The organism is Ovoidimarina sediminis (assembly GCF_032586175.1).
Lineage (GTDB): Bacteria > Pseudomonadota > Alphaproteobacteria > Rhodobacterales > Rhodobacteraceae > Ovoidimarina > Ovoidimarina sediminis.
Map to the genome: position 1 here is coordinate 108,936 of NZ_JAWHTE010000004.1, position 114,431 is coordinate 223,366.

Here is a 114,431-nt window from a genome sequence, read left to right on the forward strand (position 1 = left end):
GAACCCCCGGCAGCCGAAGGGCCCGCCGAAACGGAGGCTGCCCCGGCAGAAGCCCCCGCTGCCGAAGAGGCATCGTCTGAAGCGGCCCCTGCCGAAGACACTGCCACGCCGGAAGCGCCGGCATCCGATGCGGCCGAAGCCCCCGAAGCAGAGGCCCCCGAAGCAGAGGCCCCCGAAGCAGAGGCCCCCGAAATCGAGGTCTTCTACACCTTCACCTGGGTCGGAAACCGCCCCCGCCAGGGCGGCGGCAACCGCAGGCAGGGCGCGCCGAAGGGCGGCCAGCGCGGCAAGGGCAAGGGCGGCCCGAAAGGCGGCAAGGGCCAGAAGGGGCCCGGCGGCAACAACAAGGCGAAAACCTATTCCTCGCGCCCGCCGAAGACCGACAGGATCGACCCCGACAACCCGTTCGCCGCGGCCCTCATGGGGCTGAAGTCGAAGGATTGATCCACTGGACGAAAAGCGTCCCACCCAGCGCCTCGACAAATGGCTCTGGCACGCGCGCTTCTACAAGACCCGCACACTCGCTGCCGACATGGTGTCGCGCGGCAAGGTGCGCGTGAACGCCCGGATCGTGAAGAAACCCGCCGCCTCGATCGGCCCCGGCGATATCCTGACCCTCGCCCAGGGCCGCGAGATTCGCGTCATTCGTATACTGGGCGTTCCCGAACGGCGCGGTCCGGCAACGGAGGCGCAGGCCAATTATGAAGATTTCGAGCAGCCGAATGGCGCGTAACGCGGTGTACGCGCTGTGTACGGGGTGTGTACGCGTTGTGACTCTTGGTCCGCTTGCGGTTGTGCGCACGCAGCGATAACTCCTAAACGAGCGTTCGGGCCAGTAGGGAATCGTCCATGACATACGTCGTCACCGACAACTGCATCGCGTGCAAATACACCGACTGCGTCGAGGTCTGTCCGGTGGACTGTTTCTACGAAGGCGAGAACATGCTGGTGATCCACCCCGACGAATGCATCGACTGCGGCGTGTGCGAACCCGAATGCCCCGCCGACGCGATCCGCCCGGATACCGAGCCGGACATGGAAAAGTGGGTGGAATTCAACCGGAAGTATTCCGAAGAATGGCCGGTCATCGTCACCAAGAAGGATCCGCTGCCCGATGCGGACGAGCGCGACGGCGAAGCGGGCAAGATGGAGAAATACTTCTCCGAGAACCCCGGCGAAGGCGGCTGAGGCGCCCGATTCGTTGCATTCGCATGCATGCTGCGGACGTTGCGGCCCACGATTTTCACCAAATTTCCTTGAGTGACGGAAGGTTAACACCGTCCGGCTGGAAATTAGGCGCAAAATCTGCTATATGTTCTCTGCAATCTTAGGAAGGACATTTGGCGGCCGTCTGTGTTGAGGACGGTAACCACAAGTGCCGCAACAAAAAATCGGAACCGACGGGGAGATAACGCTATGTCCCTGCCGCGTTTTTTGTCGGCGCGACCAAGGGCAACGATGAGAAAGACCTGAAAACGCATGAGCAAGACCAAAAAATCAGACTTCCGGCCAAACGACTATGTCGTTTACCCCGCCCACGGCGTCGGCCAGATCATCTCGATCGAGAAGCAGGACGTTGCGGGCATGACGCTCGAACTGTTCGTGATCTCGTTCGAGAAGGACAAGATGACGCTGCGGGTGCCGACCAACAAGGCCGAGGATGTGGGCATGCGCTCGCTGTCCTCGCCCGATGTCGTGTCGAAGGCGATGACAACGCTGAAGGGCAAGGCGCGGGTGAAGCGGGCCATGTGGTCGCGCCGGGCGCAGGAATACGAACAGAAGATCAACTCCGGCGATCTGATCGCGATCGCCGAGGTGGTTCGCGATCTGCACCGCACCGATGACCAGCGCGAGCAAAGCTATTCCGAACGTCAGCTCTACGAAGCGGCGCTTGAAAGGCTCACCCGCGAAGTCGCCGCCGTTTCCGGCACGGCCGAGGGCGACGCCCAGCGGCAGGTCGACGATGTGCTGACAAGCCGCGCCGCCTGACGCCAGTCGCATGAAACCGGAAAACGCCGGTCCCGAGGGGGCGGCGTTTTTCATTCCGGCTCAGGCCGATTTTTCCTCTTTCTCGTCCAGCTGCTCGACAAAGGCGGTTTCCAGCGCCCGGTCAAGCTCCCGCGCCCGCTGCACATAGGCCGCGTTCTCCGACACCGGGATTGCCGGGTCCCACAGCTCGGCCAGTTCGGCCAGCGCCTTCCGGTCGCCCTGGTAGAAGAACTGTTCGATGTTCGAGGCTTCGAATTCCGACAGCCCCATATTCTCCAGCACATAACGCCCGGCGCGCAGCGAGCTGTCGAACATCTCGCGCACGATGTCGTCGGCCCCGGCCCGGTACAGCTCATAGGTATGCACCCGGTCATGGGCGCGCGCCACGATATGCAGGTCGGGTCGTTCCTTGCGCGCATAGCGCACCAGCTTCACCGCCGACTTCCGGTCATCCAGCGCCACGACCAGAACCTTCGCCGTCTCGATCCCGGCGGCATGCAACAGCTCGGGCCGCGTCGGATCGCCGAAGAACCCCTTGAACCCGAACCGCCGCATCAGCTGGATCGCCTTCAGGTCGTTGTCGAGCACGGTGGTCTTGAACCCGGCCATCTGCACGAGGCGGTTCACGACCTGCCCGAACCGTCCGATCCCCGCGATGATCACAGGCTGCTGCTCGTCGATCTCGTCATGCTCGACCTCGTGCTCTCCGTCACCCATCCGCTCGGAAAGGCGCTCATAGGCAATGAAGAAAAGGGGCGTCAGAAGCATCGACAGCGACACCACCAGAAGAAGCATCTGCGCCAGGCCCGGCGCCAGAACGCTCTGCTGCAGAGAGAAAGAGATCAGGACGAATCCGAACTCGCCCGCCTGTGCCAGCCCCAGCGTGAACAGCCACCGGTCGCGTCCCCTGATCTTGAAGATCAGCGCCAGCAGGTACAGGATCGCACCTTTCGCGAACATGATCGCAAGCGTCAGCCCGACGATCGAAAGGGGGTCGCGGAACAGCACGGCAAAGTTGATGCCCGCGCCGACGGTGATGAAGAACAGCCCCAGAAGCATGCCCTTGAAGGGTTCGAGGTTGCTTTCCATCTCGTGCCGGAATTCCGAGTTCGCCAGAACCACCCCCGCCAGGAAAGTGCCGAGCGCGGGCGAAAGCCCCACAAGCGTCATCAGAAAGGCGATCCCCACCACGATCAGAAGGGCGAAGGCCACGTACATCTCGCGCAGCCGCGCGGCATGAATGAACCGGAACAGGGGCCGCGCCGCGAAGATCCCGAAGAAGATCACGAAACCAACGGCGGCGATGGTGACAAGCGTTACCCCCCAGCCCGGCAGGCCCTCGACCAGCGAAATCGCGTGGTGGTATCCGTCCTCTTTCTCGCCTGTCGGCCGCTGGATCGATCCGTCACTCGCGAAACTCGCCGGAAGCGACAGGGCGAAAAGCGGCAGAACGGCCAGCATCGGGATCACCGCGATATCCTGCGTCAGCAGGACGGAAAAGGTTGATCGCCCGCCCGATGTCTGCATCAGCCCCTTCTCGCTCAGGGTCTGCAGGACGATCGCGGTCGAGGACAGCGCAAAGATCATGCCCACCGCGATCGCCGTCTGAAGCGGCAGGCCCAGAAGCTGCCCGCCCACCGTCACCACCACCATGGTCAGCGCAATCTGCAATCCGCCGAGGCCCAGAAGCCTGTGCCGCATATCCCAAAGCGCCCGCGGCTCCAGCTCCAGCCCGATGAGGAACAGCATCACCACGACGCCGAACTCTGCGAAATGCTGCAGGTTCTCGGTCTCCGCGCCCACGATGCCCAGGACGGGGCCGATCACGATACCCGCCAGCAGATACCCCAGAACCGAGCCAAGCCCGGTGCGCGCAGCCAAAGGCACCGCGATCACCGCGGCGGCAAGATATATCGTGGCCTGGGTCAGGAACTCGGCCATCGGGCCTCCTCAGATCGGCAGGGGCGCATCCGCCTTCGGCTGGTTCATCACAATCTGGCTTTGAACCCGCGCTACGGCGGGGTTCGGCAAAAGCACTCCGTGAATCAGAGAGTTAAGGGCGGTTAGATCAGCGCAATACACTCTCAGAAGATAATCGGCCTCGCCGGTGAGAGTCCACGCCGAGATGATCTCTGGCCGCATTTCGAGGATGCGCAGGAAGGATTTGACCTTGTCAGGGCTATGCGTCGCCATCTGCACCTGCACGAAGGCCTGCACATCCAGGCCCAGCCGCCTCGGCGAAAGCCGCGCGCGGTAGCCTTCGATGATTCCTTCCGCCTCCAGCCGCTGCCGCCGCCGCCCGGCCTGGCTGGCGGACAGGTTCAGAAGATCGCCCAGTTCCTGCGCCGTCAGATGTGCGTCGGATTGGAGGGCGGCAAGCAGGCGGATGTCGATATCGTCCAACATGATGCGGCATCATAGCATGAATTGTGAAGAAAGTGCGAAAATCGCGCAAAATCCACCGAATGGCCCGGTCAGAACGCGCAAACCCGCCGCCTATGATGCAGTACCCTGCGCACACGCGCGAAACAGGAGACTTCCATGGGCCCGTTCCCCCATAATGCCCCCCCGGCCGAGATCAGCCCCGACAACCCCGCAGGCACAGACGGGTTCGAATTCGTCGAATTCGCCCATCCCGAGCCGCAGGTGCTGCGCGATCTCTTCGCAAAAATGGGTTACACCCATGTCGCCACGCACAAGACAAAGGCCATCGAGGTCTGGCAGCAGAGCGATATCACCTATCTTCTGAACGCCGAACCCGGCACACATGCGGCGGGTTTCATCGATGAACACGGGCCCTGCGCGCCTTCCATGGGCTGGCGCGTGGTGGATGCGCGCCACGCCTTCGACCACGCGGTGGAACAGGGCGCCGAACCCTATGACGGCCCGGGCAAGGCGATGGACGTGCCGGCAATCGTCGGGATCGGCGGAAGCCTGATCTATTTCATCGACCAGTGGTACGACGCATCGCCCTACAATGCCGAATTCGACTGGGTCGGCACCGCGAACCCCGACGGCGTGGGCTTCTACTACCTCGATCACCTGACGCACAACGTGTTCAGGGGAAACATGGATCTCTGGTTCCGGTTCTACGAAAGCCTCTTCAATTTCAAGGAGATCCGCTTCTTCGACATCGAGGGCAAGTATACCGGTCTTTACAGCCGCGCGCTCACCTCGCCCTGCGGCAAGATCCGCATCCCGATCAACGAAGATCGCGGCGAAACCGGCCAGATCGTGAACTACCTCAAGAAGTACAACGGCGAAGGGATTCAGCACATCGCCGTCGGCGCGCGCGATATCTACGACGCGACCGACGCGATTTTCGAACGGGGCATCCGTTTCATGCCGCCGCCGCCCGAAACCTACTACACCCTGTCGAAAGACCGGGTGCAGGGCCATGAAGAGCCCATCGACCGCATGAAGCGGCACGGCATCCTGATCGACGGCGAAGGCGTGGTCGACGGGGGCGAAACCAGGATTCTCCTGCAGATCTTCTCGAAAACCGTGATCGGGCCGATCTTCTTCGAATTCATTCAGCGCAAGGGCGATGACGGGTTCGGGGAAGGCAACTTCAAGGCCCTCTTCGAGTCGATCGAAGCAGAGGAAATGGCGGAAGGCGCCTACGGCGACGTGGCGACAGCCGCCGAATAACCGGCCAGTCCGGAAGGGAGGGGGCGCCGTCCTTCGGGGCGGCGTCTTTCCGTTTCGGATCAGGCGTCAGCCCGAAGGCACCGTCAATGTCATGTCGCGCCCGCCCTTGACGTAGATCAGCTGCCCGTCGCCGATCGCGCGCACCCGGCCGCCGTCCACCTTGTCGCCCACCTTCACCTTCACATAGCGCCCCGAGGGCAGGCGCAGAAGTGCCCGCCGGTCGGTGGCCGAGCCATAAACACCGATCAGGTTCACCCGCCGCAGGTTGATCGCGTTGGGGATCGTCGCCTGCCGCGCGACCGACGCCGATGTGGGAATACTCGGCGCCGCAGTGGGCGCCGGCTCCGGGGCCGGTGTCGCGACAGCGGCGGCCGAGGCGGTCTGCTGCGCCGGCTCATCTGTCTCCCCGATCTCCTCGGCGAGCGAGGCGACGGCGGCACTCGCCGCGGCAGCCGCGGCTCGGGCCTGCGCCTGTGCCACTTGCGCGTCGAAATCGTTCGGCCGCGCCCGCGGCAGGCGCGACGCGCCGATCGCCTGCGCGCTGGGCGCGAGGCTCGCGTTCAGAACCGTGCTCTCCTGCACCGAGGCGGGGCGGGGCGCGGGCTTCAGCCCGGCGAGTTCCGAAAGCGTCCGCCCGCCGAACTGTGTCCGCTCGCTCTGTTCCACCAGGTCCGCCGGGCGGCGGCGCGGTGTCTTGTCGGCCAGCGCCAGCGCCACTTCCTCGTTCGCGGCGATCACCGCCGTGATCGGGCGGGCCGGCGGCGTCAGGGGCGGTGCGCCTTCGGTCACCATGACACCCTCGGGCGTGTCGCTGCCATCGGGCGTCGCCCGCACGAGCCCCCGGTCGTCCAGGTCGAAGCGCCGCCCCGGTTCGGGCGGCGGCGCGGGCGGGCTGGGCGTAATCCAGTCGGGTTCCGCCGGCAAAAGCGCGATGGCATCGTCCAGCGGCACTGCCGGGTCGATCGCCGCGAGGTAAAGCTGATCCAGCGTCTCGCCCACCGGCTCGGGCGGCGTCGGGGGCGGCGTCTGCCACATATCGGCCGAGCGCAGCGGTTCGTACGGGTCGACCACCGGCACGTCCGCCGGCGGCACGGCGGTGCCGAGCGCGGCTGTCCGCCGCTCCGACATCGCGTCCACCGGCACCTCCGCGGGGCCTTCAAGCCGGGGCAGGGCGGCTTGGTCCGAAACAGGCGGTGGAACTGCCGCGGCGAAGGCCTGCACCGCACCGGGGCCCGGCGCGGGCACGGTGGGCGTGTCGGGCGGGACGAGCACCACAGGCACCTCGTCCGGCGTCACCAGCGCCAGCGCCGTCCAGACAAGCGCGCCGATCACCCCAAGCGCGGCGGCCGAGGTGATCGCGGTGTCCCGCCAGTTCTGCGCCTTCCGCGGGCGCGGCTCTGCCCGGGCGGCGGGGCGGGGCGGCACATCGGGGCGTCGCGGCATTTTCGCAGGCACGGCCACGGACGGCACGGGGGCCTCGGGCCGGACAATCCGGCGCGCCAGGGCTTCGGGCGTCTCCGTTGGCGGGCTGAGCGGCGGTTCGGGCGGCAGCGCCTGTTCAAGCACCAGGACGGGCGGTTCCGTTTCTCTGCCCGCATCCCCGGCGCCGGCCGCCTGCTCCGGTTCGGTCTCGCGCTCCGGTTCGCTCTCCGGCTCCGCGTCGATCTCGGCTGCCGGCACGGCCTCGGCCGCCTTCCGCGACGAGCTGAACGCCGCAACCGGCGTCCCCGTGTCCTCCGTGTGGCGCGCAAATTCCGCCAACCCGAAATCGGGGATGTCGGGGAACGCATCAGGCTCCGGCCGCGCGGTGAAGCGCACCGGCTCGAACCCATAGGTTGCCGCGAAACTCTCCGCTTCATCCAGGGTATTCACGTCGAGCGCGGCCACCTGGATGCCGTCCCGCCCGATCCGCCAGTCGAACCGCAGCTCTTCGACAGGGCAGGGTGTTAGCCCGTCAAGGCCCGCACGGATATCCTGCGCCGTCACCGGCCCGCCATGTTCGGGATCCTTCAGCTTGGTGTAGAGAATCTGAGATCCCGGGATGATCAGCTCGGCCCGCACCGGCCCTTCCACCCGCGCCGCAGCGGTCGCGTGAAGCGCCCGCATCCGGCCCGGCAGGTCGGCATCGGTCAGCGCCACATAGCCCAGATCCTCCAACATGCCGTCCGCCTCGCTCAGAAGGCGAATCCCGTCATGTGTAAGGTCGAGAATGAAATCGGCCATTGAGTCCGGTTCAGTGGGCGGGGCGTGGCAGCGGCCCCCGTTTGATATCTACCTCAGCTCGGGCTCCGGGAAAAGGTGACGCGCGTGGGTTTCTGCGGCAGACTGCCGATTGGGGGCGAGGCAACTGGAGCATGGCAGAATGCGATTTGGATTGATGATTGTGGCGGCGCTCGTTTCGCTGCCGCTTCTGGGATTTGCACAGGAGGCCGAACGCCGCCTCACGGTCACCGGCGAGGGCCGGATCGAGGCCGTGCCCGACATGGCCACGATCTCCCTCGGCGTGACGGCGGAGGCGCGCACGGCCGGCGAGGCGATCCGCGCCAACAGCCGCGCGATGGATGCGGTGCTCGAACGCCTGCGCGCCGCGGGCATCGAAGACCGCGACCTTCAGACATCGAATTTCAGCGTGCACCCCCGGTGGGAACGCGCAAACAGTTCGAACGCCGCGCCCCGGATCGCGGGTTTCGTCGCCCAGAACATGCTTACCGTCCGTGTGCGTGATCTCTCGGTCTTGGGCGAAACCCTCGATGCGGTGGCCCAGGACGGCGCGAACAGCTTCTCGGGCCTGAGCTTCGGGTTGCAGGATCCCGAACCGGTGCGCGATCAGGCGCGCGTCGCCGCGGTGGCCGAGGCGCGGCGCAAGGCGGCGCTACTGGCCGAAGCCGCGGGGGTGACCCTCGGGCCGCTTCTCTCGATCGACGAGGCCGATGGCGGCGGACGCCCGCCGATCATGATGGAAATGGCGGAGGCGCGGATGTCCTCGGCCGATGCCGTGCCTGTCGCGGCAGGGGAGCTGTCGATGACGGCCCGCATCCGCCTCGTCTACGCGATCGGCGAATAGCGGGGCTCAGCCCGGCACGTCCCGGCGCCGGTCCCGCACCTCGACGGGGCGCGCGATGCCCAGCTGGTACATATCCGCCATCATCCCGTCGGTCAGGATATGCGCCACCTGCGCGGCGCCCGCCTCGCCCAGGGCGCTTACGCCGAACTGCCAGGCCCGCCCCAGCATCACCATGTCGGCGCCGCAGGCGATGGCGCGCAGGATATCGGTGCCCGAGCGGATGCCCGAACAGAAAACAAGCGGATAATCCGGCCCCACGATCTCCCGGATCACCGGCAGCATGTCGATCGCGGCCGGCGCGGCGGCGAACTGCCGCCCGCCATGGTTCGACACCCAAAGCGCATCGACCCCTTCCTCCACCATCCGCGCCACCGGCTCGGGATCCATCACGCCCTTCAGGATCAGCGGGCCGTCCCATTCGTCGCGCAGCGCCTTCAGGTAATCCCAGTCCGGCGCCTCCCGGATCAGGTAGCCCACGTGGTTCGTCCCTGGCAGCGAGGGCTGCGCCTCGACATAGGGGTCCAGTGTCTCGAGCCGCGGCCGCCCGTGGGCAAGCCGCTGAAGCGCCCAGGCGGGGCGCAGCGCGCAGTCGCGGATCACCCGCGGCGTCAGCGCCGGGGGCTGGCGCACATCGGCGCGCCGCTGCCGCTCCCGCCGGCTCGCGCCGGGCAGGTCGATCGTCATGACAAGCGTGTGAAACCCCGCCGCCTTCGCCCGGCGGCAGATATCGCGCCGCGTCTCGGGCTCCTTCGGCGGGTAAAGCTGGAACCAGCCGCTTTCGCCCAGATGCGGCCCAACCGCCTCGGGCGTGGTCGCGGCCATGGTCGACTGGCAATAGGCCATGCCGGTCCGCGCCGCGGTGCGCGCAAGGATCGCTTCCGCCCCGGGCCAGAAGACGCCTGACATACCCACAGGCGCCACGCCGAAGGGCACCTTGTACCGCCGGCCCAGAAACTCCGTCGACAGGTCGGGCTGGGGCTTGCCCTTCAGAACGGCGGGCATAAGCGCCACTTGGCCCAGCGCATCCAGGTTCGCCCGGTCCGCCGGGTCGCCGTCGCCCGTGGCACTGTCAAGGAACTCCCACAGGAAATGCGGCAGCCTGCGCCGCGCGGCTTCGGCCAGGTAGGGGACTGACGGGTATCGGTTATCGAGATCCATGGCCTGCATCTATCCGGCCCGGCCGGGGGTTTTGCAACCCGCTCTCGGGCACCTCCCGCTTCATTTTGGCCGAAATACTCCGGGGGGCCGACCGCCAGGGAGGCGGGGGCAGCGCCCCCTCCGCGCCCGCGACGCCCCGGATGGAACATTCCACGAACAACCCTTTAACTTCACGTATGATCGCGCTAGCTTCCCGCCCCATGAGCACCTTCGACGAAAGCGATGCCTTCGACGCCGCCGTCCCGCTAAGCCAGCGCGCGATGGCGGGCCAGCGCGCGCCTTATCTCGACGGGCTGAACCCGGCCCAGCGCGCGGCGGTCGAACAGCTCGACGGTCCCGTCCTGATGCTCGCGGGGGCAGGGACGGGCAAAACCCGCGCGCTCACCGCCCGGATCGCGCATCTTCTCTTCACCCGCACCGCGCAGCCCAACGAAATCCTCGCCGTCACCTTCACCAACAAGGCCGCGCGCGAGATGAAGATGCGCGTCGCTGGGCTGCTGAACCAGGAGGTCGAAGGCATGCCCTGGCTCGGCACCTTCCACGCGATCTGCGTGAAGCTCCTGCGCCGGCACGCCGAACTCGTAGGGCTGAAGACAAATTTCACCATCCTCGATACCGACGATCAGATCCGGCTCCTGAAGCAACTCGTCGTCGCCGCCGACATCGATGAAAAGCGCTGGCCCGCCCGCCAGCTCGCCCACCTGATCGACGGCTGGAAGAACCGCGCGCTTGGCCCCGACAAGGTGCCGGCGGCGGACGCGAGCGCCTTCAACCACATGGGGGCCGAGCTTTACGCCCAGTACCAGGAACGCCTCCGCGCGCTCAACGCCGTCGATTTCGGCGATCTCCTCCTTCACATGCTCTGGATCTTCCAGAACTACCCGGATGTACTTGCCCAGTACCAACGCTGGTTCCGCTTCATCCTGGTCGACGAGTACCAGGATACGAACGTGGCCCAGTATCTCTGGCTCCGCCTCCTCGCCCAGGGTCACAAGAACATCTGCTGCGTGGGCGACGACGATCAGTCGATCTATGGCTGGCGCGGCGCGGAAGTGGGCAACATCCTCCGCTTCGAGAAGGATTTTCCGGGCGCGAAGGTCATCCGCCTGGAACAGAACTACCGCTCCACCCCGCATATCCTCGCCGCCGCCTCGGGCGTGATCGCCGCGAACGAGGGCCGGCTTGGCAAGACGCTCTGGACGGAGGAAACCGAAGGCGAAAAACTCCGCCTCATCGGCCACTGGGACGGCGAGGAAGAGGCCCGCTGGATCGGCGAGGAACTCGAAGCCATGCAAGGCGGCACCCGCGGCCTCCGTCCCATGGGGCTCGACGAAAGCGCCATCCTCGTCCGCGCCAGCCACCAGATGCGCGCCTTCGAGGACCGGTTCCTCACCATCGGTCTGCCGTATCGCGTCATCGGCGGCCCCCGCTTCTACGAGCGGATGGAGATCCGCGATGCCATGGCCTATTTCCGCCTCGCGGTCAGCCCCGATGACGATCTCGCCTTCGAGCGCATCGTCAACACGCCCAAGCGCGGCCTCGGCGACAAGGCGCAGGGCAGGATCCAGCAGGCCGCCCGCGCCAACGGCGTCAGCCTCGTCGAAGGCGCGCGCCTTCTCGTCGCGTCGAAGGATCTCGGCGGCAAGGGCGGGGCAGAGCTTGCAAAACTCGTCGACGGGATCGACCGCTGGCACGCCCAGGTTCGCGCGGGCACGGGCAGCCATATCGAACTTGCCGAACAGATCCTCGACGAGTCGGGCTACACCGAGATGTGGCAGAACGACAAAACCCCCGAAGCCCCGGGGCGGCTGGAAAACCTCAAGGAACTCGTGAAGGCGCTCGAAGCCTTCGAGAACCTGCAGGGCTTTCTCGAACACGTCTCCCTCATCATGGATAACGAAACCGGCGACACGGAAGAAAAGGTCACGATCATGACCCTCCATGCCGCCAAGGGTCTCGAATTCCCCAGCGTATTCCTGCCCGGCTGGGAAGACGGGCTCTTCCCCTCCCAGCGCTCGATGGACGAGACAGGCCTCAAGGGGCTCGAGGAAGAACGCCGCCTGGCCTATGTCGGCATCACCCGCGCCGAAGAGGTCTGCACCATCTCTTTCGCCGCGAACCGCCGGGTCTACGGCCAGTGGCAATCGGCGCTGCCGTCGCGCTTCATCGACGAATTGCCGGCCGGGCATGTGGAGGTGCTGACGGCGCCGGGCCTCTACGGCGGACAACAGGCGCAGGTTCAGTCGGGACTCGAACAGGCGGCAACCCGTGCCGATGTCTACAATTCCCCGGGCTGGCGCCGGCTTCAGGCCCGCTCCGGCGAACGTGGCATGAGCCAGCCGCGCGAAAGCCGCACCACGGTGATCGATCTCGATGCCGTCTCCGCCCACACCGTGGGCGACCGGGTGTTTCACCAGAAATTCGGCTATGGCGAGGTCATGGCCGTTGAAGGCGACAAGCTCGACATCGAATTCGACAAGGCGGGATCGAAGAAGGTCGTGGCAAAGTTCGTCATGGCGGCGGATCGCGCCGACGACGTTCCTTTTTGACGCCGCATCCCGAACAATCCCAACGCGTTTGCCCCTATTGTCGAGGCACATTTCGGGGTTTCCTGACTGGAAACGTATTATTGCGTGACCTGGTTCACAAACTTCATGACGCAACACCCGGCGTGCCGGTCCCTCGTTAACGCACTGTTTACGTAGATTTTTATGGATCTCGGTGTGTCCGGCGTCACAGTGCCCCGCCGCCTCTGTACCGGAAATGCCGGCTCCGGGCCGCAGTGCCCCCGGGCTCTGTGAGAAAACTCACTTTATTCAACTCGTGGGTGTGCCTAGATGAAGTCGTGACCGTCGCGGATACCCCCCGCAGGCGAAGAGGCGAAAAAGCCCATGCCACCCTCCGCGCGGCGCAATTGTATAAGGTAAGCCCGGTGTTCGGGCGGAGTGTGTGAAGATGGATATTCTCGAGCGTGTCGAAAACGCCCTGGCCAACGAGCCGGCGCTGCAAAAGCCCCGCACGACGACACGGGTCAACACCCGCACCCCCGAACGTCAGGTTCGCTGGAACCTTCCCGGCTTCGGCCCGATGACCCGGATCTCCACCTCCTTCGGCGAAGTGCACGCTCAGGCGCTTCGCAAACGCGACATGATCCGCACCCAAAGCGGTCAGCTGAAAGAGATCAAGTTCGTCGATCGGGTGAAACTCGACGCCGGCTTCATGAAAAACGTTACCGATGCGCAGGCTATCCTCATCCGCGCCGGATCGCTCGGCGACGGCTTGCCCAAGGCCGATGTCATCGTCTCGCCCAGCCAGCGTGTCGGCATGGGGCGGCACGGCGATGTCCGTTTCCTCAAGGCCTCTGAACTGCTTGGCCGCCCAGGCGTGGTGCGCAAGCCCGAAGAGATCATGACCTACACCATGTTCCATTGCGGCGAGCCCGTCGTGGCCCGCTGTGAAGGCCTCTGGATGCACATCGCCCCGTAACCGCGACATACACCGTCTCTCGTCTCCGAAAAGGGCGCCCGGAATGGCGCCCTTCGTCGTTTCCGGGGGCTGGAAAAGAAAAAGCGGTGACACCAGGGAGGAGGAGAGGTGCCACCGCTAACTTCAGACGGCCCAGGGAGGAGGAGGGGCCCTCTGACTGTGTGAGGCCCACGCGTCTGTGCGCCTCGTTGGGTTATAGACTATGCTTTCGCTGCATCTGCACAATAGCCGAAGCTGCAATGCTGCTATGCAGCATATGCATGATGGAAATGACGTAATTACAAATAGATAGAATGATCGGTTTTTCTTCGCGGTTGCAGCGAGGTGGCGAGCGCGCCGGTTTGCTGCAATCCTCGGCGATGATGCTGAAGCCTTTGGCAGAGTGTGAACGCGGCCCCGTGCCGGGCGGGGGCGAGGTCAAACTTCCCCTCAGGAATCGATTCCCATGGGAATCCATGGCACCGGGATCATAGAGTCCTTGGGAATTCTTGGATTCGCCTGAAATCCTGCCGCGATCCCGCAAATCTCAAAGGGCAGGGCGGGTCCGGCCGGTCGACTTCCGGGATCTCGTGGGACTGTGCCCTGCATGCATCGCTGGCCTAACATATCGGCCAATGTGAATTTAAAACCACAATATGTAGTATTTTCAGGCCTCCATTCGCAAGATCATGCTCCCCATACCCCCTCCGTCATTCAAAGAAAAAAGGCCCTGACCCAAAATTTCCTGTTGATTACCATGAATTCCCATGGCATCCCTATTAGCACGATGAACGGGACAACGGGGCGCAAGACCCCAACCCCCAAGAGCAGGTTTCATACAGGCACCCCGCTCATCGAACTGAAGAGATCCGGCGCGCGGGCGAGCAGACATCCCCCCAGGTGGCGCGCGCAGCTGGACTACCCCGGCAACGGGACGAGGGCGGCGGGTTGAGCAGTGGCAGCAGCTCAATCCGCCGTTTCCGTACCTGGGCCCCGGATTGGAAACTTGGACAGGAGCCGCGGGACGGTGGTTCGAAGGTTCAGAGGCGAATTCCACCAGAAGGTGGATGGGAAGGGCCGGGTATCGATCCCGGCCGACTTCCGTCGTGTTCTGGAAACCGGCGATCCCACCTGGTCCGACGGCAAGGCGCCGGAATTCGTCATCGTCTACGGCGATCACCGCCGCGCCTACCTGGAATGCTACACTATAGATGCCGCCAACGAGGTCGACGAACAGATCGCGGGCCTTCCGCGCGGGTCGATGGAACGGCGCATGCTCGAACGGCTCTTCAACGGCCAGTCGCTCAAGACCGGGGTGGACGAAACCGGGCGCATCGTTCTGCCCGCGAAACTCCGCGACAAGATCGGCCTCGACAGCATGGCCTATTTCATCGCGACCGGCGACACCTTCCAGATCTGGAAACCCGAAACCTTCGAGGCCGAGGAAGCCGCCAAGACGGAAGCGTGGCTCGAACAGTTCCCCGACGATTTCGATCCGCTCACCCTTCTCGATCAGCGAAAGGGAGAGTGACGGGATGGTCAAGGCGGCAGAGGCGCCCACGCCCCGCGATCCGCATATCCCCGTTCTTCTCGAACCGCTTCTCGAGGCGGTCTCACCCGTCTCCGGCACCTGGGTCGACGGCACCTTCGGGGCCGGCGGCTACGCGCGCGGCCTTCTCGATGCGGGCGCGGCCCGTGTCATCGGGATCGATCGCGATCCGGATGTGTTCGAGCTCGCTAAAACCCGGATGGCGGCCTATGCCGACCGGCTCGATCTGCACCAGTCCACCTTCGGGCGTCTCGACGAGGCCACCGCCGATCCCGTCGACGGCGTGGTCCTCGATCTCGGTGTTTCCTCGATGCAGCTCGATCAGCCCGAGCGCGGCTTTTCCTTCATCGCCGACGGCCCACTCGATATGCGCATGGGGCAGGAAGGGCCGTCCGCGGCGGATCTCGTCAACGAGTTGCCCGAGGGCCAACTCGCTGACATCATTTACCAATACGGCGAAGAGCGGCAATCCCGCCGGATCGCGAAGGAAATCGTGAAAGCCCGGGCAGAGGCGCGGATCGAAGCCACCGGCCGCCTCGCCCAGATCGTCGAGAAATGCCTGCCCCGCAAGAAACCGGGACAGGCCCACCCCGCGACCCGCACCTTCCAGGCGCTCCGGATCGCGGTGAACGATGAGCTTGGGGAGCTTGTCCGCGGCCTTGAGGCGGCAGAACGGGCGATCCGCCCCGGAGGCCGCCTCGCCGTGGTGAGCTTTCACTCGCTGGAAGACCGCATCGTCAAGCGGTTCTTCCAGCAGGGCTCGGGCGCGGGCGGATGGGGGAACCGCCACGCGCCCGAGCTCGAACAGGCACCGGCCCGGTGGGAGGCAAAGAACCGCGGCATCACGGCCGGCGAGGCCGAGATCGCGGCGAACCCGCGCGCCCGCTCGGCCACGCTGCGCCACGGTCGGCGCACCGACGCACCGGCCAGACAGGCCGATCGCAAGGCGCTGGGTCTCCCGGCGCTCGTCATGATGGAGAACGGGGGAAAATGAAGTCGTTCGTCTACGGTCTCATCGCGCTCGGGGTCATGGGCCTCGCCTTCTGGGCCTATCAGCAGAACTACGCGACCCAGGCTGCCCTCAAGGAAACGCAGGTCGTGCGCGAAGACATCGCGCACCTCAGAAACCGCCTGACTGTGCTGAAGGCCGAATGGGCCTACCTGAACCGGCCCGAACGGCTCCGCGATCTCGCGCATCTGAACTTCGATCGTCTTGGTCTCTTCCCTCTCGCGCCCGAACAGTTCGGCGAGGTCGATCAGATCGCCTACCCGGTTGAAGAGCCCGAGCTTGACGGCGTCATCGAGGTGCGCGGCATCGAGGTGGAGGTCGGCGGATGACACGCACGCCCCTCCGTCCGCTCGCCCGCATCCTCGCTGCCCGCGCGCAGGGCGAAAACCCCGACGCGATCGAACGCGAAAACCTGCGCCTCAGGCATGAACAGACCCGCGACGCCGAACGCCAGCGCGCCGAAGGCCGGCTTCTCGTCCTCGGCATCTTCTTCCTTTGCGCCTTCGTCCTCGTCGGCGGGCGCATGGGAACGCTCGCGGCCTCCGATCCCGCCGAACCCCGCGCGGCGGCCTCCACGGCCTCGATCCTCGCCCAGCGCGCCGACATCGTCGACCGTGAGGGCCGCATCCTGGCCACGAACCTGCGCACCTATTCGCTCTACGCCCAGCCGCCGCAGATGGTCGATCCGGTTCGCGCGGCGGCGGAACTCGTGAAGATCTTTCCCGATCTCGACGAGGAAGACCTGCGCAAGGATTTCACCGGCGCGCGCAAGTTCCTGTGGATCCGGCGGAAAATCACCCCAGCCGAACGCCAGGCCGTCCATGATATCGGCGAACCCGGTCTTCTCTTCGGCCCCCGCGAGATGCGCCTATACCCGAACGGAAGCCTCGCAAGCCACGTCCTCGGCGGCGCGGGGTTTGGCCGCGAAGGGGTGCATTCGGCCGAGGTCGTCGGCATCGCGGGCGTCGAGAAAACCTACGATGCCTGGCTTCGTGACCCGGCGAATGGCGGCGCGCCTCTTACCCTCACCATCGATCTCTCCGTGCAGGCCGCCGTCGAGCGCGTGCTTCTGGGCGGCATGCGCCTGATGAACGCCAAGGGGGCCGCGGCGGTTCTGATGGATGTGCGTACCGGCGAGATCATCAGCCTCGTAAGCCTGCCCGATTTCGATCCCAACGACCGGCCCGTGCCGCTGACCGAGGGCGATCAGGCTGACAGTCCGCTTTTCAACCGCGCGGTGCAGGGGCTCTACGAACTCGGCTCCACCTTCAAGATCTTCACGGCCGCCCAGGCGATCGACGAGCGCCTCGTCAACCCGTCCACGATGATCGACACAAAGGGCCCGCTCCGCTGGGGCAAGCACCGGATCCGCGATTTCCGCAACTACGGCGACACGCTTTCGGTCGAGGATGTGATCGTCAAATCCTCCAACATCGGCACCGCCCGCATCGCGATGGAAATCGGCGCCCAGCGCCAGCAGCGCTTCCTCTCCGATCTGGGCTTCATGGCGCCCACGCCGGTCGAACTGATCGAGGGCCGCGGCGCCCAGCCGCTCCTGCCGCGCAACTGGTCGGAAATCTCGACCATGACGATCTCCTACGGCCACGGGCTGTCGGCCAGCCCCCTGCATCTCGCCACGGCCTATGCCTCGCTTCTCAATGGCGGCGTCAAGGTCGAGCCGACGCTCATCCGCCGCGACAGCTATCCCGAGGGCAAACGCCTGTTGTCCGAGGACAGTTCACGCCTCGCCCGCCAGATGCTCCGCGCGGTCGTTGCGCGCGGCACCGCCTCCTTCGGCGAGGTTGCGGGCTACGAAGTGGCGGGCAAGACAGGCACCGCCGACAAGCCACGGCCCCAGGGCGGCTATTACGAGGACAAGGTCATTGCCACCTTCGCCTCGGTCTTTCCTGCCTCCGATCCGAAATACGTCCTTGTCGTAACCCTCGATGAAGCCGTCGAAACATCGGGCGAGGAACCCCGCCGCACGGCAGGCTGGACGGCCGTGCCCGTCGCCGCCGAGGTGATCCGCCGCGCCGGCCCGCTTCTCGGCCTCGCGCCGGTCATTGAACATTCCGCGACAGACAAGGTAACACTGGCATCCAACGAACGCCGGTAACGGCAGAACGGGTGTGGGGCGAGCATGACGACCCGGTCGGAAACCAAGACGTTAAGCGCACTGGGCCTCGCGGTCCCGGGCAGCAACGGCATTGAGGTCACCGGGCTTTCCGTCGACAGCCGAAGCGTCCGGGCAGGAGAGGTCTTTGCGGCCCTTCCCGGCGTCAACGCCCACGGCGCGCGGTTTGCGGCGGACGCGGCCAAGGCGGGGGCGGCGGCGATCCTGACGGATCGCGACGGCGCCCGCATCGCCCGCGGGGCGCTGGGCGAGGCCGCGATTCCCGTGATTGTCACGGAAGACCCGCGCCAGGCCCTCGCCTTCGCCGCCGCCCTCTGGTTCGGGCAGCAACCAGAGGCGGTCGTCGCCGTCACGGGGACCAACGGCAAAACCTCCGTCTCGGCCTTCACCCGCCAGCTCTGGAACGCGATGGGCATCGAGGCGGTGAACATCGGCACCACCGGCGTCGAAGGGTCCTTCCTCGCCCCGATGCTGCACACCACGCCGGAACCGATCACGCTCCACCGCATCCTCGCCGAGGTCGCTGCCGAGGGCATCGACCACGCGGTGATGGAGGCTTCCTCCCACGGGCTCGACCAGCGCCGGCTCGACGGGGTCCGACTCGTCGCCGCCGGCTTCACGAATTTCAGCCAGGATCACCTGGATTACCACGAAACCTTCGAGGCCTATTTCGCCGCCAAGGCGGGGCTTTTCGATCGTGTCCTGCCCGAGGACGGGACAGCGGTCGTCAACACCGACGATCCCATGGGGCCCGAAGTCGTGGCCATCGCCGAGGGCCGGGGCTGCGATATCCTGACCGTGGGTCGCGACAATGACGCGGCCCTCTGCCTCATCGCACAGCGCTTCGATGTGACGGGGCAGGAACTGCGGTTTTCCTGGAACGGCGAGGCGCGCCAGGTGCGCCTGCCGCTCATCGGTGGCTTCCAGGCCGAAAACGCGCTCGTCGCGGCGGGGCTCACCATCGCGTCGGGCTGCGCACCGTCCGAGGTGTTCGAAGCGCTGCCCATGCTCACCACCGTGCGCGGTCGGATGCAGCTTGCGGCCACGCGCGACAACGGCGCGGCCGTCTTCGTCGATTACGCGCACACCCCCGATGCGCTCGCCACCGCGATCCGCGCGCTCCGTCCCCATGTCATGGGCCGCCTGATCGTCGTCTTCGGCGCGGGCGGCGACCGCGACCGCGGCAAGCGCCCGCTGATGGGCGAGGCGGTGGCGAAACATGCCGATATCGCCATCGTCACAGACGACAATCCGCGAAGCGAGGATCCCGCCGAGATCCGCGCCGCCATCCTCGCCGCCTGCCCGGGCGCCCGCGAGATCGGCGACCGGGCCGAAGCGATCCTCAGGGGCGTCGACATGCTCGAACAGGGCGACGCGCTCCTGATCGCGGGCAAGGGGCACGAAACGGGGCAGACGGTGGGCGATACCGTCTATCCCTTCGACGATGTCGAACAGGCCTCCGTCGCTGTCGCCGCCCTCGACGGTCACGGGGCATGAGCGTGCTCTGGTCCTCCTCCGAGGCGGCCGCGGCCACGCAGGGCCGCACGACCCGCGACTGGCAGGCGGGCGGTGTTTCGATCGACACGCGCACGCTCAAGCCCGGCGATCTCTTTGTGGCCCTGAAGGACGTGCGCGACGGGCATGATTTCGTGGCCGACGCGCTGGCAATGGGCGCGGCAGGGGCCATGGTCACGCACCGGCCCCAGGGGGTCAGCAAGGATGCGCCGCTACTGATCGTCGATGACGTTCTGGCCGCGCTCACCGATCTCGGCCGCGCGGGTCGGGCCCGCACGGACGCGCGGGTGATCGCCATCACCGGTTCGGCGGGCAAGACCTCGACCAAGGAAATGCTGCGCGATACCCTTCAGGGGCAGGGCCGCGTCCACGCCGCCGAGGCAAGCTACAACAACCACTGGGGCGTGCCGCTCACGCTGGCCCGCATGCCCGCCGACACCGAATTCGCGATCATCGAGATCGGCATGAACCACCCCGGCGAGATCGCACCGCTCTCGCGCCTCGCCCGGCCCCATATCGCGGTGATCACCACCATCGCCCCCGCCCATCTCGAAGCCTTCGACAGCATCGAGGGCATCGCCCGCGAAAAGGCCTCGATCTTCCAGGGGCTCGAGCCGGACGGCACGGCGATCTTCAACGCGGATGTGGGCACCGCCGGTATCCTCAGAACCACGGCGAAAGCCCATGCCGGCCGCCTGATCGGCTTCGGCACCGCCGAAGACGCCGAATTCCACGCCGACGACATCACTCTGAACCCGGGATCAAGCGTCATCCGCGCCCATCACGGCGGCCGCACGATGCTTTTCAAGATCGGCGCGCCGGGCCGCCACGTGGCGCTGAACGCGCTTGCCGTCCTCGCGGCGGCAGAGGCCGCGGGCGCCGATCCCGACATCGCCGCCCATGATCTCGGCCGCTGGGCCCCGCCCGCCGGCCGCGGCACGCGCGAGACGATCTATCTCGACCCGGTCGAGGATCACATGACGATTGATCTGATCGACGACGCCTTCAACGCCAACCCCGCCTCGGTCGTGGCCTCGCTCGACGTGCTTGCCGCGATCGCTCCCGTCGACGACGTGGGCCGCGTCTCGCGCGGTCGGCGGATCGTGATCCTGGGCGACATGCTCGAACTTGGGCCGGACGAGGTGCGCATGCACCGCGAGATCGCCGATCACCCGGGGCTCCGGGGCGTGACCACCGTGCATTGCGTCGGCCCCCGCATGGCGCTTCTCTGGGAGGCGCTGCCGGAACATCAGCGGGGCCGGAAGACCGAAACCGCGAAAGAGCTTGCCGCCGAGGCCCATCACCTCGTCGATGCCGGCGACGTGGTGCTGGTGAAAGGGTCGAAAGGCTCGAAGGTCAGCCTCGTGGTCGAGGCGATCCGCAAGCTCGGGTATCCGGGTCCCGACGAGACATGAGCGGCAGGAGGTGAGGGAGCGCGCATGCTGTACTGGCTGACGAATTTCTCGGACGGCGGCGACGTCTTCAACCTGTTCCGCTACATCACCTTCCGCGCGGGCGGGGCCTTCTTCACAGCGCTCGTCTTCGGCTTTCTCTTCGGGCGCCCGCTCATCAACCTGTTGCGGCGGCGCCAGAAACAGGGCCAGCCCATTCGCGAGGACGGCCCCGAAAGCCACCTGACGACCAAGGCGGGCACCCCCACCATGGGCGGGCTTCTCATCCTTTCCGCGCTTCTCGTCTCCACGCTCCTCTGGGCGCGGCTCGACAACGGATATGTCTGGATCGTGCTTCTGGTGACGGCGGGCTTCGGCATGATCGGCTTTGCCGACGATTACGCCAAGGTCGCGAAAAACAACACGAAAGGCGTGCCGGGCAAGGTGCGGCTTGCGATCGGCTTCGGGATCGCGCTGATGGCGGCCTGGTGGGCGGCCTGGCTTCACCCCGACGACCTGACCTACCGGCTGGCGCTGCCGGTCTTCAAGGATGTGCTTCTGAACCTCGGGCTTCTCTTTCTGCCCTTCGCGATGATCGTGATCGTCGGCGCGGCCAACGCGGTCAATCTGACCGACGGGCTCGACGGGCTCGCGATCATGCCGGTGATGATCGCGGCCGGAACGCTGGGGGTGATCGCCTACGCGGTCGGCCGGGTCGACTTCACCGAATATCTCGACGTCCATTACGTCCCGGGAACGGGCGAGATCCTGATCTTCTCCGCCGGTCTCATCGGCGGGGGCCTCGGGTTTCTGTGGTACAATGCGCCGCCTGCGGCCGTCTTCATGGGCGATACCGGATCGCTTGCGCTGGGCGGGGCCCTCGGCGCCATCGCGGTCGCCACCAAGCACGAGATCGTGCTGGCCATCGTCGGCGGGCTTTTCGTGGTCGAGGCGCTCTCGGTCATCATCCAGGTCGCCTATTTCAAGCGCACGGGCAAACGTGTCTTCCTCATGGCGCCGATCCATCACCATTTCGAGAAACAGGGCTGGGCAGAGCCGCAGATCGTGATCCGGTTCTGGATCATCTCGCTGATTCTGGCGCTCATCGGGCTGGCGACGCTCAAGGTGCGATAGGGCGGGCCAGATGAGTATTTTTGCCAAAATGAAGAAGCAGGCCCCCAGGTGATCGAGGTTCCGGGATATGTGGGCCACAGGGTTGGCGTGCTGGGGCTCGGCCGGTCCGGCCTGTCGGCGGCGCGCGCGCTCCGCGCTGGTGGCGCCGACGTGGTGGCCTGGGACGACGGGGCAGGGGGCCGCGCGGCGGCGGAGGCCGAAGGCTTCGCCCTGCGCGATCTCTCGAAAGAGGGTGCGGTCGATGGCCTTTCCGCCCTGGTCGTCTCTCCCGGTATTCCCCACCTCTACCCCGCGCCGCACCCGGCGATCGCCCGCGCGCTCGAGGCGGGCGTGCCTGTCGACAACGATATCGGTCTTTTCTTCGCCGCGCTCGGGACGGAAGACTGGGCGCGCTTCGACCGCCCGCCCCGCGTGATCGCCGTCACCGGCTCGAACGGAAAATCGACCACCGCCGCGCTTCTCCACCACTGCCTCGCCGAGGCGGGGGGGGAGGCGCATCTGGCCGGCAATATCGGGCGCGGCGTCCTCGATCTCGATCCCCCCGGCGACGGGGCGGTGATCGTACTGGAACTGTCCTCCTACCAGACCGATCTCGCCCGCGCGCTCACCCCGGACATCGCGGTCTTCACCAACCTCACTGCCGATCACCTCGATCGCCACGGCGGCATGGGCGGCTATTTCGCGGCCAAGCGGCGGCTTTTCGCCGAGGGCGGGCCCGACCGCGCCGTGATCGGCGTCGACGAACCGGAAGGCCGCTATCTCGCGAACCAGCTTGCCCAGGGCCCCGGCGACGACCGGGTGATCCGCATCTCGGGTACCCGCGCGCTCACGGGCCCCGGCTGGTCGGTGGCCGCGAAGAAGGGGTTCCTCGCCGAACGCCGCAAGGGCCGCCAGATCGCAGCGATCGATCTGCGCGACATTCCGGGCCTCCCCGGCGCGCACAATCACCAGAACGCCTGCGCCGCCTATGCCGCGCTCCGCGCGCTCGGCCTCGCGCCGCGCACGATCGAGGCGGGGCTTCGCAGCTTCGAAGGCCTCCCCCACCGCAGCCAGCTCATCGCCGAGCGGAACGGCGTGCGCTTCGTCAACGATTCCAAGGCCACCAATGCCGACAGCGCGGCCCAGGCGCTGCGCGCCTTCAGACGCATCCGCTGGATCGTCGGCGGCCAGGTGAAGGAGGGCGGGCTCGGCCCCGCGCTCGACGCCGCGGGCGAGGTGCTGAAGGCCTATGTCATCGGGCGGCAGGCCGAGGATGTGGCGCTCCTGCTGGGCGAGATCCCGCACGAGATCTGCACCACGATGGAAACCGCCGTGGCCCGCGCGGCGGAAGAGGCCGCGCCGGGCGACACCGTCCTTCTCGCGCCCGCCGCCGCCAGCTTCGACCAGTACGACAATTTCGAGCGCCGGGGCGAGGATTTCGCGGCCCGCGTCGCCGATCTCGGCTGACCCGCGAAGGCCAGCTTTTGCTGGCACTTCCTCTGCTCTGACGTTACACTTGCCCGCAGACCCGGCAAACGGGCGGTACGGGCAGTCGAGGCAGTTTAACCATGACCGAAATGGTGCACGGGTCCATCGCCGTGAGGGATGGTGAACCGATCCTTCCCCGCTGGTGGCGGACGGTGGATCGCTGGTCGCTGACCTGCGTGCTTCTCCTGTTCGGTGTGGGCATGCTTCTGGGCCTCGCCGCCTCTCCGCCGCTTGCCGAACGCAACGGGCTCGATCCGTTCCATTACGTCGAACGCCAGGCGCTGTTCGGCTCGCTCGCGCTGATCGCCATGATCGTCGTCTCGATGCTCCCCCCGGTTCAGGTGCGCCGCCTCGCGACGCTGGGCTTTGCGGCCTCCTTCGTGGCGCTCATGTTCCTGCCGCTTTTCGGCACCGATTTCGGCAAGGGGGCGACGCGGTGGTATTCACTGGGCTTCGGCTCGGTCCAGCCGTCCGAATTCCTCAAACCCGGCTTCATCGTCGTGGCGGCCTGGCTGATCGCGGCCAGCCAGGATCTGCAGGGGCCCCCGGGCAAGCGCATCTCGCTTCTCCTCGCCATAGTGATCTGCGCCTTCCTCGCGATGCAGCCCGATTTCGGCCAGTCCGCGCTGATCCTGTTTTCCTGGGGGGTGATGTATTTCGTGGCCGGCGCGCCTTTGACGGTGCTGATCGGGCTTGCCATGATCGTCCTCTTCGCGGGCTCCGTCGCCTATAACAATTCCGAGCATTTCGCCCGCCGCATCGACGGCTTCCTGTCGGCGGATGTCGATCCTACCACACAGCTCGGCTACGCCACCGGCGCGATTCAGGAGGGCGGGTTCTTCGGCGTGGGGATCGGCGAGGGGCGGGTGAAATGGTCGCTCCCCGATGCGCATACCGATTTCATCATCGCGGTCGCGGCGGAAGAATACGGGCTGATCCTCGTGCTCTTCATCATCGGGCTTTTCGCCACCGTGGTGATCCGCTCGCTGATCCGTCTGATGCGCGAGCGTGATCCCTTCATCCGCCTCGCGGGCGCGGGTCTCGCCTGCGTCTTCGGCATCCAGGCGATAATCAACCTCTCCGTCGCGGTGCGGCTTCTTCCCGCCAAGGGCATGACGCTGCCCTTCGTGAGCTACGGCGGCTCGTCGCTGATTGCCGCGGGCATCACGCTCGGCATCCTCCTCTGCTTCACCCGCACCCGGCCCCAGGGCGAGATCCGCGACGCGCTGAAAGGGCGCATCCGCTGATGGCCGCGCCGCTGTGCGTCATCGCCGCGGGCGGCACGGGCGGTCACATGTTCCCCGCCCAGGCGCTGGCCGAGACGCTTCTGAAACGCGGCTGGCGGGTGCGCCTGTCGACCGACGACCGGGGCGCGCGCTATGCCGGCGGCTTCCCCGTGGGCGTTGATATCACCCGCGTCACATCCGCCACCCCCGCGCGCGGCGGGGCGGCGGCGAAGCTCGCCATGCCGTTCCGGATCGGCTGGGGCGTCTTCGGCGCCTTTGCCGGCATGCTGACCGACCGGCCCGCCGTGGTGGTGGGCTTCGGCGGATACCCCACGATCCCGGCGCTCTCCGCCGCGATCCTCGCCCGCGTGCCGACGATGATCCACGAACAGAACGGCGTACTGGGGCGCGTAAACCACGCCTTCGCGCGCCGCGTGAACGCGGTGGCCTGTGGCGCCTGGCCCACGCGCCTGCCCGCGGGCGTCATCGGCCACCATGCGGGCAACCCGGTGCGCAAGGCCGTGCTCGAACGCCAGGGGGCGGCCTACACGCCGCCCGATGACGGCACGCTGAAGCTTGTGGTGATCGGCGGCAGCCAGGGCGCGCGCATCCTCTCCGATGTCGTGCCCCAGGCCGCGGCGCACCTGCCGTCCGAGATCCGCGCCCGCCTTCGCATCGCGCACCAGGCCCGCGGCGAGGATGAGGATCGCGTGCGCGCCTTCTACGACGACGAGGGCATTTCGGCCGAAGTCAAACCGTTCTTCGAGGATATCGCCCGCCGCTTCACAGAGGCGCAGCTCGTGATTTCCCGCGCGGGCGCCTCCTCGGTGGCCGATCTTTCGGTGATCGGGCGTCCCTCGATCCTCGTCCCCTACGCCGCCGCCACCGCCGATCACCAGACCGCCAATGCGCGTGCCCTGGTCGAGGCGGGGGCGGCCATCCTCATTCCGGAAAAGAAGCTTGCGCCCGAAACGCTCGCAGGCGAAATCACCCGAATTCTCACCGATCCCGAGGCGGCAGACCTCATGGCGCGAAACGCGCTCACCGCCGGGCGGCCGGACGCCAGCGAACGCCTCGCGGATATGGTAGAAGCCTTGAGAGGACCCGTCCCATGAACGCAGCAGCCGCCACCAAACTGCCGACCGAAATGGGCCCGATCCACTTCGTCGGGATCGGGGGCATCGGCATGTCGGGGATCGCCGAGGTGCTTCTGAACCACGGCTATGTCGTGCAGGGCTCGGATCTGAAGCCGTCGAAGATCACCGACCGCCTGCGCGAAAAGGGCGCCAGGATCTTCATGGGCCAGCGCGCCGAAAACCTCGTCGATGCCGAGGTTGTGGTGATCTCGTCGGCCATCAAGCCGGGTAACCCCGAACTCGACGCGGCCCGCGAACGGGGCCTCCCCGTCGTCCGCCGGGCCGAGATGCTGGCCGAACTCATGCGCCTGCGGTCAAACATCGCGGTGGCAGGCACCCACGGCAAGACGACCACGACCACCATGGTCTCCGCGCTTCTCGACGCGGGCGGCATCGACCCGACCGTCATCAACGGCGGCATCATTCACGCCTATGGCTCGAACGCCCGGGTGGGGCAGGGCGAATGGATGGTGGTGGAGGCCGACGAAAGCGACGGCACCTTCAACCGCCTCCCTGCCACCATCGCCATCGTCACCAATATCGACCCCGAACATATGGAGCACTGGGGTACGATCGAGAACCTGCGCAAGGGCTTCACCGATTTCGTCTCGAACATCCCCTTCTACGGCCTCGCCGTCCTCTGCACCGATCACCCCGAGGTGCAGGCGCTCATGGGCCGCATCACCGATCGCCGTGTCGTGACCTTCGGCTTCAACGCCCAGGCCGATATCCGCGCGGTCAATCTCACCTATAAGAAAGGCGTCGCCCATTTCGACATCGCGCTCTCGAGCGAGGGTATGGTGATCGAAGGCTGCACATTGCCCATGCCGGGCGACCACAACGTCTCTAACGCGCTCGCCGCCGTCGCGGTGGCCCGTCATCTGGGGCTGAAGGCGGAAGAGATCCGCGTGGCGCTCGCGAATTTCGGCGGCGTCAACCGCCGCTTCACGAAGGTGGGCGAGGTGAACGGCGTGACGATCATCGACGATTACGGCCACCACCCGGTCGAGATCGCCGCCGTGCTGAAGGCCGCGCGCCAGGCCATCGAACCGGGCGCCCGCGTCATCGCCGTCCACCAGCCCCACCGCTACACCCGCCTCTCCTCGCTGTTCGAGGATTTCTGCGGCTGCTTCTCGAATGCCGATGTCGTGGGGATCGCAGAGGTCTTCGCGGCGGGCGAAGATCCGATCCCCGGCGCCACGGCGGAAGATCTCGTGGCGGGGCTGAAACGCCACGGCCACCGCCATGCGCTGATGATCGACGATGAAGGCGCCCTCGCCACCCTCGTCGAGACAGAGGCGCGGCCCGGCGACATCGTCGTCTGCCTCGGCGCAGGCACGATCTCCACCTGGGCGCATGGGTTGCCGGAGAAGCTCTCGCGCGGGGCCGCATGAGCGTAGAGACCACGGCATTCGCGATCCCCATGGCATTGGGCGTGGCACTGCCCTTCATCCCGTGGCGCTGGTCGGTCTCGGCCCTGGCCCTGTTTGTCGTGATCGCCGTCCTGTCGGTCGTCGGCGCGGGAAACAGTGACATCACGGCGCCCCTCTTCTGGCTATTCTTCCTGATCATGGCCTCGCCGCTCATTCTTCTGGGCAGCGGCATTGGCCTTCTCCTGCGCCGGCTTCTGTCGTCCCGCAACGGCGGCCCCTCCACCGGCGCGGCAGGCGGGCGGGACGGGTGAGTCTGCCGCTTCTCATAGGCGCCCTGTGGGTTTTGGCTTCGGCCATCGTCGCGCTGCTGCCCATGCGCCACCAGTATGCGCCCGGCATCTGCCTTCTGATCGCAGCGCCCGTACTGATCGTCTGGATCGGGGCGGAACACGGCTGGGTCCCCGCCGCCTTCGGGCTTTTCGCGTTTCTCTCGATGTTCCGCCGCCCGCTGATCTACTTCGCGAAGAAGGCGCTCGGCCATCCCGTCTCCCCGCCCCTGGAGCGCCCGGAATGAGCCTCTCGATCATCCTCGCCTGCCTCTGGGTCGTCACGGCCTCGGTGATCGCGATGTTTCCTTCCCGCCGCCACCACTGGCCCGCCGCCTACTTCCTGATCGCGGTGGGCCTGCCCATCCTGATCTTCGTCTTTGCCGAAAACGGCTTCTGGGGCGGCATGGTCGCGCTGGCCGCGGGCATTTCCGTGCTGCGCTGGCCCGTGCGCTATCTCTTCCGCTGGATGAAGGCGCAAGCGGTGCGGCTGAAACCATGACCGAAACGCTCTCCCTCCCGCAGGTGCGCGGCCGCCTCACCCCCGACCGCCCGCTCGCCGATCTCACCTGGCTCCGCGTCGGAGGCCCCGCCGACTGGCTCTTCCAGCCCGAGGATGCGGACGATCTCGCCCGGTTCCTCGAAGACCTCGACCAATCCACCCCCGTCTTCCCGATGGGCGTCGGCTCGAACCTCATCGTCCGCGACGGCGGCATCCGCGGCGTCGTGATCCGTCTCGGCCGGGGCTTCAACGCCATCACGACAGACGGCACCCGTGTCACCGCAGGCGCCGCCGCCCTCGATGCCCATGTCGCCCGCCGCGCGGCAGAGGCCGGGATCGACCTCACCTTTCTCCGCACCATTCCCGGCGCCATCGGCGGGGCGGTGCGGATGAACGCGGGCTGCTACGGCTCCTACGTCGCCGACCACTTCATCGAAGCGAAAGCCATCAGTCGGGCAGGGGAGGTCCGCACCCTGACGGCAAGCGATCTCAACTTCGCCTACCGTGCAACCACCCTCCCCGAAGGCTGGGTGCTGACGGAAGCCACCTTCGAAGGCCCGAAGGGCGATCCCGAAACTCTTGCCGCAAAAATGGACGACCAGCTCAAACGCCGCGACGAAAGCCAGCCCACGAAGGACCGCACCGCGGGCTCCACCTTCCGCAACCCGGCGGGCTATTCCTCCACCGGCAAGGCGGACGACACCCACGACCTGAAGGCCTGGAAGGTGATCGACGACGCAGGGCTCCGGGGCGCGACACTGGGCGGCGCGGTGATGAATGAAAAGCACCCGAACTTCCTCACGAATGCCGGCGGCGCCACCGCAGCCGAACTCGAGGCGCTGGGCGAAAAGGTAAGGGAAAAGGTATTCCAAACCAGCGGAATAAAGTTAGAATGGGAAATCATGAGGGTCGGCGAACCGGCCCCTGAAAACTAGAGGCAGGCGGACCCGGAACACCGGGCCAGTTAAGAAACGAGTGGCGGGAGTGTTGAGCAGGACGTCCCAGAATGTTGTGGTGCTGATGGGCGGCCCATCGGCCGAGCGCGAGGTCTCGCTGTCCTCGGGCGCGGAATGTGCGTCCGCGCTGCGCGAAGCGGGCTTTGACGTCACCGAACTCGATGCAGGCTCCACCCTCGCGCAAGACCTCCAGAAGCTCCGCCCCGATGTCGTGTTCAACGCGCTGCACGGCCGCTGGGGCGAAGACGGCTGCGTGCAGGGCATCCTCGAATGGCTCCGCATCCCCTACACGCATTCCGGCGTCCTCGCCTCGGCGCTTGCGATGGACAAGACCCGCTCGAAGGATATCTTCCGCGCCCACGGGCTTCCCGTCGTCGACAGCGTGATTGCAGAGCGCGACGCGATCGAGGCCAGCCACGTCCTCCCGCCCCCCTATGTGGTGAAGCCGAACAACGAAGGCTCCTCCGTCGGCATCTATATCGTGCGCGAAACCGCGAACGGCCCGCCCACGCTCGCCCCGAACCTGCCCGCGCGGCTCATGGTCGAAACCTACGCCCCGGGCCGCGAACTCACCACCACCGTCATGGGTGACCGGGCGCTTGGCGTCACCGATATCATCACCGACGGCTGGTACGACTATCACGCCAAATACGCCCCCGGCGGCTCGCGCCACGAAGTGCCTGCGAATATCCCCGACGAGATCACGGCGCTCTGCCACGACTACGCGGTCCGCGCCCACGCCGTGCTCGGATGCCGGGGCGTCAGCCGCACCGATTTCCGCTGGGACGAGGAACGGGGCGCCGATGGCCTCATCCTTCTCGAAACCAACACCCAGCCGGGCATGACGCCCACCTCGCTTGCTCCCGAACAGGCCGCCCATTGCGGCATCACCTTCCCCGAGCTTTGCCGCTGGATCGTGGAGGATGCCTCATGCGACCGCTGAAGCGGCCGAGCGATCCGGCCCCCTCCCGCTCGGCCTACAAGCTTCAGCGCCTGATGCTGACGCCGGGCGTCCGCATCTTCCTCCGCTGGGGCCTGCCGGTCGCCTGCATCGCCTTCACCGCCGGCATCTGGGCCTCCGACGCGGACCGGCGCGAGGCGCTCATCGAAGGCGCGGCCGAAATGCGCCGCGAAATCCAGCAGCGGCCCGAGTTCATGGTCAATCTCATGTCGATCGAAGGGGCATCCGACGAGGTGCAGGCCGACCTGCGCGAAATCCTGCCCATCGACTTTCCCCTAAGCTCCTTCGATCTCGATCTCGAGGCGATCCGCGCCCGTGCCGAAGAAATCGACGCGATCGCCGAGGCCTCGGTCCGCGTCCGTGCGGGCGGTATCCTCGAAATCATCGTCTCCGAACGCATCCCTGCGGTCGTCTGGCGAAGCCGCGACGGGCTCGAACTCCTTGACGAGCACGGCCACCGCGTCGCGGGCCTCGCAACACGCAGCGACCGGCCCGACCTGCCGCTGCTTGCGGGCGACGGCGCCGAAACCGCCGTGCCCGAAGCGCTCGCCCTGATGGAAGCCGCCGCACCGCTGAGCGACCGGATGCGCGGCCTTCTCCGCGTCGGCGAACGCCGCTGGGATGTGGTGCTCGACCGCAATCAGCGGATCCTCCTGCCCGAGGCGAACCCCGTCCCCGCTCTCGAACGCGTCATCGCGCTCGACGAGGTGCGCGATCTCCTCGCCCGCGACCTCACCGTCATCGACATGCGCACGCCCGAACGCCCCACCCTCCGGATGGGAGAGGCGGCCTCAGAAACCTTCCGCGAAACCCGCTTTTCAGGGAGCCAGTAACAAATGACCGATCTGTACCAGAGCCAGCGCACCATGCGCGCCATGCGGCGCGCCGCGATCCAGCGCGGGGTCGTCGCGGTGCTCGATATCGGCACCTCGAAGATCGCCTGCCTGATCCTGCGGTTCGAAGGCACCGATCAGCTCGATATCGCCGAAGGGATCGGATCGCTCGCGGGCCAGTCCTCCTTCCGCGTGATCGGCGCCGCCACCACCCGCTCCCGCGGGGTGCGCCTCGGCGAAATCGACAGCATGGGGGAAACCGAACGCGCGATCCGCACCGCCGTTCAGGCGGCGCAGAAAATGGCCATGGTCCGCGTCGATCATGCCATTGTCTGCCTCTCGGGCGGCCAGCCCCGCTCCTACGGCCTTGCGGGCGAGATCGAGCTTGATGGCGAACCGGTCTCGGAATCCGACGTGGCCCGCGCGCTCGCGGCCTGCGATGTGCCCGACTACGGGGCAGGGCGCGACATCGTCCATGCCCAGCCCGTGAACTTCGCCCTCGATCATCGCTCCGGCATGGGCGATCCGCGCGGCCAGATCGGCAACCGGCTGGCCTGCGATCTCCACATGCTCACCGTCGACACGGTGCTTGTCCAGAACATCCTCTACTGCGTCAACCGCTGCGATCTCGAGGTCGCGGGCATCGCGAACTCGGCCTACGCGAGCGGCATTTCCAGCCTCGTCGAGGACGAACAGGAACTGGGCGCGGCCTGCATCGACATGGGGGGCGGCTCCACCGGCCTCTCGATCTTCATCAAGAAACACATGATCTATGCCGATGCCGCGCGGCTGGGCGGCGATCACGTCACCCTCGATATCTCCAAGGGTCTCCAGATCCCGCTGGCTGTCGCCGAACGGATCAAGACGTTCCACGGCGGCGTCGTCGCCACGGGCATGGATGACCGCGACATGATCGAACTGGGCGGCGAAACCGGCGACTGGGATCACGACCGCCGCACCGTCAGCCGCGCCGAACTGATCGGCATCATCCGCCCACGGGTCGAGGAGCTTCTCGAAGACGTGCGCCAGCGCCTCGACGCGGCGGGCTTCGAACACCTGCCCTCCCAGCAGATCGTGCTCACGGGCGGCGCCAGCCAGATGCCGGGGCTCGACGTGCTCGCCCCGAAGATCCTCGGCCAGCAGGTCAGGATCGGCCGCCCCCTGCGCGTCCACGGCCTGCCCCAGGCCGCCACCGGGGCCGCCTTCTCGGCGGCCGTCGGCCTCTGCCTCTTCGCCGCCCATCCCCAGGACGAATGCTGGGATTTCGAGATGCCGAGCGACCGCATCCCGGCGCGCTCGCTCAAAAGGGCAGTGAAGTGGTTCAAAGACAACTGGTGATTGCAGCGGCGTTTGCGAATCCCCGAGACGTAAGCCCGCGAATCTGTTAGGTTATCCACAAGGCCCGGAACAGGGCTTTGGAGGGCCGAGCAGTCTTCCGAAATCGATCAAATCGGCGGATTCCGCGCCGCTTTCGCCCTCATCCACGTGAGGTTTTCGCGCTATCTTACTGCGGAACCTCAAAATATTGTGGGTGTCGCTAGATGCGGCGGGCGACGGTCGAAATTCCGCCATATTTTGTGGTTTGGCGCGATTTTCGGGATGACCTTCGGGGCAGTTAACAGTACTGTGACGGCACTCCATCAGGGACTTCGCCCATGCATCTGGGCGCAAAGATGAGCCGCCGGCCCGGGGCGGCGGAAACGACAGGCGGATAGAGCGATGACACTGAATTTGATGATGCCCGAAAAGACCGATTTGAGGCCGCGGATCACCGTATTCGGTGTCGGCGGGGCAGGCGGCAATGCCGTCAATAATATGATCGACAAGAAACTCGAAGGTGTGGAGTTCGTGGTGGCCAACACCGACGCGCAGGCCCTCGCGCAGTCCTCCGCCTCGAGCCGCATCCAGATGGGTGTGAAAGTCACCGAAGGCCTCGGCGCAGGCGCCCGGCCCACGGTTGGCGCGGCGGCAGCGGAAGAGACGATCGAAGAAATCGTCGATCACCTCGCCGGCGCGCACATGGCCTTCATCACCGCCGGTATGGGCGGCGGCACGGGCACGGGGGCTGCGCCGATCATCGCTCAGGCGGCGCGCGAACTCGGGGTTCTCACCGTCGGCGTCGTCACCAAACCCTTCCAGTTCGAAGGCCAGAAGCGCATGCGCCAGGCCGAGGAAGGCGTTGAAGTTCTTCAAAAGATGGTCGACACGCTGATCATCATTCCGAACCAGAACCTGTTCCGCCTCGCCAACGAGAAGACGACGTTTACCGAAGCGTTCTCGATGGCCGACGACGTGCTCTACCAGGGTGTGAAAGGCGTCACCGACCTGATGGTGCGCCCGGGCCTCATCAACCTCGATTTCGCCGACGTCCGCGCGGTGATGGACGAGATGGGCAAGGCCATGATGGGCACCGGCGAAGGCGAGGGCGAAGACCGCGCGATCCAGGCCGCCGAAAAGGCCATCGCCAACCCGCTCCTCGACGAGATCTCGCTAAAGGGCGCGAAAGGCGTTCTCATCAATATCACCGGTGGCACCGATCTCACCCTATTCGAACTCGACGAGGCGGCGAACCGGATCCGCGAAGAGGTCGACCCGGACGCCAACATCATCGTCGGCTCCACCCTCGACGACGCAATGCAGGGCACCATGCGCGTCAGCGTCGTGGCCACCGGCATCGATGCCTCCGCGGATGTACACGAAACCCCCGTGCCGCGCCGTTCGATGGCCCAGCCGCTCGCCCACGCCCATGTCGAGGACGAGCCCGAGATGGCAGAGCCCGAGGCCGTCGTGGCCGAGGACACCGGCGAAGCGCCGGGCCTCTTCGATCGCGAGCCCGAACCGGCGGCGGCCGACGAGCCCACCTTCTTCCGCTCCGAACGCAGCCGGGTCGAAGACGACCTGCCGCCCCCAGCTTACCAGCCGGAACCGGTTGAGGCCCCGATGCCCCATGTCGCGGCAGAGGCCCCGGCGGCACCGCGCCCCGGCATGCCCTCGCCCGAGGCCATGGCCCGGCTTCAGGCCGCCGTCCGCAAAACGCCGGAAACCGTGGCCGAAACCGCCCCCCGGCGGCCCGCCGCCCCGGCCCCCCAGCCGGCCCAGGAACGGCCCCGCTTCGGCATCAACTCGCTGATCAACCGGATGACGGGGCACCCCTCCGAAGGTGCCGAACGCGCCTCCGCAACCATCCGCCGGCAGCCCCCGGTGCAGGCCGAACCCGATGCACCGGCCCCTGCACCGGAAGACGAACGGATCGAAATTCCGGCCTTCCTGAGGCGCCAGGCGAACTGACGCCACGTCACAAATCTGCGGAATCGGGCCAGCACGCGCTGGCCCTTTTCTTTTGTTATCAATGGGTTCCCGGCCGATTTTTCGGCTGTGCGCAGTTTGCCGCCCATCCTGCAATGCTTTGTTTCAGAAGGTTACAATCTTTGAGTTGAGATTTGGGGCCTCCCTTCGTAATTCCCTCGGCAATGGCAAAGCGCAGACACAGCTGCGTGCTGGGACGAGATTGGGGCTGACCCGTGCAGACGACTTTGAAATCGCCCGTCACCTTCGTGGGCACCGGCCTCCATACCGGTTGCCCCGTACGGATGACGTTAAGCCCGGCTTCGGCCGAATTCGGTATCTGGTTCCGCCGGACCGATGTGCAGGATCGCGACAACCTAATCCCGGCCCGCTGGGATGCGGTGGTATCGGGTGAACTCTGCACCAAGATCGGCAATGCCGACGGCATCACCGTTTCCACCATCGAACACGTGATGGCGGCCATTGCCGGTACGGGCATCCACAACGTTCTGATCGAACTCGACGGACCCGAAGTTCCCATTCTCGATGGCAGCTCGGCGGAATTCGTCCGCGCGATCCTGGCCCGCGGCCTGCGGGAACAGGCCGCACCTCTGCGCGCCCTCGAAATCCTGGCCCCCGTCGAAGTCCGCAATGGCGAGGCGTTTGCCCGCCTCCTGCCGGCCACGGGGCTCGAGATCGATTTCTCGATCGATTTCGAAGATGCCGCCATCGGCCACCAGCACAAGCGCCTCAACATGGCGAATGGCACCTTCGTGCACGAACTTTGCGACAGCCGCACCTTCTGCCGTCAGGCCGATGTCGATACGATGCAGGCCAACGGGCTCGCGCTCGGCGGCGCACCCGGCATCAACGCGGTGGTGTTCGAGGGCGACAAGGTGCTTTCCCCCGGCGGCCTCCGCCACGCGGACGAACCCGTGCGGCACAAGATGCTCGATGCGCTGGGCGATCTTGCGCTGGCCGGCGCGCCGATCCTCGGCCGCTATGAAGGGCACCGTTCGGGCCACGCCATGACGAACGCGCTCCTTCGCACGCTTTTCGCCCGCCCGGGCGCGCTCCGGATGGTCGAATGCACCCCGCTTCAGGCCGCCAGCCTGCCCGGAGCGGGTCTTACGCGCCACGACGCACCGGCGCTTGCAGCCTGATCCTGAAATCGCGTTTGGCACCGTCATTTTATGTGCTAGACCCACCTCTACGTTTTGGGGCGGCCAGGCGCGGTGATGGGCGGTTTTAAGAAAGTTCGAACTCTCGGCCTTGCGGTCGTGGCGCTGACGGCGCTCGGTGGCTGCGGCGGCGGCGGGTTCCTCGGATTCGGCGGCGGGCGCCAACCCGATCTCGAAACCCTCTCGGCGCAGCAGATCTATCAGCGCGGGGAAGTGGAACTCGCATCGCGCGACTATGACGACGCGGCAGAACTCTTTGGCGAGGTCGAACGCCTCTATCCCTATTCCGAATGGGCCAAGCGCGCTTTGATCATGCAGGCCTTCGCGTTCCACCGTGACCGCGATTACGAGGCCAGCCGCGCCGCCGCGCAGCGCTACATCGATTTCTTCCCCGCCGATGACGACGCGGCCTATGCGCAATACATCATCGCGCTCAGCTATTACGATCAGGTCGACGACGTGGGTCGCGACCAGGGCGTCACCTTCCAGGCACTCCAGTCGCTCCGCACGGTGATCGAGCGCTATCCCGACACCGAATTCGCCCGCTCCTCGATCCTGAAATTCGATCTCGCCTTCGATCAGCTCGCGGCGAAGGAGATGGAGGTGGGGCGCTACTACCTCAAGCGCGGCCATTACCTCGCGGCGGTCAACCGCTTCCGCGTGGTGGTGGAGGATTTCCAGACCACGACCCAAACGCCCGAGGCCCTGCACCGCCTGGTTGAAAGCTATCTCTCGCTCGGCCTGACGGACGAGGCGCAGACGGCCGGCGCGATCCTCGGCCACAACTTCCGCTCGACCGAATGGTACGAGGACAGCTACGCTCTTCTCACGGGCCGCGGGCTCACGCCCGAGGCGCGCGGCGATGGCTGGCTGCGCCGGATCTACCGCCAGACGATCCGCGGCGAGTGGCTCTGACCGGCGGGACGGCGCCCCGGTGCTCACACAGCTCGACATCCGCGACATCCTGATCATCGACCGGCTGGACCTTGCCTTCCAGCCGGGCCTCAACGTGCTGACCGGCGAAACCGGGGCAGGGAAGTCCATCCTGCTCGATGCCCTCGGCTTCGTCCTCGGCTGGCGCGGGCGCGCCGATCTCGTCCGCCAGGGTGCGGCCCAGGGCGAGGTGACGGCGGTCTTCGATCTCGCCTTCGATCACCCCGCCCGCGCGATCCTCGACGAGGCGGGGCTCCCGGCGGAGGACGATCTCATCATCCGCCGCGTCAACACCTCCGAGGGCCGCAAGACCGCCTGGGTCAACGACCGCCGCGTCTCTGGCGAGGTGCTGCGCCAGCTTTCTGACAGCCTCGTCGAACTCCACGGCCAGCATGACGACAGGGGTCTCCTGAACCCCCGCGGCCACCGCGCATTGCTCGACGCCTTCGGCGGGCTCGAAGGCGGGCGCGTCGCCACCCGCGCCGCCTGGCGCGCCGCCGCCGCCGCCCGCGCGGGCCTTGCCGAGGCCGAAGCCCGGCTCGAGTCCCTGAAGGCGGAGGAGGAGTTTCTCCGCCACGCCGTTGCCGAACTCGAGGATCTCGCCCCCGAGCCGGGCGAGGATACCGCTCTCGACACCGAACGCCGCCTGATGCAGGGCGCCGAAAAGATCCGCGAAGACGTGGCCCGCGCCCACGCCGCCCTCGGCCCCGAAGGGGCCGAAGGCCCCGTCACCGACGCCGCACGCTGGCTCGAGGCGGCGGCGTCCCGCGCCGAGGGGCTGCTCGACGGCCCGATCGAGGCCGTGGCCCGCGCGCTCACCGAACTCGGCGAGGCGCAGGACGGGGTGCGCCGCGCGCTCGATGCGCTCGATGCCGATCCCGCCCGGCTCGAGGCGGTCGAGGAACGGCTGTTCGCGATCCGCGCGCTCGCGCGCAAGCACGGGGTCCGACCCGACGATCTGGGCCAGGTGCGCGAGGATCTGCGCGCCCGCCTCGCCGCCCTCGACGGCGGCGCGGCGGATCTCAAGGCGCTCCGCAAGGCGGCCGAAGACGCCGACACCGCCTATGCCACAGCGGCGGCGGATCTGGCCCTGGCCCGCGCGGCGGCCGCGAAACGGCTCGATGCGGCCATGGCCGGCGAACTCGCGCCCCTGAAGATGGAACGCGCGGCCTTCCGCGTGGTGATCGCGCCGGGCGAACCGGGCCCCGAGGGCACCGATACCGTCACCTTCACGGTCGCCACCAACCCCGGCGCCCCGCCGGGGCCCCTGTCGAAGATCGCCTCGGGCGGGGAACTCAGCCGCTTCCTCCTCGCCCTCAAGGTCTGCCTGACGAAGGGCACCACCGGCCTCACGCTCATCTTCGACGAGATCGACCGCGGCGTGGGCGGGGCCACGGCGGATGCGGTGGGCCGCCGCCTCGCGGCACTCGCGGCCGACGCGCAGGTCCTTGTCGTCACCCACTCGCCGCAGGTGGCGGCGGCGGGCGCCCATCACTGGCGGGTGGAGAAAACCGTGACCGGCGACACCACGCTTTCCTCGGTCGCCGCCCTCGACGCCGCCGCCCGGGTCGACGAGATCGCCCGCATGCTCGCCGGCGACACGGTCACCGACGAGGCCCGCGCCGCGGCCCGCGCGCTTCTCGATGCGGCCCCGGGCTGATCCACCCCTTCATTTTGGCAGAAATACTCCGGGGGGCCGCCCGGCACGGGCGGCGGGGGCAGCGCCCCCTCCGCCGCGGAAAACCCCGCGCTCAGTCCCCCAGCCGCCCCTCCCGGCCCAAGAGATGCACCAGCCGGATGAATTTCTCCGCATCCACTACCATCCGCGCCCTCAGCCGTGCTCCGATCCGGCCCTCGCCGATCTCGCGGAAGCCGCCGCCCGTCACCCGCGTGTCGAACACAGCGAATTCAGGCGGGATGCGGATACAGTTCTCTTCCTCGCCCAGCGCCTCGTTCAGCGACGCCCCCAACTCCCGCGTCAGCCGCTCGGTCCAGCCGGTGACATTCAGGAACGCACCGGTCAGCCCGTCGGGCCTCAGCTTCGCCGAAACCACCCGCATCTGCAGGCACCCGGCCCGGATCTCGCCCCGAAGCCGCACCGTCACATCCGCCGTCTGCCGCAAAAGCTCGATCCGCGAGGCCGCGTCATCCCCGGGGCAGGCCCAGCGCCGGAACTGAAGCTGGCCTTCCAGCACAAGCTCCGCCCCCTCTGCCCGCCCGCCGGTCACCGCCACCGCCGTCCGCTCCTCGCAGGTTTCCGACACGACCTGCGACAGAAGCCCCGGCAGGTTGTCCTGAATCTGCCCCAGATCGCCGTCGAAGGTCAGCACCACCTCGGTCTCGTCGGCGGCCACCAGCGTCACCGACATCGGAATGGTGAACCGCACCCCCTCAAGCTCGACGATCTCCCGGAACGGCACCGGATCGGCAAGGGCGGGCAGGGCGCTGAGACACAGGACGGCAAGGGCACGCAACATGGGCGCCAGACTACCGGCTTTCCCGGCGCGGGTTCAACGCTTCTGCTCGCGCAGGCTGCGCAGAAGCCTGCCGATCTGGAACGAGGTGCGCGGGGCATAGATATAGGGCGTCCGCTCCTCCGTGGGCGCGGGCCGCGCCCGCATCCGGATCAGGCCGAAGACGATCAGCGCAACATGCGCCCCCGACATGAACCACAGCATCGCCGCCGGCCCCATCGCGTCGATCAGAAGCGACGAGGTATAGGGCGCCGCGATCGCCCCTAGCGCGTAAAGGAACATAAGGGCCGCCGACAATTCCACCCGCTCGTGATCCATCGCGAAGTCATGGGCATGGGCGGTCGAAACGGAATAGACCGGGAAGGTCGAAAACCCGATCACCGCCGAGGCCGCAATCACCGCCGTCCCCGAACTGCCAAGCCCGGTCAGAAGCGATGTTCCAACCGTCGCCGCCACCGCCATCACCGACAGCCCGATCAGAACCCAGCGCCGGTCATAGCGGTCCGCTGCCCAGCCCGCGGGGTACTGGCACAGCGCACCGCCCAGCACGAAAGCGGCCAGAAAGCCCGCGATCTGGTCGGTCGACAGGCCCACTTCCACGCCGTAGACCGGCCCGACCATCCGGAACGACGCCGTGGTCAGCCCCGCCACCACGACTCCGACGGCGGCCAGGGGCGACCGCGCCCAGGCCAGTGTCGGCCTCAGCCGCGGCGCTTCCGGGATCGCGGGCTGGGTCGCACGCGTCAGCGTCAGCGGCAGAAGCGCGGCACAACAGACGATCGCAAGCAGGTTGTAGGCCACGTAGGACGCGGGCTCGAGCACCCCGATGATCAGCTGCGCGGCCAGCGACCCGCCGATATCCACCACGCGGTAGGTGCCCATCGCGCGCCCGCGCGTCTCGTTCGTCACCTTCGCCTGCAACCAGCTTTCGATGATCGTGTAGCATCCGGCGACACAGAACCCCGACAGCACCCGCATTCCCGCCCAGGCCCAGGGATCGACGATCATCATATGCGCCATGATCCCGATCGTGCCCGCGGCGGTGAAGGCGGCGAAGGCGCGGCTCAGCCCCACCTGTCCCATCACCCGGGGTGCCCACCAGCAGCCGATGAAGAAGCCCACGAAATGGGCCGAACCCAGAAGGCCGATCTCGCCCCGCGAAAAGCCAAGCTCGAGGCCCGAGATCGCGTCAAGCGGCGCGATCCCGCCGGAGCCGAGCTGCAGCAGCACGACCGACAGGAAGAGGGCGGCAAAGGAAATCAGTAGGCGCATGGGTGCGGGGCGGGGGTCCGTTCGAAAGTGCTCCCACCCTGACGCCCCGGCGCGTCCGGTCTGTCCCGAACTCGACGGCGATCCGTCGCTTTCGGGACATCGCCCCCGCTCAGGGCGCGTTGCGTCGGGTCAGGCCGCGCCTCCGAGGCATGGGTGGAAGACGCGCCTGACCCTTCTGCAAAGACGCGGGCTCAGGTCGGTGATGGCAAATCCATCGCCTCGACGACACGCGTATAGGGCAAACCCGCCGCATCGTTCAGGCTTTGAACCTGGCCTGCGCTTTCTCCGTCGAAGAGGCAGAAGCAGCGCCCGTCGCCGGGCGAGAACACAGAGCGGATATACGAAATATCCTGCCCCTCCGCCGACATCCGGGCCGCCGTCTGAATGGCGGCCTGCTGCGCCTTTCCGAGGTCCTCCATGGAAATGCCGGCAAGATCCCGTTCCACCATGTAACACGTCATCTTCTGTCCCCCCGAAGCTGTTCCGGCATCTCGGCCGCGGATCACGTTCCGGCCCGGGTCCGGCGCAAATCCGAACCCTCGGGTTCAGCAGAACATGGATACCCGCGCCCCGGAACTGAAACTCCGTCATCGATCCATTCCCGGAAGTTTGGATGATCCGTGCGAGACTGCGCCATCCGTGCTAGGCTTCGCGCCGGTCGGTCGCGCAGATTGAGGGGGACAGTCCCGTGGAGATGACCCAGATCCGCTATGTCATCGCGGCGGCGGAGCACTTGAACTTCACCAAGGCCGCAAGCGCCTGCAACGTCACCCAGCCCGCACTGACAAAGGGCATCCGCGCGCTCGAGGATGAACTCGGCACGCCGCTCTTCTCCCGCGAGGGCCGGCGCATCCTTCTCACCAAATTCGGCAAGTCGATGCTGCCGCATCTCTGCGACATCTCCGAACACGCGGAAACCACCAAGGCGCTCGCCCGCGACTACCGTCTTCTCAACAAGGCACCGATCCGGCTCGGGGTCGTCTCGACGCTCGGGTACCTCCGGCTGGCACAGTTCCTCTCCGAATTCTACCGCGCTCACCAAAGCGTCGAGATCGCGCTCACCGAAGCCCCGCAAACCCAGCTTGTCGCCCAGCTCGACCGGGGCGAGATCGACGCGGCCATCCTGTCGAAAACCGAAGAGATCGCGCGCGATTACAACGTCCACACGCTTTATACCGAGCGCTACGTCGTCACCTTTCCCCCGGGCCACCGGCTCGCGCAGACAAACGCGGTCCCGCTCAGGGAACTCTCGGGCGAAAACTACGTCGATCGTCTCTCGTGCGAGCTGCGCGACATGGTGTTGGCGGTCCTCGACGCCGAACGGATCGAACTTTACGCCCGCTTCCGCTCAGAACGCGAAGACTGGGTGCAGGCGATGGTGCACGCCGGCATCGGTTTCGCCTTCATGCCGGAATACTCGGTCACCCTGCCGGGGCTCGTCCAGCCCCCGCTGGTCGAGCCGAGCCTGGCGCGCGAGGTCTCCCTCGTCACCGTGCCCGGGCGCAAGCACCCGCCCGCCTTCAATGCCATGGCCCGCCGCCTGCACACCTTCCCCTGGCCCGACTGAGCAGGGGCGCGCCTGTACCGCGCCCGAACGCTCCAATCCATTGCTTTCCCCGGCTCATTTCGCCATGATCCCGCCAGCGAAAAGGGATGGCGTCTTGAGTTAACTTTGATGGTGGAGCCGGAACTTATCGTCCTTGCCGCGGGGCTTCTGTTTGTCCTCGGCTACCTGATTATCAATCAGTGGATCCTCCGGATCCTGATGCTGATCGGCACCGCGCTTTACATCTGGTACTACGCCACCGCTGCGGCCGAACCGCTCTGGGCGGCGATGTGGATGAGCACGGCGACGGGCTGCGCCAATGTCATCGGGCTCATGTTCCTCTGGTTCCGCCGCTCCCATGCCGCGATCCCGCACAAGCATCGCGACATCTATCCAAGCTTCGATCTTCTGCCCCCGGGGGATTTCCGCTCGATCATCCTCTGCGCGAAGCGCCATGTGCTCGAAGATGAAATCGAGGCCACCCGCGAAGGCGCGCCGGTCCAGACGCTCTACTACATCCTCAAGGGAAGTGCGCAGGCCGAGAAGAAGGGGCAAAGCTTCCCGCTGCCAGACAATATCTTCCTCGGTGAAATCGGCTGCCTCACCGGCGTTCCGGCCTCGGCCACCACCTGGATCGCGGCGGGCAGCGAAATCCTCGAATGGGACGTGGCCCAGGTCCGCCGCAAGAGCGAGCGCTCGGTCCGCTTCAAGCTCGCCCTCGAAGCGATGATTTCCCACGATCTGGCCGCCAAGGTCGCCCGCGCGGGCTCTCCCGCCGCCGTCGCCTCTCCCAGTTCGCGCGTCGCCTGAGCCTCGGGCTTCAGGCCACCACGGCCATGCACTCGATCTCGACCTTCATGCGCGGATCGACAAGCGCCGACACCTCGACAAGGGTCGAAGCGGGCCGGTGCTCGCCGAAATAGGCAACGCGCGCCGGGTTGATCGCGGCGCGCTCGGAAATGTCGGTCAGAAACACCTGCACCTTCGTCACCGTTTCCGGGCTCCCGCCCGCCGCCCGCAAACAGGCATCCATCGCGGCCAGCGCGATGTCGAACTGCTCCACCGTATCTTCGGGAATATACCCGTCCGCCGTCATCCCCACGATGCCCGACACCCAGATCAGCTCGCCCGCGCGCACCGAATGGCAATAGTGGCTCACGGGTGCCATCTGCCCCTCGACCATGTGACGTTCGATATCCATTCCTGTCTCCCTTTCCCTCTTGGTGTGCCGCGCCTATCCGCCCGCGACCGGCCCCTTGTCCAGCCGCCAGACGAAGCCCGATGTCCCGGCCTCCGGAAACCGCTCCCTGACCAGCGGGTCATGGCCCGGGATCACCCGGGCATCGTCGCCCCCGCCCAGCCGCCGGATCACCTTGAACCCCTCCAGCATGTCCTCCAGATCGATCACGATCGGAAACGGCTTGCCGGCCTGAAAATTCTCGTAGAAATGCGCCGCATCCGAGGCAAGGCACAAGGGCCCCGTCGCCGTCGCCACCTCGACAACCTGAAGCCCTCGCGAATGCCCGCCCGTCCGGTGCACCCGCACCCCGGGCGCCACCTCCGCGCTGCCTTTATGGAACGCCACGCGCCCCGAATAGACATGCCGCACCATCTCGCAGACATGGTCCGCGGTGAACGGCATCTGCATCGCGGGGTGGCACATGCAGGGCCCCGTGGCATAGGCCATCTCGGCCTCCTGCAGGTGAAACGTCGCCATGGGATAGCGATCAAGACCGCCTGCATGATCGTAATGCAGATGCGTGATGATCACGGTCTCGACCGTCTCCGCCGCCAGCCCCAGCGCCCCCAGCGCCACCGCCGGATCGCGCAGGATCGGCCGGTCACGCCGCGCCCCCTCTCCTTCGTCGTATCCGGTATCGACAAGGATCGTCCGATCCCCCGATCTCAGCACCCACACGAAAAAATCCATCCCGTGCGGCGCGGCGGGGTGATCGTCGAAAATGAAGCTGTCGCCCCGCACCCGCGCATTGCGGTCGGCATACTTGACCGCATAAACCTCCCAGTGCTGGTCCATCGCAGCCTCCCGCACGCCCTGACCCTCGCGGCAGAGTGTCGGCGCAGGGGAAGGGCGTCAATGGCCGGATAAGGGGGGGACGCGGATGCAGAAGGAAAACGTCGCGGTGATCGGGCTCGGCTATTTCAGCCAGTTCCACCTCGCGGCCTGGGTGCGCCGTCCCGGCCTCGCACTTGCGGGCGCCACTGATCCCGATCCCGCCCGCCGCGCCTGGGCGGCGGAAACCCACGGCGTCGATCCCTTCGACAGCACCGACGCGCTCCTTGCCGCCACCCGCCCCGCCATCGTCGATATCGTCGCCCCGCCCGGGGCCCATGCCGCGCTCATTCGCCAATGCCTCGCCCCGGGCCGGATCATCGTCTGCCAGAAACCCTTCTGCACCTCGCTGGCCGAGGCCATGGCGATCACCGCCGAGGCCGAAGCGGCCGGCACCACCCTCGTCATACACGAAAACTTCCGTTTTCAGCCCTGGCACCGGACGATCCGCCGCGTCCTTGACGCGGGCCACCTCGGCACGGTCTGGCAGGCCCGCTTCTGCCTCCGCCCCGGCGACGGGCGCGGGGATGACGCGTACCTCTCCCGCCAGCCCCGTTTCCGCGAGATGGAACGCCTCCTGATCGAGGAAACCGCCGTCCACTTCATCGATCTGTTCCGCTGGTTCTTTGGCGGGATCGAAACCGTCTGGGCCGATCTCCGGCAACTGAACCCGGTCCTGAAAGGCGAAGACGCGGGGCTCATGGTCCTGACCCACGAGGGCGGCTGCCGCAGCCTCTTCGACGGCAACCGCCTCGCCGATCACGCCAGCGACAACCCCCGCCGCACGATGGGAGAGCTCGAGATCGTGGGAGAGGGCGGCACCCTCACCCTCGACGGCGCGGGCACCGTCCGCCTCCGCCCCTTCGGCGCATCGGAGTGGCAGGTGATCCCCGTGACCGATCCCGTCGACGACACGGCGTTCGGCGGCGGCTGCGTCGAGGCGCTGATCACCCATGTGGCCGACACCCGCGACACGCCCGACAAGATCGAAAACCAGGCCCGCGCCTATCTTCCGGTGATCGTCGCGACCGAGGCCGCCTACCGCGCCGATGCGGAAGGTCGCCGCATCACTCTTCCCGGAACGCCCGCGTGAAATAAACCGTAAGCGGATGGGTCAGGTAGGCCAGCGGCGTCCGGTCCTCGGTCTTCAGGAACGCTTCCACCGGCATGCCGGGCAGAAGCGTGATGTCGGGCAGGGCGGCCACCGCGTCGGCATCGGGCGACACTACGGCCTCGTAATAGGTTTCCCCCGTCGCCTGGTCGGTCACGGCATCGGCCGACACCCGCACCACCTCGCCCGCGATCTCAGGTGTCGTCCTGCGGCTGAAGGTCGTGAACATCAGCGATACGGGCTGACCGGGAAACACCTGGTCCACGTCGATCGGGTCGATCCGCGCCGACACCTGCAAGGGCTGATCGCCCGGCACGATGAACATCATCGGATCGGCGGGGCGCACCACCGCGCCCACGGTCAGAACCTTGCTGTCGAACACCGTGCCCGCCAGCGGCGCCCGCACGTCCAGCCGGTTCAGCTGTTCCACAAGGCTCACCCGCCGTTCCTTCAGCTCGATCTCGGAATAAAGCAGATCCCGCAATTCGGTGATCGCCTGCTCGCGCCGCCCGTCCGTCAGCCTGAGCGCCTGAATCGCCAGTTCCGATTGCCGTGTCCGCGCCTCCGCCACATTGGCCGTCAGCGCCCCGATCTCGCCCTGAAGCCGCGCCTCCTCGCGCAGAAGTTCCAGCACCCGGTTCGCCTGCACGAGGCCCTGCGCCAGCAGGCCCTCCAGGTTCTCCCGCTCGCTCGACACGATCTCAAGCTGCCGGTCGAGCGCGGTCAGCTGCGCCTCCGCCCCCTCCACCTGCTTGTCGATCTGCACCCGCTGTTCGCCCAGTTGCTCAAGCTCCTGCGCGAGCGACACCTTGCGCGCCTCGAACAGCGAAATCTGGCCTGCGATCTGGTCCACCACCTGCGGTTCCGAAAGCGTCCGGTAGTCGGGGATCTCGGTGATCTCCAGGCTCTCGGCCGCATCCCGCTCGGCGGCCAGCCGCGCGCTGCGGCCGTGGATCTCCAGAAGCTGCGCCTCGACCGTCGCCAGTTCCGACAACAGGAACGTATCGTCGAGCCGGACGAGAATATCCCCCGTCGCCACCCGGTCGCCGTCGCGTGCGATGATCTGGCCCACAACCCCGCCATCGGGATGCTGCACCACCTGCCGCTCGGCCTCAACCTCCACGATCCCGCGCGCCACCACGGCGCCCGCGATCTGGGTGCCCACGCTCCACGCCCCGATCCCGCCGACCATCAGCGCAATCGCCGCGAAACCGATCGTCAGCGGCAGCCGCGCGCTCCATTTCGGCCCGGGCGCGCTCATGGTTTCGCCGCCCCGCGCTTCACCACCCGGCTCACGTCCTCGGCGTTGCGCATCATCGACTTGATCACCTCGTCGCGCGGACCGAATGCCACGGCCTTCCCGCCATCGACCACCAGAAGCCGGTCACAGGCCGAAATCGCGGTGGGCCGGTGGGTCATGATCACCACGGCCTTTCCTTCCGCCTTCATGTCCGTGACCACGGCGTTCAGCGCCTCGGACCCGTCGTTGTCGAGCGCCGAATTCGGCTCGTCCAGCACCAGGAACACCGGGTCGTCATAGATCGCGCGGGCCAGTGCCAGCCGCTGCTTCTGCCCGCCCGACAGGCGCGGATCGCCCGGCACCAGTCGGGTGTCATAGCCGGCGGGCAGTTTCAGGATGATCTCGTGCACCCGGGCCCTCTGCGCCGCCTTCACCACGCTTTCGGGATCGGGGTCGGTCGCCATCCGCGCGATGTTTTCGGCAATCGTGCCTTCGAACAGCACCACGTCCTGCGGCAGATAACCCAGATACCGGCCCAGCGCCTCGGGCCCATACTGGTCCAGTGTCGCCTTGTTCAGCCGGATCTCGCCCACCGTCGGTCGGGTCAGCCCGGTCAGAAGCCGCGCCAGCGTCGTCTTGCCGGCGCCCGACCGCCCGATCACGCCCACCGCCTCGCCGGGCTGCACGTCGAAATTGATGCCCTGCAGGATCGGCGGCTGCCCGGGGCTCGAGGCCAGCCCGAGGTTCGTCACCTCCAGAAGCGCCGCGGGCGGGGGCAGGGGCGTGCGCTCCTCCTCCTCCGGCACCTCGTCCAGAAGCTCCGCCAGGTTCGCCCGGCCCAGCCGCGCGCGCTGCACCACGGCCCATTGTCCGATCGTCTGTTCCACCGGCGCCAGCGCCCGACCCAGAAGGATCGACGCTGCGATCATCGCGCCCGCCGTCACCTCGGTCTGCAGCACAAGCCACGCGCCCACCGCCAGCATCGCCGACTGAAGAAAGAAGCGGAACGCCTTGGAAAACGACGTAAAGCCCCCGGTCCGGTCCTGCGCCGAAAGGCTGTCGCTCACCGCGTCGGCCTGCATCGCCTGCCACCGCGCGGTCATCGCGGGCTGCATCCCCTGCGCCCGGATCAGGGGCGCCCCGGCCTCCGCCTGCTGGGCAAACCGCGTCGCCGCCCCGCTCTTGCCCTGCGCCACATCCTGCGCCTTCCGGGTCAGAAGCTGGTTCGCCAGCGCCACGAGGATCAGAAGGCCGCCCCCCGCCACCGCCAGCCACCCCAGAAGCGGATGGAAAATGAAGATCGCGATCAGGAAGACGGGCGTCCAGGGCACATCGAACAGCGCCAGAAGCGCCGGCGACGACAGGAAATTCCGGATCGCCTCCAGATCCTGCAAGCTCCCCTTCGCCGGGCCTTTCGCCCCGATCATCGCCGACCGCGCGACGATCGCCTCGAAGATCCGCGGGCCAAGGCCGGTCTGAAACCGCGCGCCGACCCGGGCCATCACACGGCCGCGCGCATATTCCAGAAGGCCATAGAAGAAATACAGAATCGCGACGAGCCCGAAGAGCGCCAGAAGCGTCTCTTCCGACCGCGAGGCCAGCACCCGGTCATAGACCTGAAGCATGAACAAGGGCCCCGTCAGCATCAGAAGATTGGTGAAGATGCTGAACAGAAGCGTCGAACGAAACAGGCCCCCCGACGCGACCCGCGACAGGGCAAGCTCGGACCTTCCGGTCCCCGGTGTCGTCTTCTTCGCCATCCTGTGCGCAGCCTGTCACCGACCCACGGCTATTTCCAGCCAAATGACGGGCATTTTAGGGGCTTTCCTGCCCGCGCGTGGCCGCGAAACCGCGCTTACCCCCGCATCGCGCGTCCGTCGGGGTCGTAGGGCGAAGGCGCGATCACCTCCGCCGCCCGCTCGCGCCCCACCACGTGCACGCTGAGCGGCGTTCCCGGCGCGGCGTGATCCCGGTCGATCATCGCCATGGCGATCGAATGGCCAGTGGTGTGCCCATAGGCGCCCGAGGTCACGAAGCCAACCCGCTTGCCATCTGCCCAGATCGGCTCGTACCCGCTCGCATCCGCCCGGTCCGCATCGACCCGAAGCGTCGCCAGCACCTGCTCGAGCCCGTTCCCCTCGCGTTCGCGCAGCGCGGCGTCCCGGCCCGTGAAATCGCCCTTCTCCCAGGCGATCCAGCGATCCATCCCCACCATCGCCGGCGTCCGGTCCTGGGTGAACTCGGCCGACCAGATGCCGAAACTCTTCTCGATTCTCAGGGACAGCAGCGCATTGAACCCGTATTCCCGGATCCCGCTCTCCGCGCCCGCTTCCAGAAGCGCGCGCCTCAGCCCGGCATGTTCCGCCGCGCCGCAGTTGATCTCGTAACCCAGTTCGCCCGTCACGCTCAGCCGCCCCACCTTGCAGCGGTAAAGCCCGATGTCGAACGTCCCGCAGCCCATGAAGGGCAGGGCGCCCACATCCGCCTCCGTCAGCCGTTCGATGACCTCGCGCGATTTCGGGCCCGACAGCGAAAACCCCACGGTCGCGTCCGAGATATCCCGCACCGTCACACCATCGTCGAGGCAGCCCCGGAACCAGCGCATATGCCATTCCCGCAGGTAGTAGGATCCCATGATCCACCAGATCCCGTCGCCCCAGTTGAAGACCGTGAGATCGCCCTTCATCCGGCCTTCGGGCGACAGCATCGGCGCCAGCCGCGCGCGCCCCGGCCCCGGCAGGCGCGAGGCCATCACCCGGTCAAGCCAGGCCTCCGCCCCGGGCCCCGACACCTCGTAGCGCGAGAAGCCCGAGATATCGAGAAGCCCCACGCCCTCGCGCACCGCCCGGCATTCCTCCGCCACGATCGGGAAGGCGTTCGACCGGTTCAGCGTCGGCTCCTCCTCGAACCCCTCGGGTGCGAAGTAAAGCGGCACCTCAAGCCCCCAGGACACGCCCCATTTGCAGCCCGCGCCGGTCATCGCGTCATGCGCCCCGGCCGTCTTCAGCGGCCGCCCGGCGGGCAGCTGCTCGTTCGGATAGGTCATCACGAAGCGGCGCGAATAGAACTGCCCCGTGGTCTGGCGGATATAGTCCTTGTTCGACGCGAACGCGCCGTAGCGCGCGATATCCATGGGCCAGCTGTCGGCCTCGGTATCGCCATGGATCATCCATTCGGCCAGCGACTTGCCCACGCCGCCCCCTTGCAGGAAGCCGGCCATCACCCCGCAGGCCAGCCAGTAATTCGGCACGCTGGCGACCGGGCCCACCAGCGGGTTCCCGTCGGGCGAGAAGGTGAAGGCCCCGTTCACCCAGTTCCGGATCCCCACGTCGTTCAGGCAGGGATAGCGCTTGAACGCCAGCGTCAGCTCGTCCTCGATCCGGTCGATATCCTCCTGCAGAAGCTCGATCCCGTATTCCCACGGCGCCCCGTCCATCATCCAGTGCTGGTGGTTCACCTCGTAGATTCCGACGAGAATGCCCTTCTGGTCCTGCCGCATATAGGTGAACCCCTCCAGGTCCACCGTCATCGGCACCTCGAAATCAAGCGCCTCGATCTCCGGAATGCTCTCGGTCAGAAGATAGTGATGCGACAGCGGCGACACCGGCAGATCGAGCCCCACCATCCGCCCGCATTGCTTGGCCCAAAGCCCGCCGGCGTTCACCACGTGCTCGGCCTTCACCGTGCCCTTCTCGGTCACCACCTCCCAGTGATCGCCCTTCCAGTGCAACTCCAGCACCCGGTTGTGCTCGATCACCTCCGCCCCGCGCATCTTCGCGCATTTTGCATAGGCGTGCACGGTGCCGGTCGTGTCGACATAGCCTTCCCGGTCGGCCCAAAGCCCGCCGATCACCCCGTCGATATCCATGATCGGGCACGCGGCCTTCACCTCCTCGGGCGTCATCAGGTGGCAATCCTCGATCCCGATCGACTGAAAGATCCGGTAGGCCGATTGCAGCCACTCCCACCGCGCGGGCGCCGAGGCCACCGTCACCCCCCCGGTCATGTGAAGCCCGATCGACTGGCCGCTCTCCGCCTCGATCTCCTGCAGAAGATCGATCGTATAGGCCTGCAGCGCGGCCATGTTCGGATCGGCGTTGAGCGCGTGGATCCCCCCCGCCGCATGCCAGGACGAGCCCGCTGTCAGCACGTTCCGTTCGATCAGCGCCACGTCGCTCCAGCCGCACTTCGCAAGGTGATAAAGCACCGACGCCCCCACCACGCCGCCCCCGATCACGACGACCCTGTACTGAGATTTCATGCGTGTCCCCTCCCGGCTGTCCTGCCCGCATCTCACCACGCGGGATGCACCTGGGTGCCCCCCCGAGCGTCAAATGCCGGTCCCCGCGCGACATTTCCCGCCGCGCGCCGCCCCCGCCACCCGGGGTACCGTCCCGCCGGGGGGGCGCTTCATTTTGGCGAAAATACTCCGGGGGGGGGGGCGACCGTAGGGAGGCGGGGGCAGAGCCCCCTCCGCCTCGACGCCGCAGGCGGCGAAACCCCTCGCCTCCGGTGGGCGCCGCGGTCTAGGCTCTTTCGCGCACCAGAAAGGAATGCCCATGCCGCCCCCGGACACACGCGCGCCCGACATCCGCGCCCTCGTCACCCGCTACGTCACCGAGGTCCTGAATGCCGGGCGCTTCGATCTGCTGGACGAGATCTGCGCCCCCGATTACCGGCGCCACCTCGCCCCGGGGGCCGCGCCCCTCGATCTCGCCGCCCAGCGCGCCCGCCTCGAAGGCATCCGCCGCGCTTTTCCCGCCTGGGAACTCACGCTGCACGAGATCGTGGTGGAGGGCGATCTCGCCACCTTCCGCGCCACCGTGCGCGGCACCCATGACGGCCCGCTTCTCGGGCTTCCGCCCTCGGGCCGCTCGGTCGTCACCTTGGCGCTCGACATGATCCGGGTGGAAGATGGCCGGTTCGCCGACCACTGGGGCGGGCCCGATCTCTTCACCCTGGTTCAGGCCTGCGGCGGCAGGCTGGTGGCGGAGGGCTGACGCCGGGGGAAACGGGCGCATTTCGACATCCGCCTGCGGATCGGCGGCAATTCGGGGCCGGTCGTCGCGGGCGTCATCGGCGAACGCGAATGCGCCCGCGATCTCTGGCGCGCGCGGACACCGTGGCCTCCGGGATGGAAGGCGGCGCCCCGCGCTCTTGCCCGACCGGTTCTGGGTGGTGTCTTGCGGGGGGGGGCGCGCGAGATCAGGGGCACGGGCCCGATGAAGGTGGTCGCGGTGGCGTTGCCCGAGGGGGGGGGCGGGCCACCACCGCCCCGGGGTGGGTCAGCCGCCGCCGATCTCGGCGATCTCCGGCCGGGGCAGGGCGTCCAGCACCTCCGCCACCCGCGCCGCGCAGCCAAGCGCGCGCCAGTCCTCGGGCAGAAAGGCCTCCGGCGCGTCCGGCAGGCGCAAGACGATCCGCCGCCAGCGATGCACGATCAGCACCCTCAGCACCGCGCGCTCCAGCGGCCCAGGGGCCTCAACATCGCGCGCCACCTCTTCCAGGGTCTGCACCAGCGCCGCCGCCGCGGCGACAAGCGCCTCGGGGCAGACCGCCCGTTGCGCCCAGCCGGGCACCGCGCCGGGCTGGGAGACGAAGATCCCCTCGGGCACCGCCCCGCCGGGCATCGGCCCCGCCACGAGCCCCGGCGCCAGCGCCACATGGCTTCCGCCCGCGAGCAGGGGGTCAAGCGCAGCCGCTTCTCCCTGCGCGGCATTGAACAGCCGCCAGGGCGCAGGCTCCGCCCGCCCGTAGATCCTGGGGCTCGCCGCCGCGCTCTCCGCACGGCCCCGGGCGGTCAGGCTGTAATCCACCGTCCGGCCCCGTTTCGCGCTGTCGATCCAGCCGTCCCGCTTCAGCCGGTGCAGGGCCACGCGCATCGCCTCTGGCCGGATATCGGCGGCCCCCATCACGCGGCTCAGCACCGGCCCCGGCACCTCCGCGCCCGGGCCCTGCGCGAGATCCCCGAAAAACGTCACGATCAGCGACCAGACGCGCGGCGGCCCGTCACCGGTCAGCGCCGCCACCGCCCGGGCAATCGGTGCCCCGCTCACACCCGCTCCAGCAAAAGCGCCACGCCCTGGCCTACCCCCACGCACATGGTGCAAAGGCCGTAGCGCGCGCCCTCGCGCCGCATCCGGTAGGCCGCCGTCGTCACCAGCCGCGCCCCCGACATGCCCAGGGGGTGGCCGATCGCGATCGCGCCCCCGTTCCGGTTCACATGCTCCGCATCGTCCGGAATGCCGAGATCGCGCAACACCGCAAGCGCCTGTGCCGCGAAGGCCTCGTTCAGCTCGATCACCCCGATCTCCCCGACCGAAAGCCCCGCCTTGTCCAGAAGCTTCCGCACCGCCGGAACCGGGCCGATCCCCATGACGCGGGGGGCGACGCCCGCCGCCTGCATCCCCAGAACGCGGGCAAGGGGTGTCAGCCCATGGGCCTCCGCCGCCGCGCCCGAGGCCAGAAGAAGCGCTGCCGCCCCGTCATTCACGCCCGAGGCGTTCCCGGCCGTCACCGTCAGATCCGCCCCGTTGATCCCCTTGAGCGTGCCGAGCTTTTCCACGCTCGTTCCGGGCCGGGGATGCTCGTCCCGGGTCACCACCACCGGGTCGCCGCGCCTTTGCGGCACCTCCACCGGCACGATTTCGTCGGCGAAATGCCCCGCCGCCTCCGCCGCCGCCCAGCGCGCCTGGCTTCTCGCGGCAAACGCGTCCTGGTCGGCCCGGCTCACGCCCCAGTCCGCGGCCACGTTATCCGCCGTCTCCGGCATGCTGTCGGTTCCGTAGGCCGCCTTCATCGCCGGGTTGACGAAGCGCCAGCCGATCGTCGTGTCGTACACCGCCGCGCTGCGCGAAAACGCCGCCTCCGCCTTCCCCATCACGAAGGGCGCGCGGCTCATGCTTTCCACCCCGCCCGCGATCACAAGGTCCAGTTCGCCCGCCCGGATCCCCCGCGCCGCCTGGCCCACCGCATCAAGCGACGAGGCACACAACCGGTTCAGCGTCGTCCCCGGCAGCGTCTCGGGCAGCCCCGCCAGAAGTGCCGCCATCCGCGCCACGTTCCGGTTGTCCTCGCCCGCCTGGTTCGCCGCGCCGAAGATCACGTCATCGACCGCGTTCCAGTCCACGCCCCCGTTCCGCTCGATCAGCGCGCGGATCGGCAGGGCGGCCAGGTCATCGGCGCGGATCGACGACAGCGCGCCCCCGTACCGCCCCACGGGCGTGCGCACGGCATCGCAGATCAGGGCTTCCATCGCCGTCCCCTCCCGGTCAGTTGAGGCGCCCAGATATGTTACCCGGGCCGCGCCAAGTCAATCGGACGGTAATGGGTCGGCGGGCAGAAGCGGCGCCCGGCTCCGCCGGTTCCCGGCGGCCGAGGCCTTTTCGGCAAGCCGGATGAAGGTCTCCCGCTCCTCCGCCGTCAGCCCCGGCAGGATCTCGTCCTGAAGCGCCGCGACGGCGGGCGTCACCTCCTCCAGCACCGCGCGCCCGGCCCGGGTGATCTTCACCACCCGCGCCCGCCGGTCCGTCGGGCTCACCTCTCGGGCGACAAAGCCCCGCGCCTCCAGCCGGTCCAGCACCCCGCCGATCGTCGCCCGGTCATAGGCGATAAGCCCCGCCAGCCGTGCCTGATCGATCCCGGGATGGCGCGCCGCCATGGTCAGCGCGGCGAATTGCACTGCGGTGATGTCATGTCCCGCCGCGCGCACCCCGTCGAGGAAGACGGAGGTCGAAATCTGGTGAAGCCGCCGGATCAGGTGGCCCGGCATCCGGTAGATATCTGCCATGCGGGGGGAAGATAGGGACGTGGAGGGTAATTGACCAGTACACATATAATAGGCATACTCACTAAATTGGCGCCCGGAAGAGGCGAAGGGAGGATACACCATGTCGGAAGCCCTGGGCACGCTCGAGGAGCTGCCGGAAGATTACCGCGCCGGTATGGCCGCCGCCGGCGTCGCGCCGCTCTGGCCGATGATGCGCAACGTCCTGCCTCACGGCGCGCCCAACCCCGCCACCCGGCCCGGCCACTGGCGCTATGGCGATGTGCGCCCGCTTCTTCTGCGCGCCGGGGAACTCACGCCCGTCGAAAAGGCCGAACGCCGCGTCCTCGTCCTCTCCGATCCGGGGCGCGGCGCGGGGGCGATGCAGGCCACCGCCACGATCTATCTCGGCCTCCAGCTTCTTCTTCCGGGCGAAACCGCCCCCGCCCACCGCCACACGCCCTCTGCGGTCCGCGTGCTGGTCGAGGGGCAGGGCGGCTTCACCATCGTCGATGGCGAGAAGCTTCCGATGGAAGAGGGCGACCTGATCCTCACCCCGGGCGGCGAATGGCACGATCACGGGCACGAGGGCAGCGACCCGGTGGTCTGGCTCGACGCGCTCGACCTGCCGCTCTTCGTCATGCTCGAAGGCTCCTATGCCGAGGAAGGCGACCTTCAGGCCCACCGCAACCGCCCCGACGCCTCCCAGGTCGAATACCGCGCCGCCGGTCTCGCGCCCACCCGCGGGCCGGAACGCGCGCGGCCCCGCTACCCCCAGAACCGCTATCCCTGGACGCGCACCCGCGCGGCCCTCGACGAGATGGCCGCGGCGACCGACGCCGCCCTGGCCGAACTCGACTACATCAATCCCGAAACCGGCGAAGACGTGCTGCCCACCATGGGTTTCACTGCCATGCGCCTTGCCCCCGGCACGGCGCACCGCCCGCCGAAACGCTCCGCCTCCGCCGCCTTCCACGTGGTCGCGGGAACGGGGCGGACGACCGTCGACGGCAAGACGATCGACTGGGGGCCGAAGGATACCTTCACCGCCCCCGTCTTCGCCGAGATCGATCACCACGCCCACGACACCGCCTACCTCATCCGCATCCACGACCGTCCGCTTCAGGAAAAGCTCGGCTACTACGAGGAACGCCCCCGGTGACCCTCCCGGTCCTCATCGCCGGCGGCGGCATCGGCGGGCTCGCCGCCGCGCTGGGCCTCGCCCAGAAGGGCATCGCCACCCTCGTCCTCGAAAAGGCGTCGCAACTGGGCGAAATCGGCGCGGGCATCCAGCTTGGCCCCAACGCCTTCCACGCCTTCGATGCGCTGGGCATCGGCCCGGCGGCCCGCGACCTCGCGGTCTATATCGACAACCTCCGCCTCATGGATGCGCTGACGGCCGAGGAAATCGCCCGCATCCCGCTGGACGAGGCGTTCCGCGCCCGCTTCGGCAACCCCTATGCGGTGGTCCACCGCGGCGCGCTCCACGGCGTCCTCCTCGCGGCCTGCGAGGCGCATGAACGGGTCACACTCCGCACCTCCGCCGCGGTCACCGGCTACGCGCAGGACGGCACCAGCGTCACCGCCACCCTCGCATCGGGCGAGGCCGTCACGGGCCGCGCGCTCATCGGCGCCGACGGCCTCTGGTCCGCGGTCCGCGCCCAACTCGCGGGCGACGGCGCGCCCCGCGTCTCGGGCCACACCACCTACCGCTCCGTGATCCCGACCGAAGAGATGCCCGAGGCGCTCCGCTGGAATGCCGCGACGCTCTGGGCCGGGCCCCGCTGCCACATCGTCCACTATCCGCTCAGCAACTGGAAGGAATTCAACCTCGTCGTCACCTATCACAACGACGCCCCCGAACCCGTCGCCGGCAAACCGGTCTCCCATGAAGAGGTCGCCCGCGGTTTCGATCACGTGGCGCCGCTCGCCCGCGAGGTGATCGAGAAGGGGCGCGACTGGAAGCACTGGGTGCTGTGCGACCGCGATCCGATTCTCGACTGGACGGACGGCCGCGCCGCGCTTCTGGGCGACGCGGCCCATCCGATGCTGCAATACATGGCGCAAGGCGCCTGCATGGCGCTCGAAGACGCGGTCTGCCTCGCCGACGAGATGGGCCGCGCCGGGGAAGATCCCGCCCGGGCCCTCGAAAGCTACGCCGCCCGCCGCCGCCTCCGCACCGCGCGGGTGCAGCTTCAGTCGCGCGAGGTCGGCACCCATGTCTACCACCCGGAAGGCGCCCACGCGGCGCTCCGCAACACCATCATGGCGGCGAAAACCCCCGCCGAATGGTACGACACGGTCGCCTGGCTCTACGGCTCGAACGGCCTCGATGGCACCTGCGCGACGGGAGGCGCTGATACGTAACAGATCCGTGGCCGACACGGCCATTGACGAAACGCATGGCTTCGTGAACGCTTGCGCCATGAAACGAATACCGGGTGCCCCGGCCAACGGGGCCCCATGCTCAGTGATCCAGGGAGGATACCACTCATGAAACGCAGACCGCTTCTCAAACTGGCGGGCGCGACGCTGGCCGCGGGCCTTCTGTCGACCGCCGCCATGGCGCAGGAGGTGACGCTCAAGCTGCACCAGTTCCTGCCCGCGCAGGCCAACGTCCCGAAACTCGTGCTCGACGTCTGGGCCGACAATGTCGAAGAGGCCTCGGGCGGCCGCATCAAGGTCGATCGCTTTCCCTCGATGCAGCTTGGCGGGCGCCCGCCCGAACTGATGGATCAGGCAGTCGACGGCGTGGCCGATATCGTCTGGACGGTGGTGGGCTACACTCCGGGCCGCTTCCCCCGTACGGAAGTCTTCGAACTTCCCTTCATGATGACGGATGCCCGCGCCGCCTCGCGCGCCTACTGGCAGATGTTCGAAAAGCACATGAAGGACACAGAGTTCGCGGGCATCAAGATCCTCGGCACCTGGGTGCATGGGCCGGGCATGTTCCACACCAACAAGGAAGTCGTCGTGCCCGACGACCTGCAGGGCATGAAGATCCGCGGCGGCTCGCGCACGGTGAACACGCTGCTCGAGAAGGTCGGCGCCACGCCGGTCGGCATGCCGGTGCCCGCCGTGCCCGAAGGGCTCTCGAAAGGCGTGATCGACGGCACCACGATCCCGTGGGAAGTGACGACCGCGCTCAAGGTGCCGGAACTGGTGGAGAACCACACCGAATTCGAAGGCGTCGCGCTTTATACGCTGACCTTCGTCCTCGCGATGAACCAGGAAAAATACGACAGCCTGCCGGATGACCTGAAAGCGGTGATCGACAGCCAGTCGGGCGAGGAATTCTCGGTCTTCGCCGGCGGCACCCAGGCCGATGCGGATGGCCCGGCCCGGCAGATCGCCGAGGATCTGGGGAACAACATCGTCACCGTCTCCGGCGCCGATCTCGACGCCTGGAAGGCGGCGGTGCAGCCCATTTACGACGAATGGGTCGCCGACATGAACTCCAAGGGCATCGACGGCCAGGCGCTGATCGACGAGGCCCGCGCGCTGATCGACGAATACGACGGCTAAGAGGCAGGGGGCGGGCGGTTCCTGAACCGCCCGCCCCGTCGACCGAGGGGCGGGGAGAGGCATGCATCGGCTGATGCGGCGACTGGCGGAAGCCATGGCCATCGCGGGCGGCATCGTGCTTTCCTTCCTGATCCTTCTCACCTGCGCCTCGATCATCGGGCGCGAGGCCAACGCGCTTCTGAACGGCGATGTTCTGCAATCCATGATGCCGGGGCTCGCGAACGCCATCCTGGCGACCGGCATCGGCCCCGTGAACGGCGATTTCGAACTGGTGGAGGCCGGCGTCGCCTTCGCGATCTTCGCTTTCATTCCATTGACCCAGATCACCGCGGGCCACGCCACCGTCGATATCTTCACCGCGCGCCTCGGCCCCCGCGCGCTCAGGCTTCTTCGCGCGGTGATCGAGATCGTCTTCGCCGCCGTCCTGATCCTGATCGCGGTACAGCTTTTTGGCGGCATGGTCTCGAAGCGCGACCATAACGAGGTCACCTTCCTCCTGCAGTTCCCCACCTGGTGGTCCTACGCGGCCTCGCTCGTCGCGGCCTCGGTCGCGGCCCTCTGCGGGGTCTACATGGCTCTTGTCCGACTGGCCGAGTTGGCCACCGGCCGCGTCATCGTCGCCGACGGCCCGGAGGCGGATCATTGAGCGATATCGCGATCGGCGTCTGGTCCTTCCCGGTCCTCCTTCTCCTGATATTCCTGCGCGTGCCCATCGGTCTCGCGATGTTCCTCGTGGGCCTCGTCGGGCTCAACATGGTCACCGACGGCTGGACGGTGGCGCTCGCCCGGCTGAAGCACGAGACCTACACGACCTTTTCCAGCTACTCGCTCTCCATCGTGCCGATGTTCCTGCTCATGGGCCATTTCGCGACGCTGGGGGGCATGTCCCAGGCGCTCTTCAGGGCCGCCGAAGGCTGGCTCGGGCATAGAAAGGGCGGCGTCGCCATGGCTGCCATCGGCGCCTGCGGCGGCTTCGGCGCGATCTGCGGCTCGTCCCTCGCCACCGCCGCCACCATGTCCCGTGTCGCCCTGCCGGAACTTCGCCGCTATGGCTATGCGGGCGGGTTTTCCACCGCGACCCTCGCCGCGGGCGGCACGCTCGGCATCCTGATCCCCCCCTCGGTCGTGCTCGTGATCTACGCGATCCTCACCGAACAGAACATCGCCAAGCTCTTCATCGCCGCCATGATCCCCGGGATCATGGCCGCCGTGGGCTACGTCATCGCGGTCTCGATCTATGTCCGCCTCTACCCCGACCGCGCCGGGGTGAAGGAACGCATGCCCTATGGCGAACGGTTCCGCGCGCTTGTCGCGGTCTGGCCTGTGCTTCTGGTCTTCACCCTGGTCGTCGTCGGCATCTACCAGGGCTGGTTCACCCCCACCGAAGGCGCCGCCGTGGGCGCGCTCGGCACCGGGATCATCGCGTTGGCGAATGGCGGGCTGACCTGGGCGACGCTGAAGGAAAGCTTCACCGTCACCGCCCGCTCGACGGCCATGATCTTCTTCATCGTCCTTGGTGCCGCCTTCTACAACGGCTTCCTCGCCCTTACCCAGGTGCCGCAGGAGCTCTCGAATTTCGTCGTGGCCCAGGGCTTTTCCCCCTGGATGATCCTCGCGCTGATCCTCGTCTTCTACCTCCTGATGGGCTGCGTGATGGACAGCCTGTCGATGATCCTCTTGACGATCCCGATCTTCTTCCCCGTGATCTCCGTCCTCGATTTCGGCTTCCTCGATCTCGCCGCCATGCAGGCCGAGGCCGCGCGCGAGGTGCTGGCCGCAGGCCTCCCCGACGGCGTGACACAGGAGATGCTGGGCTCGATCGAAACGGCCATCGCGAGCGGTGCCGAATTCACCCGAGAACAGCTCCGCGCCCTCGGCCTGCGCGTGACCGAGGCCCGCGTCGCCCGCGCCGAGGCCGAGCTGGTGGCGATCTGGTTCGGCATCCTCGTCCTGATCGTGGTCGAGGTCGGGCTCATCACGCCCCCCGTCGGCATGAACCTCTTCATCATCAACGCGATGGACCGGAAGACGCCGATGATCGAAACCTACAAGGCGGTGATGTTCTTCGTCGGCTCCGATCTGGTTCGGGTCGTGATCCTCGTTCTCTTCCCTGCGATCACGCTCTTTCTGGTGACCGGGTAGGGGGCGCTGCCCCCGCCTCGCGTGCCGCGAGGCCCCCCGGAGTATTTTCGCCAAAATGAAGGGGCGGCTTGTTCGAATCGGGAAAATTCGATATAAATTATAATGATTATGGGAGACACCTGAATGCAGATCGACGGCACGGTGGCGCTGGTAACCGGCGCGGCGCAGGGGCTGGGCGGGGCAGCCGCGCGGGCGCTGGGGGACCGGGGGGCGCGCGTGGCGCTTCTCGATCTGCCCTCGGACCGGCTCGATGCCCATGCGGAGGACATGGGCGGGCTTGCCTGCCCGGCGGATGTGACCGACGAGGCCGCCGTCGCGGCCGCGGTGGCCCGCGCCGCGGATCACTTCGGCGCGGGCCCCCGGATCGCCGTCAACTGCGCCGGGATAGGCCCCGCGGCGCGGATCGTGGGGCGCGAGGGGAAGCTCTCGGTCGATCTCTTCCGCCGGGTGATCGAGGTGAACCTCACCGGCAGCTATATCGTCATGTCCCACGCCGCCCGCGCCATGCAGGCGCTGGATCCGACGGCGACCGGCGAGCGCGGCGTGATCGTCAACACCGCCTCGGTCGCCTTTGAGGACGGCCAGCTGGGCCAGGCCGCCTATGCCGCCTCGAAAGGCGCGATCGCCGCCATGGCGCTTCCGGCCGCGCGCGAATTCGCGCGGGCCGGGATCCGCGTCGTCAACATCGCGCCGGGCCTCTTCCACACCCCGATGATGGAAGGTCTCCCGCCCGAAACCGTCGAGGGCATCGCCGCCAACATCCCGTTCCCGGCGCGGCTGGGCGATCCGTCGGAATACGCGCTCCTCGCCTGCCAGATCGTCGAGAACCCCTATCTCAACGGCACCACCATCCGGCTTGACGGCGCCGTCAGGATGCCGCCCCGATGAGCCTCGTCGCGCTGGCCACCGACGGCCCCGTCACCACGATCACCCTGAACCGCCCCGACAAGCGCAACGCCATGTCGGACGCGCTTCTGGACGCGATCGGCGCCGTCTTCCGCGCGCCTCCCGAGGGCACCCGCGTGATCGTGATCCACGGGGCGGGCGGGCATTACTGTTCCGGCCTCGATCTCTCCGAACAGCAGCACCGCAACACCGAAGAGGCCGTCTATCACTCGCGCGGCTGGCACGCCGCGCTCGACCGGATCCAGTTCGGCGGGCTGCCCGTCGTCTCGGCCATGACCGGCGCGGTGATCGGCGGCGGGCTCGAGCTTGCCACCGCCACCCATGTGCGCATCGCCGAACCCTCCGTCAGGTTCCAGCTGCCCGAAGGCCGCCGCGGCATCTTCGTGGGCGGCGGTGCCAGCGTGCGGGTGGGCCGCATCCTCGGCGCCGACCGGATGACCGAGATGATGCTGACGGGCCGCAGCTACGGCGCCGAAGAGGGGCTGCGCCTCGGCCTTGCCCACGAACTCGTGGGCGACGGCGAGGCGCTCGCCCGCGCGCAGGCGCTTGCCCTTCAGATCGCCGGCAACGCGCCCTTGTCGAACTACATGATGATCCAGGGCCTCGCCCGGATCGCCGACATGCCCCGCGAGGACGGGTTCTTCACCGAAAGCCTCGCCGCCGCGATCACGATGTCGAGCCCCGACGCGCTCGAAGGCCTGAAGGCCTTCCTCGAAAAGCGCCCGCCGAGGTTCCGGTGAGCGTGAGCGACGCCGCGCTCCGCCGCTTCACCGGCTACGGGATGAAGCGCGCCTTCAACGCGATACAGGCCGATGTGAACCGCACGCTGAAGCCGCACGGGCTTCGCATGGTCACCTTCTCGGCCCTGTCGGTGATCGGCGAGAACCCGGGGCTCAGCCAGGCGCAGCTGGCCGATGCGCTGTCGATAGAGCGGCCGAACATCGTCATGCTGATCGACGAGCTTGAGGCGGCGGGGCTTGTCTTGCGCGAGCGCCACGCGGCGGACCGGCGCGCCTACGCGCTGGCACTGACGGGCGAGGGCAGGCGCCGCCTCGCCCGGGCCGACCGCGCCGTCCGCGCCCATGACGCACGGATGACGGCCGGGCTCAGCACAGAGGACAGGGCGCGGCTGATGGAGATGCTCGGATCGGTCGAACGGGCAGGGGAGGAGGCCACGGGATGACTTTGCTGAAGCCGCACAGGGTGATCCGCGAGGATCGGGCCGACGGCACGATCCTTCTTCGCTCGGGATACGGGATGTCGCCGCCTGCGGCGCGCACCACCGACTGGCTCGATCGCTGGGCGGCCGAGACGCCCGACGCGCTGTTCCTCGCTGAACGCGCGGGCGAGGGATGGCGCGAAACGCCCTATGGCGAGGCGCGCGAAACGGTGGATGCGCTCGCCGGCGGGCTTCTCGCCCACGGGATCGCGCCCGGCGTGCCGCTGATGATCCTATCGGGCAACGGCATCGACCACGCGCTTCTGATGCTCGCCTGCCAGCGGATCGGCGTGCCCTCGGTGCCATTGGCCGAACAGTACAGCCTCATCCCGGGCGCCGAGGTGTATATCACCGACATCGCCCGCCGGGTGCGCCCCGCGATGGTCTATGCCGCCGATGGCGCGGCGTTTCAGCGCGCGCTCGGGCTCGAGGTGTTCGCGGGCCTGCCGAAGCTCGTCAGCCGCAACGCCGGCGCGGCGCAGATCCGTCTCGACGTGCTGGCCCGCGAAGGCGGCGATATCCGCGAGGCCGCCGCCGCGGTCGGCCCCGACACGGTGGTGAAGATCCTGATGACCTCGGGCTCCACCTCCTCGCCCAAGGGGGTCGAGACGACGCACGCGATGATGTGCGCCAACCAGGCCCAGATCGCCGATGCCTTCCCCTTCCTCGGCACCCGCCCGCCCAGGCTTCTCGACTGGCTGCCGTGGAACCATGTCTTCGGCTCGTCGCACAACTTCAACCTCGTCCTCGCCCATGGCGGCTCGATGCATATCGATGCGGGCAAACCGGTGCCGCAGCTCGTGGGCGAAACCATCCGCAACGCGCGCGAGATCGCCCCCACCATCGCCTTCAACGTGCCCGTGGGCTTTGCGATGCTCCGGGATGCGATGCGCGACGACCCGGCGCTCAGGGAACGCTACTTCACCGATCTCGACATGCTGTTTTACGCAGGCGCCTCGCTGCCGCAGGATATCTGGGCCGATCTCGAGGCGATGGCGCTCGAGGTCCGGGGCGACATCCCCCTCTTCACCTCCTCCTGGGGGCTCACCGAAACCGCGCCCGCCTGCCTCGTCCAGCACGAGGGCACGGCCAATGTCGCGGGCATCGTGGGCGTGCCCATGACGGGCGTGACGGTGAAGGCGGTGCCGGATGGCGACGGGCGCTACGAGATCCGGGTCAAGGGGCCGAACGTCTTCAAGCGCTACCTGAACGATCCCGTGCGCACGGCCGAGGCCTTCGACGAGGAAGGTTTCTTCCTGTCGGGCGACGCCATGCGCTTCGTCGACGCGGCCGACATGGGCCGGGGCCTTCGCTTCGACGGGCGGCTGACCGAGGATTTCAAGCTCATGACGGGCACCTGGGTCCGCGCCGCGACGCTCAGGCTCGAAATCCTGGGCGCGCTGAAGGGCCTCGTGCAGGATATCGCCCTCACCGGCGAGGGGCGGGACGAGGTGGGGCTTCTGGCCTTCCCCGCCGCGGGGCTGGCGCATGAGCCCGACGACGGCGCGGCACGCCTCGCCCCGGACGCCGCCGACGAAATCCGCACCCGCCTTGCGCCCTGGTCCACCGGCGGCAGCGCCACCCGCATCGCTCGCGTGATGATCCTCGCCGATCCGCCCTCGATGGCGGAGGGAGAGGTCACGGCAAAGGGCAACCTCAACTTCCGCCGCCTTCTCACGCGCCGCGCCGGGCTGGTGGAGCGGCTTTACAGCGACGCCCCTTGCGTCATCCGTATCGGGACAGACACCCCATGATCGATATCGACAAGATCCGCGCGATCGACATCCACACCCATGCCGAGGAACCCTGCGGCTGCCATGCCGACGACGGCTATGACGATCTGCAGGCGACCATGGCGGCATATTTCCGCGCGCCCTGGAAACACCCGCCCACGATCCCCGAAACCGCCGCCCATTTCCGCGCCCAGAACATCGCCGCGGTGATCTTCCCGGTCGATGCCGAACGCGAAACTGGCTACCGCCGCTACAGCAACGACGAGGTGGCCGAACAGGTGGCCGAACATGCCGACGTGCTGATCCAGTTCGCCTCGATCGACCCCTGGAAAGGCAAGACGGGGCTGCGCGAGGCCCGCCGCCTGATCCGCGACTACAAGGTGAAGGGCTTCAAGTTCCACCCCACCATGCAGGGCTTCTTCCCCAACGACCGCATGGCCTACCCGCTTTACGAGGTGCTGGAGGAAGAGGGCTGCATCGCGCTCTTCCACACCGGCCAGACCGGCGTGGGCTCGGGCATGCCGGGGGGCAACGGGATGCGGCTCAAATACTCGAACCCGATCTATATGGATGACGTGGCCGTCGATTTCCCGGGCCTCAGGATCATCCTCGCCCACCCGTCCTTCCCCTGGCAGGAAGAGGCGCTCGCGGTCGCCCAGCACAAGCCCAACGTCTATATCGACCTCTCGGGCTGGTCGCCGAAATACTTCCCCGAAATCCTAGTGAAATACTGCAATTCCATCCTGAAGAAGAAGGTGCTCTTCGGCTCCGACTGGCCGATGATCACCCCCGAACGCTGGCTTTCGGATTTCGAAGGGATCGCGATCCGCGACGAGATCCGGCCCGATATCCTGAAGAACAACGCCGCCCGGCTCCTGGGGCTGATCTAGAGGGGGCGCTGCCCCCGCCGCCCGTGCCGGGCGGCCCCCCGGAGTATTTCGGCCAAAATGAAGATTGAGTTCTGAAAGACCGATGGCACTATAGCGCATAAAGACAGACCCGGAACCGGGCAGGGAGGATAACCATGGGCAACGCCGCCCGCTATTTCGTCGACCGCCATCTTGAAGAGGGGCGCGGCGACAAACCCGCCTTTATCGAGGCGGGCGAAAGCCCCCGGACGCTGACCTATGGCGACCTCGCCCATCAGAGCGCCTGCCTCGCGGGGGCACTCGTCCGCGCGGGCTACCGCCAGGAAGACCGCGCGCTCATGCTCTGCCTCGATACGCTGGAATTCCCGGTGATTTTCTGGGGCGCGATGCGCGCGGGGATCATCCCCGTCCCCCTCAACAACCTTCTCGCCACCCCGGTCTATGGCGAGATCCTGGCCGACAGCCGCGCCAGCATCCTCTTCGTCTCCGCCCCCCTCTGGCCGGTGATCGAACCGGTGATCGGGGAAAGCCCGCTCCTGCGCGAAATCGTCGTGATCGGCGGCGCGGCGCCCGAAGGCACGGTGGCCCATGCCGATTTCATCGCGGGCGCCCCGGCCGCGCCGCCCGCCGAGGCGTCCGACGACGAGGTCGCCTTCTGGCTCTATTCCTCGGGCTCCACCGGCCGGCCCAAGGGGGTGAAACACGTCCACGCCGCGCTGAAGGCTACCGCCGACACCTATGGGGCGAAAACGCTTCAGATCCGCGAGGATGACACCGTCTTCTCCGCCGCCAAGCTTTTCTTCGCCTACGGGCTCGGCAATGCCATGACCTTCCCGATGTCGGTGGGCGCGACCGCGATCCTCTACCCCGGCCGCCCCACGCCCGAAACGGTCAGCGCCGTGATCGGCACCCAGAAGCCCACGATCTATTGCGGCGTGCCGACGCTTTACGCCGCCCTCCTCCACCACTGGGAGGCCGCGGCCCCGCCGGAGGCCCCGATCCGCACCTGTATCTCTGCCGGCGAGGCGCTGCCCGAAGAGGTGGGCCGCAAATGGGCCGCCCTCTGGGGCACCGACATCATGGATGGCGTGGGCTCGACCGAGATGCTGCACATCTTTCTCTCGAACGCGCCGGGCGACGTGGTCTACGGCACCTCGGGCACCGCGGTGCCGGGTTACGAGCTTCGCCTCGTCGACGAAGACGGGGCAGAGGTCGCGCCCGGCGAGGTGGGCGAACTCCTCGTCCGCGGCGCGTCTGCCGCCGAAGGCTACTGGAACCAGCGGGGCAAAAGCCGCGCCACCTTCGAAGGCGAATGGACGCGCACCGGCGACAAGTACGAACGCCGCGCCGACGGCCGCTTCGTCTATTGCGGGCGCACCGATGACATGTTCAAGGTCTCCGGCATCTGGGTCTCGCCCTTCGAGGTAGAACAGGCGCTGGCCTCGCACCCCGCCGTGCTCGAAAGCGCCGTGGTGGCCCATCGCGACGAGGACGGGCTGGAAAAACCCAAGGCCTTCATCGTGCTGAAAGACCGCGCCTTCGCCGACCGCGCCGAAACCCTGCGCGAGCATGTGAAGGAGCGGATCGGCAAGTGGAAATACCCCCGCTGGATCGAAATCGTCGACGATCTGCCGAAGACGGCCACCGGCAAGATCCAGCGTTTCCGACTGCGCGAGGGCCGGTGATGGAGGCGCTGAGGCCAGGAGGCAAGCGGCTCGAGGCCCGCCGCTGGGGGCCGGGGGACGGCCTTCAGATCGTGATGCTGCACGAGGGCCTGGGTTCCGTCGGCCTCTGGCGTGACACGCCCGAACGGCTGGCCGAGGCGACGGGGCTGGGCGTTCTCGCCTATTCCCGCGCGGGCTATGGCCGGTCCGATCCCGCCGATCTGCCCCGCCCGCTCGATTACATGACGCGCGAGGCGACAGAGGTGCTTCCGCAGGTGCTCGACGCCGCGGGGATCGACCGTGCCATCCTGATGGGCCATTCCGACGGGGCCACCATCGCCGCCATCCATGCGGGCTCGGTCGAAGATCACCGCGTCCGCGGCCTCATCCTCATTGCCCCGCATTTCTTCACCGAAGAGATGGGCCTTGCCGAAATCGCCCGCGCGAAAGAGGCCTACGAGACCGGCGATCTGCGCGCCCGCCTCGCCCGCCACCACGATCACCCCGACATCGCCTTCCGGGGCTGGAACGACGCCTGGCTCGATCCGGGCTTCCGCGACTGGTCGGTGGCCGAGGTGATCGATTACCTCCGCATCCCGATCCTCGCGATCCAGGGCACCGCCGATCCCTACGGCACCCGCGCCCAGATCGACGAACTCGCGGCGCGCAGCTACGCCCCCGTCGATGTCGTGATGCCCGAGGGCGCGGGCCATGCCCCCCATCACGACCGCGCCGAGGAAACCCTCGCCGCCATCACCGACTTCACCCGCCGCCTCGCCCGGATCGAGGCCGCGGGGCCGGTGCCCGCATGATCCCGCCGCACGCCTATGTCCCCGGCCGCACCCCGCGCCATGACGAGGCGATGTTCGCCGACGTCAGATCCACCGTCCGCCGCGGCATGACCGAAGAAGATCTGGCGGTCAGCGCGGCCTGGTCGACCGGGCTCGACCTCTACGACCAGGGGTTCTTCTGGGAATGCCACGAGGTGCTCGAAGCCGTCTGGATGGCCGCCCACCAGAACAGCCGCGCCCGCTTCGTGGCCCAGGCCGTGATCCAGCTTGCCAATGCGCGGCTGAAGCTCGCCATGGGCCGGGTGAACGCCGCACGCCGCCTGGCCGACATCGCCGCCGCGCATCTGGCCGAGGCGCGCCTTGATCGCGATCCGGTCATGGGGCTCACGCCCGACTGGCTCAGGGGCGAAGTCAGCGCGGTCCGCCATGCGGCGAGAGGTGCATTATAGTGCAGGACAAGACAGGGATTTGCCGGTTTACTGCCGATGTTTAATGCACTAAATTGCATACACACGCGACAGGGAGGGGGCGCATGTCCACCGTCATAGATTTCCAGACAGACCCGTCGAAATACCGCCACTGGCGAGTCGAATATGACGGCCCCGTCGCCACCCTCTTCATGGATGTCGACGAGGCGGGCGGGCTTTTCGACGGCTACGAACTGAAGCTCAATTCCTACGACCTGGGCGTGGATATAGAACTCGCCGATATCGTCCAGCGCATGCGCTTCGAACACCCCGAGGTGAAGGTCGTCATCCTCCGTTCGGGCAAGGATCGCGTCTTCTGCGCCGGCGCGAACATCCGCATGCTGGGCGGCGCGGCCCATGCCCACAAGGTCAACTTCTGCAAGTTCACCAACGAAACCCGCAACACCTACGAGGCGGCGGAAGAGGACTCGGGCCAGAAATACATCGCCGCCATCCGCGGCGCCTGCGCGGGCGGCGGCTATGAGCTGGCGCTTGCCTGCAACCACATCATGCTGACTGACGATGCGTCGTCTTCGGTGGCCCTGCCGGAAGTGCCGCTCCTCGCCGTCCTCCCGGGCACCGGCGGCCTCACCCGCGTCACCGACAAGCGCCGCGTCCGCCGCGACCTGGCGGATGTCTTCTGCTCGGTCGAGGAAGGCGTGAAGGGCAGGCGCGCGAAAGACTGGCGCCTGGTCGACGAGGTGATCCCAAACGCGAAATTCGACGAAACCGTCGCCGCCCGCGCCCGCGAATTTGCCGAAAGCTCGGCAAAGCCCGACGGCCTCACCGGCATCGCCCTCACCCCGCTCGACCGGACGTTCACGGATGACGGCGTCACCTATTCCGCGCTCGAAGTCACCGTCGACCGCGCCGCCCGCATCGCGACGCTCACGATCCACGGGCCGGACGGCGCGCCGCCCGCCAACCCGCAGGCCCTCCACGAAGAAGGCGCCGCCACCTGGATGCTCCGCCTCGCGCGCGAGCTTGACGACGCCATCCTCCACCTCCGCCTCAACGAACGCGAGGCGGGGCTTCTCGTCTTCAAAACCCAGGGCGATCCCGAACAGGTGATCGCCCACGAGGCCGCGCTTCTCGGGATGGACGACTGGCTTGCAACTGAGATCCTCCACTACTGGAAACGCGTCCTCAAGCGCGTCGATCTCACCTCCCGCTCCATGGTGGCGCTTGTCGAACACGGCTCCTGTTTCGCGGGCGTGCTGGCCGAACTCCTCTGGTCCGTCGACCGCACCTACATGATGGAGGATGAGTTCGAGGGCGATAACCGCCCGCTCGCCACGATCCGCCTGTCGGATGGCAATTTCGGCCGCTACCCGATGTCGAACGGCCTCACCCGCCTCGCCACCCGGTTCCTCGGCGACGACGCGGCCCTGTCCGAGGCCGAGAACAACATCGGCGAAGCGCTCGAGGCCGAAGAGGCCGACGAACTGGGCCTCGTCACCATGATCCTCGACGACATCGACTGGGATGACGAGATCCGCATCTTCATGGAAGAACGCGCCTCCTTCTCGCCGGACGCCATGACGGGGATGGAAGCGAACCTCCGTTTCGCGGGGCCGGAAACCATGGAAACCCGCATCTTCGGCCGCCTCACCGCCTGGCAGAACTGGATCTTCAACCGCCCCAACGCGGTGGGCGAAACCGGGGCGCTCAAACGCTACGGCTCGGGCCTCCGCGCCGATCTCGACATGGAGCGTGTGTGATGGCCGCCTCCCCACGACCAATGAACGGTGGGGTGAAACCCCACCCTACGCCCCATGTTCACGGAACCCCGTGCATGACCGACCCGGCCTCGCGCTGTGGGGTGAAACCCCACCCTACGCCCCATGTTCACGGAATCCCGTGCATGACCGGCCCGGCCTCGCGCGGTGGGGTGAAGCCCCACCCTACGCCCCATGCTCTCGGAACCCCGCTCATGACCGGCCCAACCCCGTAGGGTGGGGTTTCACCCCACCTTCCGACCCAAAAAAACCCGGAGACCCCTCATGCTAGATCTCATCAACGTCAGCTACGACACCCAGATCCCCAACAATGTCGGGCTAAGCTCCGACCGCAAGGTGCTCAAAGCCCTCGAAAAATGGCATCCGGGCTACATCAACTGGTGGAACGATCTGATCCCCCGGAACTTCCAGCAATCCATGGTCTACCTCCGCACCGCCGTCAGCGTGGATCCCAAGGGCTGGGCCAAGTTCGATTACGTGAAGATGCCCGAATACCGCTGGGGCGTCCTCCTCGCCCCCCAGAACGAGGAACGCGTCATCCCCTGCGGCGAACACGCCGGCGAACCGGCCTGGCAGGAAGTGCCGGGCGAATACCGCGCCATGCTCCGCCGCCTGATCGTGATCCAGGGCGATACCGAACCGGCCTCCGTCGAACAACAGAAGTTCCTCGGCCTCACCGCCCCGTCGCTTTACGACATGCGCAACCTCTTCCAGGTCAATGTCGAAGAGGGCCGCCACCTCTGGGCCATGGTCTATCTCCTCCACAAGTATTTCGGGAAGGACGGGCGCGAAGAGGCCGACGAGCTTCTCCGCCGCTCCTCGGGCTCCGACGAAGCCCCCCGCATGCTCGGCGCCTTCAACGAGGAAACGCCCGACTGGCTCTCGTTCTTCATGTTCACCTATTTCACCGACCGCGACGGCAAAATGCAGCTCGAAAGCCTTGCCCAATCGGGCTTCGATCCCCTGTCGCGCACCTGCCGCTTCATGCTGACGGAAGAGGCGCATCACATGTTCGTCGGCGAAACCGGCGTGGGCCGCACCATTCAGGCCACGGTCGAGGCGATGAACGCCGCCGGCATCACCGACCCTTACGACATCGGCAAGATCCGCGACATGGGCGTGATCGATCTGCCCACGATCCAGAAGAAGCTGAACCTGCACTATTCGCTCTCGCTCGATCTCTTCGGGTCCGAAGTCTCCACCAACGCCGCCAACGCCTTCAGCGCCGGCATCAAGGGCCGCTACATGGAGCACCGGATCGAAGACGATCACCGGCTGCAAGGCGACACCTACAACATCCTCGATCTCGACTGCGGTACGATCGTCGAACGCGAGGTGCCCGCGCTCACGGCGATCAACATGCGGCTCCGCGACGATTACATCCGCGACGCCTCGGGCGGGATCGGGCGCTGGAACAAGATCATCTCGAAGGCCAATATCGAGTTTGAACTGAAACTCCCCCACCAGGCCTTCCACCGCCAGATCGGCGTCTTCGCGAACCAGCCCTTCGATCCCGAGGGCCGGCTCATTTCGCGGGAAGAGTATGACGCGAAGAAGGGCGACTGGCTGCCCACCAAGGCCGACGGCGATTTCATCCAGAGCCTGATGAAGCCCTGTTTCGAGCCCGGGCAATACGCCTCTTGGATCGCGCCGCCGAAAGTCGGGATCGACAACAAGCCGGGCGATTTCGAATACGTGAAATTGCACATGGCCTGAGGCGAAAGGTTAATGGTTAACGCACGCAGCCCCGGTTGCCGCGCACTTTGCGTTAACGTTCGCGCGGTGTACGGGCTGTGTACGCCCGGTGTACAGCGTGTGACTTTCCGGAAATTCCCGGATCGGGCGTTAACCACAGGCGGCGGCGAAAGGTAAAGGACGCGTGCGATGAACAAGCCGATCAAGCAGCACCTGATCGACCCCGAGATCTGCATTCGCTGTTACACTTGCGAAAATACCTGTCCTATCAATGCGATAGAGCACAATGACGACAACGTCGTGGTGAATCCCGAGATCTGCAATCACTGCATGGATTGCATCCCGGTCTGCCCCACCGGCTCGATCGACGAATGGCGCGTCGTGCTCACGCCGTATTCCCTCGAAGACCAGTACGCCTGGGACGAACTCCCCCCTCAGGAAGACCTCCCCGATACCGGCGAGGCCGAGGGCGGGCTCGAGGCGTTCGACGAGGCCGTTGCGGCCCTTCTGGCCGAGGCGCATTCCGGGGCAGGGGGCAAGGCAAAGCCGCCTGCAAGTGCCTCGAAACCAACGGTAAATCTCTACACCGCCGCGAAGCCGGCTGTCGCGAAAGTCACCGGCAATTTCCGTCTCACCGACGACCCCGCCCACGACGTCCGCCACATCATCCTCGATTTCGGCGGGCAGCCCTTCCCGGTGCTCGAAGGCCAGTCCCTGGGCATCATCCCGCCGGGATCCGACGCGGCCGGCAAACCCCATCTTCCGCGGCTCTACTCGGTCTCCAGCCCCCGCGACGGTGAACGGCCAAATTACAACAACCTCTCGCTCACCGTGAAGCGCGAGGAAAAGGGCATTGCCTCCAACTACTTGTGCGATCTGAAGGTGGGCGACGAGGTGCAGGTCACCGGCCCCTTCGGCGCCACCTTCCTGATCCCCGACGATCCCGAAGCGCGGCTTCTGATGATCTGCACAGGCACCGGCTCTGCCCCAATGCGCGCCTTCACCATGCGCCGCCAGCGCGCCGCGGGCGCGAAATCCGGCGGAATGACCATGTTTTTCGGAGCGCGCGCTCCCGAAAGCCTTCCTTACTTCGGCCCCCTTAAGAAGGTGCCAAAAACGCTGCTCGATCAGCACCTCGTCTTCAGCCGCGTGGGCGGCCAACCCAAGGAATATGTGCAGGACAGGATGCAGGCGGAGGAAGAGATCGTGGCCGATCTCCTCCAGGATCCGAAGACCCATATCTACATCTGCGGCCTTCGCGGCATGGAGGAAGGGATCGAACGCACCCTCACCAACATCGCCGAAAGCACGGGCCAGCAATGGATTGCCTTGCGCGACACGATGCGCGAAGAGGGACGGTACCACGTCGAAACCTACTGAGGCGGCCTTTGCCCTACGCCCACGAAATCCGCGTCACATGGGGCGATTGCGACCCGGCGAGGATCGTCTACACCGCGCGCATCCCGTGGTTCGCGCTCGACGCGATCAACGCCTGGTGGGAAGGCCACCTGGGACAGGGCTGGTTCCAGCTTGAACTCGATCGCAACGTCGGCACGCCCTTCATGCACATGTCGCTCGATTTCCGCGCGCCCGTCACGCCGCGCCACCGGCTGATCTGCGAGGTCGCGCCAACCCGGCTCGGCACCTCGTCCATCGCCTTCCGCGTGAACGGCCTCCAGAACGGCACGCTCTGTTTCGAGGGCCGCTTCGTCTGCGTCTTCACCGTCGCGAACGAATTTCGCAAACGTGCCGCCCCCGACGATATCCGCGCGCTGGTCGAGCCGCTTCTGGAACCGGACGAGGCCTGACGCGGATGGCAAAGGACGCCCACAAGAACCCCGAGACAGATCGCCTGATGGCGCAGGTCGGTGCCCGCGTCCGCCGCGCCCGCGAGATGAAGAACATCCCCCGCCGGGTGCTCTCCGACCGATCCGGCGTCTCGCCCCGCTACCTCGCACAGCTCGAGGCGGGCGACGGCAACATCTCGATCGCGCTTCTGTCCCATGTCGCCGCCGCGCTCGATCTGCGGATCGAATGGCTGGTGGGCGAGGACGATCCCTGGACATCCGACACCCTCCGCGTGGCCGAGGCCTTCCGCACCGCCTCCGCGGCCACCCGCCGCGCGGTGCTCGATACGCTGTCCCCGGGCGGGGCAGGCCCGCGCCGGGCCCGCCGGATCGCGCTGATCGGGCTGCGGGGCGCCGGGAAATCCACCCTGGGGGCTCGTGCGGGCGCGGCGCTGGGCTTGCCCTTCGTCGAACTCAACCGCGAGATCGAGGCCGCCTCGGGCATGCCGCTTGCCGAAGTCATGGCGCTTTACGGGCAGGACGGCTACCGTGCGATGGAGGCCGAGGCGCTGGGCCGGATCATCGAGGGTCACGACGCGGCGATCCTTGCTGTCGCAGGCGGAATCGTCGCGGAACCAGATACTTACGCGACGCTTCTCACCCGGTTTCACACCATCTGGGTGCGCACCACGCCCGAGGAACACATGGCCCGCGTCCGCGCCCAGGGCGACACGCGGCCCATGGCAGGCAACCCCGAGGCGATGACCCAGCTGCGCGCGCTCCTGACAGCGCGCGAGCCCGTCTATGGCCGCGCCGACGCGCGGCTCGATACCTCCGGGCAGCCGGTCGAAACCTCGCTGCGCGAGCTTCTCGACCTGATCGACACCCACGGTTTCCTGAAGGCGGAGGCCGAATGAGCGTCACCTGGCACCGCGAGGGCGACGCCGGCATCGTCACCCTCGACAACCCGCCCGTGAACGCCATCGGGCAGCCCATGCGCCAGGGGCTGATGGAGGCGCTCGGCTGGGCCGCCGCCGAACCGGGCCTCACGCGCGTCGTCGTCACCGGCGAGGGCCGCGCCTTCGCCGCCGGGGCCGATGCGCGTGAATTCGACGGCGCGCCCCAGCCGCCGCACCTGCCCGACGTGCTGGATGCGATCGAGGCCTCGCCGGTGCCCTGGATCGCGGCGATAAACGGCGTGGCGCTGGGCGGCGGGCTTGAAATCGCGCTGGCCTGCGCGATGCGGATCGCCGCGCCGGGGGTGCAGCTTGGGCTGCCCGAGGTGACGCTGGGCGTGATCCCGGGCGCCGGTGGAACGCAACGCCTGCCACGCCTTGTGGGCCTCGGGGAAGCCGCGCGGATGATATCGGGCGGCCGTCCGGTGAACGCCGAAAAAGCCTTTGAAATCGGTCTGATAGACGGTGTTTCCGATAATTCCGTCGCCGCTGCGCTCAGCGCCGGTCTGCCAGCGAACCGCCCCGCCACATCGGCCTTGCCGGCCCCCGAACCCGATCCCGACGCCCTGGAAGAGGCCCGCCGCACCGCCGCCCGCAAGATGGCCGGCCAGATCGCCCCGCCGCGTGCGCTCGATCTTGTCGAAGCCAGCGCCACCACGCCCTTCCGCGAGGCGATGGCGGCCGAGCGCGACGCCTTCCTCACCCTCCGCGAAGGCCCCCAGGCCCGCGCCCTGTGCCACCTCTTCTTCGCCGAACGCGCCGCGAAGCCCTCCCCCGGTATCGCCGCAACCGATCCCGCGCCTCTCGACCGCATCGCCATCGTCGGCGGCGGCACCATGGGCGCGGCCATCGCCTATGCCTGCCTCGGCGCGGGCCTCCCCGTCACTCTCATCGAAACCGACGACGAGGCCGCGGCCCGCGCCGAGGCGCGGATCGCAAAACTCATCGCCGGTGCCGAGGCGCGTGGCCTCCGCGCCCCCGCCATCCGCGCCGAAATCACCACCGATTACGCGGGCGCCGCCCCCGCCACCCTCGCCATCGAAGCCGCGTTCGAGGCGATGGAAGTCAAGCACAGCGTCTTCGCCGCCCTCGACGGCGCGCTGTCCAAGGACGCGATCCTCGCCACCAACACCTCCTACCTCGATATCGATGAGATCGCGGCCCAAACCCGCGATCCCTCCCGCGTTCTCGGCCTCCATTTCTTCGCCCCGGCGCATATCATGAAGCTTCTGGAAATCGTGCGGGGGGCCGAAACATCCGACACCGCGCTCGCCACGGGCTATGCGCTGGCGAAGCGTCTCAGGAAGGTGCCGGTGCTGGCGGGCGTCTGCGACGGGTTCATCGGCAATCGCATCCTCGCCCGCTACCGCGAGGCCGCCGATACGTTGCTGATGGACGGGACGAATCCCTGGGAACTCGACGAGGCGATGGTGGAATTCGGTTACGCCATGGGCCCTTACGAGGCGCAGGACATGTCGGGCCTCGACATCGCGCATGCCAACCGGCGGCGGCAGGATGCCACCCGCGACCCGGCCCGGCGCTATATCCCGATCGGCGACCGGATGGTGGCGGAAGGCCGGCTCGGGCGGAAAACCGGCGTCGGCTGGTACCGCTACCCGGGCGGCGGCGGCAAGGTCGTCGATCCGCTGGTGGAGGATCTGGTGCGCGAGGAGGCGCATTTCGCCAAGGTCGCGCGGGTGGAGTACGGCGCGGACGAGATCCGGCGGCGGCTTCTTCTGGCGATGATCAACGAGGCGGCGGATATCCTCGAGGACGGGATCGCGGCTTCGGCCGCCGATATCGATCTGGTGACGGTGCTGGGTTACGGTTTCCCGCGCTGGCGCGGGGGGCTGATGCATTACGCCGATACGCTGGGGATGCGGAAAATTCTGGTGCAACTTCAGGAACTTGCAAAGGAAGATCCCGTCGTGTGGACGCCCAGTGCACGGATCGTGCGGCTGGCGGAAGAGGGCGGAACCTTCGCCGGGGCCTGACCGCCACGCCGCCGCCCGTCAGCCCCGTGCCGCGTCGCGATCCCCGGCAAGATAGCGCCGCCCGAGCGTCATCATCCGGCGGTGATGGGCGCGGTGGCGGTTTCTCAGGTGCACGGCGGCGAAGACCGGCTGCCGGATCGGCGGCGCATCCTCGACCGGCCAGACACCGCCGAGCGCGGCAAGCGCGAGGCCGGTATCTTCGCGAAGATAGGCCGTGCCGCCAAGCGCCGACAGAAGCCCCGCCACCACGTTGTCCTGGCCGCTCGAGACGGGGGCGGCGGACAGATGGGGCAGAAGCTCTGCATGGGTGCGGGAAAAGGCGGGGGAGTAGTTTCCGAGGATATAGGTCTCTCGCCGCACCGAATTGAGCGCCCCGGTCTCGGTCGAGACCATGCGGTAGGTCACGTCGCCCAGGCTTTCGAAATGCAGGTCTGGATGGGGCTTCGGCGTGAAGAGAATCCCGAAATCGAGGTCGCCCGCCATCAGGTCGATGCAGATCTGGGCCGAGAAATCGCCCTCCACGTAGAAGGCCGCATCGGGAAGCGCGGTTCGAAGCGTGTCGATCCATTCGCCCGCATGGCTGGTGACGAGATCGTGCTGGATGCCGAGCCTGAGCGTGGGCGGCGCGTCCTCGCCGCCCCGCGCGGCGCGCGTCGCCTCTGTCCAGGACAGGCGCAGCGCGCGGGCATGGGGCTCGAAGCGAAGGCCCGGGGTCGTGAGTTCGGTGCCTGAACGGCTGCGCCGGAAGAGCCGCGCGCCAAGCGCGCGTTCCAGCGCCTGCACCCGGCCCGACACGGTGGACTGGGTGATCCCCAGACGCTCCGCCGTGCGGTTGAAGTTCCGCGTCTCGCACAGGTCCAGAAACGTCTCAATAAGCTCTATCTGCATCGTTCGCTGATCGGTTTTTTCGATCAATAACGATCCGAAGGTGGAATTGAAACCTATCCTGCACGGCGAGATAATTCCCGCGCAGGCGAGACTGACGGAAAGGGCGAGGGACTATGGCGGATCTGCCGACGACGGCGCGGGTCGTGATCATCGGGGGCGGCGCGGTGGGCGCGTCGGCGCTGTTTCATCTGGCGCGGGCCGGGTGGTCGGACTGCGTGCTTCTGGAGAAGAACGAACTCACCGCAGGCTCAACCTGGCATGCGGCGGGGAATGTGCCGACCTTCTCGACCTCTTGGTCGGTGATGAACATGCAGCGTTATTCGACCGAGCTCTACCGGGGCCTCGGCGATCTGGTCGACTACCCGATGAATTACCACGTTACCGGCTCGATCCGGCTCGCGCATTCGAAGGAAAGGATGCAGGAATTCGAGCGGGCGCGCGGTATGGGCCAGTACCAGGGCATCGATCTGGAAATCATCTCGCCCTACGAGATCAGGGCGCGTTACCCGTTCATCGAAACCCATGACATCAAGGGCGCGCTTTACGATCCGACAGACGGCGATATCGATCCCGCGCAGCTGACCCAGGCGCTGGCCAAGGGTGCGCGAGATGCCGGCGCGCAGGTGCACCGCTTTACCCCGGCCACGGGGATCTCGCGGGATAACGGCGAGTGGATCGTTCACACCGAGAAGGGCGATATACGTTGTGAAATCGTGGTGAACGCCGCGGGTTATTACGCCCAGCAGGTGGGCGAGTGGTTCAGGCCCTTCGGCGGGCGCACGGTGCCGATGATGGTGATGAGCCACCAGTATCTTCTGTCGGAAGAGATCCCGGAAATCGCGGAATGGTCGAAGGCCGAGGGCCGGAAGCTGCCGCTGCTGCGCGACGTCGATATCTCCTACTACCTCAGGCAGGAGAAGAATGGCTTCAACCTCGGCCCCTATGAGCGGAACTGCAAGGGCCACTGGATGACGCCGGACGATCCGATGCCCGACGATTTCAGCTTCCAGCTTTACCCCGACGATCTGGACCGGCTGGAATTCTACATCGAGGACGCGATGGCGCGCGTGCCGCTTCTGGGGCGGTCGGGGATCAGCCGGGTGATCAACGGCCCCATTCCCTATGCGCCCGACGGCATGCCGCTTCTGGGGCCGATGCCGGGCGTGCCCAACGCCTTCGAGGCCTGCGTCTTCACCTTCGGCATCGCCCAGGGGGGCGGCGCGGGCAAGGTGCTGGCCGAATGGGTGATGGAAGGCCAGACGGAATGGGACATGTGGTCCTGCGACCCGCGGCGTTATACGGATTACACCGATCAGGCGTATTGCAACGCCAAGGGGATCGAGGTGTACGGCCACGAATACGCCATGCACTTCCCCTGGCACGAATGGCCCGCAGGCCGGAACCGGAAGGTTTCGCCCGTTCACGAGCGGGTGGTCGAGCTTGGCGGGCAGATGGGGGCCTATAACGGCTGGGAGCGGGCGAACTGGTTCGCGAGGCCCGGTGACGACACCTCGGAAGAGACGACCCAGACCTGGGAGCGGACGGGCCCGTGGGAGGCGCGGATCCGCGAGGAATGCGAGGCGGTGCGCGATCATGTGGGCGTTCTCGACCTGCCCGGGTTTTCGCGGTTCAACTTGTCCGGGGCAGGGGCGGCGGATTGGCTGAGGGGCCGGATCGCGGGCGCGCTGCCGAAGGTCGGCCGGATGAACCTGGCCTATTTCCCGGATCGTCGCGGGCGGATCCTGACCGAGATGTCAGTTCTGCGCCATGCGGAGGAGCATTTCACGCTGATCACGGCAGCCACGGCGCAGTGGCACGATTACGAGCTTCTGGCACGGGCACTGCCGGAGGGACTGACGCTCACCGATCACAGCCGGGACTATTCGACCCTGATCGTGACGGGCCCCGAGGCGCGGGCGCTGTTCGCGGGGCTTACTGAGGATGCCGATCTGAGCCTGCCATGGCTCAGCCTTCAGACGGCGACCGTTGCGGGGCGGGAGGCGATGCTGGCGCGGGTGAGCTTTGCCGGAGAGCTTGGCTGGGAGATCCATGCCCCGAATGACGATATCCCCGTGCTTTTCGACGCGGTGCTGGGGGCCGGTGCGAAACCCTTCGGCATGTGGGCCCTGAACAGCCTTCGCATGGAAAAGGGATACCGCACCTGGAAGGGCGATTTATCAACGGATTACAGCCTGTTGGAGGCCGGTCTTGATCGTTTCATCAAGTTCGACAAGCCGCAGGACTTCCCTGGCAAGGCCGCGCTTCAGAACGAGCGCCAGCAAGGATTGAAGAAGCGTTTCGTCACCCTGACCGTCGATGCGGGTGCGGCGGATGCGCCTTACATGTCGACCCTCTGGCACGGCGGCGAGGTGGTGGGAGAAACCACCTCGGGCGGCTGGGGGTATCGCGTGAACCGCTCGATCGCCATGGGCATGCTGAAGCCCGAGCTTGCGGTGCCGGGCACCGAGGTTGAAGTCGATATCTACGGCGACCGCCGCCGGGCCGTGGTGGCCGACGGGACGGCGCTTTGGGATCCGTCCAACGAAAGGATACGTGCATGACGGAGATTGGTGAGCGCGAGGGCGAGCGCGCGAGCCGCCGCGCGGGCGGGCGTGCGGCGCGCGTCGCACTGAGGGCCGCGCCTCTGGCGGAGGATCTGCGCCCGGTGCGCCCCGGGCTCGAAGGGGGGCTTTACAAGCCCCTGAGCGAGGAGGGCATGCGGCGGATCCACGAGGCCGCGCTCGACGCGTTGGAAGAGGTGGGTCTGTCGCAGGCCCCGCCCTCGGGCGTCGAGGCGATGACGGCGGCGGGCGCGATCCTGGGCGACGATGGCCGGCTGCGTTATCCCCGCGCGCTGGTCGAGGATATGCTGGCCAAGGCCGCGCGGAACATCACGCTGCATGGCCGCGACCCGAAGTTCGACCTCGATCTGTCGGGGAACCGGGTGCATTACGGCACGGCGGGCGCGGCGGTGCATATCGTCGACGCGATGACCGGCGACTACCGGGAATCGACGGCGGCCGATCTTTACGAGGCCGCGCGGCTCGTCCAGCATCTCGACAACGTGCATTTCTTCCAGCGCGCCATGGTCTGCCGGGATATCGCCGACAACCTGGAGATGGATCTGAACACGATCTACGCCTGCTGCGCGGGGACGAAGAAACATATCGGCACGTCGTTTTCCGAGCCGGCCCATGTCGGGCCCTGCGTCGAGCTTCTGCACATGATCGCGGGCGGGGAAGAGGCGTGGCGGGCGCGGCCCTTCGTGTCGAACTCGAACTGCTTCGTCGTGCCGCCGATGAAGTTCGCCGAAGAAAGCTGCATGGCGATGGAACTGGCGATCCACGCCGGGCTTCCGGTGCTTCTGTTGTCGGCGGGGCAGGCGGGGGCCACCGCGCCCGCGCCCATCGCGCTTGCCATCGTGCAGGCGGTGGCGGAATGCCTGGCGGGTGTCGTCTATGTGAATGCCGTGAAGCCCGGGCATCCGGCGATCTTCGGCACCTGGCCGTTCGTGTCGGACCTCAGGACGGGCGCCATGTCGGGCGGATCGGCGGAGCAGGCGCTTCTGTCGGCGGGGTGTGCCCAGATGCACAAGTTCTACGGCCTGCCGGGTGGCGCGGCGGGCGGGATCTCGGACAGCAAGCTGCCGGATATGCAGGCGGGCTGGGAGCAGGGGATCACCAACACGCTTGCGGGGCTTGCCGGGCTCAACATGGTGTACGAGGCCGTGGGGATGCACGCTTCGCTTCTGGGCTTCTGCCAGGAAAGCCTGGTGATCGGGGACGATATCGTGGGCCAGGCGCTGCGCTGTGTGCGCGGGATCGACGTGACCGAGGACGCGGTGTCGATCGAGGCGATCAAGGCGGTCTGCCTTGACGGGCCGGGGCATTACCTGGGGTCCGACCAGACGCTGCGGCTGATGCAGACGGAATACGTCTATCCCGTGGTGGGCAACCGGATGAGCCCGAAGGAGTGGGAAGAGGCGAAGCGGCCCATCCTGCTCGACAAGGCGCGGGCACGGAAGGAGGCGATCCTGGGCCAGGCGCAGAACCAGATCGCGCCGGGCACGGATATGGCGATCCGGGAGCGGTTCAAGATCTACGTGTGAGAGGGGCCTGAAGCCCTTGAATTCCAGCGATTAAGCGCGATTGCCTGCCTTCTCCTCCGACATCAGTGCCGTGATCTCGTCGCTCGGCATCGCGTCTTCGGCGAAACCGAAGGTGCCCTGTCCCAGCATCTCGTCCGCCGCGCGCGCAAGGGCCCCGAGCGCCGTGCGCGCCAGCGCGCCACCCGTGCTGATCCGGCGCGCGCCGGCCTCGGCCAGTTCATCCACGGTATAGCGGGGGCCTGTGAGCCCCATCAGCACGTTGACCGGCCTGTCCACCGAGGCGCAGACAGTGCGGATCGCGTCGAGATTGGGGAGGCCCGGGGCATAGAGCACATCCGCCCCGGCCTCGGCGAAGGCCTGAAGCCGCCGGATTGCGTCGTCGAGATCATGCCGGCCCCAGAGGAATCCCTCCGCCCGGGCGGTCAGGACGAACGGCAGATCGCGCGCGGCCTCGCGCGCCGCCGCGATGCGCTCGACCGCGAGGCCGAAATCGTAAAGCGGGTCGTCCGCATCCCCTGTCGCATCCTCTATCGTGCCGCCGACGAGCCCGGCCGCCGTGGCAAGCCGGATCGTTTCGGCCACCGTTTCGGGCGCGGCCCCGAACCCGTCTTCAAGATCGGCTGAGACCGGAAGATCGGTGGCCGCCGCGATCTCGGCGGCGTTTTCGAGAAGCGCCTCACGCGAGAGCCCTGCGAAGGAATCGCGCAGGCCCTTCGAGAAGGCGAATCCCGCGCTCGTGGTGCCGAGCGCCTGGAACCCCCGGCTTGCCAGAAGCCGCGCCGATCCCGCATCCCAGGCATTGGGCAGAAGGAAGGGGCGCGGGCCCTCGTGAAGCGCCCTGAAGCGGGCGTGGCGCTTGGTCTGATCGGTCATCCCGGGGCTTCCTCGATCTGCTGTGCGGAGTATCCGGGGCGGCGGGCGGGCTGGCAATCCCCGCCGGGGCATGGGATGCGGAGGGAATTGGGCTATATGCCTATCGAACCAGGTGAGGACATGACCGCCATGAGCGAACGGGAGATCGGCCTTGTCGGGCTGGGAACGATGGGCGCGGCGCTGGCGCTCAATATCGCGGAAAAGGGCTTCGGCATCGCGGTCTGGAACCGGACGCACAGCGTCACGGAAGCGTTCGTGGCGGGGGCGGGCGATCTGGCCGGGCGGATCACGGGGGCCGACAGCCAAGAGGCCCTTGTCGCCGCGCTGAAGCGCCCGCGCGCGATCATACTGATGGTGCCTGCGGGCGAAGCGGTCGATGCCCAGATCGCCGCGCTCCGCCCGCTTCTCGACGATGACGACCTGATCATCGATGCGGGCAACGCCAACTTTCACGACACCAACCACCGGGCGGAGGAGGCAGGCGATCTGCCCTTCCTCGGGATCGGTGTGTCCGGCGGCGAGGAGGGCGCGCGCCATGGCCCCTCGATCATGGGCGGTGGCACGCGGGCGGTCTGGGACAGGGTGGCCCCGGTCCTGACGGCGATCGCCGCCGACTATGAGGGCGAACCCTGCGCGGCCTGGCTGGGCGAGGCCGGGGCGGGGCATTTCGTGAAGGCCGTGCATAACGGGATCGAATATGCCGATATGCAGATGATCGCCGAAGTTTACGGACTGATGCGCGACGGTCTGGGGATGGAGGCGGGCGCGATCGCCGATGTCTTCGCGGGGTGGAACGAAGGGCCGCTGGCCTCGTTCCTGATCGAGATCTCGGCGAAGGTGGCCGGGTCAACGGATGCCGCGACGGGCGGGCCGCTTCTGGACGTGATCGCCGATGCGGCGGGGCAGAAGGGCACCGGGCGCTGGACGGCGATCGAGGCGCAGCATCTCGCCGCCCCCGTCCCGGTGATCGAGGCGGCGGTGGTGGCGCGGAACCTGTCGTCGCGGCGGGAGGAACGGCGCGCGGCGGAGGCGCTGTTCGGCGCGGGGCCCCAGGCAATCGACGCCGAAGAACTGCCCGTGAACCGGATGGAAGAGGCGCTGATCGCGGGCAAGATCCTGTGCTATGCGCAGGGTTTCGGGATGATAGGCGCGGCGTCGGACCAGTTCGGCTGGGATCTGCCCCTGCCCACCATCGCGAAGATCTGGCGCGCGGGCTGCATCATCCGCTCGGACATGCTCGACGACATGGCGGCCGCCCTTGGCGACGATCCGGGCCGCAACCTGATGATGGCGCCCTATTTCGCCGACTGGCTCAAACGCACCCATGGCGCGCTGCGCAAGGTCGTGGCCCTTGCGGCCGAGCGCGGGGTCGCGGTGCCGGCGCTGGGGGCGGGGCTGGCCTATTTCGACGCGATGCGCACGGCGCGCGGCACCGCGAACATGATCCAGGGCCAGCGCGATTTCTTCGGGCTGCACGGATTCGAGCGGCTCGACGACGGCAAGTCGGGACAGCACGGGCCCTGGGCACAGGGCTAGCATCTTCATGTGGCCCGAAATATCCCGGGGGACTCGCCCTTCAGGGCGAGGGGGGCAGAGCCCCCGTCACCGGACTGCGGCCGCTCAGACCGGCCCGATCTTCAGCCCCTCGGGGCGCGGAAGATGGGCCTGCGCGGCGACATAGCCCGCGATCTTCCCGGCGATTTCAGGGGGTGGAAGGACCGAGCGCCGGGTCGTCAGGTCGACATGGATGAGAAGCGTCTCGAGGGTGGCGACCTCGCCCCGCCCCTCGGCATGGATCCGTTGCAGGAGGTGGAGCTTTTTGCCTTCCGCGCCAACAACCTGCGTCGTGACGGTCAGGGCCTCTCCGGCGCGCACCTCGTCGTAGTAGCGGATGTTGTTTTCCGCCGTGAAATAGCTGAAGCCGCTTTCGATATAGGCGGCATCGGCACCGATCAGTTCCATGAACCGGTCCGAGGCGCGGGAGCCGATTTCGAGGTAGTGGGTTTCGTTCATGTGGCCGTTGTAATCCGTCCAGCTTGTGGGCACCCGGTGCGCGGCCGTCACCGGCATCCCCTCCACGTCGTCGGGGCGCGGAAGCGCCGCTTCATGCGCGTGGATCACCCCGCCCGCGCCGCTTTCGGTGCGTTTGAGCGCCCGCATCATGGCGACGAGGTTGTCGTCGCGAAGTCGTTCAAGCTCGCGGATCGTGCGGTGGCCCGACTGGGCGTCGGATTGCCCCGCGATCAGATCGACCAGATCGTCGTTGAAGTCGGGCACGTTCATCAGTTTCGTCCAGGGCCATTTGAGCGCGGGGCCGAACTGGGCGAGGAAGTGGCGCATGCCCGCCTCGCCGCCGGCGATCCGGTAGGTCTCGAAAAGCCCCATCTGCGCCCAGCGGATACCGAAGCCCATGCGGATCGCCTCGTCGATCTCTTCGGTGGTGGCGATACCGTCCTTCACCAGCCAGAGCGCCTCGCGCCAGACCGCTTCGAGGAAGCGGTCGGCGATATGGGCGTCGATCTCTTTCCGGAGTGTAAGGGGGTACATGCCGATCCCGCGCAGGATCTCAGACGCGCGCGCGCAAGTGGCCGCGTCACCCACGAGTTCGATCAGCGGCAAAAGGTAGACCGGGTTGAACGGGTGGGCGACGATGGCCCGGGCGCCGTTTTCGTTCAGTTCGGAAGGTTTGAAGCCCGAGGTTGAAGATCCGATGACGGTGTCTTCGCCCGCGAGTCCCGAAAGATCGCCCAGAACGCGGTGCTTGAGGTCGAGGCGTTCGGGGATGCTTTCCTGGATCCACTCCGCGCCCCGGACCGCATCTGCGAGGCTTTGGGGGAAGATGAGCTGCCCTTCCGCCGGCAGGGGCCGGTCGTAGAGGCCGGGGAGCGACCGGCGGGCGTTCGCCAGAACCTCGCCGATCTTGCGTTCGGCCTCAGGGTCGGGATCGAAGACCGACACGTCCCAGCCGTTCAGCAGGAACCGCGCGGCCCAGCCGCCGCCGATCACCCCGCCGCCGATGATCGTCGCGCGCCGGGTCATCGGGCGCATTCCGCAGGATCCGGGTCGACCGGGGCAGTGACCCGGGCGATGTGGGGACAAGCAAAGGAGACCAGTGATGAACGTGACATTCGAAGCCCTTCCAAGCGACGTGGTTCGGGAGATCCGCCAAACGGGGCGGGACAGTTATGGCGCCCCGGTGGAGCGGCATGTCTCGGACGGTTCGGCCTATCCCTGCCGCCATTGCCTTGGCGCGACGCCCAAGGGAGAGACCTACCTGATCCTCGCGCACCGGCCGTTTTCGTCGGCCCATCCCTATGCGGAGACTGGGCCGATCTTCCTGTGTGAAGCGGACTGTGCGCGGGCCGCGCCGTCGGGCGAGGTGCCCCCGATCCTGGAAGCGCCCGACTATATCGTGCGGGGCTATTCGGCGGAGGAGCGGATCGTCTATGGCACGGGCGGGGTGGTGCCGACGCCGAGGATCGCGGCGCGGGCGGCGGAGATCCTCGCCGATCCGGCGATTGCCTTCGTGGACGTGCGTTCGGCCCGGAACAACTGTTTCCAGTGCCGTGTGCGGCGCGCCTCATGACCGGGGCGCGCGTTTCGTGAGGCCGAGTTTCGCGCGCACCTCTTCAGGGCCGAGAACACGGGCGCCCATGGCTTCCACGATTCCCACCGCGCGTTCGACAAGCTGGGCGTTCGTGGCCAGAACGCCCTTCTCGAGCCAGAGATTATCCTCGAGCCCCACGCGCACATGGCCACCCGCCAGCACGGCGGCGGCGGCATAGCCCATCTGGTTGCGCCCGAGCGAGAAGGCTGAAAAAACCCAGTCATCGGGCACGTTGTTGACCATCGCCATGAAGGTGTTGAGGTCGTCCGGCGCGCCCCAGGGCACGCCCATGCACAGCTGGACGAGGGCGGGGCTGTCGAGCACGCCTTCCTTCACCAGTTCCTTCGCGAACCAGAGGTGGCCGGTATCGAACGCCTCGATCTCGGGCTTTACACCGAGGGCCGTCATCCGCGCGCCCATGTCGCGCAGCATGCCGGGCGTGTTCGTCATGACGTAATCGGCCTCGGCGAAGTTCATCGTGCCGCAATCTAGGGTGCAGATCTCGGGCAGGCATTCGGCGACATGGGCCACGCGCTCTTCCGCCCCGGCCATGTCGGTGCCGTCGCGTGTGGGCAGCGGCGCGTCGGTCGGGCCGAAGACGATGTCGCCGCCCATCCCCGCAGTGAGGTTCAGGACGACATCGACTTCGGCGGCGCGGATCCGGTCGGTCACTTCGCGGTAGTATTCGACCTTGCGGGAGGGTTTGCCGGTTTCGGGATCGCGCACGTGGCAATGCACGATGGCCGCGCCCGCCTTCGCCGCGTCAATGGCGCTGGCCGCGATTTCGGCGGGCGAGCGGGGGACATGGGGGCTTCGATCCTGGGTGGCCCCCGATCCGGTGACGGCGCAGGTGATGAAGACCTCGCGGGACATGGCAAGCGGCATGGCGTTATTTCCCTTTCCAGACAGGATCGCGTTTCTCGGCGAAGGCGCGGGCGCCTTCGAGCTGATCCTCGGAGCGATAGAGACGCTCCACGGTTTCGAACTGGCTTTTGGTGATGCGGTTGAGGGTGTCGAGGAATTTCATGTCCTCCGCCTCGCGCACGATTTCCTTGATTGCGGCGAAGACGAGCGGCGGGCCGGCGGCAAGTTCGTCGGCGAGTTTTCGCGCTTCGGTCATCAGATCGGCGGCGGGGATGACGCGGCTGACGAGGCCCCAATGGGCGGCCTCTTCGGCATCCATCCAGCGGCCGGTGAAGAGAAGATCCATCGCCACGTGATAGGGGATGCGCTTGGGGAGCTTGACGCTGGCGGCATCGGCCACGGTGCCGGAGCGGATTTCTGGAAGCGCGAAGGTGGCGTGATCGGAGGCGAGGATGAGATCGGCCGAAAGCGCGAGTTCTAGCCCGCCGCCGCAGGCGATGCCGTTCACTGCCGCGATCACCGGTTTGTTGAGGCCGCGGAGTTCCTGAAGCCCGCCGAAGCCGCCCTTTCCGTAGTCGCCATCGACCGCGTCGCCCTCGGCCGCGGCCTTCAGATCCCAGCCCGGGCAGAAGAATTTCTCGCCCGCGCCGGTGAGGAGGGCCACGCGCAGGTCTGGATCGTCGCGGAAGTCGGTGAAGACCTCGCCCATGATCCGGCTGGTGGCGAGATCGATGGCGTTGGCCTTGGGGCGGTCGAGGGTGACTTCGAGGACGTTGCCCCGGCGCTCGGTACGGATCGGCGTGTCGGTCATGGCGTCTCTCCCGTTCGGATCAGCGCGTCGGCGGCGACGGCGCGGTTGGGGGTGCAGATGAGGGGGTTCACTTCAACCTCGCTCCAGTCTTCGGCGTGTTCGGTGACCGCCGAGGCAATGGCGGCGATCGCGGCGTGGAGGGCGGGGCGCGAGATGGCGGGCTTGCCGCGATAGCCGTCGAGGAGCGGCGCGATGCGGAGGCCTGCGAGGGCGCGGTCGATCTCTGCGGCGCTGGCGGGGAGGAGGAGGGAGGCGCTGTCGGCGAAAAGCTCCGTCAAGGTGCCGCCTTGGGCGAGGGTGAGGACGTAGCCGTGGGCCGGGTCGCGGAGGACGCCGACGAGGAGTTCGGCGATGCCGCCGGCGATCATTTCCTCGACGAGGTAGGTGTCGGCGGACATGGCGTCTGCCGCTGCGCGGATGGAATCGGGGCCGGTTAGGCCGAGGGCGACAAGCCCCTCTTCCGATTTGTGTGCCGCGCCTTCGCCCTTCAGGACGAGGGTGCCGCCGATGTCGCGGGCCGCCTTTGCCGCGTCGGTGGGGCTGGTCGCCTGGCGGGCCTTGGGGATGTCGAGCCCGTGGGCGGCGAGTATGGCCTTTGCCCCCGCCTCCGTCATCACCCGGGCGGGCGGGATGGTGCCGGGGAGGAGGACCGGGGCGGTGTCGCGGGGACCTGCGCCGATCCGGGCGGCGGCGGCGATGGCCTCGAGCCCGTCGGTGAGGCCGGAGAGCGGGACGACGCCGCCCGATGCGAGGCGATCCGCCACCGGTTCAGGCATCGCCTCGGGCAGGGTGGCGAGGATTGCGAGCGGGCGGCCCGTATCGGCACATGCCCCAATTGCGGTATCCACCACGATATCCCAGCTGGCCGGGTCGCAGCGGTCGGGCCGGGGGAGATCGAGGACGATGGTGGTCAGGGCCGTATCCTCCGACGTCATGGCCGAAAAGCATGCGCTGAGCGCGGGGGCGTCGCCCCAGATACGGGTTTGATAATCGAGGGGATTGGCGAGTGCGACCCCGGGGCCGAGAACGTCGCGGAGTGCGGCGGTCTGGCGGGTGGTGAGCGGCGGGAAGGTGAGGCCGAGGGCCGTGCCGCGATCTGCCATGAGGCTCGCCTCGCCACCGGAGCAGGAGAGCGAGGCGATCCGGGGCGCGGCGAGCGGGCCCACGATGTGGAGGATCTTCAAGCATTCGAGGAGGGCCGCCGGGGTGGTGACCTGGCCGATCCCGAGACGGTCGAGAAGCGCCTTGCCGCCCGCGTCGCTGCCTGCGAGCGAGCCTGTGTGGGAGACGGTTGCGGCGCGCGCCTGATCGGAGGCCCCGGCCTTGATCGCGACGATGGGCTTGCCGAGGCGGCGAGCGGTGGCCGCGAGCGCCTCGAACGCGCGGATGTCGCCGATCCCCTCGATGTAGAGCCCGAGCGCGGTGACGCGGGGGTCGTTGAGCAGCGCCGCGCCGATCCGGGCGAGGCCGGTCTGGGCCTGGTTGCCCACGGTCATGACATAGGCGAGCGGGAGGCCGCGCGCCTGCATGGTGAAGTTGAGCGCGATGTTCGAGGATTGGGTGACGATGGCGACGCCGCGATCCGCCACCGTCATGCCGTGCTGGTCGGGCCAGAGCACGGCGCGGTCGAGCGCGTTGACGAAGCCGTAGCAGTTCGGCCCGAAAATCGGCATCTCGCCTGCCGCGGCGACGAGTTCGGTTTCGAGTGCCGGGCCGTCAGGCAGTTCGGCCTCGGCCTCGCGGTAGCCGTTGGCGAAGCAGACGGCGCCGCCCGCGCCCATGCGGGAGAGGGCGGCGACGACGTCGATCGTGGCCGTGCGGTTGACGCCGATGAAGGCGGCGTCAGGCGGGGCTGGCAGATCCTGGACCCGGGTCACCGCCGGGACGCCGCCGATCTCGGGCCGCGTGGGGTGGACGGCGTGCACCGTGCCCTCGTAGCCGAACTTGGCGCATTCGCGGATGACGTTCGCGCACCAGGTGCCGCCGCCGATCACTGCGATGGAGCGGGGGCGAAGGAGGCGGCCCAGCCTGTCCATCAGGCGCCGAGCGGCCGGAACAGATCGCGCCCGATGATGTGGCGCTGGATTTCGGAGGTGCCGTCCCAGATCCGTTCCACGCGCGCGTCGCGCCAGAAGCGTTCGATGGGCAGGTCGCTCATCAGCCCCATGCCGCCGTGGATCTGGAGCGTGGCGTCGGTGACGCGGGCGAGCATTTCAGTGGCGTAGAGTTTGGCGCTTGCGATCTCTCGGTTGGCGGGGAGGCCCTGGTCGAGCCGCCAGGCGCCCGCGAGGGTGAGCCAGTCGGCAGCGTCGATTTCGGTGATCATGTCGGCGATCTGGAAGCTGACGCCCTGGAATTTGGCGATCTGCTGGCCGAACTGTTTGCGCTCGGCGGCGTAGGTGAGCGCGTGGTCGAAGCACCGGCGGGCGCGGCCCACGGCCATGGCGGCGACGGTGAGGCGGGTGGCGTAGAGCCATTCGTTCATCACCGCGAAGCCGCCGTCGACCTCGCCCAGAACCTGTGCGTCGGGGAGGCGGCACCCGTCGAAATCGAGGATGCAGTTCTTGTAGCCGCGGTGGCTGACGGAGGCATAGCCAGGCCGCACCTCGAACCCGGGCGTGCCCCGGTCGACGAGGAAGCAGGTGATGCGTTTCTTCGGGCCCTTGGGGGTTTCGTCAACGCCAGTGGCTACGAAAACGATAAAGAAATCAGCCTGATCGGCGCCGGAGATGAAGTGTTTCGACCCCGATACGACCCAGTCGCCGCCCTCGCGCACCGCCTGGCATTTCATGCCGCGCACGTCCGATCCCGCGTCGGATTCGGTCATCGCGAGCGCATCCATCCGTTCACCCCGGACGGCGGGCAGGAGGTAGCGTTCGCGCTGGTCGGCGTTGCAGGCCATGAGGATGTTCTGGGGGCGGCCGAAGAAATGGGTGAGCGCCATGGAGCCCCGGCCGAGTTCGCGTTCCACGAGTGTGAAATCGAGGTGGCTGAGCCCTGCGCCCCCCACCTCTTCGGGGAAGTTGCAGGCGTAGAAGCCGAGGTCGAGACATTTCGACTTGATCGCTTCTGCGATGTGGGCGGGGACTTCGCCCGCCCGCTCCACCTCGTTCTCGTGGGGGTAAATTTCCGTTTCGACGAAGCTTCGCACCGTCGAGACGATCATTTCCTGTTCGTCCGTCAGCCCGAAATGCATGGACGTCCTCCCCTTATCTTTGCTCTTGTTAGGGCCGGGGGTGGCCTGCCATTGTGCAATTTGCGATCAGAATCATGCAGGTTTCGCATGGATTATCAGCAGCGGAGCGTTTCGGTTCTGCTTTTCCCGGGCTTTTCGAACCTCTGTCTCGCCAATGCGGTGGAGCCCCTGCGCGCGGCGAACACGCTGGCGCGGCGGGAGCTTTACCGCTGGAGCTATCTGGCGATCGACGCGGGCGCGCAGCTGTCGTCGAGCCGCCTGCCGGTGACGCCCGAGGCGACGCTGGCGCGGGCGGGGCGGGCGGATTTTCTGTTCGTGATGCCGAGCTATGGGTTCGAGGCGCTCGGCGTGCCGGCCGTGGTGCGGGCGCTGCGGGCCGCCGCGCCGCGGTTCGGGACGCTGGTTGGGCTTGATACCGGGAGCCTCGTTCTCGCGGCCGCCGGGCTTCTCGACGGATACCGGGCGACCTCGCACTGGGATGTGCTGAGCGCCTTCGAGGAGCGGTATCCGGAAGTCGACGTGGTGACGGACCGCTTCGTGATCGACCGAGACCGGGCGAGTTGCGGCGGGGCGACGACGACGCTCGACCTGATGCTGGAGCTTGTCCGGCGGCATCACGGGGCGATGCTGAGCCTCGATGTCGCGGCGCTGTTCATGCATGGCGAGCGGCAGGCGGACCCGGCGCTGAACCTGCCGCCCGACCGGGTGGTGCGGGCGGCGGCGGCGATGATGCGGCGGCATGTGGAGGATCCGGTGCCGGTGGCGGAGGTGGCGCGGGCGCTGGGCGTGTCGCAACGCGGGCTCGAACAGCATTTCGCGCGGGTGGTGGGGCGGTCGCCCCGGCAGGTCTATGGCGCGATCCGGCTGGGGGAGGCGCTGCGGCTGGCCGAGCAGACGCGTCTTTCCATGGCCGAGATCGCAGGGCGCGTGGGCTATCGCAACGCAAGTGCGATGACGCGGGCGTTCAAGGCGGAGTTCGGCGCACCGCCCCAGCGGATGCGGGCGGCTGCGCGGGAGGGGTGAGGTTTCGGGCTTTGCCGCGATCACGTTTGCCCGGGCGTCAATCTGGCGTTTGACATTGCGCGAAAAGCCCCCGACCAAAGACCGGGAAGAGGCCACGGAGCGGGCCGGAAAGACGGGGAGAGATCATGAGCGAGATGCCTTCTTCGGCGCGGGTCGTCATCATCGGCGGCGGTGTGGTCGGGTGTTCGGTGGCCTATCACCTGGCGAAGCTCGGCTGGAGCGATGTCGTGCTTCTGGAGCGGAAGCGGCTGACCTCGGGCACCACGTGGCATGCCGCCGGGCTGATCGGGCAGCTTCGGGCGACGGCGAACATGACGAAGCTCGCGAAATATTCCGCCGATCTCTATGGCTCGCTCGAGGAAGAGACGGGGGTTGCCACGGGTTTCCGGCAGACCGGCTCGATCTCGGCGGCGCTGACGGAGGAACGGCGGGAGGAGCTGTTCCGCTCTGCCGCCATGGCGCGTGCCTTCGGCGTGCCGGTGGAGGAGCTGACCGCCGCGGAAATCAAGGCGCGGTACCCGCATCTCAATATCGACGGTGTGACCGGGGGCGTCTGGCTGCCGTCGGACGGGCAGGGGGACCCCGCGAATATCGCGCAGGCGCTCGCCAAGGGCGCGCGGATGCGGGGCGCCCAGGTGCGCGAGGGGGTGAAGGTGACGGGGATCGCCCGTACGGGCCGCCGTGTTACAGGCGTCGACTGGACGGCGGAGGACGGTGCGACTGGGCACATCGCCTGCGAGGCGATCGTGAATTCAGCGGGGATGTGGGGCCACGAAGTGGGGCGGATGGCGGGGGTGACGGTGCCGCTTCACGCCTGCGAGCATTTCTACATCGTGACGGAGGGGATCGAGGGCCTGGGCACTTTGCCGGTGCTGCGGGTGCCCGACGAATGCGCCTATTACAAGGAGGATGCGGGCAAGATCCTGCTCGGGGCGTTCGAGCCCAATGCGAAGCCCTGGGGGATGGAGGGCATCCCCGAAAGCTTCGAATTCGACCAGTTGCCCGAGGATTTCGATCATTTCGAGCCGATCCTCGAGGCCGCGTGCAACCGGATGCCGCTTCTGGCCGAGGCGGGGATACACACCTTCTTCAACGGTCCCGAAAGCTTTACCCCCGACGACGCCTATCACCTCGGGCTTGCGCCTGAAATGGACAATGTCTGGGTTGCCTGCGGCTTCAACTCCATCGGCATCCAGTCGGCGGGCGGCGCGGGTATGGCGCTGTCGCAATGGATGGAGGACGGGGCGCGGCCTTTCGATCTGGGCGATGTGGATATCGCGCGGATGCAGCCCTTTCAGGGCAACCGTCATTACCTTTTCGAGCGCTCGAAGGAGACGCTGGGGCTGCTTTACGCCGATCACTTCCCCTACCGGCAAAAGGCGACGGCGCGGGGCGTGCGGCGCACGCCGTTTCACGCCCATCTTCTGGAGCGCGGCGCCGTCATGGGCGAGATCGCGGGCTGGGAGCGGGCGAACTGGTTTGCCGAGGCGGGCCAGGAGCGGGAATATCGCTATTCCTGGAAGCGGCAGAACTGGTTCGAAAATGCCGCGCGGGAGCACCGGGCGGTGCGCGAGGGCGTGGGCATGTACGACATGTCGTCCTTCGGGAAGATCCGAGTCGAGGGGCCGGATGCGGAGAGCTTCCTCAACCATATCTGCGGGGCGGATCTGGCGGTCGCGCCGGGGCGGATCGTATACACGCAGTTCCTGAACGAGACGGGCGGGATCGAGGCGGACGTGACCGTCACGCGGTTGTCGGAGACGGCCTATCTTGTCGTGACCCCGGCGGCGACGCGGCGGGCCGACCAGGCCTGGATGGCGCGGCATGTTGGCGAGGCGCGGGTGGTTCTGACCGATGTGACGGCGGGCGAGGGCGTTCTGGCCGTGATGGGGCCAAAGGCGCGGGACCTGATGGCGAGGGTGAGCCCGGCCGACCTGACGAACGCCGCGCATCCCTTTGGACATGCGGTTGAAATCGAGATCGGCATGGGCCTCGTCCGGGCGCACCGGGTGTCATATGTCGGTGAGCTGGGCTGGGAGCTTTACGTCTCCGCCGACATGGCGGGGCACGTGTTCGAGACGCTGTGGGAGGCGGGGCAGGACGTGGGGCTGAAGCTCTGCGGGATGCACATGATGGACAGTTGTCGGATCGAGAAGGCGTTTCGCCATTTCGGCCATGACATCACGTGCGAGGATCATGTGATCGATGCGGGCCTGGGGTTTGCCGTGAAGACGGACAAGCCCGCCTTCATCGGGCGGGACGCAGTGCTGAGGCGGAAGGAGACGGGGCCGAAGACGCGGATGGTGCAGTTCCTCTTGCAGGATCCCGAGCCGCTTCTTTACCACAACGAGCCGATCGTGCGGGACGGGGAGATCGTGGGCTACCTGTCATCGGGCAATTACGGTCACACGCTGGGCGGGGCCGTGGGTATGGGATATGTGCCCTCATTCGGTGAGAGCGCGGCAGATGTGCTGGGCTCGACCTACGAGATCGATGTGATGGGCGTGCGGGTGGCGGCGACCGCGTCGCTGAGGCCGCTTTACGATCCGAAGGCGGAGCGGGCGAAGGCCTGAGGTCCGGCGGGGGCAGGGCGCAGTCCCGGGCCTGACCCGGGACCTCTGCGTCAGGCCCGGACCAGCGCTTCCGCCTCGATTTCCACATTGTAGCCGCCGATGAGCCCGGCGACGACGACGAGCGTATTCGCCGGCTTGATCGCGCCGAAGACGCGGCCATGCGCCTCGGAGATTGCCTGAACGTCGGCCTCGTCGGTGATGTAGATGCGGGTGCGTATCACGTCTTCCGCATTGGCGCCGAGGGCGGCGAGGGCAGCGAGGATCTTGTCGATCACGAAGGTCGTCTGCGCGCCCGCATCGCCCGGGGCCACCATCCGGGACGTGCCTGCCGTTGCGGTGGTGCCGGAGACAAGGATGCGATCGCCGATCTTCTGCGCCCGGCAATATCCCGCGATATCTTCCCATTCCGATCCGCTGAGGACGCGGGTGGCACCGTCGCGATGCGGGACGGGGGCGGGATCGAAGGCGCGTGGAAGCGTGCCTAGGTGATGCGAGAGGTCGCCCGAGGCGGTGAGGAAGGGCGGGCGGCGGTATTCGTCGCCGCAATCGCCGGGGATGGCCTGCGTCGCTGCGAAGGCCGCGTCGAGCCGGGCGTGATCCTCCGCGTCGAGGGCGAAGGAGAAGAGTTTGAGGTTGTCGCCGGTGTGCATCGCCTCGCCCAGCCGCGCGCCCACGATCACGCCCGCAACGGCCGGATGTTCGAGCACCCAGCGGGTGGCGACGTTCGAGACCGAGACGCCGTGTTTTGCCGCGATGCCGGATGCTGCGCGGAGGATGCCCTGAAACGCCTCCCACCCGCCGGCGGTGTCGATGAAGCGCTTGTATTTCATCTTCGACCAGTCGGGGATCGTCGCGGGTTCCGGCTGGCCCAGCCATTTCTCGGATAGGAAGCCGCCGCAAAGCGTGCCGTAGGCCAGAAGCCTGAGGCCGGTCTTGCCGGACAGCGCCGAGAGCGCGCCCGCCGCGCGCCGGTCGACGAGGGAGAAGGAGACCTGGTTGGTCAGGAGCGGGATGCCATCGGCCAGGGCGAGGGCCGCGTGGGCGGCGTCGAAATTGGTGACGCCGATTTCGCCGATGAGCCCGTCTTCGCGGAGGCGGGCCATTTCGTGCAGCGCGTCGAGCCAAGCCGGATGCTCGAAGCTCCACCAGTGAAACTGGAGGAGATCGACGCAGGGGCGGCCGAGCCGTTCGAGCCGTTCCTCGACGCCCCGCCGGACGACATCGGCCGTCATGGGCCCGGGCGTGGGGCACCACTTTGTGAAGACCTTTGCGCCGGAGGCGCCGCCCCCGGCGAGGAAGCGTCCCGCGATGATTTCCGCCGAGCCGTAGTGATCGGCCATGTCGAACGTGTCGAACCCCTGCTCGGCATAGGCGGCGAGCCAGCCTGCGCCGGTGTCGGGATCGATCTCGCCCGAGACACGTTCGATATCGGCGACCTGCCAGAGGCCGGTGAGGACGCGGCTGATATCGAGGCCGGGGGCGAGGGTGATGCGGTCGGGAGCGGTCGTCATACGGGCGTAGCCTTTCGGTGCACGGTGCCTGCCTGGGGGGCGATCATCCTCAGCCTTCAGTTCGCAGGATCCGGAAACTCCGGTCGATGTCGCGCTTGAGGGCGGCGCGTGCGCCGTCACGGTCGCCGGCGCGGAGGGCCGCAAGGATTTCGCGGTGGAAGACGTGTTCGTCGACTTCGCGCGCGGCCTCTTCGTGGATCACGAGGTGGAGGTAGGCGCCGTATTGAAGCCAGAGCGCCTCGACCAGCGGCAGAAGCACGTCGGAGCCGCTGAGGCGATAGAGCGTGAAGTGGAACCGGTAATTGCGGCTGAGATCGGGGCGCTCGTCGGGCATCTCGGGCGGGGCGTCGAGGATGGCGGCGAGGCGATCGATATCGTCCGGGGTCATACGGTCGATCGCCTGATCGACGATAAGGGGCTCGAGCGCCAGGCGCGCGGCCTTCAGATCCTCCATCCTGCGTGCGTCGTAAGGCGGGACGGCGAGGGTGCGGCTGGGCGTGTCGATCAGCGCGCCTTCGGCGACGAGGCGGCGCACCGCTTCCCGGACCGGCGTCATGGAAATGCCGAGCTGTTCGGCGAGATCCCGCAGGCTGACCGTGTCGCCCGGCGCGAATTCGCCCCGGGTGAATGCATCACGCAGCGCGTAATACGCCGTTTCCCTGAGTTTCGAGGGATCGATCGGTGCGATCTGCGGCCGTGCCATGTGCCTCCCCTTTGGGGCGGCTGTTCCGCCCTTTCCCGAATCGAGATATTAGATAAAATATCACAGATAACAGCGAGGGTGGCACGGGGAAGATGGCCGCCCTCCGGAACCGGGGGGTATTGGTTGGCCGAAACGGGGGGTGAGGGCGTCTGGCTCTATGACCTGAAGGTCGAGACCGTGCTGGACGGGCGGACGCCTGTCTGCCGCCATGTGGAAGGCGAAAGTTTCGAGGTGGTGGGCGAGGCGCTGGTATTCCCCGAAGGCGCGCAGGTGTCGATGTATGCGCTGGCCGCGCTTCTTCCGCTTCTGCCCGCCAAGCAGCGGGAAACCGCGCCGGGCGACTGGATGTCGACCGATGCCGAGGTGGCCTGCCCCGATCCCCATTGCGGCGGGCGGTTCCGCATTACGCGGACGAACCGCCGCTGGTTTGCCCACGCGGCAACGACGGGCCTGCCCGACCGGCGCGGAACGCCCTACTGGCGGGAGGGCGAGGCGTGAGCGTCGAGACGTTCGACCTTGCTCCGGGCCACCCGATTTCGCGGGTTATCAAGGGCGGATGGCAGCTTGCAGGCGATCATGGCGAGGTGCGGGCCGAGGCCGCGACGCGGGATATGGAGGCTTTTCTCGACGCCGGGATCACCACCTTCGACTGCGCCGATATCTATACCGGGGTCGAAGAGATGATCGGCACCTTCATCGGCGATCTGCGGCGTCGGCGCGGGGCGTCGGTGGCCGGCCGGGTGACGGTGCACACGAAGCTGGTGCCCGATCTGGGGCGCCTGGCGGATATCCGGCCCGGGGAGATCGAGGCGATCGTGGACCGGTCGCTGAAACGCTTGCAGGTGGAGACCCTGCATCTTGTGCAGTTCTTCTGGTGGGACGTGGCGGTGGGAGATCCCGTTGCCGCCTTCGAGGTGCTGAAGGCCTGCCGCGAGAAGGGGAAGATCCGGAACCTCGGGGTGACGAACTGGGATATCGCGGAGACGGCGCTCTTCGGGGCGGAGGGGGCCGATCTGGTTTCCACCCAGGTGCAGTATTCGCTTCTGGACCGGCGGGCGGAGAACGGGCTGGCCGACTGGGCGATGGCGCGGGAGATCGGGCTTCTCTGCTACGGGACGCTCGCGGGCGGGTTTCTGACCGAGCGGTGGCTGGGCGCGGAGGACCCGGGGTTTCAGTTCGAGAACAGGTCGCTGGTGAAATACCGGCTGATCATCGACGAATTCGGGCCCTGGGCGGTGTTCCAGAGGCTGCTTGAGACTTTGCACGCCATTGCCGGGAAGCACGGGGTGACGATCCCGGCGGTGGCGACGCGCTGGGTTCTGGACCGGCCCGGCGTGGCGGCGGCAATCGTGGGCGCGCGCTATGCCCGGCACCTGCCTAAGACGCTGGAGACCTTCGCCGTCACGCTCGATGCCGAGGATCGTGCGGCGATCGATGCGGTGCTGGACGATGCGCCGGGTCCGGGCGGGCCGGTCTACGGCCTCGAACGCGACCGGACGGGGCGGCATGGGCGGATCATGAAATACAACCTCAACACCCGGCCCGACGACGCCGTGCTGGGGACCGCCGATGGCTGAGCCGATCCTGAGCACAGCGGGCCTGACCCGCCGGTTCGGGGCGCTTGCTGCGGTGAGCGAGGTGTCGCTTGCGATCCGCCGGGGAACGATCACCGGACTGATCGGGCCGAACGGGGCGGGAAAATCAACGCTTTTCAACCTTCTGACCGGTGCGCTTTATCCGGATGCCGGGACGGTCGCGCTGGCTGGGGAAGATTTGACGCGGTTGCCGCCTGACCGGCGTTTCGGCCTCGGGCTGGGCCGGACCTTTCAGATACCGCGCCCGTTTGCGCGGATGAGCGTTCTGGAAAACGTGATGCTTGCGCCGATGGGCCAGACCGGCGAGCGGGTGATCGGGCCGATCCTGTTTCCGGGCCGCGTGCGGGGCGAGGAGCGGCGGATCAGGGAGCGGGCGCTCGAGGTGCTTGATTTCGTGACCCTGCGCCCCCTGGCCGATCACCCGGCCGGCAAGATCTCGGGCGGGCAGATGAAGCTTCTGGAGCTGGCGCGGGTGCTGATGGGTGATCCCAAGGTGATCCTGCTGGATGAACCGGCGGCCGGGGTGAACCCGGTTCTGACCGAGATGCTTATCGGGAAGATCGAAGAGCTGAACCGGCAGGGCAAGACCTTCGTCATCATCGAGCACGACATGGATTTCATCATGCGCCATTGCGACCCGGTGATCGCGATGGCGGAGGGACGGGTGATCTTCGAGGGCACGGCAGCGGAGGCGCGGGCGAACCCCGCGCTGCTTGACGCCTATCTGGGGGCGCCGGTCGGTGAGTGAGGCTGTTCTTGAGGTCGAGGGGCTGACGGCGGGCTATGTGCCCGACCTGCCGATCCTGCGCGAGGTATCGATGCGCGCGCAGCGGGCGAAGATCACGGTGGTGATCGGGCCGAACGGTGCGGGAAAATCGACGCTGATCAAGGCGGTGGCGGGGCTTCTTAAGATCGGCGGGGGACATGTGCGGCTGGAGGGCGAGGATATCACCGGGCTGCGCCCAGACCTGATGGCGGGCCGTGGCATGGCCTATGTGCCGCAGATAGACAACATTTTCCGCAGCCTCACGATCCGCCAGAACCTGGAACTGGCACTGGCGCGCGTGGGCGGTGCGAGCATCGAGCCGATGCTGGCGCGTTTTCCGGTGCTGGCGGAGAAGCTGAAGGACCGGGCGGGCACGCTTTCGGGCGGGCAGCGGCAGCTTCTGGCGGTTGCGATGGCGCTGGCCGCGGGGCCGCGGCTTATCCTGATGGACGAACCTTCCGCGGGCCTTTCGCCCAAGGCCACGGCGGAGGTGCTGGACCTCGCCCGCACGCTGGCGGAGGAGGGCGTGACGATCCTGCTTGTCGAGCAGAACGTGAAGGCGGCACTGCGGCTGGCCGATCACTGTTACATCTTGGCCGAGGGCCGGAACCAGATCGACGGGCCGGCGCGGGACCTTCTGAACGATCCGGTGGTGGGCGAGATCTACCTTGGCGGGCGCCGGATGGAGCGGGCCTGATGCAGCAGATCGCAGATGGCATCCTGACCGGATCTTTCCTGTCACTCGGTGCGATCGGGCTGACGCTGGTGATGCATATCCTGAGGTTCGCGAATTTCTCGCACGCCGAGCTTCTGTCGGTCGGGGCCTATGCGGCGCTGGTTTTCGACCGGCTGTTTTCGGCGCTTTACCCGCCGATTGCCAACAAGCTGGGGCCGCTTCTTCTGACCCCGGCGCTGGCACTGGCGATCCTCGTGGCGATGGGGGTGACGGCGGTGACGGCGGTGCTGTTCGACCGCCTGGTGTTTCGCCGGGTGCGCGAGAAGGGGGGCGAGTTGTCGATGGTCTTCGCCTCGTTCGGGATGGCGCTGATCGTGCGGAACGTGATCGGGCTGATCTTCGGGCTTCAGTCGGTGCTCTATTCCCGCGACATCTCTTTCGCGATGGTGCTGAGCCGGGATCCCCTGCTTCTCGTCAAGCCCGATCAGATCTTCGTTCTGATCGCGGCACTCGTGATCATGGGGCTTCTGCACCTCGTTCTGTCGCGGACGACCTTTGGCTATGCGCTTCGCGCGGTGGCGGAGAACCCGGGGCTCGCGCAGGTGAACGGGGTGAACCTGGGCCGGATGATCGCGGCGACCTGGGTGATTGCGGGGGCGCTGGCGGCGGCGGCGGGGGCGTTCTACGGCCTGTCCTATCAACTGATTCCGGTGATGGGGCGTGACCTCGTGCTTCCCATTTTCGCCGCGACCATCGTCGGCGGGATCGGCAGCGTCTATGGCGCGGTTCTGGGTGGTTTCATCGTGGGGCTGGCGACCAACCTTGCGGTTCTGATCCTGCCCTCGGGCTATACCCCCGCGGTACCGTTCCTTCTGATCCTGGCGGTGCTGATCGTGCGGCCCCACGGGCTTTTCGGGGAGGCGCGGGCGTGATCGGCGTGATCTCCTACCTCGTGTTCTTCGCCACCGTGGCCTCGATCCTTGCGATCGCCGTTCTGGGGCTGAACCTGCACTGGGGAAATACGGGGCTTTTCAACGGGGGTGTCGTGGCGTTCTTCGGGGCGGGGGCCTATGGCACGCTGATCCTTGGAGGGACGCCGCAGGAGGGACATCTGGGAGGCTTCGGCCTGTTCTATCCCCTCGCATTGCTGGGCGGGATGGCGTCGGCGGGCATTCTGGCGTGGATCGTGGGGATCCTCACACTGAGGCTGCGGCACGATTACCTGGCCATCGCGACCTTCGGGGTGGCGGTGGCGTTCGAGAACCTGATGCGAAACGCCGAGTGGCTGGCGGGCGGCGCGAAGGGTGTGCGGGGGTTCGAAAGGCCCTTGCGCGAGGCGCTGGGCGACGGGTTCTTGTACAACCTCGGCTTTTTCGCCGTGACCGCGCTGATCCTGCTGGCGGTGTACGTCTTCCTGGAACGGCTTGTGCGGTCGCCCTTCGGACGGCTTCTGCGCGCGATCCGCGAGGATGAGGAGGCCGCGCGATCGCTGGGCAAGCGCCCCGCGCGTATTCGCCTGACCGCCTTCATCACGGGATCGGTCATCATGGGGCTGGCGGGCGGGCTTTATGGCACCTTCTATGCATTTGTGAGCCCGCAGGACATTCTGCCCACGCTGACCTTCCAGATCTGGGCGATGCTGATCGTGGGCGGCGCAGGCAACAACCTTGGCGCGATCCTCGGCACCTTCCTGATCTGGGGGGCGTGGACGGGATCGGGTTGGGCGCTGTCGCGCTTCGCGCCGATCGAGGCGCAGCTTTACACGGGGTCGATCCAATTCGTGCTGATCGGGGCCGTTATCGTCGGTATGCTGCTTTGGAGGCCCCAGGGGCTGTTCCCGGAGCGGCTTGTCGTCTCACAGTCGGAAAAACCGGCATGACATCAACAGGGAGAATTTAGATGCCACTGAAGAGAACCACACGGGCCGCGCTGACGCTGGGCCTTGTCGCCGGGGCCTCGGCCCTGGCCACAGGCGCGATGGCGCAGGATTGCACCACGAAGATCGGGGCGGTTCTGCCGACCTCGGTCGACTGGGGGCGGCCCATCGCGGAGGTCGCGCAATTCGCCGTCGACCAGGTGAACGAGGCGGGCGGGGCCGCGGGCTGCCAGATCGAAATGGTGCTGCGCGACACGCAGGTTGACCCGAAGGTGGGGGTCGACGCCGCGAAGGCGCTTGTCGATCTCGAAGGGGTGAAGGTGCTTCTGGGTGCCGTGAGCTCCGGTGTGTCGATGCCGATCCTGACATCGGTCACGGCGCCGTCGGGTGTGATGCAGATGTCGTGCTGTTCGTCCTCGACCGCGTTCACGAATCTGGCCGCGGAAGGGAAGACCGAGGGCCTTTGGTTCCGCACCTTCGCGACGACGGCGGTGCAATCGGCGGTGGCGGCGAAGATCGCGCAGGATCAGGGCTACAAGCGGATCGCCGTTCTCTACAAGAACGACGACTGGGGGCAGGATATGGCACGCCTCATCGCCGATGATTTCGCGGCGGTGGGTGTCGAGGTGACGACGTCGGTCGCGATCAACGATGCGCAGCCCAGCTACCGGGCCGAAGTGACGGAGGCGATCGCGACTCAGCCCGATGCGCTTTACCTTGCCCTTTACCCCGTCGAGGGGACGTCGGCGGTGCGGGAGTGGATATCGCTTGGCGGCACGCAGAACATGATCGTGGCGAATTCGCTGAAATCCGATGAGTTCCGCGACAATGTGGGGCTCGAGTTCCTCGGCAGCACACTTGGCACCGACACCGCCTCGCCGCGCGCAGAGAGCGCCGATGCGTTCCGCGCGAAATATGTCGAGCGCTTCGGGTCGGAGCCCAACGGGCCGGGCCTGGCCAACAGCTATGACGCGGCGATGATCGCGCTTCTGGCGATGGAGGCAGCCGGGCCCGACGCCTCGGGTGCCGACATCGCGGCGGCGGTTGCACGCGTGACCGACCCGGCGGGCACACCGGTATCGGCGGATGCCGCGGGCGTGGCGGCGGCGAAGGAGGCCTTCGCGGCAGGCGGCAGCGTCATGTACCAGGGCGCGACCGGGAACGTGCGGTTCGACGGCAATGGCGACGTGTCGGCCCCGGCCGTCGTCTGGTCCTTCGCCGAGAGCGGGATCAGCGAGGTGGAATACATCTCGCTCGACGAGGTGAACGATTTCATCGCCTCGCTCAGGTAAGCGATCGGGTGCCCGGCCGGGGGCAAACGCTTCCGGCCGGGCCCAGACCACGGCGCGAATCCCCGAGGCGGAGCGCGCGCCGCCGTGGCGCCGGAGAGCGCTGTTTCCAGCCTGATGACAATTTGCCGCATCGGCGCCGGAGGCCGGAATGCCGCCCGAAGTGTATGCATTTGCATACCGCGCGCGGGCGAAGCGACGCCGTACGGGTCTTTTACCCTCAGTAAATCTTGAGAAATTCCTAAACTGAAAAGAAATTTGTATTTTTGCAGGTATATTTTCGAAATAAATTTACAAATTTTCTTAATGAACTGAGGGGGCAATACCGCCTTTCACAAATTTCTGTATTTTCTTGCCAGACGCCGCTGTTCCGGCCTTGCGGGACATCGAGAGGCGCGACTGGAGGAGATGCTATGACGACCCAGGGCGAGACGATTACCCCCAAATCATCCGAAAAAGTGCTGCCGACCCCCCATGTGGACGCCGAAGGATATGCCCGGATGTATGCCGCATCCGTGGCGAACCCGGATGCCTTCTGGGGGGAGCACGCGCAGCGGATCGACTGGATCAAACCGTTCAGCACGGTGAAGAACACCTCCTTCGTACCCGGCAATATCGATATCCGGTGGTTCGAGGACGGCACGCTCAACGTCGCCGCCAACTGCATCGACCGGCATCTTGAGACGCGGGGCGATCAGACGGCGATCATCTGGGAGCCTGACGACACCTCGAAGGACGCGGTGCAGCACATCACCTACCGCGATCTGCATGCTTCGGTCAGCCGGATGGCGAACGTCCTGAAGGGGCTTGGCGTCGGGCGCGGGGACCGGGTGGTGATCTATCTGCCGATGATCCCGGAGGCGGCCTATGCGATGCTGGCCTGCGCCCGAATCGGAGCCATCCATTCCATCGTTTTCGCCGGGTTCTCCCCGGACGCGCTCGGGGCGCGGATCAACGGATGTGACGCGAAGCTCGTTATCACCGCCGATTACGCGCCCCGGGGCGGACGGGAAACGCCGCTGAAATCGAACACCGACGCCGCGCTTCTGCACTGCAAGGACGACGTCCAGTGCCTGGTGGTCAAGCGCACGGGCGGACAGACGACCTGGACCGAACGGGACCATGACTGCGCCGCGCTTATGGCCGACGCCTCGCCCGATTGCCCGGCGGAGGAAGTGGGGGCGGAGGACCCGCTTTTCATCCTCTACACGTCGGGCTCGACCGGTCAGCCGAAGGGGGTGGTGCATACGAGCGGGGGGTATCTTGTCTATGCGTCGATGACGCACCAGTACACGTTCGACTATCACGACGGCGATATCTTCTGGTGCACGGCGGATGTGGGCTGGGTGACCGGCCACAGCTACATTGTTTACGGCCCGCTGGCGAATGGGGCGACGACGATCATGTTCGAAGGCGTCCCGACCTATCCCGATGCGGGCCGGTTCTGGGAGGTCTGCGAAAAGCACAAGGTCACCCAGTTCTACACCGCGCCCACCGCGATCCGCGCGCTGATGGGAGCGGGGCGTGAGTGGGTTGAGAAATACGATCTGTCGTCGCTCAGGCTTCTGGGATCCGTGGGCGAGCCGATCAATCCCGAGGCGTGGAACTGGTACAACGAGGTTGTCGGCAAGGGCCGCTGCCCGATCGTAGACACCTTCTGGCAGACCGAAACCGGGGGCCACATGCTGACCCCGCTGCCCGGGGCGACGAAGCTGAAGCCGGGCGCCGCGCAACAGCCCTTCTTCGGGGTGCAGCCCGTGGTGCTTGAGCCGACGAGCGGGGAGGTCATCGAGGGCAACGGCGTCGAGGGGGTGCTGTGCATCAAGGACAGCTGGCCGGGGCAGATGCGCACCGTCTGGGGCGACCACGCGCGGTTCGAGAAAACCTATTTCAGCGATTACAAGGGGTATTACTTCTCGGGCGACGGCTGCCGCCGTGACGCGGACGGGGATTACTGGATCACCGGCCGCGTCGACGATGTGATCAACGTCTCGGGCCACCGGATGGGCACGGCGGAGGTGGAAAGCGCCCTTGTCGCTCACGTGAAGGTCGCCGAGGCGGCGGTGGTGGGCTATCCGCACGACCTGAAGGGACAGGGGATTTATGCCTATGTGACGCTGATGAACGGTGAAGAGACGTCGGACGCGCTGCGCAAGGAACTGGAAACCTGGGTCAGGACCGAGATCGGGCCGATCGCCAAGCCGGATCTGATCCAGTGGGCGCCGGGCCTGCCCAAGACCCGGTCGGGCAAGATCATGCGGCGGATCCTGAGAAAGATTGCCGAGGACGATTACGGCGCGCTGGGCGACACCTCGACCCTGGCCGATCCGTCGGTGGTCGATGACCTGATCGCCAACCGGATGAACCGGAGGAACGGGTGATGGACGGCGCGTCCGCCCTCACATGCGCCCCGATCCTGATCCTTCTGGGCCCCCCGGGGGCCGGGAAGGGCACGCAGGCGCGGATGCTGCAGGAGCGGTTCGGCCTTGTGCAGCTGTCGACCGGCGACCTGCTGCGCGCCGCCGTTGCCGCCGGCACGGAGGCCGGGCGGGCGGCGGAGCAGGTGATGAAGGCCGGGGGGCTTGTCAGCGACGAGATCGTGCTTGCGGTGCTGACAGAGCGGCTTGCGCAGGACGATTGCGCCCGGGGCGTGGTGCTTGACGGCTTCCCGCGCACCACCGCCCAGGCGGAGGCGCTGGACGCGATGCTGGCGGCAGGCGGGCAGCGCATCTCGGCGGTGATCTCGCTTGATGTTGATGCCGCGCGGATGGTGCAGCGGGTTGCGGGCCGGTTTACCTGCGGTGGCTGCGGCGAGGGCTATCACGACGATTTCAAGCCGACCCGAACGCCGGGTATCTGCGATGCCTGCGGGTCGGAGGAGATGACGCGGCGGACGGACGACACCGCCCGGACCGCCATGGCGCGTCTCGATGCCTATGCCGCGGAGACCGCGCCGCTCATCGATTACTACGACCGCAGCGGCACGCTGAGCCGCGTCGACGCCATGGGCGCGATCGACCGGATCGCGGCGGATATCGCGCGGCTCGTGAACGGGGCCTGAGCCCTGCCAGACGGCGCGCTTTTCCCGGAACGTCCCGGGAAGCGCGGAAGACCAGAAAGCGCAACTTGCGAGGAGGACACCAGCATGGTGGATCATTCAGTCGACACTTCGGAGACCGCGACGAAGGACGCGGGCTACTGGAGCACAAATATCCGGATCATCGGCATTTGCCTGGCGATCTGGGCCATCGTGTCCTTCGGTTTCGGCATCATTCTGAGGCCGCTGCTGTCAGGCATCAGCGTCGGCGGCGCCGACCTTGGTTTCTGGTTCGCGCAGCAGGGATCGATCCTCGTCTTTCTGGCGCTGATCTTCTTCTACGCCTGGCGGATGAACCGGCTCGACAAGCAATACGGCGTGGACGAGGAGTAGGGAAAGATGGACCAGTTTACACTCAACCTGCTGTTTGTGGGCGCGTCCTTCGCGCTTTACATCGGTATCGCGATCTGGGCCCGGGCGGGCTCGACCTCGGAATTCTATGCCGCCGGGCGCGGTGTGCACCCGGTCACGAACGGGATGGCCACGGCGGCGGACTGGATGTCGGCGGCCTCGTTCATCTCGATGGCGGGCCTGATCGCCTTCACGGGATACGACAATTCGAGCTTCCTGATGGGCTGGACCGGGGGCTATGTGCTTCTGGCGCTTCTTCTTGCGCCCTACCTCAGGAAATTTGGAAAGTTCACGGTGTCCGAGTTTATCGGTGACCGGTTTTATTCGAAGACCGCCCGGATGGTGGCGGTGATCTGCCTTCTGGTTGCCTCGATCACCTATGTGATCGGGCAGATGCAGGGGGTTGGGATCGCCTTTGGACGGTTCCTCGAGATCGACGCCTTCTGGGGGCTATTGATCGGGGCCTGCGTGGTTTTCGCCTATGCCGTGTTCGGCGGGATGAAGGGCGTGACCTATACGCAGGTCGCGCAATACTGCGTGCTGATCACGGCCTACACGATCCCGGCCGTCTTCATTTCGCTGCAGCTGACGGGCAATCCGATCCCGGCGCTTGGCCTTTTCGGCGACCATCAGGGTTCGGGCGAGCCGCTTCTGGCGAAGCTGAACCAGATCGTGACCGACCTCGGCTTCGCGGAGTACACCGCGGCGCATGGATCGACCATCAACATGGTGCTTTTCACCCTGTCGCTGATGATCGGTACGGCGGGGCTGCCGCATGTGATCATGCGGTTCTTCACGGTGCCGAAGGTATCTGACGCGCGCTGGTCGGCCGGGTGGAGCCTTGTCTTCATCGCGCTTCTCTACCTCACGGCCCCGGCCGTTGGTGCGATGGCTCGGCTCAACATCTCGGAACTGATGTGGCCGAACGGGACGGATGCGCCGGCGGTGAGCGTCGAGCAGATCGAAACCGATCCCGAATATGCCTGGATGGCGACGTGGCAGAAGACCGGCCTTCTGGGCTGGGAAGACAAGAACGGCGATGGCATGATCCAGTACTACAACGATGCCAATCCCGATCTTCAGGCGAAGGCCGAAGCCAACGGCTGGGCCGGCAACGAGCTGACCAACTTCAACCGCGACATCCTTGTCCTGGCAAATCCCGAGATCGCGAGCCTTCCCGGCTGGGTGATCGGGCTTGTGGCGGCCGGTGGCCTGGCCGCGGCGCTGTCGACGGCGGCGGGCCTGTTGCTGGCGATCTCGTCGGCGGTGTCGCACGACCTGCTGAAGGGCCAGCTGACACCGAACATGTCGGAGAAATCCGAACTGATGGCAGCGCGGATTTCGATGGCGGCGGCGATCGTGGTGGCGGTGCTTCTGGGGCTCAACCCCCCGGGCTTCGCGGCGCAGACGGTGGCCCTGGCTTTCGGTCTGGCGGCGGCCTCGATCTTCCCGGCGCTGATGATGGGCATCTTCTCGACGCGCATCAACAATGTCGGTGCGGTCGCGGGGATGCTGGCGGGCCTCGTTGTGACGCTCGTCTACATCTTCCTGCACAAGGGCTGGTTCTTCATCCCGGACACCAACATGTTCACGGATGCCGACCCGCTTCTTGGCCCGATCAAGTCGACCTCGTTCGGTGCGATCGGTGCGGCGGTGAACTTCGCGGTGGCCTACGTGGTCTCCGGCATGACGAAGGAGACGCCGCAGCATATCAAGGACCTCGTCGAAAGCGTTCGCATTCCGCGCGGGGCCGGCGCGGCTGTCGAAGGCCACTGATACCATCGGGGATCGCCGCAAGCGCGCGGCGGTTCCCTTCTTCCGGCCTCTGCCCTGTCCGCCCGCGCGGGCGGGGCGTCTTGCCAGAAAGGCCCTGAGACATGCCATTGTCGGACCACCTGACCCGGTTTCTCGCTTCGGTGCATCCCTATGACAGTCTTGCGGCGGGGGAACTTCAGGCCCTGGCGCGGCTGTGCGAGGCCCGGGAGATTTCGGCGGGTGAGACGATCTTCACCGTCGGCGAGGCAATCGGGCAGCTGTTCATCCTGGTCGAGGGCGAGGTGGACATCACCGACGAGGCAGGCGTTCAGATTTCTCTGCTGGGCCCGCGCAATTCCTTCGGGGAGCGTGCGCTTCTGCGTGGGGAGGCGGCGAGCCGGACGGCCGTGGCCACCAAGGCCACGACCCTCATTGCCCTGCCGAAGGCGCAGTTCTTCGCACTGATGGAGGCCGAGCCCCGGGTCGCCCGGTTCTTCGACAGGGGGCGGCCGCAGCGGGCGGCGCAAAATGACCTTGCGACCATGGCAGTGGCCCGGCTGATGACGCCCGAGCCCGCGAGGTGTGCGCCGGAGACGCCGATCCGTGCGGCGGCGGAGATCATGCACAAGCGGCGCATTTCATCGGTTTGCGTCGTGGGGGAGGACGGGTTTCAGGGGATCGTCACGCTTCGGGATATGAACGGGCGGGTGATCGCCGGAGGCGCCGATCCCGGGGCCCCTGTGTCCACGATCATGACGGAGGCGCCGCTGACGCTGGGGCCGTCGGCGCTTGTCACCGATGTGCTGCACCTGATGGTCGAGCGGGGGATCGGGCATGTGCCGATCCTCGATGGCGGGCGGCTTGCCGGCATCGTCACGCAGACGGATCTGACCCGTGCGCAGGCCATGACGTCTGCCGATCTCGTGGGCCGGGTCGCGAAGGCCGCGTCGGCGGAAGACATGGCGCGTGCGACCGCCGAGATCGCGAAACTCCTCGCTCAGCTTGTCGAGACCGGGAACCGGCACGAGGTTGTGACACGGCTTATCACCGATATCGCCGATACCGCGACCCGCCGCCTTCTGGCGCTGGCCGAGGCGGAGCTGGGTGCGCCGCCCGTGCCCTACCTCTGGCTCGCCTGCGGCAGCCAGGGGCGGCAGGAACAGACGGGTGTGTCCGATCAGGACAACTGCCTGATCCTGTCGGATGTGGCAACCGGGGCGGATGCGCCCTATTTCGAGGCAATCGCGCGCCACGTATCTGACGGGCTTGCCACTTGCGGGTATACCTATTGCCCCGGCTACATGATGGCGACGAACCCGCGCTGGCGGCAGCCGCTTCGCGTCTGGCGAAGCTATTTCCGGGGCTGGATCGCGACGCCCGACCCCGAGGCGCAGATGCTGGCCTCGGTTATGTTCGATCTGCGCCCGATCGGCGGCGAGGAAAGCCTTTTCGAAGGATTGCAGAGAGAAACACTGAAGGCGGCATCGGAGAATTCGATCTTCACCGCGCACATGATTTCGAACTCGCTGAAGCATCACCCGCCGCTTGGGCTGTTGCGCGGGCTTGCGACGATCCGGTCGGGGGAATACCGCAACCAGATCGACCTGAAACACAACGGGGTGGTGCCGGTGGTGGATCTTGGGCGGATCTATACGTTGCAGGGCCAGCTTGCCCCGGTGAACACGCGCGCGCGGCTTGAGGCGGCGATGGGCGCAGGCGTTCTGTCGGCCTCGGGCGGGGCCGATCTTCTGGATGCCTATGACCTGATCGCGACGACGCGGCTTGAACACCAGGCCGCGCAGATCCGGGCGGGGCGGGCGCCGGATAATTACCTTGATCCCTCGACCCTTTCGGATTTCGAGCGAAGCCACCTGCGGGATGCCTTCGTAGTGGTGAAGACGATGCAATCCGCCGTGGGATCGGGAAAGGGAGCACTGGGGTAGGGCCATGTTCATAGAACTGATCGCCACCGTTTTCGCCGGGATCGCCTGTGCCGGGATCGCGCTGTTGCTCAATATCCTGACAGGCCGCCGCCTGCCGAAATGGGTTGTGCCGGTGGCGGCAGGGGCAGGCATGATCGCGATGACGATTTCGAACGAGTACACGTGGTTTCAGCGGACGGCGGAGCGTTTGCCTGACGGCGTCGAAATAGCCGTGACCGTGGACGAGCAAGGCTGGCTGAGGCCGTGGACAAAGATCTGGCCCTATACGAAACGCTTCGTCGCGGTCGATACCGGCACCGCACGGCGAAACGAAAACCTGCCGGGGCAGCGGATGGCGGATCTGTATTTCTTCGGGCGATGGTCGCCCGTCAACATGGCCCCGATGCTGTTCGATTGCGAGGGACGCCGTTCGGCGCTTCTGATCGACGGGGCGGAGTTTGCCGCCGATGGCAGCGTGGCGAATGCCGACTGGGAGGCGATGCCCGCTGGCGACCCGGTCCTCGCGCTGGTCTGCGGGAGCTGAGATGCTGGCCGGCCTTTCGCTTCGCTTGCGGATTTTCCTGTTCTTTTGCCTTCTGGCAGCAGGGGGCGCGGCGGTGGCGGCGGGGGCGCTCGGTTTCGGCTGGTCGCGCGGCGGTGATCTTCCGGCGGGGCCGTTCCTTACCGCACTTGTTCTGTTTGTCTTCCTCAATACCGGAATGATCCTCGGGATCTGGCTTTTGTTCGACGAGAATGTTGCGAAGCCGATCAACAGGTTATCGGCGGGTCTTCGTCTTAGGGCCCATGCCGGGGTGGAGAGCCCGGTGAGCCCCGAGGATGCCCGTTACCTGGGGGATCTGGCGCCGGCAGCGCATGCCTTGTCGGAGACGATGGGTGCGTCGGTGATGGACAGCGCTGCGCGCGTGGCGCGGGAAACGCAGCGGCTTCGCGCGGAAAGCGAGCGGCTGACGGCGCTTTTGACAGAGATTCCGATTGCGACGATCCTTCTCAATCCCGTGGGCGAGATCGTGCTTTACGACGGGCAAGCGGCGGATGTTCTGTCAGAGATCGCGCCGCCGCGGCTGAAGGCGCCTCTGTCGGATTACTTCGATACCGGGCCGCTTACTGAGATGGTTGCGGGGCAGGATGGCGAGACGGCGATTCAGCTTCGCGAAGCAGGTGGTGGAAAGACATTCGCGGCCCGGGTGAAGCGCCTCGGCGATGACGGGCATATGATCCTGATCGATGCGGGGGCACGGCGTGCCGAACGGATAGCGCCGCGGCCGCTGGTCTTCGATTTCGATCTGATGGCGGGAAGCGTGGCGTCGGATATCAACGATACAGCGTTGAAAGACCTGTGCTTTGTGCCTTTCGACACCGAGACCACCGGATTGTCCGTCGAACGGGATGCGATTGTTCAGCTTGGCGCGCTTCGGGTCGTCGGTGGCCGGATCGTCGAAGGCGAAGTGATCGACACACATGTTGCGCCGGGCCGCCCGATCCCGGCCGCATCGGCGCGCATTCACGGGGTGCGCGATGCGGATGTGGTGGGGGCGCCGGGGATCGGCGATGCGGGGCGGGCGTTTCACCAGTTCGCGCGCGGGGCGGTTCTGGTGGCCCATAATGCACCTTTCGACATAGGGCTTTTGCGGAAGTCCGAGGACGAGATGGGCGTGGCGTGGGACCACCCGGTTCTGGACACCGTTCTTCTGTCTGCCGTGGTGTTCGGGACGGGCGAGGATCATTCGCTTGACGCGCTGTGTGCGCGGCTCCTGATCACGATTCCCGAGGCCGGGCGGCACACGGCGATTGGCGACGCGCGGGCGACGGCGGAGGTGCTTGTCAGGCTTCTTCCACTCCTTGAAGGCAAGGGGTTAGGGACATTCGGCGCGGTGCTTGCGGAAACCCGCAAGCATGGGCGCCTCCTTCGCGATCTGAACGGCTAGGCCGATTGGCGCGGCTGGACGGATCGGCCGTACGCGCCATATCCTTGCGATCCGAACGGCCCCGCAGAGGAGGGCCGTACCACAGGGAGGTCACGGATGCTCAAGAGGATACTGGTCCCGGTGCGCGGGGACGGGATGGGCGAGATCGTCCTGTCGCACGCCGCCGCGCTTGCTCATCGTCACAAGGCGCACATCGTTGTCGCCCATTGCCGGCCGCAGCCCGAGGAGATGCTGCCCTACAGCGTGCCGCTGCCCGCTTTCGCGCGAAAGACGATCATCCAGCAGGCCAGCGAGCTTTCCGATCAGGAAGAGGCGGAGCTGCGCGAAAAACTTCACGAGCTGGCCGCCACGCTGCACTTGAACGAGACCGAGGCGCCCGACGGCACCCGCGCGACGGTGCAGTATATCGAGGAATACGGGCGCATGATGGATGTCGTGCGCCACAATGGGCGGCTGGCCGACCTGATCGTGGTGGCGAAGCCCGATCGTGACCGGAACCTCGGCACCAACACCTTGAAAGCCGGGTTGTTTCAGACCGGGCGGCCGGTCTTGATGTGCCCGGCGTCGAGCGCGCCAACGGAGACGTTCGGGGCGCGGATCGCCTTGGCTTGGAACGGATCGCTCGAGGCGTCGCGGATGGTGGCTCTGACGCTGGATCTTGCCGAGGCGGCGGATGCGGTGACGCTTCTGACCGGGGGCAAGGGCGAGGCGCATGGGGCCACGACCGAAGAGCTTCTGGCCTATTACCAGCTGCGCGGGGTGAACGCTTCTGTGCACCGGTTCGAGGCGCGCAGGCCGGGGGCGGAACTTCTGCAGAGAGCGGCGGAAACGGGTTCGGAAATCCTGCTGATGGGGGCCTATGGGGTCAGCCACGAGCGCGAAACGCTCTTCGGCGGGAACACCCAGGCGGTTGTCGACAACGCGGAAATCCCTGTGGTTATGGCGCACTGAACGGTATACCACGGCACGCAATAAAATTTCTCTTGAAATGCGTTTTGAGTAATTTAATTACCGGCGTGTTAAGCGCGCGTCCGCCTTGCGGAGGAGCCTGACAGGCCGACGCGACGGACACAGGAGGAAGTTTTATGCCGGTTACCAAACGTGGATTTCTGAGCCTTGCCTGCGCGACAGCCCTCGCCGTGACGCCCTTCGCGGCGCTGGCCGAGGGATGGCAGCCGCGCAAACCCATCGATTTCGTGATCATGGCCGGGCCGGGTGGCGGCGCAGACCAGATCGCGCGCTTTGTCCAGTCGGTCGCGGAAAAGCACGACATGACGCGCCGTCCGCTGGTGCCGAACAACAAGGGCGGCGGTTCGGGCGCGGAGGCGCTTATTCATGTGAAGGGCGCGAGCGACCCCGATCACACGATCCTCGTGACGTTGAATTCGTTCTTCACGACGCCGCTTCGGCAAGGCAACCTCGGGATCGACATCCAGACCTTCACGCCGATCGCGATGATGGGCGTCGATCCCTTCGTCCTGTGGGTGCACAAGGATTCCGGTATCACCACCTTTGACGAGTACGTTCAGAAGGTGAAGGCCATGAACGGTGAGTTCGTGATGGGCGGCACCGGCGCGGGGCAGGAAGATTCCATCGTGATCGCGTACATGTCGGGGGCCTATGGGCTCGACATCAAGTACATTCCCTATGATGGCGGCGGCGCGGTAGCCAAGGACCTTGCGGGCAAGCAGATCATGGCCACGGTGAACAACCCGGCCGAGGCGAAAGGCTTCTACGAAGCGGGAGATTTCGTGCCGCTTGTCGCCTTCTCGGACGATCGACTTCCGGCCTACCCGGACGTGCCGACGATGAAGGAGATGGGCAACGACTTTTCCTACTACAACCAGCGGGCCGTCGTTGGCGCGCCGGGGATGTCGGACGAGGCCGCGGCATATTACCAGGATCTCTTCACCCAGATCTACGAGAGCGAGGAATGGCAGGGCTATCTGACTTCCGAAAGCCTTTCGCCGCTTTGGATGGATGCCAGCGCGCAGCGCGACTACTGGGCCACGCAGGTCGAGAACCATCAGAAGCTTCTGCAGGCGCTGGACGGCTGACGCCGCCCTGACGCTTCAGGTGTAACCAAAACAGGGGAGGGGCCGGATGCGTAACGGCGAGATCATCACCGCGGGCGTTCTGGCCCTTCTCTCGATCTACTTCATGTGGAAAAGCGCCGAACTGCCCATCGGTTATATCGAGGGAAAGGGGCCCGGCGGGGGCGCGTGGCCCTTCTGGCTGTCGGCGGTGATGCTGGTCTCCTGCGGGATGATCGCGCTTAACTGGTGGCGCAGGACGAGCCCGCCCTCGCAATCCGAGGAGCCCGCGCTCGACGAATACGGCTGGCGGATGCTGCTGCTTGTCGGCGGGGGAATCGTCGTCTTCGTCGCACTCGTCAACGTGATCTCGATGTACGGCGCGATCATGGCCTTCCTGCTTTACTACATACGGTATCTGGGTCGCCATTCCTGGGCGCTGACGTTTGCGATCGCGATCCCGGTACCGATCTTGTTCTTCTTTTTCTTCGAAGGTGCGATGCGGATCACCATGCCGTCGGGCATGCCGTTTACCGACCCCGTGTTCAACATCCTCTACGAGATCATCTATTGATCCGCCGGTGAGTTGAGGCCAGAGCCATGGAAATTCTTTCGCTTCTTGCCGACGGCATGCTTCTGTCGCTGCAGCCGCTCAATATCCTCCTGATCCTGGTCGGCGTCACGCTGGGGCTGTTCATCGGGGCGATGCCCGGGCTTGGCTCGGTCAACGGTGTGGCGATCCTTCTGCCGATCACCTTTCTGGTGCCGCCAAGCGGGGCGATCATCTTCCTTGCCGCGATCTATTACGGGGCGATGTACGGGGGGGCGATCTCGTCCATCACCCTCGGGATCCCGGGGGCCTCGACGGCGGTGGCGACGACATTCGACGGAAAGCCCCTGGCGCGGCAGGGGCGGGCGAGCCTGGCGCTTGTGACGGCGGCGCTGGCCTCTTTCGCGGGCGGGACGGTGGCCAATATCCTGTTCACCGCCTTCGCGCCCGTCCTCGCGACGCTGGCGCTGTCTTTCGGCCCGCCGGAGATCTTTGCGCTGATGCTTCTGGCCTTCGCGACCTTCGTGGGGCTGGGCGGGGACGACATCCCCAAGACCGTCTTCTCGATCTGCTTCGGGCTGGTGCTGGGCGCGATCGGGTTCGACCAGATTTCGGGTGCGCCGCGACTTGTGCTGTTCGACATCAACGGGTTCCTGCAGGGGATCGGGTTTCTGGTTCTGGCGATCGGGGTTTACGGGATCGGCGAGATGCTCTGGACTATCGAGATGACGCGGGGCGAGGTGACGACGAGCACGCCCAAGCTGTCGATGAAGGGCATGGCGAGTGACGCGAAGGAGGCCACCCGGCGCGGCTGGAAGGGCACGACGATCGGGTCGTTCCTGGGCTTCTTCGTGGGCATCCTGCCGGCGGCGGGCGCGACGCCCGGTTCGCTGATGTCCTATGGTGTCGCGAAGATGGTGTCGCGGAACCCCGAAAACTTCGGGCGTGGCAACCCCGATGGTGTGGCTGCACCCGAGGCGGCGAACAACTCTGCCTCGACCGGATCGATGCTGCCGATGCTGACCCTTGGCATTCCCGGCTCGCCCACCACGGCGATCCTCCTCGGTGGCATGGTGATCTGGGGGCTTGTGCCGGGCCCGCGGCTTTTCACCGACGAAACCGAATTCGTCTGGGGGCTGATCGGATCCTTTTATATCTCGAATGTGGCGGCGCTTCTGATCAACCTGTCCTTCATCCCGCTCTTCATCTGGATG

Annotated in this window: 101 protein-coding genes (2 of these 101 cut by a window edge); 77 read left to right on the forward strand and 24 right to left on the reverse strand. The window is 67.0% G+C overall.

What is annotated here, in order from left to right; translation table 11 throughout:
* The 4 genes from RXV90_RS06705 to RXV90_RS06720 all read left to right on the forward strand — a co-directional run.
* Positions 1-444 carry the 3' end of a helicase-related protein gene (locus RXV90_RS06705; RefSeq protein ID WP_316647731.1) on the forward strand. The gene continues 2,505 nt to the left of window position 1, outside the view, so only the last 444 of its 2,949 coding nucleotides appear in the window; its start codon lies off the left edge, out of view; the stop codon is at positions 442-444.
* A 4-nt stretch (positions 445-448) separates the two neighbouring features.
* Positions 449-733, forward strand: a complete 285-nt coding sequence (locus RXV90_RS06710) for an RNA-binding S4 domain-containing protein (RefSeq protein ID WP_316647925.1) — start codon at positions 449-451, stop codon at positions 731-733.
* A gap of 116 nt (positions 734-849) precedes the next feature.
* Entirely contained in the window at positions 850-1,188 is a 339-nt protein-coding gene (gene fdxA / locus RXV90_RS06715) for a ferredoxin FdxA (RefSeq protein WP_316647732.1), read from the forward strand.
* A gap of 291 nt (positions 1,189-1,479) precedes the next feature.
* Complete coding sequence (locus tag RXV90_RS06720; RefSeq protein ID WP_316647733.1) at positions 1,480-1,989, forward strand: CarD family transcriptional regulator; 510 nt, start codon at positions 1,480-1,482, stop codon at positions 1,987-1,989.
* Between the two features lie 60 nt (positions 1,990-2,049).
* Here the strand turns inward: RXV90_RS06720 and RXV90_RS06725 are convergent, their stop codons facing one another.
* Both RXV90_RS06725 and RXV90_RS06730 read right to left on the reverse strand, forming a co-directional pair.
* Positions 2,050-3,930: a cation:proton antiporter domain-containing protein gene (locus RXV90_RS06725; protein WP_316647734.1), complete on the reverse strand. Its 1,881-nt coding sequence runs from the start codon at positions 3,928-3,930 to the stop codon at positions 2,050-2,052.
* A 9-nt stretch (positions 3,931-3,939) separates the two neighbouring features.
* Positions 3,940-4,395 (reverse strand): Lrp/AsnC family transcriptional regulator, encoded by a 456-nt coding sequence (locus RXV90_RS06730; protein WP_316647735.1) that lies wholly within the window; start codon positions 4,393-4,395, stop codon positions 3,940-3,942.
* 135 nt (positions 4,396-4,530) lie between these two features.
* On the opposite strand from RXV90_RS06730, the gene hppD reads away from it, so the two are divergent.
* Positions 4,531-5,640 (forward strand): 4-hydroxyphenylpyruvate dioxygenase, encoded by a 1,110-nt coding sequence (gene hppD, locus RXV90_RS06735; protein WP_316647736.1) that lies wholly within the window; start codon positions 4,531-4,533, stop codon positions 5,638-5,640.
* Between the two features lie 66 nt (positions 5,641-5,706).
* Here hppD and RXV90_RS06740 read toward each other — a convergent pair whose 3' ends face one another.
* Positions 5,707-7,863, reverse strand: coding sequence for a hypothetical protein (locus tag RXV90_RS06740; protein WP_316647738.1), 2,157 nt, complete (start codon positions 7,861-7,863; stop codon positions 5,707-5,709).
* A gap of 139 nt (positions 7,864-8,002) precedes the next feature.
* Between RXV90_RS06740 and RXV90_RS06745 the strand changes: the two genes are divergently transcribed.
* Positions 8,003-8,704, forward strand: coding sequence for an SIMPL domain-containing protein (locus RXV90_RS06745; protein ID WP_316647739.1), 702 nt, complete (start codon positions 8,003-8,005; stop codon positions 8,702-8,704).
* A 6-nt stretch (positions 8,705-8,710) separates the two neighbouring features.
* On the opposite strand, the gene RXV90_RS06750 is transcribed toward RXV90_RS06745, so the two are convergent.
* Positions 8,711-9,862, reverse strand: a complete 1,152-nt coding sequence (locus RXV90_RS06750; RefSeq protein WP_316647740.1) for an alpha-hydroxy acid oxidase — start codon at positions 9,860-9,862, stop codon at positions 8,711-8,713.
* Between the two features lie 200 nt (positions 9,863-10,062).
* On the opposite strand from RXV90_RS06750, the gene RXV90_RS06755 reads away from it, so the two are divergent.
* From RXV90_RS06755 to recN, 24 genes are all read left to right on the forward strand, one after another.
* Complete coding sequence (locus RXV90_RS06755; RefSeq protein ID WP_316647741.1) at positions 10,063-12,411, forward strand: ATP-dependent helicase; 2,349 nt, start codon at positions 10,063-10,065, stop codon at positions 12,409-12,411.
* Between the two features lie 406 nt (positions 12,412-12,817).
* A complete protein-coding gene (locus RXV90_RS06760; RefSeq protein WP_316647742.1) occupies positions 12,818-13,348 on the forward strand; it encodes a Hint domain-containing protein in 531 nt (176 codons plus the stop codon).
* Between the two features lie 1,006 nt (positions 13,349-14,354).
* Positions 14,355-14,858, forward strand: a complete 504-nt coding sequence (gene mraZ / locus RXV90_RS06765; RefSeq protein WP_316647743.1) for a division/cell wall cluster transcriptional repressor MraZ — start codon at positions 14,355-14,357, stop codon at positions 14,856-14,858.
* 4 nt (positions 14,859-14,862) lie between these two features.
* Positions 14,863-15,870, forward strand: a complete 1,008-nt coding sequence (rsmH, locus tag RXV90_RS06770; protein WP_316647744.1) for a 16S rRNA (cytosine(1402)-N(4))-methyltransferase RsmH — start codon at positions 14,863-14,865, stop codon at positions 15,868-15,870.
* Positions 15,867-16,214 (forward strand): cell division protein FtsL, encoded by a 348-nt coding sequence (gene ftsL / locus RXV90_RS06775; RefSeq protein ID WP_316647745.1) that lies wholly within the window; start codon positions 15,867-15,869, stop codon positions 16,212-16,214. Before rsmH ends, ftsL begins: the two co-directional genes overlap by 4 nt.
* Positions 16,211-18,001: a peptidoglycan D,D-transpeptidase FtsI family protein gene (locus RXV90_RS06780; protein ID WP_316647746.1), complete on the forward strand. Its 1,791-nt coding sequence runs from the start codon at positions 16,211-16,213 to the stop codon at positions 17,999-18,001. The genes ftsL and RXV90_RS06780 overlap by 4 nt, the downstream gene beginning before the upstream one ends.
* 24 nt (positions 18,002-18,025) lie before the next feature.
* Entirely contained in the window at positions 18,026-19,516 is a 1,491-nt protein-coding gene (locus tag RXV90_RS06785; protein ID WP_316647747.1) for a UDP-N-acetylmuramoyl-L-alanyl-D-glutamate--2,6-diaminopimelate ligase, read from the forward strand.
* Complete coding sequence (locus RXV90_RS06790; RefSeq protein ID WP_316647748.1) at positions 19,513-20,949, forward strand: UDP-N-acetylmuramoyl-tripeptide--D-alanyl-D-alanine ligase; 1,437 nt, start codon at positions 19,513-19,515, stop codon at positions 20,947-20,949. The genes RXV90_RS06785 and RXV90_RS06790 overlap by 4 nt, the downstream gene beginning before the upstream one ends.
* A 24-nt stretch (positions 20,950-20,973) precedes the next feature.
* Positions 20,974-22,059 carry a phospho-N-acetylmuramoyl-pentapeptide-transferase gene (gene mraY / locus RXV90_RS06795; protein WP_316647749.1) on the forward strand — a complete coding sequence of 362 codons (1,086 nt, stop codon included), beginning with the start codon at positions 20,974-20,976 and terminating at the stop codon, positions 22,057-22,059.
* A gap of 48 nt (positions 22,060-22,107) precedes the next feature.
* Entirely contained in the window at positions 22,108-23,505 is a 1,398-nt protein-coding gene (gene murD / locus RXV90_RS06800; RefSeq protein WP_316647750.1) for a UDP-N-acetylmuramoyl-L-alanine--D-glutamate ligase, read from the forward strand.
* Between the two features lie 101 nt (positions 23,506-23,606).
* Positions 23,607-24,773, forward strand: a complete 1,167-nt coding sequence (gene ftsW, locus RXV90_RS06805; RefSeq protein ID WP_316647751.1) for a putative lipid II flippase FtsW — start codon at positions 23,607-23,609, stop codon at positions 24,771-24,773.
* The gene (gene murG / locus RXV90_RS06810; RefSeq protein ID WP_316647752.1) at positions 24,773-25,867 is read left to right on the forward strand and encodes an undecaprenyldiphospho-muramoylpentapeptide beta-N-acetylglucosaminyltransferase; all 1,095 of its coding nucleotides are present in this window, start codon (positions 24,773-24,775) and stop codon (positions 25,865-25,867) included. Before ftsW ends, murG begins: the two co-directional genes overlap by 1 nt.
* Positions 25,864-27,282, forward strand: coding sequence for a UDP-N-acetylmuramate--L-alanine ligase (gene murC, locus RXV90_RS06815; protein WP_316647753.1), 1,419 nt, complete (start codon positions 25,864-25,866; stop codon positions 27,280-27,282). Before murG ends, murC begins: the two co-directional genes overlap by 4 nt.
* Complete coding sequence (locus tag RXV90_RS06820; protein WP_316647754.1) at positions 27,279-27,572, forward strand: hypothetical protein; 294 nt, start codon at positions 27,279-27,281, stop codon at positions 27,570-27,572. The genes murC and RXV90_RS06820 overlap by 4 nt, the downstream gene beginning before the upstream one ends.
* Complete coding sequence (locus RXV90_RS06825; protein ID WP_316647755.1) at positions 27,569-27,835, forward strand: DUF2484 family protein; 267 nt, start codon at positions 27,569-27,571, stop codon at positions 27,833-27,835. The genes RXV90_RS06820 and RXV90_RS06825 overlap by 4 nt, the downstream gene beginning before the upstream one ends.
* On the forward strand, positions 27,832-28,089 hold the full coding sequence (locus RXV90_RS06830; RefSeq protein WP_316647756.1) for a DUF2484 family protein: 258 nt from the start codon (positions 27,832-27,834) through the stop codon (positions 28,087-28,089). The genes RXV90_RS06825 and RXV90_RS06830 overlap by 4 nt, the downstream gene beginning before the upstream one ends.
* The gene (gene murB, locus RXV90_RS06835; protein ID WP_316647758.1) at positions 28,086-29,024 is read left to right on the forward strand and encodes a UDP-N-acetylmuramate dehydrogenase; all 939 of its coding nucleotides are present in this window, start codon (positions 28,086-28,088) and stop codon (positions 29,022-29,024) included. Before RXV90_RS06830 ends, murB begins: the two co-directional genes overlap by 4 nt.
* 40 nt (positions 29,025-29,064) lie before the next feature.
* Positions 29,065-29,988, forward strand: a complete 924-nt coding sequence (locus tag RXV90_RS06840) for a D-alanine--D-alanine ligase (RefSeq protein WP_410482349.1) — start codon at positions 29,065-29,067, stop codon at positions 29,986-29,988.
* Positions 29,976-30,839: a cell division protein FtsQ/DivIB gene (locus RXV90_RS06845; protein WP_316647760.1), complete on the forward strand. Its 864-nt coding sequence runs from the start codon at positions 29,976-29,978 to the stop codon at positions 30,837-30,839. Before RXV90_RS06840 ends, RXV90_RS06845 begins: the two co-directional genes overlap by 13 nt.
* Before the next feature lie 3 nt (positions 30,840-30,842).
* The gene (gene ftsA, locus RXV90_RS06850) at positions 30,843-32,177 is read left to right on the forward strand and encodes a cell division protein FtsA (protein WP_316647761.1); all 1,335 of its coding nucleotides are present in this window, start codon (positions 30,843-30,845) and stop codon (positions 32,175-32,177) included.
* A 381-nt stretch (positions 32,178-32,558) separates the two neighbouring features.
* Positions 32,559-34,127 (forward strand): cell division protein FtsZ, encoded by a 1,569-nt coding sequence (gene ftsZ / locus RXV90_RS06855; protein ID WP_316647762.1) that lies wholly within the window; start codon positions 32,559-32,561, stop codon positions 34,125-34,127.
* 233 nt (positions 34,128-34,360) lie between these two features.
* Positions 34,361-35,287: a UDP-3-O-acyl-N-acetylglucosamine deacetylase gene (gene lpxC / locus RXV90_RS06860; RefSeq protein ID WP_316647764.1), complete on the forward strand. Its 927-nt coding sequence runs from the start codon at positions 34,361-34,363 to the stop codon at positions 35,285-35,287.
* Between the two features lie 75 nt (positions 35,288-35,362).
* A complete protein-coding gene (locus tag RXV90_RS06865; RefSeq protein WP_316647765.1) occupies positions 35,363-36,220 on the forward strand; it encodes an outer membrane protein assembly factor BamD in 858 nt (285 codons plus the stop codon).
* 19 nt (positions 36,221-36,239) lie between these two features.
* Positions 36,240-37,898 carry a DNA repair protein RecN gene (gene recN, locus RXV90_RS06870; RefSeq protein ID WP_316647766.1) on the forward strand — a complete coding sequence of 553 codons (1,659 nt, stop codon included), beginning with the start codon at positions 36,240-36,242 and terminating at the stop codon, positions 37,896-37,898.
* Positions 37,899-37,989: 91 nt separating this feature from the next.
* On the opposite strand, the gene RXV90_RS06875 is transcribed toward recN, so the two are convergent.
* From RXV90_RS06875 to RXV90_RS06885, 3 genes are all read right to left on the reverse strand, one after another.
* Positions 37,990-38,715, reverse strand: coding sequence for a hypothetical protein (locus tag RXV90_RS06875; protein ID WP_316647767.1), 726 nt, complete (start codon positions 38,713-38,715; stop codon positions 37,990-37,992).
* A 33-nt stretch (positions 38,716-38,748) separates the two neighbouring features.
* On the reverse strand, positions 38,749-39,984 hold the full coding sequence (locus tag RXV90_RS06880; protein WP_316647768.1) for an MFS transporter: 1,236 nt from the start codon (positions 39,982-39,984) through the stop codon (positions 38,749-38,751).
* 191 nt (positions 39,985-40,175) lie between these two features.
* Positions 40,176-40,445 carry a DUF4242 domain-containing protein gene (locus RXV90_RS06885; RefSeq protein ID WP_316647769.1) on the reverse strand — a complete coding sequence of 90 codons (270 nt, stop codon included), beginning with the start codon at positions 40,443-40,445 and terminating at the stop codon, positions 40,176-40,178.
* A 233-nt stretch (positions 40,446-40,678) separates the two neighbouring features.
* On the opposite strand from RXV90_RS06885, the gene RXV90_RS06890 reads away from it, so the two are divergent.
* A complete protein-coding gene (locus RXV90_RS06890) occupies positions 40,679-41,551 on the forward strand; it encodes a LysR family transcriptional regulator (RefSeq protein ID WP_316647770.1) in 873 nt (290 codons plus the stop codon).
* 108 nt (positions 41,552-41,659) lie between these two features.
* Positions 41,660-42,340 carry a cyclic nucleotide-binding domain-containing protein gene (locus RXV90_RS06895; protein WP_316647771.1) on the forward strand — a complete coding sequence of 227 codons (681 nt, stop codon included), beginning with the start codon at positions 41,660-41,662 and terminating at the stop codon, positions 42,338-42,340.
* 10 nt (positions 42,341-42,350) lie between these two features.
* On the opposite strand, the gene RXV90_RS06900 is transcribed toward RXV90_RS06895, so the two are convergent.
* Complete coding sequence (locus tag RXV90_RS06900) at positions 42,351-42,731, reverse strand: RidA family protein (protein WP_316647772.1); 381 nt, start codon at positions 42,729-42,731, stop codon at positions 42,351-42,353.
* Between the two features lie 33 nt (positions 42,732-42,764).
* Positions 42,765-43,565, reverse strand: coding sequence for an N-acyl homoserine lactonase family protein (locus RXV90_RS06905; RefSeq protein WP_316647773.1), 801 nt, complete (start codon positions 43,563-43,565; stop codon positions 42,765-42,767).
* An 85-nt stretch (positions 43,566-43,650) separates the two neighbouring features.
* On the opposite strand from RXV90_RS06905, the gene RXV90_RS06910 reads away from it, so the two are divergent.
* A complete protein-coding gene (locus tag RXV90_RS06910; protein ID WP_316647774.1) occupies positions 43,651-44,694 on the forward strand; it encodes a Gfo/Idh/MocA family protein in 1,044 nt (347 codons plus the stop codon).
* Here RXV90_RS06910 and RXV90_RS06915 read toward each other — a convergent pair.
* From RXV90_RS06915 to RXV90_RS06925, 3 genes are all read right to left on the reverse strand, one after another.
* The gene (locus RXV90_RS06915) at positions 44,669-45,973 is read right to left on the reverse strand and encodes an HlyD family type I secretion periplasmic adaptor subunit (RefSeq protein ID WP_316647777.1); all 1,305 of its coding nucleotides are present in this window, start codon (positions 45,971-45,973) and stop codon (positions 44,669-44,671) included. The genes RXV90_RS06910 and RXV90_RS06915 overlap by 26 nt on opposite strands.
* Positions 45,970-47,712 carry a type I secretion system permease/ATPase gene (locus RXV90_RS06920; protein ID WP_316647778.1) on the reverse strand — a complete coding sequence of 581 codons (1,743 nt, stop codon included), beginning with the start codon at positions 47,710-47,712 and terminating at the stop codon, positions 45,970-45,972. The genes RXV90_RS06915 and RXV90_RS06920 overlap by 4 nt, the downstream gene beginning before the upstream one ends.
* Positions 47,713-47,807: 95 nt before the next feature.
* Entirely contained in the window at positions 47,808-50,213 is a 2,406-nt protein-coding gene (locus RXV90_RS06925) for a GcvT family protein (RefSeq protein WP_316647781.1), read from the reverse strand.
* A gap of 298 nt (positions 50,214-50,511) precedes the next feature.
* Between RXV90_RS06925 and RXV90_RS06930 the strand changes: the two genes are divergently transcribed.
* Positions 50,512-50,952 carry an ester cyclase gene (locus RXV90_RS06930; RefSeq protein WP_316647782.1) on the forward strand — a complete coding sequence of 147 codons (441 nt, stop codon included), beginning with the start codon at positions 50,512-50,514 and terminating at the stop codon, positions 50,950-50,952.
* A 285-nt stretch (positions 50,953-51,237) separates the two neighbouring features.
* On the opposite strand, the gene RXV90_RS06935 is transcribed toward RXV90_RS06930, so the two are convergent.
* The 3 genes from RXV90_RS06935 to RXV90_RS06945 are packed head-to-tail and all read right to left on the reverse strand — an operon-like array spanning position 51,238 to position 53,741.
* Positions 51,238-52,008 carry a PaaX family transcriptional regulator C-terminal domain-containing protein gene (locus tag RXV90_RS06935; protein WP_316647783.1) on the reverse strand — a complete coding sequence of 257 codons (771 nt, stop codon included), beginning with the start codon at positions 52,006-52,008 and terminating at the stop codon, positions 51,238-51,240.
* Positions 52,005-53,207, reverse strand: coding sequence for a 3-oxoadipyl-CoA thiolase (pcaF, locus tag RXV90_RS06940; protein ID WP_316647784.1), 1,203 nt, complete (start codon positions 53,205-53,207; stop codon positions 52,005-52,007). The genes RXV90_RS06935 and pcaF overlap by 4 nt, the downstream gene beginning before the upstream one ends.
* Before the next feature lie 57 nt (positions 53,208-53,264).
* Positions 53,265-53,741, reverse strand: a complete 477-nt coding sequence (locus RXV90_RS06945) for a MarR family winged helix-turn-helix transcriptional regulator (RefSeq protein ID WP_316647785.1) — start codon at positions 53,739-53,741, stop codon at positions 53,265-53,267.
* A 100-nt stretch (positions 53,742-53,841) separates the two neighbouring features.
* Between RXV90_RS06945 and RXV90_RS06950 the strand changes: the two genes are divergently transcribed.
* The 19 genes from RXV90_RS06950 to RXV90_RS07040 all read left to right on the forward strand — a co-directional run bounded on the left by RXV90_RS06950 (position 53,842) and on the right by RXV90_RS07040 (position 75,204).
* The gene (locus RXV90_RS06950) at positions 53,842-54,879 is read left to right on the forward strand and encodes a cupin domain-containing protein (protein WP_316647786.1); all 1,038 of its coding nucleotides are present in this window, start codon (positions 53,842-53,844) and stop codon (positions 54,877-54,879) included.
* The gene (locus tag RXV90_RS06955) at positions 54,876-56,084 is read left to right on the forward strand and encodes a 3-hydroxybenzoate 6-monooxygenase (RefSeq protein WP_316647787.1); all 1,209 of its coding nucleotides are present in this window, start codon (positions 54,876-54,878) and stop codon (positions 56,082-56,084) included. The genes RXV90_RS06950 and RXV90_RS06955 overlap by 4 nt, the downstream gene beginning before the upstream one ends.
* Before the next feature lie 126 nt (positions 56,085-56,210).
* Positions 56,211-57,242 carry a TRAP transporter substrate-binding protein gene (locus RXV90_RS06960; RefSeq protein ID WP_410482350.1) on the forward strand — a complete coding sequence of 344 codons (1,032 nt, stop codon included), beginning with the start codon at positions 56,211-56,213 and terminating at the stop codon, positions 57,240-57,242.
* A gap of 61 nt (positions 57,243-57,303) precedes the next feature.
* Positions 57,304-57,888, forward strand: coding sequence for a TRAP transporter small permease (locus RXV90_RS06965; RefSeq protein ID WP_316647788.1), 585 nt, complete (start codon positions 57,304-57,306; stop codon positions 57,886-57,888).
* Positions 57,885-59,384, forward strand: a complete 1,500-nt coding sequence (locus tag RXV90_RS06970; RefSeq protein ID WP_316647790.1) for a TRAP transporter large permease — start codon at positions 57,885-57,887, stop codon at positions 59,382-59,384. Before RXV90_RS06965 ends, RXV90_RS06970 begins: the two co-directional genes overlap by 4 nt.
* 123 nt (positions 59,385-59,507) lie before the next feature.
* On the forward strand, positions 59,508-60,272 hold the full coding sequence (locus tag RXV90_RS06975; RefSeq protein ID WP_316647791.1) for an SDR family NAD(P)-dependent oxidoreductase: 765 nt from the start codon (positions 59,508-59,510) through the stop codon (positions 60,270-60,272).
* Positions 60,269-61,030: a crotonase/enoyl-CoA hydratase family protein gene (locus RXV90_RS06980; RefSeq protein WP_316647793.1), complete on the forward strand. Its 762-nt coding sequence runs from the start codon at positions 60,269-60,271 to the stop codon at positions 61,028-61,030. Before RXV90_RS06975 ends, RXV90_RS06980 begins: the two co-directional genes overlap by 4 nt.
* On the forward strand, positions 61,027-61,473 hold the full coding sequence (locus RXV90_RS06985; protein WP_316647794.1) for a MarR family winged helix-turn-helix transcriptional regulator: 447 nt from the start codon (positions 61,027-61,029) through the stop codon (positions 61,471-61,473). Before RXV90_RS06980 ends, RXV90_RS06985 begins: the two co-directional genes overlap by 4 nt.
* A complete protein-coding gene (locus RXV90_RS06990) occupies positions 61,470-63,263 on the forward strand; it encodes a feruloyl-CoA synthase (protein WP_316647795.1) in 1,794 nt (597 codons plus the stop codon). The genes RXV90_RS06985 and RXV90_RS06990 overlap by 4 nt, the downstream gene beginning before the upstream one ends.
* Entirely contained in the window at positions 63,260-64,132 is an 873-nt protein-coding gene (locus RXV90_RS06995; protein WP_316647796.1) for an amidohydrolase family protein, read from the forward strand. The genes RXV90_RS06990 and RXV90_RS06995 overlap by 4 nt, the downstream gene beginning before the upstream one ends.
* A gap of 134 nt (positions 64,133-64,266) precedes the next feature.
* Positions 64,267-65,796, forward strand: coding sequence for a benzoate-CoA ligase family protein (locus tag RXV90_RS07000; RefSeq protein WP_316647797.1), 1,530 nt, complete (start codon positions 64,267-64,269; stop codon positions 65,794-65,796).
* Positions 65,796-66,587, forward strand: coding sequence for an alpha/beta fold hydrolase (locus tag RXV90_RS07005; RefSeq protein ID WP_316647798.1), 792 nt, complete (start codon positions 65,796-65,798; stop codon positions 66,585-66,587). Before RXV90_RS07000 ends, RXV90_RS07005 begins: the two co-directional genes overlap by 1 nt.
* Entirely contained in the window at positions 66,584-67,015 is a 432-nt protein-coding gene (locus RXV90_RS07010; protein ID WP_316647799.1) for a DUF309 domain-containing protein, read from the forward strand. The genes RXV90_RS07005 and RXV90_RS07010 overlap by 4 nt, the downstream gene beginning before the upstream one ends.
* A gap of 83 nt (positions 67,016-67,098) precedes the next feature.
* Positions 67,099-68,754: a 2,3-epoxybenzoyl-CoA dihydrolase gene (gene boxC, locus RXV90_RS07015; protein ID WP_316647800.1), complete on the forward strand. Its 1,656-nt coding sequence runs from the start codon at positions 67,099-67,101 to the stop codon at positions 68,752-68,754.
* 282 nt (positions 68,755-69,036) lie between these two features.
* Positions 69,037-70,488, forward strand: coding sequence for a benzoyl-CoA 2,3-epoxidase subunit BoxB (boxB, locus tag RXV90_RS07020; RefSeq protein WP_316647801.1), 1,452 nt, complete (start codon positions 69,037-69,039; stop codon positions 70,486-70,488).
* A gap of 168 nt (positions 70,489-70,656) precedes the next feature.
* Positions 70,657-71,847, forward strand: a complete 1,191-nt coding sequence (gene boxA / locus RXV90_RS07025) for a benzoyl-CoA 2,3-epoxidase subunit BoxA (protein ID WP_316647802.1) — start codon at positions 70,657-70,659, stop codon at positions 71,845-71,847.
* An 8-nt stretch (positions 71,848-71,855) separates the two neighbouring features.
* Positions 71,856-72,275 carry an acyl-CoA thioesterase gene (locus tag RXV90_RS07030; RefSeq protein ID WP_316647804.1) on the forward strand — a complete coding sequence of 140 codons (420 nt, stop codon included), beginning with the start codon at positions 71,856-71,858 and terminating at the stop codon, positions 72,273-72,275.
* Positions 72,276-72,280: 5 nt separating this feature from the next.
* Positions 72,281-73,171: a helix-turn-helix transcriptional regulator gene (locus RXV90_RS07035; RefSeq protein WP_316647805.1), complete on the forward strand. Its 891-nt coding sequence runs from the start codon at positions 72,281-72,283 to the stop codon at positions 73,169-73,171.
* Complete coding sequence (locus RXV90_RS07040) at positions 73,168-75,204, forward strand: FAD-dependent oxidoreductase (protein ID WP_316647806.1); 2,037 nt, start codon at positions 73,168-73,170, stop codon at positions 75,202-75,204. The genes RXV90_RS07035 and RXV90_RS07040 overlap by 4 nt, the downstream gene beginning before the upstream one ends.
* Before the next feature lie 18 nt (positions 75,205-75,222).
* Here the strand turns inward: RXV90_RS07040 and RXV90_RS07045 are convergent, their stop codons facing one another.
* Complete coding sequence (locus RXV90_RS07045; RefSeq protein ID WP_316647807.1) at positions 75,223-76,092, reverse strand: LysR family transcriptional regulator; 870 nt, start codon at positions 76,090-76,092, stop codon at positions 75,223-75,225.
* Positions 76,093-76,205: 113 nt separating this feature from the next.
* Here RXV90_RS07045 and RXV90_RS07050 point away from each other — a divergent pair, with 113 nt between their 5' ends.
* Both RXV90_RS07050 and RXV90_RS07055 read left to right on the forward strand, forming a co-directional pair.
* Positions 76,206-78,653 (forward strand): GcvT family protein, encoded by a 2,448-nt coding sequence (locus RXV90_RS07050; RefSeq protein ID WP_316647808.1) that lies wholly within the window; start codon positions 76,206-76,208, stop codon positions 78,651-78,653.
* Positions 78,650-80,200, forward strand: coding sequence for a trimethylamine methyltransferase family protein (locus RXV90_RS07055; RefSeq protein WP_316647809.1), 1,551 nt, complete (start codon positions 78,650-78,652; stop codon positions 80,198-80,200). The genes RXV90_RS07050 and RXV90_RS07055 overlap by 4 nt, the downstream gene beginning before the upstream one ends.
* A gap of 30 nt (positions 80,201-80,230) precedes the next feature.
* Here RXV90_RS07055 and RXV90_RS07060 read toward each other — a convergent pair whose 3' ends face one another.
* Positions 80,231-81,073: an isocitrate lyase/PEP mutase family protein gene (locus RXV90_RS07060; protein WP_316647810.1), complete on the reverse strand. Its 843-nt coding sequence runs from the start codon at positions 81,071-81,073 to the stop codon at positions 80,231-80,233.
* A 129-nt stretch (positions 81,074-81,202) separates the two neighbouring features.
* Here RXV90_RS07060 and gndA point away from each other — a divergent pair, with 129 nt between their 5' ends.
* Positions 81,203-82,609: an NADP-dependent phosphogluconate dehydrogenase gene (gene gndA, locus RXV90_RS07065; RefSeq protein ID WP_316647927.1), complete on the forward strand. Its 1,407-nt coding sequence runs from the start codon at positions 81,203-81,205 to the stop codon at positions 82,607-82,609.
* A gap of 84 nt (positions 82,610-82,693) precedes the next feature.
* Here gndA and RXV90_RS07070 read toward each other — a convergent pair whose 3' ends face one another.
* The gene (locus RXV90_RS07070; RefSeq protein ID WP_316647928.1) at positions 82,694-84,112 is read right to left on the reverse strand and encodes a carnitine 3-dehydrogenase; all 1,419 of its coding nucleotides are present in this window, start codon (positions 84,110-84,112) and stop codon (positions 82,694-82,696) included.
* Between the two features lie 76 nt (positions 84,113-84,188).
* Here RXV90_RS07070 and RXV90_RS07075 point away from each other — a divergent pair, with 76 nt between their 5' ends.
* Positions 84,189-84,659 (forward strand): DUF1203 domain-containing protein, encoded by a 471-nt coding sequence (locus tag RXV90_RS07075; RefSeq protein WP_316647811.1) that lies wholly within the window; start codon positions 84,189-84,191, stop codon positions 84,657-84,659.
* On the opposite strand, the gene RXV90_RS07080 is transcribed toward RXV90_RS07075, so the two are convergent.
* The 4 genes from RXV90_RS07080 to RXV90_RS07095 are packed head-to-tail and all read right to left on the reverse strand — an operon-like array spanning position 84,654 to position 89,551.
* Complete coding sequence (locus RXV90_RS07080) at positions 84,654-85,565, reverse strand: beta-keto acid cleavage family enzyme (RefSeq protein WP_316647812.1); 912 nt, start codon at positions 85,563-85,565, stop codon at positions 84,654-84,656. The genes RXV90_RS07075 and RXV90_RS07080 overlap by 6 nt on opposite strands.
* Positions 85,566-85,569: 4 nt before the next feature.
* Positions 85,570-86,355, reverse strand: a complete 786-nt coding sequence (locus RXV90_RS07085; RefSeq protein WP_316647813.1) for a carnitinyl-CoA dehydratase — start codon at positions 86,353-86,355, stop codon at positions 85,570-85,572.
* On the reverse strand, positions 86,352-88,391 hold the full coding sequence (locus tag RXV90_RS07090) for an acetate--CoA ligase family protein (RefSeq protein WP_316647814.1): 2,040 nt from the start codon (positions 88,389-88,391) through the stop codon (positions 86,352-86,354). The genes RXV90_RS07085 and RXV90_RS07090 overlap by 4 nt, the downstream gene beginning before the upstream one ends.
* Positions 88,391-89,551: an acyl-CoA dehydrogenase family protein gene (locus RXV90_RS07095; protein WP_316647815.1), complete on the reverse strand. Its 1,161-nt coding sequence runs from the start codon at positions 89,549-89,551 to the stop codon at positions 88,391-88,393. The genes RXV90_RS07090 and RXV90_RS07095 overlap by 1 nt, the downstream gene beginning before the upstream one ends.
* An 87-nt stretch (positions 89,552-89,638) precedes the next feature.
* Between RXV90_RS07095 and RXV90_RS07100 the strand changes: the two genes are divergently transcribed.
* Positions 89,639-90,574, forward strand: a complete 936-nt coding sequence (locus RXV90_RS07100) for a GlxA family transcriptional regulator (protein WP_316647816.1) — start codon at positions 89,639-89,641, stop codon at positions 90,572-90,574.
* A gap of 125 nt (positions 90,575-90,699) precedes the next feature.
* Positions 90,700-93,147 (forward strand): GcvT family protein, encoded by a 2,448-nt coding sequence (locus RXV90_RS07105; protein WP_316647817.1) that lies wholly within the window; start codon positions 90,700-90,702, stop codon positions 93,145-93,147.
* Positions 93,148-93,197: 50 nt separating this feature from the next.
* Here the strand turns inward: RXV90_RS07105 and RXV90_RS07110 are convergent, their stop codons facing one another.
* Together RXV90_RS07110 and RXV90_RS07115 are read right to left on the reverse strand one after the other, a co-directional pair.
* Positions 93,198-94,658, reverse strand: a complete 1,461-nt coding sequence (locus RXV90_RS07110) for an aldo/keto reductase (RefSeq protein WP_316647818.1) — start codon at positions 94,656-94,658, stop codon at positions 93,198-93,200.
* 49 nt (positions 94,659-94,707) lie between these two features.
* Complete coding sequence (locus tag RXV90_RS07115) at positions 94,708-95,361, reverse strand: GntR family transcriptional regulator (protein WP_316647819.1); 654 nt, start codon at positions 95,359-95,361, stop codon at positions 94,708-94,710.
* A gap of 123 nt (positions 95,362-95,484) precedes the next feature.
* On the opposite strand from RXV90_RS07115, the gene RXV90_RS07120 reads away from it, so the two are divergent.
* The 18 genes from RXV90_RS07120 to RXV90_RS07205 all read left to right on the forward strand — a co-directional run.
* Positions 95,485-95,859 (forward strand): TIGR04076 family protein, encoded by a 375-nt coding sequence (locus RXV90_RS07120; protein ID WP_316647820.1) that lies wholly within the window; start codon positions 95,485-95,487, stop codon positions 95,857-95,859.
* A complete protein-coding gene (locus RXV90_RS07125; protein ID WP_316647821.1) occupies positions 95,856-96,938 on the forward strand; it encodes an aldo/keto reductase in 1,083 nt (360 codons plus the stop codon). The genes RXV90_RS07120 and RXV90_RS07125 overlap by 4 nt, the downstream gene beginning before the upstream one ends.
* Entirely contained in the window at positions 96,931-97,704 is a 774-nt protein-coding gene (locus RXV90_RS07130; protein ID WP_316647822.1) for an ABC transporter ATP-binding protein, read from the forward strand. Before RXV90_RS07125 ends, RXV90_RS07130 begins: the two co-directional genes overlap by 8 nt.
* A complete protein-coding gene (locus tag RXV90_RS07135) occupies positions 97,697-98,419 on the forward strand; it encodes an ABC transporter ATP-binding protein (protein WP_316647823.1) in 723 nt (240 codons plus the stop codon). The genes RXV90_RS07130 and RXV90_RS07135 overlap by 8 nt, the downstream gene beginning before the upstream one ends.
* The gene (locus RXV90_RS07140; protein ID WP_316647824.1) at positions 98,419-99,330 is read left to right on the forward strand and encodes a branched-chain amino acid ABC transporter permease; all 912 of its coding nucleotides are present in this window, start codon (positions 98,419-98,421) and stop codon (positions 99,328-99,330) included. Before RXV90_RS07135 ends, RXV90_RS07140 begins: the two co-directional genes overlap by 1 nt.
* A complete protein-coding gene (locus tag RXV90_RS07145) occupies positions 99,327-100,277 on the forward strand; it encodes a branched-chain amino acid ABC transporter permease (RefSeq protein WP_316647825.1) in 951 nt (316 codons plus the stop codon). The genes RXV90_RS07140 and RXV90_RS07145 overlap by 4 nt, the downstream gene beginning before the upstream one ends.
* 20 nt (positions 100,278-100,297) lie before the next feature.
* Entirely contained in the window at positions 100,298-101,566 is a 1,269-nt protein-coding gene (locus RXV90_RS07150; RefSeq protein ID WP_316647826.1) for an ABC transporter substrate-binding protein, read from the forward strand.
* Positions 101,567-101,976: 410 nt separating this feature from the next.
* Positions 101,977-103,944 (forward strand): acetate--CoA ligase, encoded by a 1,968-nt coding sequence (gene acs / locus RXV90_RS07155; protein ID WP_316647827.1) that lies wholly within the window; start codon positions 101,977-101,979, stop codon positions 103,942-103,944.
* Entirely contained in the window at positions 103,944-104,624 is a 681-nt protein-coding gene (locus tag RXV90_RS07160; RefSeq protein ID WP_316647828.1) for an adenylate kinase, read from the forward strand. The genes acs and RXV90_RS07160 overlap by 1 nt, the downstream gene beginning before the upstream one ends.
* An 84-nt stretch (positions 104,625-104,708) precedes the next feature.
* A complete protein-coding gene (locus RXV90_RS07165) occupies positions 104,709-104,993 on the forward strand; it encodes a DUF4212 domain-containing protein (RefSeq protein WP_316647829.1) in 285 nt (94 codons plus the stop codon).
* 6 nt (positions 104,994-104,999) lie between these two features.
* Positions 105,000-106,787 (forward strand): sodium:solute symporter family protein, encoded by a 1,788-nt coding sequence (locus RXV90_RS07170; RefSeq protein ID WP_316647830.1) that lies wholly within the window; start codon positions 105,000-105,002, stop codon positions 106,785-106,787.
* Between the two features lie 101 nt (positions 106,788-106,888).
* Positions 106,889-108,709 carry a DUF294 nucleotidyltransferase-like domain-containing protein gene (locus RXV90_RS07175; RefSeq protein WP_316647831.1) on the forward strand — a complete coding sequence of 607 codons (1,821 nt, stop codon included), beginning with the start codon at positions 106,889-106,891 and terminating at the stop codon, positions 108,707-108,709.
* 4 nt (positions 108,710-108,713) lie between these two features.
* Positions 108,714-109,232: a hypothetical protein gene (locus tag RXV90_RS07180; protein ID WP_316647832.1), complete on the forward strand. Its 519-nt coding sequence runs from the start codon at positions 108,714-108,716 to the stop codon at positions 109,230-109,232.
* Between the two features lies 1 nt (position 109,233).
* Positions 109,234-110,634, forward strand: coding sequence for a 3'-5' exonuclease (locus RXV90_RS07185; protein ID WP_316647833.1), 1,401 nt, complete (start codon positions 109,234-109,236; stop codon positions 110,632-110,634).
* Between the two features lie 96 nt (positions 110,635-110,730).
* The gene (locus RXV90_RS07190) at positions 110,731-111,585 is read left to right on the forward strand and encodes a universal stress protein (protein WP_316647834.1); all 855 of its coding nucleotides are present in this window, start codon (positions 110,731-110,733) and stop codon (positions 111,583-111,585) included.
* 134 nt (positions 111,586-111,719) lie between these two features.
* Positions 111,720-112,691, forward strand: coding sequence for a Bug family tripartite tricarboxylate transporter substrate binding protein (locus tag RXV90_RS07195; protein WP_316647835.1), 972 nt, complete (start codon positions 111,720-111,722; stop codon positions 112,689-112,691).
* Positions 112,692-112,737: 46 nt separating this feature from the next.
* A complete protein-coding gene (locus RXV90_RS07200) occupies positions 112,738-113,241 on the forward strand; it encodes a tripartite tricarboxylate transporter TctB family protein (protein WP_316647836.1) in 504 nt (167 codons plus the stop codon).
* A 26-nt stretch (positions 113,242-113,267) separates the two neighbouring features.
* Positions 113,268-114,431: the 5' portion of a tripartite tricarboxylate transporter permease gene (locus RXV90_RS07205; protein ID WP_316647837.1), read on the forward strand. Its footprint extends 354 nt past the window's final position; 1,164 of the gene's 1,518 nt are visible here — the first part of the coding sequence; it begins with the start codon at positions 113,268-113,270; its stop codon lies beyond the right edge, outside the window.

What these genes read in the sequence shown, in the direction of transcription:
- fdxA (WP_316647732.1), top strand. Translation starts at nt 850, where the DNA reads ATGACATACGTCGTCACCGACAACTGCATCGCGTGCAAATACACCGAC.
- RXV90_RS06720 (WP_316647733.1), top strand. Translation starts at nt 1,480, where the DNA reads ATGAGCAAGACCAAAAAATCAGACTTCCGGCCAAACGACTATGTCGTT.
- RXV90_RS06725 (WP_316647734.1), bottom strand. Translation starts at nt 3,930, where the DNA reads ATGGCCGAGTTCCTGACCCAGGCCACGATATATCTTGCCGCCGCGGTG.
- RXV90_RS06730 (WP_316647735.1), bottom strand. Translation starts at nt 4,395, where the DNA reads ATGTTGGACGATATCGACATCCGCCTGCTTGCCGCCCTCCAATCCGAC.
- hppD (WP_316647736.1), top strand. Translation starts at nt 4,531, where the DNA reads ATGGGCCCGTTCCCCCATAATGCCCCCCCGGCCGAGATCAGCCCCGAC.
- RXV90_RS06740 (WP_316647738.1), bottom strand. Translation starts at nt 7,863, where the DNA reads ATGGCCGATTTCATTCTCGACCTTACACATGACGGGATTCGCCTTCTG.
- RXV90_RS06745 (WP_316647739.1), top strand. Translation starts at nt 8,003, where the DNA reads ATGCGATTTGGATTGATGATTGTGGCGGCGCTCGTTTCGCTGCCGCTT.
- RXV90_RS06750 (WP_316647740.1), bottom strand. Translation starts at nt 9,862, where the DNA reads ATGGATCTCGATAACCGATACCCGTCAGTCCCCTACCTGGCCGAAGCC.
- RXV90_RS06755 (WP_316647741.1), top strand. Translation starts at nt 10,063, where the DNA reads ATGAGCACCTTCGACGAAAGCGATGCCTTCGACGCCGCCGTCCCGCTA.
- RXV90_RS06760 (WP_316647742.1), top strand. Translation starts at nt 12,818, where the DNA reads ATGGATATTCTCGAGCGTGTCGAAAACGCCCTGGCCAACGAGCCGGCG.
- rsmH (WP_316647744.1), top strand. Translation starts at nt 14,863, where the DNA reads ATGGTCAAGGCGGCAGAGGCGCCCACGCCCCGCGATCCGCATATCCCC.
- ftsL (WP_316647745.1), top strand. Translation starts at nt 15,867, where the DNA reads ATGAAGTCGTTCGTCTACGGTCTCATCGCGCTCGGGGTCATGGGCCTC.
- RXV90_RS06780 (WP_316647746.1), top strand. Translation starts at nt 16,211, where the DNA reads ATGACACGCACGCCCCTCCGTCCGCTCGCCCGCATCCTCGCTGCCCGC.
- RXV90_RS06785 (WP_316647747.1), top strand. Translation starts at nt 18,026, where the DNA reads ATGACGACCCGGTCGGAAACCAAGACGTTAAGCGCACTGGGCCTCGCG.
- RXV90_RS06790 (WP_316647748.1), top strand. Translation starts at nt 19,513, where the DNA reads ATGAGCGTGCTCTGGTCCTCCTCCGAGGCGGCCGCGGCCACGCAGGGC.
- mraY (WP_316647749.1), top strand. Translation starts at nt 20,974, where the DNA reads ATGCTGTACTGGCTGACGAATTTCTCGGACGGCGGCGACGTCTTCAAC.
- ftsW (WP_316647751.1), top strand. Translation starts at nt 23,607, where the DNA reads ATGACCGAAATGGTGCACGGGTCCATCGCCGTGAGGGATGGTGAACCG.
- murG (WP_316647752.1), top strand. Translation starts at nt 24,773, where the DNA reads ATGGCCGCGCCGCTGTGCGTCATCGCCGCGGGCGGCACGGGCGGTCAC.
- murC (WP_316647753.1), top strand. Translation starts at nt 25,864, where the DNA reads ATGAACGCAGCAGCCGCCACCAAACTGCCGACCGAAATGGGCCCGATC.
- RXV90_RS06820 (WP_316647754.1), top strand. Translation starts at nt 27,279, where the DNA reads ATGAGCGTAGAGACCACGGCATTCGCGATCCCCATGGCATTGGGCGTG.
- RXV90_RS06830 (WP_316647756.1), top strand. Translation starts at nt 27,832, where the DNA reads ATGAGCCTCTCGATCATCCTCGCCTGCCTCTGGGTCGTCACGGCCTCG.
- murB (WP_316647758.1), top strand. Translation starts at nt 28,086, where the DNA reads ATGACCGAAACGCTCTCCCTCCCGCAGGTGCGCGGCCGCCTCACCCCC.
- RXV90_RS06845 (WP_316647760.1), top strand. Translation starts at nt 29,976, where the DNA reads ATGCGACCGCTGAAGCGGCCGAGCGATCCGGCCCCCTCCCGCTCGGCC.
- ftsA (WP_316647761.1), top strand. Translation starts at nt 30,843, where the DNA reads ATGACCGATCTGTACCAGAGCCAGCGCACCATGCGCGCCATGCGGCGC.
- ftsZ (WP_316647762.1), top strand. Translation starts at nt 32,559, where the DNA reads ATGACACTGAATTTGATGATGCCCGAAAAGACCGATTTGAGGCCGCGG.
- RXV90_RS06865 (WP_316647765.1), top strand. Translation starts at nt 35,363, where the DNA reads ATGGGCGGTTTTAAGAAAGTTCGAACTCTCGGCCTTGCGGTCGTGGCG.
- RXV90_RS06875 (WP_316647767.1), bottom strand. Translation starts at nt 38,715, where the DNA reads ATGTTGCGTGCCCTTGCCGTCCTGTGTCTCAGCGCCCTGCCCGCCCTT.
- RXV90_RS06880 (WP_316647768.1), bottom strand. Translation starts at nt 39,984, where the DNA reads ATGCGCCTACTGATTTCCTTTGCCGCCCTCTTCCTGTCGGTCGTGCTG.
- RXV90_RS06885 (WP_316647769.1), bottom strand. Translation starts at nt 40,445, where the DNA reads ATGACGTGTTACATGGTGGAACGGGATCTTGCCGGCATTTCCATGGAG.
- RXV90_RS06890 (WP_316647770.1), top strand. Translation starts at nt 40,679, where the DNA reads ATGACCCAGATCCGCTATGTCATCGCGGCGGCGGAGCACTTGAACTTC.
- RXV90_RS06895 (WP_316647771.1), top strand. Translation starts at nt 41,660, where the DNA reads ATGGTGGAGCCGGAACTTATCGTCCTTGCCGCGGGGCTTCTGTTTGTC.
- RXV90_RS06900 (WP_316647772.1), bottom strand. Translation starts at nt 42,731, where the DNA reads ATGGATATCGAACGTCACATGGTCGAGGGGCAGATGGCACCCGTGAGC.
- RXV90_RS06905 (WP_316647773.1), bottom strand. Translation starts at nt 43,565, where the DNA reads ATGGACCAGCACTGGGAGGTTTATGCGGTCAAGTATGCCGACCGCAAT.
- RXV90_RS06910 (WP_316647774.1), top strand. Translation starts at nt 43,651, where the DNA reads ATGCAGAAGGAAAACGTCGCGGTGATCGGGCTCGGCTATTTCAGCCAG.
- RXV90_RS06915 (WP_316647777.1), bottom strand. Translation starts at nt 45,973, where the DNA reads ATGAGCGCGCCCGGGCCGAAATGGAGCGCGCGGCTGCCGCTGACGATC.
- RXV90_RS06920 (WP_316647778.1), bottom strand. Translation starts at nt 47,712, where the DNA reads ATGGCGAAGAAGACGACACCGGGGACCGGAAGGTCCGAGCTTGCCCTG.
- RXV90_RS06925 (WP_316647781.1), bottom strand. Translation starts at nt 50,213, where the DNA reads ATGAAATCTCAGTACAGGGTCGTCGTGATCGGGGGCGGCGTGGTGGGG.
- RXV90_RS06930 (WP_316647782.1), top strand. Translation starts at nt 50,512, where the DNA reads ATGCCGCCCCCGGACACACGCGCGCCCGACATCCGCGCCCTCGTCACC.
- pcaF (WP_316647784.1), bottom strand. Translation starts at nt 53,207, where the DNA reads ATGGAAGCCCTGATCTGCGATGCCGTGCGCACGCCCGTGGGGCGGTAC.
- RXV90_RS06945 (WP_316647785.1), bottom strand. Translation starts at nt 53,741, where the DNA reads ATGGCAGATATCTACCGGATGCCGGGCCACCTGATCCGGCGGCTTCAC.
- RXV90_RS06950 (WP_316647786.1), top strand. Translation starts at nt 53,842, where the DNA reads ATGTCGGAAGCCCTGGGCACGCTCGAGGAGCTGCCGGAAGATTACCGC.
- RXV90_RS06960 (WP_410482350.1), top strand. Translation starts at nt 56,211, where the DNA reads ATGAAACGCAGACCGCTTCTCAAACTGGCGGGCGCGACGCTGGCCGCG.
- RXV90_RS06965 (WP_316647788.1), top strand. Translation starts at nt 57,304, where the DNA reads ATGCATCGGCTGATGCGGCGACTGGCGGAAGCCATGGCCATCGCGGGC.
- RXV90_RS06975 (WP_316647791.1), top strand. Translation starts at nt 59,508, where the DNA reads ATGCAGATCGACGGCACGGTGGCGCTGGTAACCGGCGCGGCGCAGGGG.
- RXV90_RS06980 (WP_316647793.1), top strand. Translation starts at nt 60,269, where the DNA reads ATGAGCCTCGTCGCGCTGGCCACCGACGGCCCCGTCACCACGATCACC.
- RXV90_RS06990 (WP_316647795.1), top strand. Translation starts at nt 61,470, where the DNA reads ATGACTTTGCTGAAGCCGCACAGGGTGATCCGCGAGGATCGGGCCGAC.
- RXV90_RS06995 (WP_316647796.1), top strand. Translation starts at nt 63,260, where the DNA reads ATGATCGATATCGACAAGATCCGCGCGATCGACATCCACACCCATGCC.
- RXV90_RS07000 (WP_316647797.1), top strand. Translation starts at nt 64,267, where the DNA reads ATGGGCAACGCCGCCCGCTATTTCGTCGACCGCCATCTTGAAGAGGGG.
- RXV90_RS07005 (WP_316647798.1), top strand. Translation starts at nt 65,796, where the DNA reads ATGGAGGCGCTGAGGCCAGGAGGCAAGCGGCTCGAGGCCCGCCGCTGG.
- RXV90_RS07010 (WP_316647799.1), top strand. Translation starts at nt 66,584, where the DNA reads ATGATCCCGCCGCACGCCTATGTCCCCGGCCGCACCCCGCGCCATGAC.
- boxC (WP_316647800.1), top strand. Translation starts at nt 67,099, where the DNA reads ATGTCCACCGTCATAGATTTCCAGACAGACCCGTCGAAATACCGCCAC.
- boxB (WP_316647801.1), top strand. Translation starts at nt 69,037, where the DNA reads ATGCTAGATCTCATCAACGTCAGCTACGACACCCAGATCCCCAACAAT.
- boxA (WP_316647802.1), top strand. Translation starts at nt 70,657, where the DNA reads ATGAACAAGCCGATCAAGCAGCACCTGATCGACCCCGAGATCTGCATT.
- RXV90_RS07035 (WP_316647805.1), top strand. Translation starts at nt 72,281, where the DNA reads ATGGCAAAGGACGCCCACAAGAACCCCGAGACAGATCGCCTGATGGCG.
- RXV90_RS07040 (WP_316647806.1), top strand. Translation starts at nt 73,168, where the DNA reads ATGAGCGTCACCTGGCACCGCGAGGGCGACGCCGGCATCGTCACCCTC.
- RXV90_RS07045 (WP_316647807.1), bottom strand. Translation starts at nt 76,092, where the DNA reads ATGCAGATAGAGCTTATTGAGACGTTTCTGGACCTGTGCGAGACGCGG.
- RXV90_RS07050 (WP_316647808.1), top strand. Translation starts at nt 76,206, where the DNA reads ATGGCGGATCTGCCGACGACGGCGCGGGTCGTGATCATCGGGGGCGGC.
- RXV90_RS07055 (WP_316647809.1), top strand. Translation starts at nt 78,650, where the DNA reads ATGACGGAGATTGGTGAGCGCGAGGGCGAGCGCGCGAGCCGCCGCGCG.
- RXV90_RS07060 (WP_316647810.1), bottom strand. Translation starts at nt 81,073, where the DNA reads ATGACCGATCAGACCAAGCGCCACGCCCGCTTCAGGGCGCTTCACGAG.
- gndA (WP_316647927.1), top strand. Translation starts at nt 81,203, where the DNA reads ATGAGCGAACGGGAGATCGGCCTTGTCGGGCTGGGAACGATGGGCGCG.
- RXV90_RS07070 (WP_316647928.1), bottom strand. Translation starts at nt 84,112, where the DNA reads ATGACCCGGCGCGCGACGATCATCGGCGGCGGGGTGATCGGCGGCGGC.
- RXV90_RS07075 (WP_316647811.1), top strand. Translation starts at nt 84,189, where the DNA reads ATGAACGTGACATTCGAAGCCCTTCCAAGCGACGTGGTTCGGGAGATC.
- RXV90_RS07080 (WP_316647812.1), bottom strand. Translation starts at nt 85,565, where the DNA reads ATGCCGCTTGCCATGTCCCGCGAGGTCTTCATCACCTGCGCCGTCACC.
- RXV90_RS07085 (WP_316647813.1), bottom strand. Translation starts at nt 86,355, where the DNA reads ATGACCGACACGCCGATCCGTACCGAGCGCCGGGGCAACGTCCTCGAA.
- RXV90_RS07090 (WP_316647814.1), bottom strand. Translation starts at nt 88,391, where the DNA reads ATGGACAGGCTGGGCCGCCTCCTTCGCCCCCGCTCCATCGCAGTGATC.
- RXV90_RS07095 (WP_316647815.1), bottom strand. Translation starts at nt 89,551, where the DNA reads ATGCATTTCGGGCTGACGGACGAACAGGAAATGATCGTCTCGACGGTG.
- RXV90_RS07100 (WP_316647816.1), top strand. Translation starts at nt 89,639, where the DNA reads ATGGATTATCAGCAGCGGAGCGTTTCGGTTCTGCTTTTCCCGGGCTTT.
- RXV90_RS07105 (WP_316647817.1), top strand. Translation starts at nt 90,700, where the DNA reads ATGAGCGAGATGCCTTCTTCGGCGCGGGTCGTCATCATCGGCGGCGGT.
- RXV90_RS07110 (WP_316647818.1), bottom strand. Translation starts at nt 94,658, where the DNA reads ATGACGACCGCTCCCGACCGCATCACCCTCGCCCCCGGCCTCGATATC.
- RXV90_RS07115 (WP_316647819.1), bottom strand. Translation starts at nt 95,361, where the DNA reads ATGGCACGGCCGCAGATCGCACCGATCGATCCCTCGAAACTCAGGGAA.
- RXV90_RS07130 (WP_316647822.1), top strand. Translation starts at nt 96,931, where the DNA reads ATGGCTGAGCCGATCCTGAGCACAGCGGGCCTGACCCGCCGGTTCGGG.
- RXV90_RS07140 (WP_316647824.1), top strand. Translation starts at nt 98,419, where the DNA reads ATGCAGCAGATCGCAGATGGCATCCTGACCGGATCTTTCCTGTCACTC.
- RXV90_RS07150 (WP_316647826.1), top strand. Translation starts at nt 100,298, where the DNA reads ATGCCACTGAAGAGAACCACACGGGCCGCGCTGACGCTGGGCCTTGTC.
- acs (WP_316647827.1), top strand. Translation starts at nt 101,977, where the DNA reads ATGACGACCCAGGGCGAGACGATTACCCCCAAATCATCCGAAAAAGTG.
- RXV90_RS07160 (WP_316647828.1), top strand. Translation starts at nt 103,944, where the DNA reads ATGGACGGCGCGTCCGCCCTCACATGCGCCCCGATCCTGATCCTTCTG.
- RXV90_RS07165 (WP_316647829.1), top strand. Translation starts at nt 104,709, where the DNA reads ATGGTGGATCATTCAGTCGACACTTCGGAGACCGCGACGAAGGACGCG.
- RXV90_RS07170 (WP_316647830.1), top strand. Translation starts at nt 105,000, where the DNA reads ATGGACCAGTTTACACTCAACCTGCTGTTTGTGGGCGCGTCCTTCGCG.
- RXV90_RS07175 (WP_316647831.1), top strand. Translation starts at nt 106,889, where the DNA reads ATGCCATTGTCGGACCACCTGACCCGGTTTCTCGCTTCGGTGCATCCC.
- RXV90_RS07180 (WP_316647832.1), top strand. Translation starts at nt 108,714, where the DNA reads ATGTTCATAGAACTGATCGCCACCGTTTTCGCCGGGATCGCCTGTGCC.
- RXV90_RS07185 (WP_316647833.1), top strand. Translation starts at nt 109,234, where the DNA reads ATGCTGGCCGGCCTTTCGCTTCGCTTGCGGATTTTCCTGTTCTTTTGC.
- RXV90_RS07190 (WP_316647834.1), top strand. Translation starts at nt 110,731, where the DNA reads ATGCTCAAGAGGATACTGGTCCCGGTGCGCGGGGACGGGATGGGCGAG.
- RXV90_RS07195 (WP_316647835.1), top strand. Translation starts at nt 111,720, where the DNA reads ATGCCGGTTACCAAACGTGGATTTCTGAGCCTTGCCTGCGCGACAGCC.
- RXV90_RS07200 (WP_316647836.1), top strand. Translation starts at nt 112,738, where the DNA reads ATGCGTAACGGCGAGATCATCACCGCGGGCGTTCTGGCCCTTCTCTCG.